Below are 115343 nucleotides of genomic sequence, written 5' to 3'. Positions count from 1 at the left end.
GACGTGGCCCTCGGTCGCCAGGGCGTCGGCGGCCAGTCGCGAGCCGTCGGCCTGGGTGACCATGACGACCGGCACCTCGATCGCCGGGTCACCGGCGACGCTGGGGTTGATGGTCCCCGGAACGTTGTTGTAGATCATGACACCGGCCGCCCCGGCCGCCTGGCCGTTGCGGGCCTTCTCGTGGAAGCTGCAGGTGCCGCGCTGGATCATCACCCAGTTGCCCTCGATGAGCGCCTTCTGCTCCGCGGTGAACGGGTCGGCGCCGCAGGCCTGGGCCTCGGTCGTCCCGGGCTCGTGGACGGCGACGAGGGTGTCCTCGCCCGAGGTCGGCGGCTCGGGGGCCGGGGTGCCGACCGAGAAGGGCACGTCGTTGCCCTCCTCGTCGACGAAGACGACGGCGTCGTAGAAGGTGTTGTCGACCGAGCCGACACCGATGGTGTCCTCACCGACGCCGGGGGCGCCGACCGAGTGCAGGCCGTTGGCGCCGGAGTTGCCGATGGAGGCGACGACGACGACGCCCTCGCGGGCGAGCGCGTCGGTGGCCTGCGCGGTCGGGTACTCCTTCCACGCGGAGAAGGCGGAGCCGATGGAGAGGTTGACGACGTCCATGTCGTCGGTGAGCGTCTGCTCCATCGCGTGCAGCATGATGTCGGCGTCGGTCGAGCCCTCGCAGCCGAAGACGCGGTAGGCGCCCAGCGTCACGCCGGGGGCGACACCGGTGACCTCGCCGTCGGCGCCGGTGATGCCGGCGACGTGGGTGCCGTGACCCTGGCAGTCGTCGGGGTCGGCGTCCGGGAACGGCTCGGGCTGGTAGCCCTCGCCCGCACCGGGGTCGGCGTTGTAGTCGTCACCGACGAAGTCGTAGCCGAAGGCCACCTTCTCGGTCGGGAAGGTGGTGCTCTCCGGGCTGCCGTTGCCCCCGAAGTCGGGGTGGTCGTAGTCGATGCCGGTGTCGATGATGCCGACCTTGACGCCGGTGCCGTCGAAGCCGAGCTCGCTCTGCACGATGTCGGCGCCGGTCATCGAGATCGCGGTGAACAGCTCGGGGTCGATCTGGGTGCCCTCGGGGCGCTCGGGGGCGTCGACGACCCCGACCGGAAAGATCGCCTCGACCGCGTCGGAGGACGCCAGCTCGAGCAGGGTGTCCTCGCTCGCCGTGACCGACAGACCGTTCCAGAGGGTCTCGAACTCCGAGCGCACCTCCATCTCGGCACCGGAGGCCTTCACGTCCGCGAGGAAGCGGTCACGCTGGGACTCGATCGAGTCCAGCGAACCGCCGGCGCTCGTGCTGGGTCCAGCGAGCTGGACGAAGTAGGAATGAGGCACCAGGTCTGCACCGGTGGCCTGGTTGTCCTGGATCTTGCTCTCCGGCGCCGGGGACCCCGGCGCGACGAACGCATCGTCCTCCGCTGCCGCCGACAGGGGTGCCAGCACGGCACCCGTCAGCGAGAGGGCGGCGATCGCGGAGAGCGCGCGGCGGGGACGTCCCCCGGGCCATGCACTGCTCACGAATGATCTCCTTTGATGATTCCGGCCGACGCAGGGATGGCGAGGGCCGCCTTCGACCCTAGGCGCTGACCGGCGGGTCACCAGGGGGCCGAGATCACGATCACATGACGATAGGGTCACGAGAATTCCTTACCTGACCTAGCGTCAAGGCATTCTCATCTGCGGGTATGCCCTTGACCTCACCTCATCGGGTGAGGGCGTGACCCTCACCCAGGATGAGGATGCAGAATCACAGGGTGCTCACCCGGCTCCTGCGCCGCCACCTGCGGCCCTACACCGGGCTGGTCGTGGCGGTGCTGGCGCTCCAGCTGGTGGCCACCCTCGCCAGCCTCGTCCTGCCCAGCCTCAACGCCGACATCATCGACCGGGGGATCGTCGGGACCGACCTGCCCTACATCTGGCGCACGGGCGCCCTCATGCTGGCCGTCAGCGCCGTGCAGGCCGTGGCCCAGATCGCGGCGACGTGGGCGGCGGCACGGACGGCGATGGGTGTGGGGCGGGACGTGCGGGGGGCCGTCGTCGAGAGGGTCCTGACCTTCTCCTCCCGCGAGCTCGGCGAGTTCGGCGCCCCCTCACTCATCACACGCAGCACCAACGACGTCCAGCAGGTCCAGCAGGTGACCTTCATGGCGCTCGTCATGCTCGTCGCGGCGCCGATCACCGCGATCGGCGGGGTCGTCATGGCGGTCCGCCAGGACGTCGGCCTCTCGCCGCTCATCGCCGTCGCCGTGGCCGTGCTCCTGGCCGGCATGGGCTTCATCATCGCCCGGATGGTGCCGCTCTTCCGCGCCAACCAGACCCAGCTGGACGCGGTCAACCGCGTCATGCGCGAGCAGATCACCGGCATCCGGGTGATCCGAGCCTTCACCCGGGAGTCCGAGGAGCGCGCCCGCTTCGCCCGCACCAACACCGAGCTCACCGGCATCGGCCTGCGCCTCGGCGACCTCATGGCCCTGATGTTCCCCTTCGTCATGCTCGTGATGAACCTCTCCAGCGTCGGGGTCATCTGGTTCGGCGCCCAGCGCGTGTCCTCCGGGGCGATGGAGGTCGGCGCGCTCACGGCATACATCAGCTATCTCATCCAGATCCTCATGTCGATCATGATGGCCACGATGGTCGCGACGATGATCCCGCGGGCCACCGTGTCCGCCGAGCGGATCGGCGCCGTCCTCGGGACGAGCAGCACGGTCGTCCCGCCGGACCATCCGCGCTCGCCCGGGCCGGGCGCCCGTGGCCTCCTGGAGCTGCGCGGGGCGACCTTCTCCTACCCCGGCGCCGAGACCCCCGTGCTCTGCGACATCGACCTCACCGCCCGGCCGGGCACGACCACCGCGATCGTCGGGGCGACCGGCGCCGGCAAGACCACCCTCGTCCGGCTGCTGCCCCGCCTCGCCGACGTCACCGGTGGCCAGGTGCTCCTCGACGGGGTGGACGTGCGCGAGCTCGCCCCGGACGAGCTGTGGTCACGGGTCGGGCTCGTGCCGCAGCGCCCCTACCTCTTCTCCGGCACCGTCGCCTCCAACCTGCGCTTCGGCGACCCGGACGCCACCGACGAGCAGCTGTGGGAGGCGCTGCGGGTGGCGCAGGCGGAGGACTTCGTCAGCGCCTTCCCCGAGGGCCTCGAGCACCCGATCGGCCAGGGCGGCAGCAATGTCTCCGGGGGTCAGCGCCAACGGCTGTGCATCGCGCGGGCCCTCGTGGCCCGGCCCTCGGTCTACCTCTTCGACGACTCCTTCTCAGCCCTCGACCTCGCCACCGACGCGCGCCTGCGCGCCGCGCTGCGCCCCCTCACCCGGGAGGCCACCGTCGTCGTCGTCGCCCAGCGCGTGTCCACCATCGCCGACGCCGACCAGATCGTCGTCCTCGACGAGGGCAGGGTGGTCGGCGCCGGGAGGCATACCGACCTGATCGAGAGCTGCCGGACGTATGCCGAGATCGTCCGCTCGCAGGAGCACGGGGAGGTGGCGGCATGAGTGAGGACAGGACCTCCGAGCCTGCCGCCGCGCCGCCGCGCCGCGGCCCGGGCGGGCCGATCGGGGCTGCGGTGCCGGTCGACAAGCCCAGCAACTTCGCCGCCTCGGCCCGGCGTCTGGCCGGTCGGCTGCGTCCCTACCGCGCGCTCGTCGCGCTGTCGGTGCTGCTCACCCTGGTCGCGGTCGTGCTCAGTGTCCTCGGCCCCCGCGTGCTGGGCCGGGCGACGGACTACGTCTTCGCCGGTTTCCTCGGGGCGCGGCTGCCGGCCGGCGCGAGCGTCGAGGAGGCCGTCGGGGATCTCCGGGCGGCCGGTCAAGAGACGCAGGCCGACCTCGTCGCCGGCACGCCCTACCTCGTGCCCGGTCAGGGCATCGATTTCGGTGCCGTGGGCCGGACGGTGGCGGTGGTCGTCGCGCTCTACGCCGCGTCCGCGGTCCTCATGTGGCTCTCGACGCGCCTAGTCAACCGGATCTCCATGCGGACCGTGCGCGACCTGCGCTCGGACGCCGAGGACCAGCTGCACGAGCTACCGCTGGCCTACTTCGACGGGCGGCCCCGCGGCGAGATCCTCTCCCGGGTCACCAACGACCTCGACAACCTGCAGACGACCCTCCAGCAGACCTTCGGCCAGCTGCTCAACGCCCTGGTCACGGTGGTCGCGATCCTGGCGATGATGCTGTGGATCTCCCCGACGCTGACGATCATCGCCGTGCTCACCATCCCGGTCTCGGTGCTGGTGACCGTGCTCATCGCGCGGCGCAGCCAGAAGCTCTTCAAGGCCCAGTGGGCGCACACCGGGACGCTCAACGGACAGATCGAGGAGGCCTTCACCGGGCACGAGCTGGTCACCGTCTTCGGTCGCCGCGAGCAGGTCGCCGACCGGGTGCGGGCGATCAACGACCAGCTCTACGACGTCACCTGGCGGGCGCAGTTCATGAGCGGCGTGATCATGCCGGCGATGTTCCTCATCGGCAACCTCGGGTATGTGCTCGTCGCCGTCGTCGGGGCGATCAGGGTGACCTCGGGGACGCTGTCGCTGGGCAGCGTCCAGGCCTTCATCCAGTACTCCCGCCAGTTCACCCAGCCGGTCACCCAGGTCGCCTCCATGGCCAACCTGCTGCAGTCGGGTGTCGCGTCGGCGGAGCGGACCTTCGAGCTGCTCGACGCCCAGCGGCAGGTGCCCGAGGCCGCCGACGCGCAGCCGGCACCGCGTGGCCGGGGCGGGCGGATCGCCTTCGAGGACGTGCGCTTCGCCTACGGCGAGGAGCCGCTCATCGAGGGGCTCTCGCTCGTGGCCGAGCCCGGGCAGACGGTCGCGATCGTCGGGCCCACCGGGGCGGGCAAGACGACGCTGGTCAACCTCATCCTGCGCTTCTACGAGCTGGACGGGGGCCGGATCACCCTCGACGGTCGTGACATCACCACGATGACCCGGCAGGACCTGCGCTCACGGGTCGGCATGGTGCTGCAGGACACGTGGCTCTTCGAGGGCACCATCGCCGACAACATCGCCTACGGGCGACCGGGGGCGAGTGAGGCCGAGGTGCGGGCGGCGGCCGAGGCGGCCTACGTCGACCGCTTCGTGCAGCACCTGCCGGAGGGCTACGACACCGTCCTCGACGACGACGCCGGTGCGGTGTCGGTCGGCGAGAAGCAGCTCATCACGATCGCCCGCGCCTTCGTCGCCCAGCCCTCGCTGCTCATCCTCGACGAGGCCACCAGTTCGGTCGACACGCGGACCGAGCTCCTCGTGCAGGGGGCGATGGCCCGGTTGCGGGCCGACCGCACGAGCTTCGTCATCGCCCACCGGCTCTCGACGATCCGGGACGCCGACCTCATCCTCGTGATGGAAGCCGGCCAGATCGTCGAGCAGGGCTCGCACGAGGACCTGCTCGCGAGGGGCGGGGCCTACGCCCGCCTGCACGCGGCGCAGTTCAGCGGCGCCGCGGTGCAGGTGGACGAAGGGGAGGTCAGCTCTCCGAGCCCATGAGCTCCTCGGCCGGGACGGCGTCGGCGGGAGCCTCGACCTCTTCTGCGGAGTTCCAGTCGGTGAGCACCATCTCCAAAGGCTCTTCCATCCCCTCGGAGATGAGGACGCGGAGCAGGTTGTCCTCCCCGTCGGCCGAGATCCAGATCTCGGCCTCCTCGTCCTCGATGGTGTAGTGGTAGGCCTCGACACCGTCGACCTCGCCGAGCTCCTCCGCGGAGGTCTGCAGGTCGCTGGCGTCGGTCGGGATCTCGGAGAAGAACTCCTCCCATAGGCTGGAGAGGGAGAAGGAGTCGCCGATGTTCATCTCCGGCGGGGTCTCGATCCACTGACCGGCCAGGGTCTCGGCCTCGGCCGATGCCCCGGCCATCGTCCAGAAGGCCTCGTCGCCGTTGAGGTAGTAGACCTCGTCGACGGCGATGATCTGCACCTGCGCACCGTCGATCGTGGCGTCCACGGAGAAGTTGGAGTTGTCGAGCTGCCCGCTGAGGGTGGCGTCGATCGTCATCTCGTCGTCGGAGCCCGTGATGGTCGCCGTCATCGACTCCGCGCTGTTGGCGTTGTCGATGACCGTCGGCCAGAGGTCCTCCAGCGGCGGCACCTCGGAGCTGCCCGCGGCCTCCTCGGTGGCCTCCTCCTCGGTCGTCTCCTCGGCCATGTCCTCCTCGGTCGCGGTGTCGTCGGCGGCGGCGTCCTCGGTGGCGGTGTCCTCCGGGCTCTCCGCGGCAGCGTCGGCCGGCGGCGAGGCGGCGGGCTCGTCCTCGCCGCCGCAGGCGGTCAGACCGCCGAGCAGCAGGCCGGCGAGGGCGATCGAGGTCAGGTGGCGGTTGCTGGACATGCTGTCTCCCTGTGGGTGGGGGGTGATGGTCGCCTGCACGACCGGTGGCTGTCCGGCGGACGAGCCCCCCGGGCTCTGGCGCACCTCCGACCCTACACGGATGCACTCGTCGTGCCTGGTCAGCAGGGCCGACGCCTGGCAGACGTCGTCGAAGTCCGGCGTCGGGTCACGACGCCCTGCTCACGACCTCTCCTCAACCACCCTTCCCACCACCCCTCCTCACACCCCTGACCCCGACCGAGCGCCGCAGATGGTCGCCCTGGGCCTGACCGAGCGCCGCAGATGGCTGCCCTGGGCCTGACCGAGCGCCGCAGATGGTCGCCCTGGGCCTGACCGAGCGCCGCAGATGGTCGCCCTAGGCCCCACCGAGCGCCGCAGATGGTCGTCTGCAGTGCCTGCGCAGGGTGATCATCGGCGCACGTGCACGGATACTCCCCAGGAAGGCGCCGCATACCGTCGACGATGCATGCAGGTGCACCGATCCTCACCGGTGAAAGGGTCACGCACCGACTCTCAGCCGCCAGGTCATGTGTCAGCCCCCTCGAGCAGGCTGAGGGTTGACCTCACGGCTGAGAGTGGCGTCCAGCGCTCATCCGGGCGCGACTCACATGGAGCGTTCGAGGCTGCGCCGCAGCAGCACCGATCCGAGCGCGAGCACGACGGCGGCCATGAGCGTGAGCACGCCGAGCTCGGTGAGGACGTCGCCAAGCCCGCCGTCGCGCCGCACCAGCTCGGCCATCGCGTCGTAGGCCCAGGCGTGCGGCGTGACGTGGGCGATGGCCCGTAGCCGCTCGGGGAAGATCTCCAGCGGCAGCATGCACCCACCGAGGGTGGCCAGGACCAGGCCGAGCCCCACCGCGAGGCCGCTCGCCGCGCCCTCGCCGTCGACGAGGACGCCGAGCACCATGGCCGCTCCAGCCGCGATGGCGGCGAAGACGAGGAGCACGAGCAGGCTCACCCGCAGATCGCCCCAGTCGACGCCGAAGAGCAGCGCCGAGGCGAGCATGATGTATGCCCCCTGCAGCAGCGCGATGAGCACCCGACCGACGGTCAGCCCGAGCATGGCCTGCAGCGGCGTCACCGGTGCGGCGACGACGCGCCGGATCACTCCGGCACGCCTGGCCTTGATGAGGGCCGCCGACGCGCTGAGCGTGCTGAGGAAGACGAAGAGCAGGAGCTGGCCCGAGGCGCCCACGTCGAACTGTCCGGCGCCGTCGAACTGCCTCGCGAGCTCGTCGGTGGGCTCCCGGACCAGCAGGGTCGGCCCGGGCACCCGCTGCTCGGCATCGGAGAGCGCCGACCGGGCCGACGCCTCGTCGACACCGACCGCCTCGACCAGGCTCATGACCTGCCCATTCTGACCCACCAACGACTGCGTCCGGCTGCGGACCAGCTGGGCGGTCGCCGGCGCCTGGGCGTCGCTGCCCTGGACGAGCTCGAGGTCCATCGGCGCCCCCGCCTCGAACTGCCCGGCCGCTCGCTCCGACACGAGCACCCCGACCTGGGCCCGCCCACGGGCGATGTCCTGGCGCACCGATTCGGCCGAGTCGTCGACGCTCACCTCGAGCTCGGCGGCCCGCCACTCCTCCACCAGGGCGGTGCGCGCCGACCCCTCGGGGGCCGCCACGGACACCGAGCCCGCGGAGGACCCACCGGTCCCGAACTGCCAGCCGATCACCGCGACCATCGCGAGCGGGAAGATGAAGACGAAGAAGATGTTGGAGCGGTCGGCGACGAAGCGTCGCAGCTCGACCCAGGAGATGGTCAGGACCGTTCTCACAGCACGTCCGTCCGTCCGGGGGTGAGGGCGGCGAGCGCCAGCATCACCACGGTGAAGAGGAGCATGGCCAGCAGCACCGGGGCCAGGTCCACGACCCCGCCGCCCCCGGAAACGACGCCCAGGCCCCGGCTCAGCGCCGACACCGGGTTGAGGAGCAGGACCTGCCCGAGCAGACCCTCGGCGTCCACCCGGAAGAAGGACCCGCCACTCATGCCCAGCGTGACGGCCACGATGGTCTGCGCGACCCCTGCCTGCTCGGCGGTGCGGGCGACCTTGGCGATGAGGAACATGATCGACGTGGCCGCGGCGACGACACCCATCACCAGCACCGCGACGACCGGGGGCGAGCCGAGGTCGACGTCGTCGAAGAACACCGTGCCGGCGGCCAGCAGCACCCCGGTCGCGAGCACCCCGAGCACCCAGCTCGACAGGCCCTTGGACAGCGGCACCCACCAGGTCGGGATCGGCATCGAGACCAGCCGTGACAGCGTGCCCCACTCCCGCTCGACGACCAGCCCCAGCACGCCGAACCCGACGGTGAAGAGGAGGAAGAAGCCGGCCTGGCCCGCGACGATCGCCTCCCGCGGGGTCAGCTCCTCGACGGTGGCCAGGCTCGTGCTCCAGCCGACCGCCGGCCCGGCAGAGGCCTCCGCGCGGACCAGCGACTCGATCTGCGGCCCGTCGGCCCCCAGCGCGCCGGCAGCCGCGGCGGTGCGCCCGGTGGCGGTGAGCTGGCGGAGCACCTCGTCCACCACGGAGGCGACCACCGTGCCCTCCGTCCCGGCGGACCCGCCCAGCTCGAGGGTCACCTCGGGAGCCTCACCCGCCGTCACCGCGGCGCCGAAACCCTGCGGCACCTCGAGGGCGGCACCGACCTCCCCGTCGGCGAGCAGCGCGGGCAGCTCCTGCGGGGCGGACTCGACCACCGCCACCTCGAACCCTTCCTCGCCGAGCGACCCCAGAGCCTGCGTGATGGCCTGCGCCGCCGGGTCGTCCGCCGGGGCGCTCACGGCGACGGTGATCGGCTCCAGCTCCTCGGTCAGCGGCGCGAAGACCAGCGAGAACACCCACATGAGGGCCAGCGGCACCACCAGACCGAAGATGAGGATCGAGCGGTCCAGCACCTGCTGGCGCAGGTCGCTGGCCACCATCACGAGGAGTCGTCCCATGGTCAGTCCCGGAGCGCTTTGCCGGTGAGGTGGAGGAAGACCGACTCCAGGTCGGGACGGGCGATCTCGACGTCGCGCAACGACATACCGGAGGCGCTGACGGTCGTGACGATGGCGCTGATCGCCTGCGCCGCGCCCTCCACCGACAGCACGAGGCGGCCCTCGCCCTCGACGCGATGCACCTGCCGCACGACGGGTATGCGCGCCAGGGCCGCCTCCGTCTCGGCGCTCGCCCCGTCACCGACGAGGGTGACGGTGTCCGCCCGACCGGTCAGCTCCACCAGCTCCTCGCGCGTGCCCTCGGCGATGATGCGCCCCGCGTCGATGATGCCGATCCGGTCGCAGAGGCGCTCGGCCTCCTCCATGTAGTGCGTGGTGTAGAGCACGGCCCGGCCCTGCGTCGAGAGGGCCTCCACGGCCTCGAGGATCGCGTTGCGCGACTGCGGGTCCACGCCGACCGTCGGCTCGTCGAGGATGAGCAGGGAGGGCTCGTGGAGCAGCCCGATCCCGATGTTGAGGCGACGCTTCATGCCGCCGGAGAAGGTCTTGGCGGGCCCGGTCGCCCGGTCGGTCAGCCCGACCGTCTCGAGCACCTCGGCGACCCGGTGGCGCAGCGCCGCCCCGCGCATCCCCTGCAGGCGGCCGAAGAAGAGCAGGTTGCTGCGCGCCGACAGCTCGGGATAGATCGCGAGGTCCTGCGGGACGAGACCGAGGTGGCGCTTGGTGGCGATGGGGTCGCTCACCATGTCGGAGCCGTTGATCCGGACCTGCCCGGCATCGGGCCGCAGGAGCCCGGCGATCATCGAGATGGCGGTCGTCTTGCCGGCGCCGTTGGGGCCGAGCAGCCCCACCGTCTCGCCCTGGTCGATGTGCAGGCTCACGCCGTCGACCGCGGCCAGGGTCCCGAAGGAGCGGCGCAGTCCCTCGACGACGAGCACGGGTGAAGTCATGCCCCGACGCTAGGGGGCCGCGCGACCCTCGGGGCATGTCATCTGTCATGCGTCCGACGTGCACCTGCGCACCCCGGCCGCCAGCCAACATCTAGGCTGGCACCGTGACTCTCACCCCGCGCAGCAGGCGCACCTCACCCGTCCGTCTCGACGAGGAGTTCGACCGGGCGGCGGGCCGCTACGACCTGCTGACCCGGCTCAACCCCGGCTACCACGCGGCGCTCCGGCGGGCGACCGCCGCACTGGTGGGGCGGTTGGGGTCAGGTCCGCTGACGTTGTGGGACCTGGGCTGCGGGTCGGGGTTGTCCACGCGCGCGCTCGTCGAGGCCACCGGTCCCTCGGTGCGGATCGTCGGACTCGACGCCTCCGCCGGCATGCTCGCCCAGGCGCGCGACAAGCAGTGGCCCGCCGGGGTGGGCTTCGTCCACGCCACCGCCCAGGAGCTGGCCCGGGTGGCCGGCGAGGAGCTCGACGGCCCCGCGGACGGCGCCTTCGCGGCATACCTCCTGCGCAACGTGCCCGCCGAGGAGCGCGACGCCGTGGTCCGCGCCATCGCCGAGCAGGTGCGGCCGGACGGCTGGGTCGCGCTGCAGGACTACCACGTCAAGGGCAGCCGCCGGGCGAGCGCGACCTGGTCGACGGTATGCCGTCTCATCGTCACCCCGCTCGCGGTGGTCACGCGTGGCAACCCCGCGATCTACACCTACCTCCACCGCAGCGTCCTGGACAACGACTCCACGGCCGAACTCGACGCCCGCCTGCGCCGCGCCGGGCTCGTGGACCTGGAGTGGAGCACCGCCGCCGGGTGGCAGCGCGGCATCCTGCACACCGTCCTGGCCCGCCGTCCGCTCGAGGACGGGACCGCATGAGCCCCCTCCCCGGTGCGCGCCCCGCCCGACCGCTGCCCCCGGGCAGGGACCCGCGGGCCGTCCGTCACCCCGGCCACGCGGGGGCGGCCCGGGTCGACCAGCCCCGCTCCGCCGTCGTGGTCGGGGGCGGCATCGCGGGGATCGCGGCAGCGACCGTGCTCGCCGAGCGAGGGGTGGACGTGACCCTGGTCGAGGCCCACGACCAGCTCGGGGGTCGGGTGCGTTCCTGGCCCGTCGACGGCGGACGGACGATGTCGCGCGGCTTCCACGCGTTCTTCCGGCAGTACTACACGCTGCGGGCACTGCTGCGCCGCGTCGACCCGACCCTGGCCCACCTGGTGCCGGTCCCCGACTACCCGCTGCGGCGCCACGACGGGCTCACCGACTCCTTCGCGGTGCTCCCGCCGACCCCGCCCGCCAACCTCGCGACCTTCGTCGTGCGCAGCCCGACCTTCCCGGTCCGGAGCCTCACCTCGGTGCACCTGCCGAGCGCCGTGGAGCTCATCACCGCGTCCTACCCCGCGAGCCACGAGCGCTACGACGGCGAGTCGGCGCAGGCCTTCCTCGACCGGTTGCGCTTCCCCGAGGGGGCCCGACACCTGGCGCTGGAGGTCTTCGCCCGCTCCTTCTTCGCCCACCCGGACGAGTTCGGGGCCGGGGAGCTCGTCGGGATGTTCCACGCCTACTTCACCGGGTCGGCCGAGGGACTGCTCTTCGACGTCCCGGGCGACGACTACGACACCGTGCTGTGGGAGCCGCTGCGCCGCTACCTCCTCGCGCGCGGCGCGACGGTCCGCACGGGGACGACGGTCAGCTCGCTCACCGGCCCCGGAGACGGGGCGGGCTGGCAGGTCCGCGTGGACGACGGCGAGCAGCAGGACACTCTGCGGGCCGACGCGGTAGTGCTCGCCACAGACCCGCGGGCCACCCGCGCCCTGGCCGGCTCCCTGCCCGCCTCCGACGCGGCGCGCGAGGACTGGCACCGGCGGCTGGCGGCCGGGCGCAACGCCCCGCCCTTCGTCGTGCTGCGCGTCTGGCTCGACGGCTTGGTCGACCCCGGGCGGGAGGCCTTTCTCGGGACCAGCGGCTTCGACCTACTCGACAATGTCACCGTGCTCGAGCGCTTCGAGGACGGCGCCGCCCGGTGGTCGGCCGAGCACGGTGGCTCCGTCGTGGAGCTGCACGGGTATGCCGTCGACCCGGTCCGCGACCCCTCGCTGGCGGCCGGCGAGGGTGACGACGGGGGTCGGCACGGTGTCGACCTGGCGGTCATCCGGGAGCGGCTGCTGGAGTCCCTGCACGAGGTCTACCCCGAGACCGCGACGATGCCGGTGGTGCACGAGGAGCTGCTCGTCGAGGACGACTGCGGTCTGGTCGGCACCGGACCCTGGCGCGACCGGCTGACCGTGTCCACGCCATACCCCGGGCTCGTGCTGGCCGGTGACGGGCTGCGGGTCGACTGGCCAGTCGCGCTCATGGAGCGGGCTGCCGTGACCGGGGTGCTCGCCGCCAACGACCTGCTCTCCGGCTGGGGCGCGCGGGGCGAGGACATCTGGACGGTCCCGCTCGAGGGCGTCCTGCGGCCCGGGCGCTACCGCTCCGGGCGATGAGCACCGCCCCGGCCGACAGGCCCCCCGGCTGCCCCGGGGCGCCTCAGGGTGTGCGCCGCGCGCGGCGACCGGAGGAGCCGCAGACCCCGGTCGTGGAGCGCGTCGACGCGGGCGGGCGTGCGGGGGTGAGCACCGTGTGGCGGCTACGGGGCCTGCAGCCTGCGCGCCAGCTGCTGCGCGCGCGCTACGCGACGACCCAGGCCGGCTTCACCGCAGAGGCGATCCCGCAGGGGCGGCTGAAGCACCACCCGATCCTCGTCTCGGACGGGCCGCAGCACGACGAGCAGCGACGCAAGGTGGCGAGGTTCCTCGCGCCTGCGGTCGTGACCGAGCGCTACGGCGACCTCATGGCGCAGGTCGCCGACCGCACCGTCGAGCGGGCGCTGCGGTCCGGCCGGTGCCGGCTCGACGAGGCCGCCCTGCACTACACCGTCGAGGTCACCGCGGAGCTGGTCGGGCTGACCGAGTCCGACGTGCCCGGGCTCTCGCGGCGGCTCGTGGCGTTCTTCGACCAGCCGCCCTTCGACATCGCTCGCGACGACCTCGGCCGCAGCCGCAGGCAGTGGGCGCGGGCCGCCCGCAACGGCCTCTCGCCGGTCGCCCGGCTCTGGTGGTATGACGTGCGCCCGGCCCTGCGCGCTCGTCGCAGGGAGCGCCGGACCGACATCATCAGCCACCTCCTCGACGAGGGCTACAGCCGGACGAGCATCCTCATCGAGTGCGTCACCTACGGCACGGCGGGCATGGTGACGACGCGGGAGTTCATCGTCATGGCGGCCTGGCACCTGCTGTCCGACGACGCGCTGCGGGAGCGCTACCTCGCCGCGGGGCAGCCGGAGCGGCTGGCGATCCTCGAGGAGGTCATCCGCCTGGAGCCGGTCGTCGGCCACCTCTACCGCCGGGTGCGCCGACCGGTCGAGATCACCGACGGCGACCAGACCTGGACCCTCCCGCCCGGCGACCTCGTCGACGTCTGCGTGCGCGCGGCCAACACCGACACCGCCGCGGTCGGCGCCTCCCCGCACGAGCTGTGCCCGGGGCGCCCGCTGCCCTCCGGTGTCGGCGGAGCAGGCCTGGCCTTCGGCGACGGCGAGCACAAGTGCCCAGGTCAGCCGCTCGCGCTGCTGGAGGCGGATGCCCTGCTCACCCGGCTCCTGCTGCACCGCCCCCGGCTGGTGGGCGAGCCCGAGCTGGGCTGGGACCACCTCATCGAGGGTTACTGGCTGCGCGGCTTCGAGCTCGAGCTCGACCCGTCCTCCGGGAGCGAGTGACGGTAGGTCCACGACGTCAGCGCGGTGGCGAGCATGGCGATGAGCACCCCGAGGAAGACGTGGACGTCGACGACGCGCGAGAAGCCCAGGGCGGCCTGCACCACGACGGCGACCCCCACCGCCACCGCGAGCGCGACGTTGACCGGCCCGGCCGAGCGGCGCAGCACGAGGTAGACCGCGACGGCCGCCAGGACGACGACCAGCGTGACCCACGCCCCCACCTCGTGTAAGGCGAGGTAGCGCGAGCGGCCCCCGATGAAGGCCGCCGCCCAGCCGGACTGGGCGACGACCGCGCTCAGCAGGAGCGTCGCGGCCGACCGGAGCACGATGAGGTGCGGGTGCGGCAGGGAGGCGGGGAGCGGCATACCTCTCACCCACCGTCCACGGGCCCGGGCAGCCGCCGCAGCGGACCCCGGGCCAGAACGTCGGAGACGATGGCGACCTTGACCCGGCGCGGCACACGGCGGCGCTCGCTGAACACGTCGTAGTCGGCGGCCTCGATCCGGTCGAGGATGAGGGCATACATCCGCAGCGCCGTCGCGACGCAGCGGGCGCTGCGCGGAGGCAGCATGGCGACGCCGCGGGAGGCGTCGCGGTAGAGCTCGCGGTTGCGCTTGATCTGCTCGGCCATCACGGCCCGCCAGGCCGGGGTGACGGTGCGGGTATGCGGGTCCGCACCGTGCCGGGCGAGGTCCGCCTGGGGCAGGTAGACCCGCCCGCGGTCGAGGTCCTCGCCGACATCGCGCAGGAAGTTGGTGAGCTGGAAGGCCAGGCCGAGCGAGCGTGCCGGGCCCTTCGCCGCGGGGTTGACCGGCTCCAGGACCGGCAGCATCATCTCGCCGATGACTGCCGCCGAGCCCTCCATGTAACCGTCCCGCAGCTCCTCCCAGGTGGCCCACGTCTCGCGGGTGAGGTCCAGCTCCATCGCGCGGAAGAAGCGGTCGAAGCACTCGGGGTCGGTGCCGCGGCGCCGCACGCTGTCGACGACCGCGGCCATGACCGGGTCGGTGGAGCCGCCGTCGGCGAGCGCGGTGGTGAAGAGCGCTTGGAACCCGCGCAGCCGCACCCCGGGGTCGGCGTCCGCCGGCACGGGGACCTGCACCGTCTCGGGCTCGTCGACGATGTCGTCGGCGAGGCGGCACAGGGCATAGACCGCGTAGACGTCGCGGCGCTGCTCGGGCGGGAGCAGACGCGCCCCCCAGTAGTAGGTCGTGCCGTGCCGTCTCGTCAGCTCCCGGCACCGGGAATACCCCTGGCTGAGCAGGGGGTCTGCCGCTCGGGACACCGCGTCGTGCATGCGGCCAGCCTAGTCCGGCTAGGGTCGGCCCGGAGGTGAGGCACGTGCACGATGTCGCCGTGGTCGGGCTAGGGCCGGCCGGTCGGGCGCTGGCCTCCCACGCCGTGCGCCAGGGGATGTCCGTCCTCGCCGTCGACCCGCGACCGGACGCGCCGTGGACGCCGACCTACGGCGCCTGGGTGGAGGAGCTCTCCGGGCTGCCGCCCGAGGTCGTGGCCCGCGCGATCACCGTCCCCGAGCTGTGGGCCCGCCGACGTCACCGGCTGGAGCGGCCGTATGCCGTGCTCGACAACCTCGCTCTGCAGCGGGCCCTCCCCCTGGCCGGGGTCGAGGTCCGAGAGGCGCGGCTGGACGACGACGAGGTCGCTGCGCTGAGGAGTGAGGCGCGGGTGGTCGTCGATGCCCGGGGCGCGCGCCCCGCGGGACGCCGGCCCCGGGATGCCTCGCCGGCGCAGACGGCCGTCGGCATCGTCGTGCCCGCCGCCGACGCCGCCGCCGCGCTGGGGGGAGCCCAGGGGCTGCTCATGGACTGGCGGGCCGACTGGTCGGCGACGCCGCGGACGCCCCAGGGCACCCCGTCCTTCCTCTACGCCCTGCCCCTGGACGACGACCGGGTGCTGCTCGAGGAGACGTGTCTTGCCGCAGCCCCCGGGATGGGCGTCGCGGAGCTCCGCGAGCGCCTGCTCCGACGGCTGCTCAGCCGTGGCGTGCCCGCGTCGGCGGTCGAGCGGCCGCTCGGTCGGGAGGCGGTGTGGATCCCCATGAGGGGTCGCGACGAGACGCCCCCGGCCGGGACGATCGCGGTCGGCACCGCCGGCCGTGGGGGGCACCTGATCACCGGCTACTCGGTCGCGCACTCGCTGCGCTCGGCCCAGGCTCTCGTCGACCGGGTCGCGGCCGACGGCGTGCCACGCGCTGCCGACCCGCTACGCCCGGCCGACCTCCTCCGGCAGGCCGGGCTGCGGGCCCTGCTGCGCCTGGACACCGAGGGCACCACAGAGCTCTTCGAGGCCTTCGGCACCCTTCCGGTGCACCGCCAGCGCGCGGTCATGGCGCGAGGGGCGGACGCGCAGCAGCTCGGGGCGGCCATGTGGGGAATGTTCGCCTCTATGCCGAAGTCGGGGAAGGCTGCGCTCGTGCGGGCCACCCTCGGACCCGGGCGACGTGCGCTCGGCGGCCAGCCGTGAGCAGTCCAACTCAGGCCGCGGTCTGAAAGTACGTCCTGTGACGGATTCCGGGCCACGTCCCTCTCGAGTCGGGGTATCGAGCCGGTCCCGCACCTGCGGTGATGGGCCAGACCACTGGGCGCGACCGCGACTCGAAAACGGTCGTGACCGCGCCACGCCGATCTTGCGTCTCGGAGGCTCCAAGCAGCGTGTTATGGCCTCGTCGCCGGCGCTGCCGCCCAAGTGCCGAGGTCATGACAGACCGGATCTGCCGATGAGCGGATCGTTCACTCCTCCTCGGTAGACCTCGCCATGCAGGATCCGGCCATTCCCAAGGGAACGCCCGCCAGCCGCGTCACGCGGGGCCCTTCGATAGGCGGAGGGGGTGAGTCGTCAATCTTGGCGGCCTGTCTCGACTGGCAGCACTCTCGGGTCAGTCCGACCCAACAGGCTGTACCCTCGCCTACATGTCAGCGGTCGGCAATCAGGGTCAGCACGTGGGGGGACTTTACGCAGGGTTCGAGGCGTATCGAACTCACAGTTCGGAAGAACTCCGCCACGCACTTCGGAGTTGTCTCGTCGTCTTTGATACGAACGTCCTTCTGAACCTCTATCGATACAACGAAGAGACCCGCGCCTCTATCGTTGATGTGATGAGCGCACTGGGGGATCGTCTTTGGGTACCGCATCAGGTGCTCGAAGAGTTTTGGCGCAACCGGGAACGGGCGCTTTCCGACCCACTCGGGCAGGTCCAGCAAACCTCCAATGAGTTAGAGAAGTTACGCGCTGCAGCTGTAGACCAACTTCGCATGTGGGTGAATAGGGCGGCACTCAGCAAAGCGGAGGAGGAAGCAGTCGAGTCCTCGCTCGACGCCGCCTTTGGTGAGGCGCAGGGTCTGCTGGATGGCCTGATCGATGAGGAGGAAGTGTCGCGCGCCAAGAATACAAGAAACGACCGGGTGTTGGATAGTCTGGAGAGCGTCCTGACTGGCAAGGTGGGGCCGCCGATGTCGGCGGAAGGCTACACGAACGCTGTTAAGGAAGGGCATCGAAGGGTAGAGGCAGGTGAGCCGCCCGGCTTCGGGGACGCCAAGAAGGCAAACCGTGGTGGTGAAGGCGCGGCTGGCGATTATCTTGTGTGGGAGCAGGTGCTTCGGGAAGCGTCAACCCGACAGATGCCGGTCCTGTTTGTAACGGGCGACGTTAAGAGGGACTGGTGGCGCTTCGAAGGCAGCAGCCCCAGAGGGCCGCGCGTGGAACTCGCTCGCGAACTGAACGCACGTTGTGGCCAAGATCTCATCATGCTTCGACCCGAGACACTGCTGGAGTTGGCAGATACTTTGTCTGTCAGCGTGCGCCCGGGCGCGGTAGAGGACGTTGAACGTACCACCCGCCTGGAAGAAGCTGAAGAAGACGATCGAGATGCAACGGGGTGGACGCCTGAGGCGGTCGAGACTCTCCTGCGAAAGCTCAAGATCGAGGCACCAGTGCAAGAGGCAACCATCCGTTACGCCGCTCAAAACGGAGGCTTCGTAGGGCGTGACGAGGTCTATAGCATCGGCGAGTATGAGCCATCAAGACAGCTCAAGGGATTCACGCGGCCCGTTAACCGGCACGTCCAGGCGCTCCGAGAGATTGGCACCATCCCGGAGGACGCAGCGGACGTGTTGGTGCCGGTGTACGACGAAGGGAAGCACGGCTTCGGATGGGTGGACGGTTTCAGAATTCCAGCCGAGATCGTTCAGCTTCTGCGATCTTGACTTGGGCGACTCGGCCGCTGCGGCGCTTTAGCCAATCGGGGTCGCGGAATCACGAACCATTGGACGGAACCCAACTCCGGCAGATCCGCATGACACTACTGGATGGTACTTGGTGAACACTGAGAATGTCAGAATGCTTTGGCACTATACGGACGCCAACGGGCTCCTAGGACTCCTCCGCAGCAGGGAGTTGTGGGCGTCATCTGTGGAGTACATGAACGACGCCGAAGAGTTGATGTTCGGGCGGAGGGTTATCGCAGATGTCGCAAAGGAGGTCTGCCGGACCTATGGGAGAAGTCATGAGAAGGACGCTTACAACCCGGCTTTGAGCGACCTGCGCACGTGGGCCGCGAGTGTGTCAGGACAACTCGAGGGGTTGGAGCCCGACCCTGGTGAGCCTATGGCCGCATTTGCAACGAGTTTCAGTTCAAATGGCGACCAACTCAGCCAATGGCGAGGGTACGCCAATGGGTCGGGCTTCGCTGTGGGATTCGACTTCGTAGCTCTGCGGGAACTAGTGGGCGACCGGTGCGGAGGTGTATGCCGGTTGCATCCGATCTGCTATGGTCAGGACGCGCGTGACTTCGTCGAGCGATTCATTACCCACAGCTGGGTGAACTATTGGGATCCGGCCAGCATTGATGACGCCAAGGAAAACCTGCTGATGCATACATCGCGTCTAAAGCATGGCGCCTTCAACGAAGAACAAGAGCATCGACTCATCGTGTTGAACCCAAATGTGGAGTCTGTGAAGGTGCGAGTGCGTGGTGCTGGCCTGGTCCCGTACCTTCCCATCCCGTTAAGTTCGAACGCCATAAAGGCCGTCCGAGTAGGACCTGGAAACGACCAGGCTCTGCAGATGAACGCCGCGGTGATTGCTCTGCAGTCCACCGGGTTCGTCGGCGATGTCGAGGTGTCAGTGTCCGAAGCTCCGTTCAGGAATTGAAGCACAGGCCTTCTGTGAGGTGGCCAACGATCAAGCCGTGGCAGCGCGCGCAGGCCTCGGCCCTCGAGGCCTGGCCTGGTGTGGCCTTCTTGTCCAGTGAACTAGGACGTACTGTGTTGGCCCTATATTCGAGCACTCGACTCTGCCGCCGCATTATGCCGCTGGCCGTCCAGCAGTCCCAGCCGTCGCAGTAAGCCTCACCGCGCGGTACTGGCACCCCTCTGTGTCAAGACGCCGCTGGCAGGGTCGTTCTAGGCTTTGTGGTGGCGGGTCCGGGAAGTGGCTTGTCCGAAGAGCCGGCAGCGGGTTGTGAGCCGGTCGCGCTGGAGTCAGAGTCGTCACCCCTTTGCCCTCCCGGGCCCGTCGTCGCGCGTCGGGCGAGGTCGTCGAGCATCGCCTTGTAGACCAGGTCGGACAGGCGCCGTTTGAGGCACCGCAGTGCTTCCATCGATGTCTTCCCCGCGGCTTTCTTCCGGTCGTAGTAGGCGCGGCCCTCGGTGGTTCTCGTGCGGAGCTGGACGATGGCCATGACGTGCAGCACCCGGTTGATCTGCCGGTTCCCGCCTCGGGAGAGGCGGTGGCGGACGTGCTCGCCGGAGGAGGCGTCGATGGGCGCGGTGCCGGTCCAGGACGCGAAGTGGTTGCGGTCGGGGAAGCGGGTGATGTCGCCGACCTCGACGAGGAGCCGCGCGGCGCCGGAGGGTCCGATGCCGTGCAGGTCCATCAGCGAGGACCCGGTCTCGGCGACGAGGGCTTTGAGCTCCTTGTCCGCGGCCTTGGTGCGGGCGTAGATCGTGGCCAGGTCAGCTGTCAGTTCCAGGGCGTGGGCCTTGCGGACCTTGCCCGCCGCGGTGGTGGGGCGGACCTTCTTCAGCAGCTCTTTGGCCTGGGTCGCGGACAGGAACGTCTTGGCGCCGCCGGGGATGAGCTCGAGCAGGAGTTTGTGCAGCTGACATATCTTGCGGGTGTGCTCCTCACCCAGGGAGCGGCGGCGGTCCACGCACATCCGCAGCACCTCGAGCTGCTCGTCGTTGATGACCGGGCGCAGCCCGCTCATGCGGACGCCGACCAGGGCGATGGAATGGGCGTCGGTGGCGTCGGTCTTGCGGCCCTGCCCGGTGGCGAAGATCCGCACCCGCGCCGACATCTTCGCCGGCACGTCCACGACGTCCTCGCCGTCGGCGACGAGCCGGTCGGCGACGTGCTTGCCGATCCCGGCGCAGCCCTCGACCGCCCACACCCGCTCAGGCCACTGACGGGCGTAGGCCGGCAGCCGGGTGTATCCCTCGGCGTCCGTGGGAAAGCGGCCGCCTCCGACGACGGACTCGTCGGCGGTCATGACCTCGATCGTGACGCTGCGCTTGTGCGGGTCCATCCCGATCACGACCCGCGGTGACTCCTGCTCGTCCATTGCTGTGCTCCTTTGCTCGGACAACGGTGATGTCGAGCTGGGAGGGCACCGCTACGTACGGCTGGGCATACCCCTCTTGAGCCTCTCGCAGCCCTGGCGGTGACCGGGACGACGCACGCCAATTGTGAGCCTCACGCCAAGAGCGTGGGCAGCCGCAAAGAGAACGACCATCCCGGTCACCTGAGACCGAGCCTGGCCGGGCCCGATCCTGCCGTCAATGAAACACGTAGCCGCTGGTCGAGCGGTCGCCACGCCGATGAGCGAGAGATTAGATCGGCAGAGTAAGGGTCACTCGCTGAGATCCCAGCAGCAGGTTGGCGGGGCTCCGCCCAAGCCTTCAAAGCAAAGTGCCCCATTTCACACGACGTGGGACAAGTACCGAGCCGGCCTCGCCGCTTGGGCCGCCCGACACGGCTCGCTGCATATCGTGGCCCGCTTCAGCCTCCCAACCGGCGTCGTCGACCCGCATCAGGGCATGACCGATCGCGCCAGGGCGATGCGAAACATCGCGAGAGGGCATAAGGCCGCGCGACCAGCAGGAGCAACCCGCCCTCGCCGGTGGCGCGCGTGCTGAGGTCAGCCGACTCACCTCAGTCCTGAGCCTCGTCCGACCGCAGTCGGATCACGTCGCGCCGCACAGGACCCCGCAGAGAAGCGAAGTCCTGAACGGACTGCCGCGCACGACGGTGCTCCAGATGGCGCTCGGACTGACGAATGCCAGCACGACCAACCGAGAACACCAGCAGCGCGATCACAGTCTTGACCGGGTCCGCCGAAGCGACCAGCACCTCGGTGAGATCGATGAGCTCCTTCATCGGAAGCTCCCTCCTGCCCGATTTCGGGCATGACAAAGGCCCGGACAAGAAGCCGTCCGGGCCTAGGGGGTCTAAGAAGTCAGTAGGGGAAGAGGGTCAAAGAAGGCATGGCTACGCCTAGGGAGGTCTCAAAGGACACCTCCCCTCGAAGGAGTGGAACTACGGCATCGGGTTCGTCCGACGCGGTCTATAACCCCTGGCGCGAGCGCGAATCAGGACATCGCCAAGCCGGACAAAGGACTCCCGGTCACGCCGATCATGGACACGGAGGTGGCCGCGCCTGATCCAAGACCTGACCGTTGATCGGGCCACGCCGGCGACCTGAGCGGCTACGCGCGCCGGCACCACAGCATCTACGTCAGGTGCTCCACGTAACAGGTTGCGGACGTCCAGAGGACCGCGGTTGGTGTGGAAGGAGCGGGTCTGAGCCAGGCGCTCCGCAGCCGCGGCGCGAACGTCCTCGACACGGAAGGAGTGAGTGTTGCCCAACCGCCCCATCGGTTGCAGGTGGCCCCGGCGGACCCACTGCCGGATCGTGGCGGGGCGGACACCGACGAGGTGTGCAGCCTCGCGCGTGAAGATGACCTGGCGGGGTGGGTAGAGCTCAGTGCGACCATCCCAGTGGTCGCGCTCGTACCAGTCTTCGAAGGACTCATGGTGTTCTCGCCATGCCTGCGACACGGCCTGCCGGCTGATCTGGCTCGGGTGCAGCGAGCGAGACAGCTCTAGCTGTTCGTCGGTGAGTGATTGGAGAGCACTCCACGCGTCGTGGTTGCCGGAGCGTAGGAAGGCGAGGAGCTCTCGGCTGGTGACGCCGAGTTCGCGGGCGAGTTCGTACGCGCGCATTGTTAGAGCGTGACACTGCATCAGATAGAGCCGGTGGAGGCTCGCCACTAGTTGGAGCGATTCGGGGTGTTTGCGCTGGTGAGAACGCTAAAGGCCCCGTCCGTAGGATCGGGGCCTTTCGGGTTGAGGGTGTAGTTCTCCCCAACTGGTGCTCAGACTAGCAAGAAATCTGCTGGCGCCTGTGGGCGACACGCGGGCATGTCGATCTCCGCAGGTCGGGGGCTCACTGCGGGTGGGCGCCCTGGGCATCCGCTTCTGCTTGTTATGCACGTGATCTTCCGGGAGATTTCGACCAGCCGGTGTGGCTGATGGTCGAGGGACCGGGAGGTCGTGACATGTCGGGTCTGGATCCGTGTCTGGTCAGGTCGCGAGGGCCCTCGGGTGAGGTGCTGCTGCGGGTCGGGGTCGCCTGCGCGGACGACTACCTGGACTTCCTGTCCGGGCGGTGCCGGCCGAACACGGTCCTGGCCGCGGCGTACGACCTGAGGATCTTCCTGGGCGTGCTCGGCAAGGACCCGACCGAGGCGGTCCCGGCCGACGTGCTCGCCTTCATCACCGCCCAGCGCACCGGCCGGCCCGCCGGCGTCGTCCAGGGCCTGCCCCGGCACGGTGGTGGCGGGGTCGGGCCGGCCACGATCGCCCGGCGGGTCTCCACGATCTCCGGGTTCTACGCCTTCTTGCAGGTCCGCGGGGACGTGGTCACCAACCCGGTTCCCCGGGGGCTGCCGACCCGCCGGGAGAGATCCCGGCCCTCCCAGGGCGTGCCGTTGACCAGGCGGGTCCGGTCCCTGCCGCAGATCCTGGCCCCAGCCGAGGTCGACGCCCTCACCGGCGCCCTGCGCACCCACCGGGACCGGGCCATGGTCGCGGCGATGGTGCTCGGCGGGCTGCGCCGCTGCGAGGTCCTGGGCCTGCGCCTGGAAGACCTGCGCCTCGCCGAACGGCGGGTGTTCATCGCCGAGGGCAAGGGCGGACGGCAACGCATCGTGCCCGTCTCGGCCAGGTTCTTCACCGCGGTCGCCGACTACCTGACCACCGAACGTCCCGCCGACGCCGCGACCGACCGGTTGTTCGTCGTGCTCAAGGGTCCCACCCGCGGGCAACCGCTGACCGTGCGCGGCATCGACCAGGTCCTGACCGGTGCCCGGGCCCGCGCGGGCCTGTCCCACGGCACCTGCCACGAGCTGCGGCACACCTGCCTGACCCGGCTGCGGGAGGCCGGGATGGCCCTGGAGGCCGTCCAGGCACAGGCCGGGCACGCCTCGATCGAGTCCACCCGGATCTACCTGCACCTGGCCGACGACTGCTGGTTGGCCTCCCAGTACCGCAGGGCCGCCGAGGTCATCGACGCCCAGGTCTTCGCCGGCACCCCCGGCGCCCTCCCGACCCTCACACCGCCGCCGCGTGAGCGACCGGCGCTGCCGGGGTTCCGGAGGCTGCGATGAGCACCACCGCTCTGCCGGTCCGGTTCGACCCCGGGCAGGACCAGCGCGGCGGCGCCGCACCGGTCGCGACCTGGGACCAGATCGCCGCCGAGCTGCCCATGGTCGCGGCCACCATGCAGGCCTACCTGACCCAGATCGCCTGCGTGCTGCGCCCGGGCAGCGTCAACGGCGCCGACCAGTCGCTGCGCTGCTTCGCCACCTACCTGCTCACCCACACCCCGGCCCTGGCCTGCGTGGCCGACATCGACCGGTCCACCATCGAGGCCTACAAGCCGTGGCTGGCCGCACGCCCCGGCCGCGGCGGCGCCCCGCTGGGCCTGGCCACCATCGCCGGCCGGCTCGGCACGCTGCGGATGTTCTTCATCCGGATCGCCGAGTGGGACTGGGACGACGCCCCGGCCCGGGTGCCGATGTTCTCCGGGGACCTGCCCCGCCAGGACCGGCCCCTGCCCAAAGCACTGGACGACCCGAGCGCCGCCCGGCTGCTGCGCGCCGCCCAGGCCCAGCCCCGGATGCTGCTGCGCGTGACCGTGGAGGTGCTGCTGCGCACCGGTCTGCGGGTCAGCGAGTACACCGCGCTGCCCGCCGACGCGCTCGTGCACATCGGCGCCGGACCCTGGCTGCACGTCCCGGTCGGCAAGCTGCACCAGGACCGCTACCTGCCCCTGCACCCGCACGTGGTGACTCTGATCCAGGACTACCGGGCCACCCACGTCGACCCCACCCACCCGCTGCTGCTGCCCAGGGAGAACGGCCGGGCGCTGGACCGGCACACCGTCACCCGGATGATCAACAAGGCCGGCGCCGCCGCCGGGCTGGGCCACATCCACCCCCACCAGCTGCGCCACACCCTGGCCACCCAGGCCATCAACCGCGGCATGTCCCTGGAAGCCATCGCCGCGATGCTAGGCCACTCCTCGATGGACATGACCCTGCGCTACGCCCGCATCGCCAACCGCACCGTCGCGGAGGAGTACTTCGCCGTCACCGACAAGGTCGACGCCCTCTACAACGACCCCGCCCAGCTGCCCGCCGACGCCCTCGGACCCAACATGGCCCGCCTCCGTCGCGAGCACTCCCGAATGCTCGGCAACGGCTACTGCACCAGGCCCCCCGAGCTCGACTGCGCCTTCGAGTCGATCTGCGAGACCTGCACCTTCTTCCAGACCACCATCGCCTTTCGCCCCACTCTCCAGGCCCAGCAGGACGACGCCCACGCCAAGGGCCAGACCCACCGAGCCCAGCTCTTCACCCAGCTCCTGAACAACCTCGAGAACGGCGAAGCATCATGAACCACCCCCACCCCCATCACGTGCATAATGCCGCATTACGCTCGAGCAGCTATCGTCCTGTCCTACCGTTCGCTCGGTGCTGGGGTGCCAGGATGGCGGGGTGAGCCTGAGCCCGTCTGTTGACCTGTCTGCTGCCGAGTGGTTGACGCAGCATGCTCAGCCCTGGCCGAGACTTCCACTCTTCGGGCCACCCGTGTTCAGTGCATACGCGCGCCTACGTTTCCTGCCCGACCCCGTCGAGCCTGGAGTGCCCGAAACTGAGGCGGTGAACCATGACGGTGAGCCTGTTCCTGAGATACGACTGTTGCGCCGACTGGCCGAGGTGCTTCAGCACCACACCACCACGCCCGATGACGGTTTTCACTGCCTGTGGGAAGGAGCGGGTGACCTGCGGGCAGACACAATCCGATTCCTCGTCGACCGCACCACAGGACAGGAGCGCGAGGCCCCCCGAGCTCGCCCAGCCTTCCCCGTAGAAGTGCTCGACGGCCCGATGGTCGAGCACGAGCATCGCAGCTACTACCTGTTCCGGGGACCGGTCTGGGACGTGGGCAACTGGGACGCCGCCGACATGGCACCCGGCATACCCCGGCAGGACCTGTGTCCCGCCTTCGTCTGGCCCGCCGACCACGCCTGGTGCATCGCCGCAGACGTAGACCCCCACTGGGCAGGCATCGGAGCGTCGCAAGATGTCGTGGACGCTCTGCTCAGCGTCGCGGATCTCGACGTGGTGGAAGCCGACCCAACCCAGCCGCAGCCCTTCTACACCTAAGTGGACTGACGCCCCCGGCTCCCATATGTATAACAACAGAGCGGTTGTCGGCAGCCCTACCTTGGCACGGCCGAGGCATCCGGATCTGCCGCGCGTCGGTCGGCTCGAATTCGCATCGATCATGTGCGGTCACGATGGTTCATGAACAACTTCCAGATCACCTCCGCCCTCGTTCCAATATCGACCGACGACCCCTCCGCTGCCGCGCTGCGCCAGGCGGTGGCCGCGCACCTTGCCCGCTACACCGGGCAGACGCGCACGCACACCGAGTCGGACCTGCGCGCCTTCCTTACCTGGTGCGCCGAACGTCACCTGGAACCGCTGGCCGCCCATCGGGTGCACGTCGAGCTGTACGTGCGGTGGATGCAGGAGACCCGCCGGTACAAGCCGTCCACGATCTCAAGGCGGCTGTCCGTCGTGATCGGGTTCTACCGCACGGCCGTCATCGACGGTGTCCTCACCGCCTCCCCGGCCGACCACGTCCGCCGACCGCACGTGCCACCCGAATCACCCACCCTGGGACTTTCCCACTTGCAGTTCGAGGCCATGCTGCAGACCGCACGGGCCAGTATCAACATCAACGACTTCGCCCTGGTCACCATGCTCGGACTGCTCGGACTGCGCATCTTCGAGGCGTGCGCGCGAACATCCAGGACTTGCGCGAGGAGCACGGCCACCGGGTGCTGAAGGTGCGAGGCAAGGGAGGCAAGGTGGTGCTGACCCCGCTGCCCCCAGCCGTGCAGCGCGCGATCGAACGCGCCGTCGACCACCGTGAGGATGGGCCGATCCTGCGCAACCGGCAGGGCGGACGGATGGACCGTCACGCCGCGACCCGGCGCCTGCACCACCTGGCCGACGACGCCGGCATCAACCTGCCCCGGATGCACCCCCACATGCTCCGGCACACGTTCGTCACCACCATGCTCGACGCCGATGTCGACCTGCGGGAAGTCCACGCCGCCCGCCACGCCGACCCCCGCACCACCATGCGTTACGACCGAGCCCGCAAGAACCTCGACCGTCACCCCAACTACATCCTCGCCGCCTACATGGCCTCCGGCACCTGACGAACAGCCGGTCCTTGTTCGACCAGCCCAGCCCTCGGGTGCGGATCCCCTTGCTCGATGGTACTACGAGCAGTACCATCGAGTTGTGCTGTCAGTTGCGAAGATCCTGGCCCAGATGAGGGCCAACCCGGCCAACATCCGGTATGAGGACCTCTCGAAGGTGTGCGAGCACTACTTCGGACCGCCCAGGACCAGCGGTGGCTCCCACGCCGTGTACAAGACCCCCTGGCCCGGCGACCCGCGAGTGAATATCCAGAACGACCACGGCAAGGCCAACCCGTACCAGGTCCGCCAGGTCCTGACAGCGATCGACAAGAAGGAGGCAGCCCAGTGAGCACCACAATCCCCGACGTCACCCACTACACCTACCGCGTCAGCTGGTCGCCCGAGGACCAAGAGTTCGTCGCCACCTGCCTCGAACTGCCCTCCCTGTCCTGGCTCGCCCCAACCCAGGACGAGTCCCTGCAAGGCCTTCGCGATCTGGTGGACGAGGTCGTTACAGACCTGCACCGCAACGGTGAGCCGATTCCAGACCCACTGTCCTCTCGCGCCTATTCGGGCAAGTTCAATCTCCGTGTCGGTGAACGACTCCACCGCCAGCTCGCCTTCAAGGCGGCCGAAGAGCACCTCAGCCTCAACCAGTACGTCATCCGCAAGCTTGGCGACGCGTCCTAAACAATCATCCGGACATGCCGCATGCGGCTAGGTGGGGGCCGGCCAGCGCATCCGACGCCTGAGGGATGGGCCGTGTCGAGTGGACGAGACCACGGCGACGCCGAACTCGAGGGCCTGAGCAGCCAACTGTGCATCCGGGACCAGGTTTCCGGTGACGTGGTGAGCCTCCGACAGCTGCGCATACGCAGCCACCATCCGTGCCGTGGCTGGCGGCACCCACACCGGCGGAGCAGCGAGCCAGCGGTCCACGTACCTCTGCGCCGCACCGGCCGAGAGTGGGCTCTGAGCGATCCGCGGGTGGGTGGAGATCCGGAGAAAAGAGCCGATGGTCTGCCAGGGGAGTCCGACACGCTCGTGCCCCGCGAGGGCGTGTGAGCCAGGTCGCGGCGCGGTTGACGTAGGGGCTCTCCTCGTCGAGCAGGTCGAGGACCTCGCCGATGTTGCGGACGTCCACCTTGAGGCCGAGCTTGGTCGAGTGGTGCTCGTAGCGCGGCGCTGGCGTGTCGGCGGCGGCCATGCCTCGGCGGGCGAGCGCGTTGACCACCTCGCTCGGGCCCACGCCACGCTCGCGACGAAGTCGCTCGACCTCCGCCGCGACATCATCACTCAAGGTGATCGTCGTCCTCATGGCCTCACGCTAGCCCCATGATGCGCACGCTCGGTCTCATACGACGGTACGGGCAGACCCACAGTCAGGCCGGATGACCCAGCATCTGGCTGACCCGCTGCGCTGCCAGCCGGCCCGACGGCAGCACCATGGGCACGCCCACGCCGGGCACCGTCCCGGACCCGGCGAAGACCAGGCCCTGCACGCGCCGGTCGACGTTGCCGGGCCGGAACGGCCCGGTCTGCGGGAAGGTATGGGCGAGCGCGAAGGGGGTGCCGGCCGCCATACCCTGCGCCTGCCAGTCGGCCGGCGTGACGAGCTCCTCGGTGACGATCTCGGTGGGATAGCCCGCGTCCTGCAGGAAGGTCAGCAGCCGCTCCCGCATCGACTCCCGCGCCGACGCCGACTCCCAGTCGAGGGAGCCCACGTCCAGGTTGGGCACCGGCTCGAGGACGTAGAGGGTGCTGTGGCCCTCGGGCGCGGCCTCCGGGTCGTCGAGGGAGTGCACGGTGACCAGGCGGGACGGGTCGCGCATCAGGGTGCCGCGCTTGAGGAGGTCATCGAAGGCCCCGGACCACTCGTGCCCGAAGTGGATGTTGTGGTGCGCCTTGCCCTCCGGCACGCCCTTGACGCCCAGGTGCCACACCACGCACGACGGGGAGTAGTCGCCGCCCAGGAGTCCGCCCACGGCCCGCGGCGGCCGCACATCGGGCAACCACCAGCGGTATGCCGTGGGCAGGTCGACCGTGCACACGACCGCGTCGGCAGCGAGTTGCTCGCCGTCGTCGGTCGCCACTCCCCGCACCCGGCCCGAGGAGTCGCGCACCAGCTCGCTGACCGACGTGCCGTAGCGGAACTCGGCCCCGGCGTCCGCGGCCGCCCCGGCGAGGGCGTCGGGGACGGCGCGCATCCCTCCGCGCGGGAAGTAGACGCCCTCGATGGAGTCCATGTAGGTGATGACCGCGTAGATGGACAACGCGTCGTCGGGTGCGAGACCGGCATACATCGCCTGGAACGAGAAGAGCCGGTGCAGCCGCTCGTCGCGGAACCGGCGCCGGATCATCGGCCCGAGACGCCCGAAGCCGCCCATGCGCAGCAGCGTGGCCGCGGCGCGCGGGTTGGCCAGCAGGTCGGTCGGGCGGTCGAAGTTGCGGTCGATGAACGACCCCATCTCCGCGAGGTAGAGCCGGCGCAGCCAGATGACGAACTCGTCGAAGGCCGCCGCGTCCAGGCTGCCGCACTCGCGGTGGATCTCCGCGCGCATCGCCTCGTGCCCGTGGCGCACCTGCAGGGTGCTCCCGTCGGCGAAGAAGCCGAGGTATGCCGGGTCGAGCAGCTGGAGGTCCAGCCGCTCCGCGAGGCTCGAGCCCGCCGCCCGCAGCGGCCGGTCGATGAGGTCCGGCATGGTCAGCACGGTCGGGCCGGTGTCGAAGGTGAAGCCGTCGCGGGTGAGTCGTCCGGCCCGCCCACCGGGCACGTCCTCGCGCTCCACCACCGTGACCCGGTGACCGTCGCCGACAAGGTGGCACGCTGCGGCCAGACCGCTCAGGCCGGCGCCGATGACGATGACGTGGCTCATGCGTCGCGCCAGGCAATCGCGCGGGCCTCGTCGCGCAGCCCGACCAAAGCTTCTTCGCTCAGGCAGTCGACGTCCAGCGCCTCCTGCGCGGCCGCGGCCTCCTCGGCGATCCGACGTTCCATCTCCTCACGCACGCCTGCCTCCTCCAGCATCCTGCGCAGCACGCGCACGTCGTCCGGCCGGGCCCGCTCGGTCGTGACCCGGTCCATCACCTCTGCGGCGGCGCCGGTCAGACGCTGCGCACCCAGCACCCAGATCATCGTGGCCTTGCCCTCCCGGAGGTCGTCGTCGGACGGCTTGCCCGTCACCGCATCCTCGCCCCACACCCCGAGGACGTCGTCACGCCAGGCGAAGGCCCGCCCCAGGTGCCGCCCGTAGGAGCCGAGCACCTCCTGCTGACGTGGGTCCGCCCCGGCCGCCATGGCGCCCAGCCGCAGCGGCCGCTCGATCGTGTAGGCACCGGACTTCAGCGCCGCCACGTCGCGGGCGTGACCGGCGTCGCGGCGCCCGGCTGCCGCGCCGGTGAGATCCGCCCGCTGCCCGGCGAGGAGCTCCAGGTTGAGCTCATACCAGCAGTCGCGCAGGACGGGCGGGAGCGGCACGACGAGCCGGTCCGCGACCGCGTGGGCCAGGTCGCCGAGCAGGATCGCCAGGTTGTCCCCGAAGCGCCCGGCGTCACCGCGGGCGCCGGCCTCCCGGTGGGCGGTGCCTGCGACGACGTGCGCGGCGGGCGTCCCCCGCCGCAGCACCGACTCGTCCATGACGTCGTCGTGGATGAGGGCGAAGGCGTGCAGCACCTCCAGCGCGGCGCCCGCGCGGACGACGTGGTCGTGCGCGGGTGTACCCCCGCGGCCCCCCGTCGCGACGAAGCCCCAGTGGCACATCCGCGGCCGCAGCCGCTTGCCGCCCGAGGCGAGGGTCCGGCGCAGCCAGGTGGGCAGGTCACCGGGATCCGGTGACAGGAGGTCGACCGGACCGGCCGCGGCGAGCCCAGCCCACATCTGCTCGGTCCAGGCGCACTCCCGGTCGATGAGCTCACCGATCCTGGTCAGGGTGTCCTCGACGCCCGGCGCGGGCTGCTCCTGGTCGCTCCGCGGGGGCCCGAGGGGCAACCTGCCGCGCTCGGCCTCGAGCAGGAGGACCTGCTGCGCCGCCCACGGGCTGAGCAGGTGCGGCGTGGCTCGCACGGTCGCCACCAGGCTCTCCCAGGCGACCCAGGCGTGCTCGGCGACCTCTGCGGGGTCGGGGTCGAGGTCGTCGGCGACGGTGCCGACGAAGACGGGGCAGATCTCGTGCTCGACGATGCCGCTCGCGTCGACGGCGCGGTAGCGGAACTCGGGGATCGCCACCGAGAGGCTCTCGACGCGCACTCTCAGCTCCTCCCCGAGCCGACGCCGGACGGCGTCGGCATCGGCCTCACCGGGCCGCGGGTGCCCGCAGCAGGCGTTGGTCCACACCCCGGGCCACGTCTTCTTGGTGAGGGCCCGCCGGGTGAGCAGGACACGCCCCTCGCGGTCGAAGAGGTAGAGGGAGAAGGCTAGGTGCAGCGGGGTGTCCTCGTCGTGGACCGTGAGACGCCGGGCCGTCCCGACCGGCCGTGCGTCGTCATCGACCAGCACGACCTCGTCGTCGGGGGGGGTATGCCGCACCCGACCACGCTCTTCTCCGGTCATCCACGCTCCTAGGGACACGGTCCCGCCTCGACCGGGACCGGTCCAGAACCTGCCCCGAGTCTATGTCGCCCAGCGGCGTGCCGCCCCCCGGGGGGAGCGGGCGGCCTCAGGGGCAGGCGGTCACCGCGTCGAAGACCCCCTCGGAGGTCTCGATCAACGTGCTCGTCGTGCCGTCACCCTGGCCGAGGTAGTCGCTGCTGCCCACGGCGTAGTAGGGGTTGTAGGGGTGCACGCCGTAGTTGATCGCGCGGCCCGCCGCCTGGTGCTCGGCATTGGTCGCCGTGCCGCACCACGGCCCCTCCGGGTCGGTCGGGTCAGGGTCGGTCGGGTCCGTCGGGTCGGGGTCGGTCGGGTCGGGGTCGGTGGGGTCGGGGTCGGTGGGGTCGGGGTCGGTGGGGTCGGGGTCGGTCGGGTCGCCACCGGCGTCGACGCGCCGGTTGTGGTCGAAGAAGAAGTCCGTGACGTAGGCGGGGTAGTCGATGCTGTTGGTCGAGATGTAGGCCCCGCCCGGCCCCTCGCCGGCCGGCCAGTTGTGCCCGAGGCCGGTGTTCTGCACGACCGAGACCCGCGGCCCCGCGGCATCGGCATAGATCGTCGCGCTCCCCGCGGTGTTGCTGCCCGGCACCCCGGCCAGGCTCTGGGTGCTCGTCGTCGAGGCGCCGTAGATCCCGGCCATGATCTGGCCGTTGAGCGTGTTGTAGCCCGGCGCGACGGTGCCGTCGTTGTTGCCGTAGACGACCGAGGTGAGCTGGGTGTCGAAGGCCCCGGCGGCCGCGCCGGCGAAGCCCGTGCACGTGCTCGTCCCCGCGGCCTTCGTCGTCGAGACCGAGGAGATCTGGGAGGAGGAGGTGCCCACGGTCGGCCCGGCGTTGATGCCGATCCCGGCGAAGACGTCCGGCGCGAGACACCCCATGACCATCGTCTGCCCGCCACCGGAGGACAGGCCTGACAGGTAGACCTGGTCGGCGTCGAGGCCGAGCCCGGGGCGCGCCGTGAGGTCGTCGACGAGGTCGAGCAGGTTGTCGTCGTGGCGGGCCGGGTTGGTGCGCGAGTGGTTGCTGTCGTAGTAGTCCCAGCAGCCGAAGATGACGCCGCCGTTCGGGGCGTCCGGCAGGGCGACCACCATGCCGTACTCGTCGGCGGTCGCCTGCCAGTTGGCGCCGGCCTGCAGCGTCGACGCGGTCTGCGCGCACCCGTGGAGACTGACCATGAGCGCCCGGCCCGACCCTGCCGTCGGGGCGGTCTGCGGCACGTAGAGGCGCACCGACATCCCCGCGATCGACTCGGTCACCCACCCCTCCGCAGCACTACCGCCGCCGTCGCAACCGGGCAGGGTGTCGAACGGTGGCTCGCAGGCGAGCGCCTCCGCCTCGGGTGAGGTGAGCGCGACGGGTGCTCCGAGCGCCAGGGCGGCGGCGAGGGCGCCTCCGAGCGCGAGCGTCGGCATACCGGTGCGTGACTTCCTCATGGGTGGGACCTCCAGGTCGTCGGTGCCGACGACGGTGTCGGCGTGGGTCGCTCCGTCCCGCCACCGACCCTAACGTGAAAGGTGATTCATGTCTCGGTATGTCGTTCACGCGCCTGAGGGGAGACACTGACTCCGTGGAGATCGCCATCGTGCTGGTGCTGCTCGCGATCGTGGTCATCGCGGGCGAGGCGCTGTCCGCGCGCCTGGGAGCGCCGGCCCCGTTGTTGCTCACCGTCGTCGGCATCGCGCTGTCCTTCGTGCCCGGCGTGCCCGAGATCCACCTGTCGCCGGAGATCGTGCTCATCGGGCTGCTGCCTCCCCTGCTCTACACCGCCTCCCTGTCGACCTCGCTCGTCGACCTCAAGGCCAACCTGCGCCCGATCATGCTGCTCTCGGTCGCGGCCGTGGTCGTGACGATGCTCGCGGTCGCCGCGGTGATGATGGCCCTGCTGCCCGACATCGGCTGGCCGGTCGCGCTCGCGATCGGAGCCATCGTCGCCCCGCCCGACGCCGTGGCGGCCACCGCCGTCGGCCGACGGATCGGGCTGCCACGACGGGTCGTCTCGGTGCTCGAGGGCGAGTCGCTGCTCAACGACGCGACCGCGCTGGTGGCCCTGCGCACCGCGATCGCCGCGATGGCGGGTGGGGTGACCGCCACCGGTGTGGCGGGCGACTTCCTCCTCGCCGCGGGCGGGGGGGTGCTCATCGGGCTCATCGTCTTCCGGGTCGTCGCCTGGGTCCGGCGGCGCCTGCACGACCCGCTGCTCGACACGGCGGTCTCCTTCGTCACGCCCTTCGCCGCCTACCTGATCGCCGAGGAGCTGGGCGCGTCCGGGGTCTTCAGCGTGGTCGTCGTCGGGCTGCTGCTCAGCCACCGGTCCCTCGCCCTGCAGACCGCCCGGGGCCGGATCGTGGAGAGCACGACGTGGAGCACCATCTCCTTCCTGCTGGAGAATGTCGTCTTCCTCCTCATCGGCCTCCAGGCCCGGTGGATTGTCGAGGACCTCTCCGGCTCCGACCTCCCGCTGAGCACGATCTTCACCGTTTGCCTCGCGACGCTGGCTACGGTGATCGCGGTCCGGATGGCCTGGGTCCACCTCACCCGCCCGCTGCTCGGCAGCCGGCTGGGGGAGCGCCGCGAGCCGGCCGGGCTCGCGGAGACCACGCTCATCGGCTGGGCCGGGATGCGCGGCGTCGTCACCCTCGCGGGCGCCTTCATCCTGCCCGAGGACGCCCCCTACCGTGACCTCCTCCTGCTCGTCGCGCTCACCGTGGTGGCGGGCACCCTGCTCCTGCAGGGCCTCACCCTCCCCGCGCTCACCCGGGTCCTGCGGGTGCGCCCCCCGGACCCGGCCGACGACGCCCTCGCGCGGGCGACGCTCCTCCAGCAGGCCGCGACCGTGGGGCTGGAGCGCCTCGACGAGCTGGAGACGCCGCAGACCGCCGAGGTCGCCCGCACCATCCGCCAGCGCCTGGACCAGCGCACCTTCGCCGCGTGGGAGCAGCTGTCGACGACCGAGGGCCAGCAGACGCCGTCCGACGCGTATGCCGAGCTCCGGCGCGCGATGATCGCCGCCGAGCGCGAGCGCATCCTGCACATCCGCGCCAAGGGCAAGGTCCCCTCGCCGGTCGTGCGGCAGGTGCTCGGCATGCTCGACCTCGAGGAATCGATGATCGACACCTCGACGACCGCCCGGCAGGACATCCGGGCGACCGGCAGCGACGGCCACCTCCAGTGCGCCGAGCTCACGGCATACCCCCGCGCACCCCGCGTCGAGAACCCCCGGTGCGAGCCGTGCGCCCGCGAGGGTCGCGAGGTCGTCGCCCTGCGCCGGTGCCTGGAGTGCGGCCAGGTCGGCTGCTGCGACTCCTCCGCAGGTCAGCACGCCACCGCCCACTTCCAGGAGACCGGGCACCCGGTGATGCAGTCGGCCGAGCCCGGGGAGGGCTGGCGGTGGTGCTACGTGCACCACCTCGCGACCTGAAGGCCCTCGCCGTCTCTGACCGAGTACGTCGCTGGTCGATGGCCCCTCAGGCGGTCTCGGCGGCCGCTTTCGTCACACCTGTCACGACCTGCCAGGAAGAAAGGATCTGCGCCTCGCATATCTCCGGCACAGGCTGATTTCCTGGCGGTCTGGTGCGCGTGTGACCTGCGAGACCTGACGTTCGGCGAGGCGAGCGCGAGCGTGGGGAGCAGCAGGCACCCGAGGCGCCCAGCCCACCGACAGCAGGCACCCGAGGCGCCCAGCCCACCGACAGCGGGCCCCCCGGCCCACCGGTCAGCAGGGCCCCCAGCCCACCGACAGCAGGCCCTCCAGCCCACCGGTCAGCCCTCGTAGTCCACGACGACCGGGGCGTGGTCGGAGAGCCGGACGCCCGCGTGCTCCCGGTCCACCTCCGCCCGCGCCGCGGTGCGGGCCAGGCCCGGCGTGGCGAGGTGGTAGTCGATCCGCCACCCGGCGTCCTTGGCATACGCCTGACCGAGCCAGGACCACCACGAGTAGGGGCCGGGCTCGGCAGGGTGCAGGTGCCGGACGACGTCCACGAGGGTCCGTGGTGAGAGCTGGGCGTCGAGCCAGGCCCGTTCCTCCGGCAGGAAACCCTCCGACTGCTGGTTGCGGCGCCATGCGGCGACGTCGAGCCGGGTGTGCGCGAGGTTGAGGTCGCCGGTGAGCAGGAAGTCCCGGCCTCGCGCCCGGGCCTCCCGCCGGGCCCGCCCGAGCTGCCGGGCGAAGGCGTCGAGGAAGTGCATCTTGCGCTCATACCTCGCGCCGCCGTCCGGGGCCTGGCGCTGTCGCCCCGGCTTCTGCAGGTGAGCGGGCAGCCCACCCTTGGGCAGGTAGAGCGCCGCCACCGTCAGGGGAGCGTCGGCCAGGTCCACCTCGAGGTAGCGCCCCTCACCGGCATACCTCGAGATGCCGCGGGCGAGGGTGGGCACCTGCGCCGCCACCACCGAGGTATGCCGTTCCCCCGGCCCCCGCAGCAGCACGTCGGCTCCCCAGGTGCGCACCGCCGCAGGTGCTCGGCGGGTGAGGACGGCGACGCCGTTGCGGCCGGCGACCGACCCGGGGTCGTAGGCCGCGTGGTAGCCGCCGAAGGCGTCCTCCGGCAGGTCGGCGAGGGTGCACCGGACCTCCTGGAAGGTAAGGACGTCGCAGTCGCGGGCGGCCATCCAGTCCCCCAGGCCGCGTCGGCGGCTGGCCCGGATGCCGTTGATGTTGACGGAGGCGACGCGAAGCATCCGGCGATGCTAGACGTCCGGTTGGAGTTGCCGACGCGGGTGTCAGCGCGCACCGTGGACCCATGAGCGAGAACCCCTATGAGGACGAGAGCGGCACCCGCGACTACTCCCCGGAGCAGGAGGCCGAGGCGGAGGTCAACCTCGACGAGCCGAGCTCGACCGCCGATGTCGCCTGGAGCCCGCCGGACCGCCGCCCGGTGAGCTCGGAGTTCGCCGACGACGACCCGGCCGAGGAGACCATCGACCAGCGGATCTCCCAGGAGCTGCCGGAGGAGGGCACGTCCTACGGCCGCCCGGAGACCGGCGGGGAGGACACCAGCCGCGAGCCCGAACTCCTCGGCGGCGACGACCCGGACGCCATCCCCGCCGACCAGGACGTGCTGGGCGGCGACGCCGACGCCGGCATCGAAGGCTTCGAGTCCGGCGCCGGCGACCCGGCCGAGGAGGCCGCGATGCACGTGAGCGAGGGTGAGTTCGACCAGGAGCGTCCCTGACAGGGCGCCCTCAGCAGGAGGCGAGCAGCATCGGCACGAGGATGTCGTTGAGGTCGTAGAGCGCGTCCTGACCGACGGTGAGGTCGCGCCCGGTCACCCCGAGCGCCAGCTGGCGTGATCCGTCGCGCGAGCTCAGGGCGATGCTCAGCGAGCCGAAGGTCGCGCCGTCGTGCCCGTGCAGGAACTCACCTGGACGGCACGGGTCCGGGATCGCGTAGGTGCCGAGCCCGTAGCCCAGGGGGTTGTCCGACGACAGCGTGATCATCTGCTCGACGGAGTCCTGCGAGACGAGCTCCCCCGACATGAGCGAGCGGGTGAAGTCGTTGAGGTCCTCGACGGTGCTGGTCGCCGCACCGCTGTGCGAGAAGACGTCGGGGTCGAAGCCGTCGAGCCCGATCCAGCCGCGCCCGTCGACGAACATCGCCTCGTGCAGGGCAGGTCCGGTCAGGCCGGGGTCGTCCGGGTACCTCGACTGCCCCATGCCCGCCGGCCGACGCACGCGCTCGGTCACCAACGTCTCGACCGACTCACCGGTGACCTGCTCCAGCAGCATGCCGAGCGCGACGTACCCGGCGTTGGAGTAGGTGTAGCCCTCACCCGGCTCGCCCGGCCACGGAGCCGCGTTGACGGCCTGGATGTGCTCTGCATCGGTGTAGTCGCGGCTGATAGCGGACACGAAGGCGTCCCAGTCCTCCGGGTCCTCGCCCGCGTAGGGGGTGATGAGCTCGTAGGTGCCCAGCGGCATACCCGAGGTGTGGCTGAGCAGGTGGCGGATCGTGATCTCGGGACGCCCCGAGAACAACCCGGGTATGACGTCCTCCACCCGGGTGTCCAGTGTCCAGGTGCCCGCCTCCACCTCCTGCATGACGAGGGTCGCGATCATCATCTTGGTGTTGCTCGCGACCCGCACAGGGCTGCGCTCCAGGGCAGGAGCCCGACCCTCCAGGTGGCGCCGCCCCGCGGCGTCCGCCCAGCTCAGGGTGGGCGTCTCGACGGTCGCGCTGATACCGATCGCGCCGTCCGCGACGATCGTGTCGAGGGCGGCGTCGAGGTCCGGGCGGATCGATCGCGGCACCGGGCCGCCCGGCGCCGAGGCGTCGGTGCGCTGGGCGGCGACCTGGGTGGCCGCCTCGGAGGCGGCGTCACGGAGGGCCTCCCGCACCGACTCCTCCTCGAGCGAGGGTGGGGCCGCAGGTGACCCGAGCGCCGCGGGTAACTCGGCCCCGCCCTCCTGGGGCGTGGCCAGGGCGACGGCCGGAGTGACGGTCAGGGCCAGGGCGACGGCGCTGCTCATGATGCGACGGTGCATGGTGGTGACTCCTCGGTCTCGACGAATCGGTCCCTTCCACCCTCGTCACCCGGGCCCCCGGGCACATCAGCCCGCAGCCGGATCTGCCTCCGCCCACAGGATGAGATCGTGCGGACACTCGCCGCTCAGGCGCTCACCCACTCCTTGAGGTGCTCGGCGGTGAGGCTGTCGCCCCGCTCGACCATGTCGACCGGGGTGCCCTCGAAGACCACCTGGCCGCCGTCGTGCCCGGCGCCCGGACCGATGTCGATGACCCAGTCGGCGTGGGCGACCACGGCGAGGTTGTGCTCGATGACGATGAGGCTGTGCCCCTGCTCCACCAAGGTATGCAGCATCTCGACGAGACGCTCGGTGTCGGCCAGGTGCAGCCCGGCGGTGGGCTCGTCCAGGACGATCGTCGTGCCCTTGCCTCCGAGCTGCGAGGCCAGCTTGAGCCGCTGGCGCTCGCCGCCGGAGAGCGTCGTGAGCGGCTGCCCGAGGCGGAGGTAGCCGAGTCCGACGTCGACCAGCCGGGCGAGAATCCCCTTGGCCTTGCCGGTGCCGAAGACCTCGGCGGCCTGGGCGATCGAGAGCTCGAAGACCTCGGCGATGGTGAGCCCGTGGAGGGTGTGCTCGAGGACGTCGTCGCGGAAGCGTCGGCCCCCGCAGGTCTCGCAGCGTGAGGGCCCCCCGGCGAGCATCCCCTGCTCGGGGTAGATGACGCCCTGGCCGTTGCAGACGGGGCAGGCACCCTCGGAGTTGGGGGAGAAGAGCGAGGCGGGCACGCCGTTCTCCTTGGCGAAGGCGGTGCGGATCGGGTCGAGCAGGCCCGAGTAGGTCGCCGGGTTGGAGCGGCGCGAACCCCGGATGGCGGACTGGTCGACGATGAGGACGTCCTCGCGCCCGCCGAGCGAGCCGTGGACCAGGGAGCTCTTGCCCGACCCCGCGACCCCGGTGACCGCCACCAGCACGCCGGTCGGCAGGTCGACGTCGACGTCCTTGAGGTTGTGGGTGGACGCACCGCGGATCTCGATGGCGCCGGTGCCCGGGCGGACCTGGTCGGCAGGACGCAGCGACATCCGGTGGTCGAGGTAGCGCCCGGTGACGGTGTCGGAGGCGCGCAGCCCGGCCACCTCCCCCTCGAAGGTGATGGTGCCGCCGTCGTTGCCCGCCCCCGGGCCGATGTCGATGACGTGGTCGGCGGCCTCGATGACCTCGGGCTTGTGCTCGACGACGAGGATCGTGTTGCCCTTGTCACGCAGCGAGGTGAGCAACGCGATCATCCGCCGGATGTCGTGCGGGTGCAGGCCGACGGTGGGCTCGTCGAAGACGTAGGTGACGTCGGTCAGCGCGCTGCCGAGCTGGCGGATCATCTTGACCCGCTGGGCCTCCCCGCCCGAGAGCGTGCCGGCCTCCCGGTCCAGGGAGAGGTAGCCCAGCCCGATCTCGGTGAAGGAGTCGAGCATCGCGGCGAGGTTGGCCACCAGCGGCCGCACCGAGGGGTCGGTGATGCCGCGGACCCATTCCGCCAGGTCGCTGACCTGCATCGCGGTGCACTCGCTGATCGTCGTGCCGGCGACCGTCGCGGTGCGGGCCGCCTCGTTGAGCCGGGTGCCACCGCAGGCGGTGCAGGGGCCGGTGGTCGCCACCCGCTCCTTGAACTCGATCATGTGCTTCTGCTTGGGGTCGCGGTCGCCGAAGAGGGTGCGCCGGATCCGCACGACCAGCCCCTCGTAGGTGAGGTTGATCCCGGCGAACTTCACCTTCGTCGGCTCCTGGTACATCAACCAGTGCCACTCGCGCTCGGAGTAGTCGCCCAGGACCTTGTCCATGTCGAGCTTGCCGTCGGCGGCGGCCCCCTCCTCGCCGTACATCTTCCAGCCCCAGGTGCCCACGCCATACCCCGGGACGAGGATCGCGCCCTCGTTGAGACTCTTGGTCCGGTCGACGACGACGTCCTCATCGATGGCGGCCTGGGTGCCGATGCCCTCGCACACCGGGCACATGCCGCCGATGAACTCGAAGGTCGCGGCCTCCCCCTTCGGCGGCTTGCCGCCCTTGTCCACGACGAGCCGGCCGCTGCCGCTGGCGCTGGCGAGGTTGAAGGAGAAGGCCGAGCTCGGGCCGACGTGCGGCTCGGAGAGGCGACTGAAGAGGATCCGGAGGAGGGCATACGCGTCGGTCGCGGTGCCGACGGTCGAGCGGGCGTTGGCGCCCAGCCGCTCCTGGTCGACGACGATCGCGGCCGACAGCCCGTCGAGCTCCTCGACCTCGGGACGGCTCGTCACCGGCATGAAGGACTGCAGGAAGGCCGAGTAGGTCTCGTTGATCAGGCGCTGGCTCTCGGCGGCGATCGTGCCGAAGACCAGGCTCGACTTGCCCGACCCGGACACCCCGCTGAAGACCGTGAGCCGGCGCTTGGGGATGTCGACGTCGACGTCCCGCAGGTTGTTGACCCGGGCGCCGCGGACCCGGATGACGTCGTGGCTGTCCGCAGGATGCATGCGCTGATCGTGCCACGGGCGGCGGACACACCCCGGTGCCGCACGCACGGGTATGCCGTGGCGACGCGCCGCGACCGGGCGCACGTGGGTGCGCCCGGTCGCGGTCGGAGGTCGACTACTCGCCGACGGGGATGCCCTGGCTCTCCAGGGCGCCGAGCGTGGACTCCTGCGTGGAGCCCAGGGCGTCGGCCAGGCTGCCGTCGCCGCTGGCGGCGGAGGAGAAGCCGTCGGCGACGTCGTTGTAGACCTGCGTCATCGTCGGGCCCCAGGTCCACTCGGTCGGCACCGTGGCGCCGGCCTCGGTGAAGACCTCGTAGATCGCCTGGTCGCCGTGGAACGGCACGCCCTCGGTCAGCGCCGGCAGCTGCTGGCCCTCGGTCGTCGCGGGGTAGAGGTTGGCGGCCTCGATGAGCGCCGTGTGCGCCTCCTCGGAGGTGTTGAGCCACAGCGCGAACTGCGCGGCCTCGTGCGGGTGCTCGGTGCCCTTGAAGACCGCGGTGGTCGAGCCGCCCCAGTTGCCGGCGGCCTGCTCATCGCCCCAGGTCGGCATGGGCGCGACCCGCCAGCTGCCCTCGGTGTCGGGCGCTCCGGACATGAGGGAGTTGGCGCCCCAGACGGCCGAGACCCACGTCCACGCCTCACCGGTGTTGTAGGGGTTGTCCCACTCGGTGGTCCACGGCGGCAGCGTCGAGACCAGGTCGTCCTGGATGAGGCCGTTCCAGTAGTCGGCGACCTGGACGGACTCCGGGCTGTCGAGCCCGACCTGCCAGGTGTCGCCCTCGGTCGCGAACCACGACCCGCCCGCCTGCCACACGAAGCCGGCGAACTGGTTGATGTCGCTCGTGGAGAAGTTGGTGATGTAGCCGTCGTTCTCGCGCACCTGCTCGGCGGCGGCGGCATACTCCTCCCAAGTCGTCGGCACCTCGATGCCCGCCTCGGTGAAGAGGTCCTCGCGGTAGAACATGGCCATCGGGCCGGTGTCCTGGGGGATCGCGTAGACCGCGTCCTCCTCGCCGAGCTGGACCTGGCTCCACGTCCAGTCCACGAACTTCTCCTGCGTCTCCATGACCCCCTCACAGCCGCCGATGTCGGTGAGGCCGTCCTGGGACGCGGAAGTTGGGCAGCGCGTCGAACTCGATCTGACCGAGGTCGGGCGGGTTGCCGGCCTCGAGCTGGTTGAAGAAGTTCTGGTAGGTGCCTAAGTTGCCGTTCGGGCCGGTCTGGACCTCGACCTGGATGTCGGGGTTCTGCTCGTTCCAGATGTCGACGACGCCGTCGATGCCGGGCACCCACGAGAAGAAGGTGAGGGAGACCTCGCCCTCACTGGGCTCGCAGGCGGTGGCCTCGCCGCCGCCAGCAGCAGCGCCGGAGCCGCTGCCCTCGTCGCTGGTGGAGCCGCCACCGCAGGCGGCCAGGGGCAGGAGCAGAGCGAGCGAGGTCACGCTGGCCACGCGGGTGCTGATCTTCATCGATGTCACTCTTTCGTGGGTGGTGGGTGGGACGGGTGGGCGGACTACTTGATCGAGCCGGTGCCGAGACCGGTGCGCCAGAAGCGCTGGAGGAGGAAGACGACGATGAGCGGCAGGATCGAGACCAGCGACCCGGTCAGGACGTAGAGGCGCAGCTCGGGGACCCCAACATCTGCGCCATCCTGCTCGGCGCCAACCGGGTGCTCTCCCAGGCCGACCAGCAGCTCGTCAGCCTGGTCATCGACTCCGAGCGCGACACCGAGCGGGTCGCGCGTTACCTGCACGGCGGCTTCGTCGACGGGGTGGTCATCGTCTCCGCGCGCGAGCACGACTCGCTGCTGGAGGCGCTGCAGGGGACGGCGCTGCCGAGCGCGCTCGTCGGTCGCCCGCCGGGCGAGGTGTGCATGCCCTGGGCCGGCATCGACAACCGCAGCGCCGCCCGTGCCGTGACCGAGCACCTCGTGGCGGCGGGTCGTCGGCGGGTCGGGATCATCGCCGTCGGGCTCGACCGTGATTCCGGCTCGGACCGGCTGGCCGGCTTCCGCGACGCCCTGGGCGAGTCCTTCGACCCCGAGCTCGTCGTCGAACGGCCGCTCTACGAGGACGCCGCGGGCCGCGACGCCATGCGCGAACTCCTCGAGCGGGCGCCGGATCTCGACGGCGTCTTCGCCACCTCCGACGCGGTCGCCGCCGGAGCCCTCGAGGCCCTGCACGCGGCGCGTCGGTCGGTGCCCGGCGACGTCGCCCTCGCGCCCGCATACCCCGCTCGTCCGCCCCGCCCCCTCGGAGTGCGGTCACCTTCTGCCGACCTCCATCGGCGACGTTCCCGATGGATGTCGAGACACGGTGACCGCGGTCGGTATCCACGGCTCGCGGGCGGGCTCTGAGAGGGTGAGCCCAGGCACACCGCGAGGACCCGAGCCGCAGGAGGCGCACCATGAACCGGTCGACCCTGTCCGTCGCGACGTTCAACCTCTACAACCTCAACCTGCCCGGCGGCCCGATGTACCGCGACGTCGACGGGTGGAGCAGCGAGGAGTATGCCGCCAAGGTCGCCTGGTCGGCGCGGATGCTGCGCGAGCTCGCCCCGGACGTCCTCGGGGTGCAGGAGCTCTGGCATGCCGACGCGCTGACCGACGTGCTCACCCAGTCGGGCCTGGCGGAGGAGTACGACGTGCTGGCCGCGCCCGCGACCGGCGAGCGCATCGTCTGCGCGGCGCTGGTGCGGCGCGGGCTGCTCGTGCCGGGCTCGGCCCGGTGGATCGAGGACTTCCCCGACGACCTGCGGCTGACGTCCTCCGGCGAGGACCCGCAGACCCCGCAGATCGCCGTCGGGATCCGCGGCTTCTCCCGCCCGGTGCTGCACTTCGAGATCGCACCCCGCGAGGACGAGCCGGCGACGGCGGTCTACGTCTGCCACTTCAAGTCCAAGGCACCGACCCAGATCTGGCGCGAGGGGTGGTATGCCGCCGACCGTGACCGTTACCAGGCGCACACCACCGCGCTCGGGGCGGCGCTGTCGACGATCCGTCGGACCGCCGAGGCCGCCGCCCTCCGGGTGCTGCTCACCGCGCAGCTCAAGGGCACGGTCACCCCGGTCATCGTGCTGGGCGACCTCAACGACGGGCAGCACTCCAACACCCTCAACATCCTCACCGAGCAGCCCCGCTACCTCGTCGGGGACTCCCGCGGCGGGGGTGACAACGCGCTCTACACCGCGCAGACCCTGCAGGAGTACCGCGACACCCGGGACGTCTACTACACCCACGTCTACCAGGACCTGCGCGAGTCGCTGGACCACGTGCTCGTCTCCGAGCAGTTCTACGACCACTCGCGCCGCAGGCGCTGGCTCTTCGACGGGCTCGTGATCTTCAACGACCACCTCAACACCAAGGACCACCGCTCGGACGGCACCGCCGACCACGGGATCGTGCTCGTGCGCTTCGCGCACCGGCCGGCCTGACGCGGAGGTATACGCGCAGGGGTGTCATCTCTATTCGGGTGAGGTTATCCTTACCTCATGACGAGCCCCTCGACACCGCTGCGCCACGACCTGCGCGGCGCCACGACCCGCTCGACCGCGTCCCGGCTGCTGGAGGGCGCCGGGCATGCCGCCCTGGTGGCCTACCGCCACGACCCCGATCGGTCGCACCCGGTCCTCGCCCACGGACTGACCGCCGACGGCCTGCTCGCCGTGGCCCTCCCGACCGACCGTCCCGAGCTGGGCGACGCCGGTGTGGACGTGCGGCTGCGCATCGACCAGCACGGCGCCGACCCGCGGCTACGGGTCTCGACCGCGAGCCTGCACGCCCTGGCCCACGTGCGAGCGGTGAGCGCCGCGGAGGCCGCCGACCTCTGCTCGCGCGGGTCGCTGCCGCGGGCGATCGCCTGGGCAGCGGACGCCGGTGCCCAGGTCGCGCTCGTGAGCCTGGACCGGGTCGTGCTGCACGACCAGGGCGGGGTGAGCGCCCTGCCCTTCGCCGAGGTCGTCGACGGGCGGCAGAGCACGTTCCCGGCGCCGCAGGAGGAGTGGGAGTGCCGGGAGATCGTCCAGCGTATGGGCGGCGATCGCACGGCGCGCGTGGCGGCCGAGGTGGTCGCCGGACATCGCCGGGGCGTAGTCGCGCACGGCCAGCCCACCCCAGCCTCGGTGCGCCCGTTCGCCGGTCAGACCCTGCTCGCCGATGTCGACAGCACGGGCTGCACATGGATCGAGGTGCAGGACCAGCGCACGCGCGCGGTCTTCGTGCCCTTCGACCTGCCGGTCACCACGCTCGAGGAGCTCGAGGTGGCGATCGGCGGCTGGGGGTCAGCTCGCGGCGTAGGTCTGGCAGCTGGCGGTGTCGCCGCCGACGGTGATCGCCTCGGCGGTGCACATGAGGTCGGAGTTGTGCACGCACTCCAGGCGCTGGCAGGCGCCGACGTGACCCTGGGCCACGGGCAGGCCGCCCCGCACGTCGAGCTCGATGAAGGTGCCGCACGAGGCGCCGGAGTCGGCGGTGATGGTGACGGCCTCGGCGCTGCACCCGTCGTTGTTGTAGGCGCAGGAGGTGGCGGCGCAGGCACTGACAGCGGTCATGGTGGCCATGAGGAATCGTCCTTTCACGTCGTTCCGGGATGAAGCGACTGAGAACGACGGTAGGGCCGTGCGATCCGCTCCCACAAGATCATCGTGCCTGATCAGAGATAGGAAAGGCCGACATTCCAGAATGCCTGTCAGCCGCATTCTCGTTATGCCGCGCGGATATCGGCACGCTCCGGTGACGGATATCGTGAGTGCCGCTGAGGTGCCCTTTTTGTCAGGCGGACCCCGGGCCGGGCAGGATGAGCCGCCATGAGCTACGACATCACGCTGTGCCGCCGGAGCCCCGGCCAGGACTGGGACGACGCGCTCGCGGAGGCCGACGCCGACGACACCGCGACCGAGGCCGACGCCCAGGCGCTGACGACCGGTGTCGAGACCTTCCGCCGCATCGAGCTGCGCCTGCGCGAGGTCCTGGACGGTGAGATCGAGACGTGGGTCGCCGAGGAGACCGGGGGTGACGTCTACGGCGAGCTCACCGCGACGCAGACCGGCCTGCAGGTGGAGCTCTTCGACCGGTCGGCGTCGGTGAGCCTGCCCGACGGCGAGCACGACGACCTCGACCGGGTGCACTCCCAGGCCCGCCGCGCCGTGGAGATCGTGGCCGACGAGACGGGCTACGAGGCCTACGACCACCAGACCCGCAGCGACTTCGACGGCACCCTCGCGCACCCGGTCGCGGAGCCGGAGCCGGCCGAGCAGGCGGGCCCCACCCGACTGTCGGCCGCCGAGCTCGCCCGGCGCAACCCCGCGAGCCTGCGCCGACGCGGCTGGTTCTACCTCGCCCTCGCCATCGTCATCCTCCTCTTCACCGCCCCGAGGCTCATGGCCGGCGACACCGGCGTCCTGACGATCATGCTGCTCGTCATCGGGGTGCTCGACCTGCTCGGCGGGCTCATGCTGCTGTCGGTGTCGCGGCGTGCCGCGGAGCCCGAGCCCGCGGCAGAGTCCGGGCCCGGGGCGGGGCCGACCACGCCGTGAACGGCTAGAGGCCCGAGAGGTCGTCCGGCACGTCCACGGCATACCGCTGCAGCAGGTCGAGGGGGACGACCTCGAGCACCCGCTCGTGGGTGCTGGCGAGCACCACCGGCGCGGCGTGACCGGCCTGGTGCGCCTGCAGCCAGCGCAGCGCGACCACGCACCAGCGGTCGCCGGGCGTCAGCCCGGGGAAGCCCCAGGCGGGGCGGGGCGTGAGCAGGTCGTTGCCGACGGAGAACTGGTGGGCCAGGAAGTCCTCGGTCACCACCGCGCAGATCCCGTGGATCCCGGCATCGTCCGGGGTGACCTCGCAGCCCCCGGACCGGGTGAATCCGGTCACCGGGTCCAGGCCGCACTCCTCCAGGGGCGAGCCGAGCACGTTCCGCATGCGCCCAGCATGGCAGGCGGTCTCCTCTCATGGTCCTCTCCTCTTGCCCCGATTGACTGGTTGGAACCGCCAGGAGAGGGGCGACCATGCCGGACCGGAACAACCTGGCACTCAAGGCTGTCCGCCGCGCCGAGCGCACCGAGGCCCTGCTTCCCGCAGCCACGCGCCCTCGTCGCCTGGTCGCCCACGGGCGCACCTTGATGACACCGAGGATCGACCCCCGGAGAGTGTCCCTGATCCCGCGCTCGGCGCAGGGTGACTGGCCAGCCGACGAGGTGCACGTCCACAGCGCGAAGGTGGCCGCGGATGTCATCGTCCTGGCCAAGTTCGACCTGCGTGCGGAGGTCAAGCTGCGGGCCGGCTACCAGCGGTCGCGCCTCACCTTGGCGATCCAGCCAGGGGACGCGAACGGTGGCATCTCTCGAGCTGTCCGAGCCCATGAGGTCGTCTCAGCGGTAGACCCTGACCTCGTCCCTCCGCTGCGAGCGCACGGCAGGCTCGACCGCAGGCTCGCCTATCTCGTGGAGGACTGGGTCGACGGCTCCCCGCTGGTCGGCACCGGTCGACTGGCCGTCGCCGCGCCTCACCTGCTGCACCGGCTCGGGGCTGTGCACAGGTCATACGGTCTGCGCGAGGTCTCCGTCCGCGATGAGTGGGGCGAGGTCTTCGCCCTCCGGTGGGCCCGGACTGCCGCCGCGGGACTCGTCCAGCGACGCGTCGAGGGCCGAGTGTCCGAACTGCTCGCGCAGCATCACAAGACCGTCGCCGTCTCCTGGAGCCATGGTGACCTCGTGGCTTCGAACGTCCTCGAGGGGCCGGGCGGGTACCGCCTGGTCGACTGGGAGCACTCCGGCGAGGCTCCGGTGATGATCGACGCCGCGAAGCTCCACCTCTTCTCCCGCGATCCCCGACGGACAGTCGACGACATCCTGCGGGTCTGGTCGAGACTGCCGGGCACGCTGGAACCCGCAGAGCAACTCTTGCTGGCTCACGGCTGGCTGATGAGCGGCTCGACCAGGCGCCTGACGGTTCTGCGGGGACATGCCCGGGAGGACGTGTACCGGCGCCAGCTCGCGCGCCAGGCCGACCGGATGGAGCAGTTGGTCGACGTTCTTTGATCTGAGGTCAGTCGCGCGCCGCGAGCTCGGCGTCGAGGGCCTGCAGGTCGGCGAGCCCGGTCCGGACGACCCGCTCGTTGCCGCTGCGCAGCTTGGCGACGGCGCGGGTGACCTCACCGGGGTTCACCCCGGCCGTCGCGGCCCGGCGCAGGTTGCGGTCGCTGGTGAGCTGCAGGTCGAGCACGGCGTCGGCCTGGGCCCGCAGGCTCGGGGTCGACGCGGGCTCGGCCTGAGGCGTCGCCATCCGCGAGGCGGTCGACGAGGTGACGCCGAGCGCGGGGGTGATCGCCGCGGCATACGCCCGGTTGCCGGCGCGGTTGGGGTGGAAGGACTCGTCGACCGGGAAGGTCAGGTTGTTGATCCACGCCTGGCTGTCGCACACCGCGTGGCCGGCGAAGTCGTCGCGGACCTCGACGTAGGTGAACCCGGCGGCGCCGGAGCGGGCGTCGATGAGGCGGTCCAGCTCGGCGGTACCGGCGTTGAGCCGGGACATCTCGCGCCCGGAGAAGAAGGTCGCGAAGGAGCAGTCCTGGCCGTTGAAGAGGTAGGGGTAGCCGGCGATCGCCACCTGAGCGTTGGGCGCCCGGTCCGCGATCTCGCCGTAGACCTGGTCGAGACGACCCGGCAGCTGGGTGCGCAGGGTGACCAGGCTGTCGTCGATCTCGCCGTCGCAGTCGCTGACCCAGCCGGGGAGCGCGCACTCGGTGAGCACGTCGGCGAAGCCGACGTCGTTGCCGCCGATCGTCATCGACACGTGCGCGGTCCCGGGACTCAGCGTGCCGAGCTGGTCGGCCAGCACGTCGGAAGTGTCGGCGCCGGAGCAGGCCTGGTAGTCCAGGGCGAGCCCCTGCTGGCCCGCGACGAGGACGGGATATCCGTAGGGCGAGCGGTAGCAGGAGTCGGTGCGGGCGAAGGTGCCGGTGCCGGCGGAGAAGCTGTCGCCGAGGGCGACGTAGTCGGTGCTGTCCACCGCCTGGGTGGGTGCGGCGGCGAGGGTGCCCGCGAGGGCGGTGGCGCAGAGGGCGGCCAGGCTGGTCCGTGTCGTCGTTGACATGCGCTCATGCAAGCACAACCGGCCGACCACGTCACCTGATCGCGCCGGGGTGCGGTGGACGACATCTGCTGCGATCTGAGGTGGCCGACTCCCGCGAGTTCCGCTGTTGCAGCAGTCCCGACCCAGGAGTAGGTTACCGCCCACCTGATCACACGAGGGGATCGCCCCATGGCCACAACTGGGCACGCCGCACACCTGTCGCTGGGAGAGCAGCTCCGGCGGCGCAAGCCGATCGTGTTTCGCAAGCACCACCATCCGGGCGAGGAGCTCGGACGCACCCTGACGACCTTCCAGCTGATGATGTTCGGGGTCGGCGCGACGGTGGGCACCGGGATCTTCTTCGTGCTCAGCGAGTCGGTGCCGGAGGCCGGCCCAGGCGTCATCGTCAGCTTCCTCCTCGCTGGCCTCGCCGCTGGCCTGTCAGCACTGTGCTACGCCGAGCTGGCCAGTTCGATCCCGGTCAGCGGCTCGACCTACTCCTACGCCTACCACGCGATGGGTGAGTTCGTCGCCGTCCTGATCGCTGGTTGCGTGCTGCTGGAGTATGGCGTGGCCACCTCCGCGGTCTCGGTGGGGTGGAGCGGCTACTTCAACGAGCTCCTCTCCTCCACGCTGGGCTTCCAGCTGCCCGCGGCGCTGTCCACATCCTTCGTGCCGGGCGAGGACGGCCTCGCGACCGGGGGGTTCGTCAACCTGCCCGCGGTAGTGCTGGTCCTGCTCTGCATGCTCCTGCTGATACGCGGTGCGACGGAGTCCGCGCGTGTCAACGCGATCATGGTGATCACCAAGCTCGGCGTGCTCGTGCTCTTCATCATCATCGCCATCACCGGGTTCAACGCCGACAACTTCAGCAACTTCTTCGGCTCGGGGGTCGGCGGGATCACGGCCGCCGCAGGCACGATCTTCTTCTCCTTCATCGGTCTGGACGCCGTGGCCACCGCCGGTGAAGAGGTCAAGAACCCGCAGAAGGCGCTGCCCCGGGCCATCATCGGCGCCCTGATCATCGTCACCACCGTCTACCTGCTGGTGGCCTTCGCCGGGATCGCGGCCAAGGAGCCCGCCTGGTTCGCGACCGAGGAGGCCCAGAGCGCGGGCCTGTCACAGATCCTCAACGACGTGACCGGCACCGCGGTATGGGGCACCGTCCTCGCCGCGGGCGCGGTGATCTCGATCTTCTCGGTCACCCTGGTCACGCTCTACGGCCAGACCCGCATCCTGTTCGCGATCGGTCGCGACGGACTGATCTCCAGACGGTTCACCAAGGTCAACCCGACCACGCTGACCCCCAACTTCAACACGGTGGTCGCGGCGGTCGTCATCGCGGTGATCGCCGGTTTCGTCCCCGCCGACTACCTGTGGGACACCGTGTCGATCGGGACCCTCGTGGCGTTCTCCGCCGTGGCCATCGGCGTGGTGGTGCTGCGCCGCACCCACCCCGACCTGGAGCGACCGTTCCGCATCCCCGGCTACCCGGTGACGCCCCTGCTCACCGTGCTGATCTGCGTGTGGATCGTCCTCGGACTCCCCGCGCTGACCTGGCTCATCTTCGCGAGCTGGCTGCTCGTCGTGGTGATCTTCTACTTCGCCTACGGCCGGCGCCATGCCGCGCTCAACACCATCACCGACCTCGAGCAGATCGCCGAGAGCCGCGGCGACGAGGAGACCGAGAGCGTATGAGCATCCTGGTCGGCTACAGCCCGCACCGTGAGGACCTGGGTGCCCTGGACCTGGCCTGCCAGCTGGCCAGGTCCGACCGGACCGAGGTGCACGCCCTCACCGTGGTCCCCCAGGGCTGGCCGACCGCCGTCGCGGGCGACACCGACCGCGAGTTCGAGCGCTGGGCCGCTGAGGAGGGTGAGGCCGCGGTCACCGCGGCGACCGCATACCTGAGCGAGCACGATGACGTGCCGAGCGACGCCCGGTGGGTCTCGGGCCGCTCCGTCCCACCTGTCCTGCTGGAGCACGCCGGGGCGCACGGTGCCGACCTGCTCGTCGTCGGCTCCGGCGAGGACGTGGCGCACGGTCGCATCGGCATCACCAGCAAGACCGACCGCCTCCTGCACTCCTCGACGGTGCCCGTCGCCGTCGCCCCTCGTGGCTACGAGGCCGGGGCAGGGAGCACGGTGCACCGCGTCACCCTCGCCTTCCGCGGTGACGACCCGACCTGGGCACTCATGCGACAGGTCGCCGCGATCGCCCTGCGCACCGAGGCGTCGCTGCGGGTCGTGACCTTCGCGGTCCGCACCCGCACCATGTACCCACCCCGGGTCAGCGGCGCCGAGGACATGGTGCTGGCCCACCGCGTGGAGACGGCCGGCGCGGAGCAGGCCAAGGCGCGCGAGCATCTGCTCGAGCTCGGCGTCGGCGACGGGCTGCAGCTGTCGGTCGCCGTCGGCCGCAGCTGGGGGGTGGCGATGGACAGCCTGGACTGGGACCGGGGCGACGTCCTCGTCGTGGGCTCCAGCTCGACCCACCGGATGAGCCAGGTCTTCCTCGGCTCGAGCGCCTCCAAGATCCTGCGCCACTCCCCGGTGCCGGTCGTCGTCGTCCCGTGACGCGGCACCGCCGCTAGCGTGACCCGTCGACAGGCTGACGGCTGGCACCGAGGAGGGGCACATGTCGGGCGAGGACGAGGTCGTCATGGTCGACAACACCTACAAGGATGCGGTCCGCAGCGCCCGGGCTGCGTGCGTCGGCCCGGCCTCGCGCCTGGAGGACGCCCTGCGCGCCGCGCGGCGCGCGATGGACTCCGGAGCCTGGCAGGGCCCGATGGGTGAGGACTTCTCCGGCGAGCTCGACACCTACCGGAGCAAGCTCACCGACGCCGGTCCCGAGGCGCTCGACGACTTCGACCGGGTCATCGCCGGACAGCCGGAGCGGGTGGAGTCGACCGCCTGGCAGGTGCGCTGGCAGCGCATGGGACCGCGGTAGGGGTCGCGGTGACACTCGTCAGCATCGACATCGGGGCGATGGAGGACCTCGTCAGTGACATGAGGTCGGCCCATGACGACCTCCCCTCCGACGTCAGCACCATCAGGGGACGGCTGGACCAGGTCCTCATCGGCACCGGGTCCGTCGCGCAGGTGGACTTCGGCTCCGCCATCTGGACGTGGATGAGCGACCGGATCCGCGACCTCGACCGTCGCCTCGCGCTGGCGCGCCTCATCGCAGGCAGCACCCCCGGCATACCCGGCGTCGGCGTCGTGGAGATCGACGAGAGCTATGTCAGCGACCTGTCGCAGGCCGAGGTGGACTCCTTGGCCGAGGAGGTCGAGGTGCTCATGACGCCGGCGGAGTTCACCGACCCGCAGGACATCGACCCTCGGCTGCTGGAGATCCTCGCCGAGCATGCCCACGACCCCTACTTCGCCGCGGCCGTGGCGGGCCGGGTCTCGCCCTCGACCCTGGACCAGTACCTCCAGAGCATCAACTCCTACCGCGAGTTCCACGCGCGTACCGAGGAGGAGGCCACCGATTTCGACGGTCGCTACGACGCCTTGCTCAACGGCCTGGGGATGACCTACGGACTGGCCTCCCAGGGCGAGGGCGACCTGGAGGTGCCCGGGATGAGCGAGGCCTGGGCCGACGCCATCGAGCAGGCGCCGCAGTTCAGCGGCCGCGCGCAGCGCCTGTCCCTGGTGATCTCGCGGGGCACCTTCTCCACCGAGCTGCTCACGACCGTCCACGACCGCATGGTCGACCTGGAGGGCGACGACGGGGCGGAGTACTGGACCTCCATGGGGTTCGTCTTCGATCCCGACCCGAGCAAGAGCCCCGCCACCAACCTGGTGACGGACCCGTTCGGGGGGCTCTACCAGGGCATGGGCAACAACCCCGAGGCGCTGCGGCAGGTCTTCGCCGAGGGCGAGACCGTGACGGTGGAGACCGACGACGGCACGGTGCAGGTCAACGCCCGGCTGTGGGAGACGCTGCGTCTGCGCGGGATGGACGAGTATGCCGTCTCCCAGCTGGTCGCCGGGCTCCAGACCGGGCTGATGGCACCGCCGGTGGAGGGCGCCGACGCCTGGCAGCCGGGGCTGGTCGAGGACCTCGAGGGGTCGATCGCGGCGATCGAGCGGGAGGCCCGGATCGCCGAGGAGAACCGGCCGCCGTGGTACGCCCAGGCCGGTCACATCCTCCTCGACGTCCTGGGGATGGTGCCGCTCGTCGGTGAGCCGGCCGACGTGCTCAACGGCCTCTGGTACACCGCCGAGGGCAACTACGTCGACGCCGGGCTGTCGTATGCCGGGGCGGTGCCGGTCGTCGGGTGGTTCGCCGTCGGCGGCAAGTGGGTCAAGCGCGCTCTCACGGTCGAGGAGCTCGCCTCCATCGAGCGGCTGGCCGCCAGCGGCACCGACGTCGGACGGTTGCTCCCGGGTGGTCGGCCGGCTGCCTCGGCCGACGAGCTGGCCGATGCCGCCAACTTCACCACCGACGCCTTTCTCACCCCGGCCGAGCTGCGCCGCTTCGGCGACCGGCCCTGGCTGCAGAACATGCTGGCGGGCAACAGGTTCGACACCTACATGACCCCGAACTACCCGCACAACCAGGTCTACCTTCAGGCGCCCGGCGGGTCAGGCTACGTCCGGCTGGACAGCTACGTGCCCGGCGATCAGATCATCTCCCGCAAGCTCACCCAGCTCGGCGACGTGCAGCCGACCACGGCGTTCGGCTACATCGACGAGCTGGTCACGAAGTACCCCGACGGCGCGACGGTCGCCGACGTGCCCTCGACGCAGATGTCCGGGCTGGCCGGTCAGCGGCTGCAGGGCGAGATGGTCCTTCAGGTGCCGCCGCAGGCCGGGGGGAGCATCCCCGACGAGGTGGCGGAGTACGCCTTCGAGAACGGCGTCCATATCATCGACATCAACGGTTTCGACTACACCGCACACCTCTACCCCTGAGAAGGCAGCGATGACCTACCGCTACGGACGGGACTGGCACCCGGTCCTGCGCAAGCCGATCAGCGAGATCAGCGAGCGGCAGGCGCGCTCCCGCTTCGTCGACGGACCGTCCTTCTCGGTGAGCAAGGTCGCCGAGGCCTCGGGTGGCGTGGTGCCGGACTACACGCTGAAGATCAACCCCGACGGGATGTATGTCGGCGCCGTGTTCTACGACTGGTTCGGCTCGGAGGTGAAGAAGTATCACTTCGACGAGGACGCCGACCGTCCCGGCGACCTGTTCCTCCGGGAGGTCGTGGTCACGGTCTACCCCGACGGCCAGGACACGTGGCTCTCGCTCCGCGACTCCAAGGCGCACACGTCCCTGCTCTTCCAGCCCGACGGGCGGGCCCGTTCCTACTTCGCCGTCAAGGGTGAGCCGGCGGCCAAGGTCGAGGAGTTCACCGGGGTCGACGTCTCCGCCCACTGGGTGCCGATGATCACCTTCGGCGACTGGGACCGCTTCGGCGAGCACCGCGAGCCACCGCTGCCCGGCTGAGGGGGCAGGGAGAGCACAGTTGCAACATACAACTGATTGGTTGTATGTTGTCTTCATGGATCGACCCACCGAGGACCGCGCGGACGCGATGTTCCACGCGCTCGCCGACCGCACGAGGCGCGACATCCTGCGCCGCGTGCTGGCCGGGGAGCACTCGGTGTCGGCCCTGGCGGCGAGCTATGACATGAGCTTCGCCGCCGTCCAGAAGCATGTCGCCGTGCTGGAGCGCGCCGGCCTGCTCACCAAGCGTCGTCGGGGCCGGGAACAGCTGGCCAGCGGCGACGTGGAGGCCGTCCGCTCGGTCTCCTCGATGCTCGCCGAGCTGGAGCACCTCTGGCGCGGCCGCATCGATCGCATGGACACCTTTCTCGAGGAGCACTGACATGCCCGTCACCGACGTGACCACCGACACCGACCACCGCAGCATCACGATCACCGCGGAGTTCGCGGCACCGGTCGAGCGTGTGTGGGAGCTGTATGCCGACCCGCGCCAGCTGGAGCAGGTCTTCGGCCCGCCCTCGCACCCGGCGACCTTCGTCGACCACGAGCTCGCCGAGGGGCGGACCTCGAAGTACTACATGACCGGCCCCGAGGGCGAGAAGTACGCCGGCCTGTGGGACATCACCGGCGTCGACGCCGGTCGCAGCTTCACCTTCGAGGACCGCTTCGCCGACGCGGAGACCTGGTCGCCGGCCGAGGGGATGCCGGTGTCCCGCAACACCTACGCGTTCGAGGAGGTCGACGGCGGCACCCGCGCGACCTTCACCTCGGTCTACGAGACCGCCGAGGGCCTCCAGCAGGTGCTCGACATGGGTGTCGAGGAGGGCGCGACCGAGTCGATCAACCAGATCGACGCCTTCCTGGCGGCCTGAGGGCAGGGCTGCCCAGCACGCCTCAGATGTGCTCGTCCTCCCGGACCGCCCGGGCGAAGGCCTCCATCGAGGGGTACTCCGCCAGGTAGGTCCACCGCCCCTCCGGCTCGGGCGTCGCACCCCAGCCGGGGCGGGCGTGGCGGCGGTTGATCCAGACCGAGTCCACCCCGTGCCGGGCCGCGGGCACGTGGTCGTGGAAGAGGCTCTGCGCGACGTGCAGGTGCTCCTCCCGGGCGATCCCGAGCTCGCGCAGGGTGGAGTCGAGCGCCGCGAAGTGCGGCTCGGCCGGCTTGTAGGCCCCGACGTCCTCGGCCGTGACCACGGCCGCGGGCGTCGTGGCGAGCCGACGGTTGCTGGCCTCGAAGCCCTCACGGTGCACGTTGGACAGGATGATGAGCTGGAAGTGCTCGGCCAGGGCGGCCAGTGACTCCCGGGAGTCCTCGAAGGCCGGCCAGTCAGGCACCGAGGCGCCGAGTCGGGCCGCCCACGTCTCGTCGACCTCGGCGCCCAGCGCCTGCCCCGTCCGGGTGAACGCCTGCGCGAGGACCTCCGGGTAGAGCGACTGCGGGTGCTCACGCTCCACGTCGGCCTCGTGCCGGGCATAGTCCCGGAGCAGGGTCTCCTCGTCGAGCTCCAGGCCGACCTCGGCCGCCCAGGGGGTGAGCACCGCGCCGATGCCGGCCTCCCAGTCGATGAGCGTGCCGTAGACGTCGAAGCTCAGCGCGCGGTAATCCTGCAGCCGCATCACCTCGCCTCACCCTCACCGACCGCGACCGGGTGGTCCTCGACCGACCGCCGCGCCCCCGGCGTGAGGAGGCTGACCACGGCCAGCGTCACCAGGGTGACCGGCAGCGAGACGAGGACCGAGTGGAGGTCACCGGGGCGGCCCAGCTGCTCCCAGGTGATGGTGAGGACGACGGCCACGGTCATCGACGCGATGGCGCCCCACTTCGTCGCCCGCTGCCAAAAGAAGATCGCCAGCACCGGCGGCGCCAGCGCCACGCCATACACCGTGTAGGAGTAGAGCTGCAGCTCGAGCACGGTGGGGAAGAAACGGCCCAGGACGTAGGCGATGAGGGCGATGCCCAGCACCGCGAGCCGGTGGACCTTGAGCCGGCCACGCTCGTCGAGGTCGACCCCCATCATCCGCTGCACGGCGTCGTAGACGACGTTGCCGGCGCCGGAGAGGAGGAAGGAGGAGCCGGACGTGATGATGAAGGCGAGCGCCCCGCCGAGCAGCAGGCCGCCGACGACCACGGGCAGAAAGCCCTCACCGGCGAGGGAGAGGATCGCGGTGTCCGGCGCGATGTCCGGCAGCAGCACCACGGCGGCAGAGCCGAGCAGCGCCACCGGCACGGTCACGAGGAAGCTGGAGAAGAAGAAGCCGGCGGTCGCCTGCTTGGCCTCGTCCTCGGTCTTGGCCGCGCCGAGCCGCTGGTACATGTTCTGGTCGGCCAGGATGAGCAGGAAGAGCGGCAGGAAGTAGCCCAGCAGGGCCAGCGCCGGCAGACCGCCGGAGAGGGTCGTATGCGTCTCGGGCATGCCCTGCCAGTAGTCGCCCCAGCCGCCGATCTCCCCGCCGAGGATGAGCGGCAGCGCGATGAAGAGGCTGGCGACGATGACCAGCGCCGAGACGAAGTCGCTCCAGGCGACCGAGCGCAGCCCACCGCCGACGGCGAGCAGCGTGATGATGACGGCGACGAGGATCGCGCCGCCCTGCGGGGAGAGCGGGGTGATGACGCTGATGATGTAGCCGCCGCCGGTGAACTGGTAGGCGGTGATGCCGGTGTAGGCCAGGATCGTGATGAGCGCCGCGATGATGCGCACGGTGACGCCGTACTTGCGCTCTAGGAGCTCCGGGACGGTATGCGCGCTGGAGCGGCGGACCCGCTTGGCGATGAAGTAGAGCACCACGATGCCGACCGGCGTGCCGGCCATGAAGAAGATCGAGGCGAGGGGGCCGTAGGTGTAGGCGAAGCTCGCCCCGCCGATGATCGTGCCCGACCCGACCCAGGTGGCGAGCAGCGTGCCGATCATCACCGGCCGAGGCAGGCTGCGCCCGGCGAAGAGGAAGTCGTCACCGGTCGAGGTGTACTTCCGTCGGCTGAACCAGAGCCCGATGCCCACCATCATCACGAGGTAGAGCACCAGGATCGTCACGTGCACGGGTTGCATGGGGGACCTCCACACTGCGGCCGGCACGGCCGGGGTCGGCCGTCGTTCGCGTCTATCAAACCGCCTGGGGGACCTGGATGCAATAGTTATTGCACTTCTGGGAGGAATCCGTCCTTGTCGGTGGGGAAGATCCGGAAGGTCCGCCAGAGGTCGTCGGATGCGTCAGCGGCCGTCGACGCGGCGGCCGGGCCGGCGGCGACGATCGCGGCGATGATCGCCTGCACCACGGTGACGGTCGGCACGAGCGAGGGGAACATGCTGGCCCCCTCGCTGGGGACAAGGACGAGCTCGTCGGCGAGGCTCGTCATCCCCGGGCGGGCGTGGTCGCCGATGACGATGAGGCGCAGCCCGCGCTCGCGGGCGAGCCCGGCGATCTGCAGCAGGTCGCCGGGGGTGCGCCAGAGGTGGAAGATGACGAGCGCGTCACCCTCGCGCAGCAGGGAGAAGGAGTTGAGCAGGGCCGTGCCGCCCGCGCGCTCGAGCCGCACGTCGTGCCCGATCGTCTGGGCCAGGTGGGCCAGCTGCAGGCCCGGCCCGGCGAAACTGCCGGATCCGAGGACGAGCGTGGTGCGCGCCCCGATGATGATGTCGGCCACCCTCGTGAGCTGGTCCTCGTCGATGAGCGCGGCCAGGTCGCGCAGGTTGTGCAGGTCCTGGTGCAGGGTCGCCTCGCCGACCCCCTCGGCCTCGCCGTGCTCCTCGAGGACCTGGGAGGCGGAGAGCAGGGAGAGGTAGCGGGAGCGGACCTCCGCACGCAGCGGCGGCCACCCGGTGAACCCGATCTGCTGGGCCGCGCGCACGACGGTGGCGGCGTTGACCCCGGCGATCTCCCCGGCCTGCTGGGCCGAGGCGTACGACATCTGCCGGGGGTGCGAGCCCAGGGCCCGCAGCACCTCCGTCACGCCCCGCCCGGGCGCCCGCCCCGAGAGCCGGCTGCGCACCCACGGAGGAAGATCGGACTCCGTCACACCACCCATTCTGCAACACTCCTTGCTGGTATGTGCGACAGTGAGCCATATCTGGACGCGAGAGGAGATCGATAATGGCTTCTGACACGGTGGTCCTGCAGGGTGGATCCGTCTGCGACGTGGCGGCGGGGGAGGCGCGGCCCGCCGACGTGCTCATCAGCGACGGCGTCATCCAGGAGGTCGGCGAGTCGCTGACGGTCCCGCAGTCGGCCACGACGATCGACGCCGGCGGCTGCTTCATCAGCCCCGGGCTCATCGACGCGCACGTCCACGTCACCGCGGGCACGGCCGATCTCGGCGCCCAGGCGGAGTACTCGCCCTACTACGTCGCAGCGCAGACCCAGGGGATCCTGCGCGGCATGCTGGGGCGCGGCTTCACCTCGGTGCGGGACGTCGGCGGGGCCGACTACGGCGTGGCTGCTGCCCTCGCCGACGGGCTGTGGGCCGGTCCTCAGGTCTTCTTCGGCGGCAAGGCGCTCTCGCCGAGCGGCGGGCACGCGGACCTGCGCAGCGCCGGCCGCCAGGTCATCGACCACCACGTCTGCTGCCCCAACATCGGCACCGTCTGCGACGGGGTCGACGCCGTGCGGCGGGCGGCCCGCGAGCAGCTGCGCACCGGGGCCGACCACGTCAAGATCATGCTCTCCGGGGGCGTGGCGTCCCCGACCGACCGGGTGGACTCGCTGCAGTTCTCCATCGAGGAGATCAAGGCCGTGGTGGAGGAGGCCTCCAACGCCAACCGCTACGTCACCGGGCACGCCTACACCGCCCGGGCGGTGAACCGCGGGCTGGAGCTCGGTCTGCGCTGCATCGAGCACGGCAACCTCATCGACGAGTCCAGCGTCACCCTCTTCCGGGAGCACGACGCCTTCCTCGTGCCGACGCTGGTGACCTATGAGTTCCTCCGCAAGGAGGGCGCCGAGGCGGGCCTGCCCGAGGCCAGCCAGGCCAAGGTCGGCGACGTGCTCGAGGCCGGGCTGCACGCCCTGGACCTCGCGACCAAGGGCGGGGTCAGGATCGCCCTCGGCACCGACCTGCTGGGCAGCATGCACCGCCACCAGAGCCAGGAGTTCGCCATCCGGGCGCAGATCCAGTCCGCGCAGGAGATCCTGCACTCGGCCACCCTCGTGGGCGCCGACCTCCTGGGGCGGACCGGGGAGCTCGGCGTCGTGGCACCGGGAGCCGCCGCCGACCTGCTCGTGCTCGGCGCCAACCCGCTGGAGGACGCCGGGGTGCTCGCCGACCCGCAGACGCACCTGCGCCTGGTGCTCCAGCGCGGCGCGGTGGCGCACGAGGGCTGAGCGCAGCGGCGTCACGGCGGCGGTCCGCACGCGCCGGGGCCTAGTTGCGGTAGTGCTCCACGGTGTCCGCCGAGCGCTCGCGCGCGTCGTCCGGGTCCTCCCCGAACTCGCGCTTGGCCGCGCGCTGCCGCAGCAGGTCCCAGAGCCGGTCCAGCTCGCCCTCGACCTGGGCGACGCTGGTGCTCCTCCTCGGCCGTGATCTCCCCCCCGCCCGAGCTGGTCGCGCAGCGAGCGCTCGGTCGCCACGAGGTCGGTGATGTGCTGGTGGATGCTGGTCTCGTCCATGGCCGCATCGTGACACACGGCGCTCAGTCGTCCTCGACGAAGATGACCTCCCGCCGACGGCGGATCGCCGGGAGCACCGCCAGGGGAGTGCGGTCACCTTGGGTCGACCTTCATCGGCGTTCTTCCCGATGAAGGTCGTGCTAGGCCGTGGTCACTTCGGGTCAGAGGCGGGGCCGGACAACGCAAAACCCCCGGACCGAAGTCCGGGGGTCTGGGCTGACCTCCGAGGAGGCCATCTGTGCGCGAGGGGGGATTTGAACCCCCACGCCCTTTCGGACACTGGCACCTGAAGCCAGCGCGTCTGCCGTTCCGCCACTCGCGCGAGTGCCGAGCAAGATTAGCACGACCCCCGCCGCGTCCCCACATCTCGCGCGACGGCTGCCCGCGACGGCCGGCACCTGACGGATCCCTCGGAGATCCGCCTCCCGTCTCCCACGCCCACCCCTGCGCCTCCAGGGTCCTCCCACCCTCGACAGATACCATCGAGACGGCCAGATCCGGCCCCCGATGCACAGAGGAGAGGTGGCGTGGGAGTCTTCGACAAGCTCGAGCGTGGTCTCGAGCGTGCCGTGAAGCAGCCGTTCGCGCGCGTCTTCAAGGCCGAGGTCCAGCCGGTCGAGATCGCCTCGGCGATGCGCGGCGCCATGGACGACCGCGCCGCCGTCCTGGGCCCGGGTCGCACCATGGTCCCCAACGTCTTCACCATCGAGCTCGCCGAGTCCGACTACGAGCGGCTCGCCTCCTACGAGCACGCCCTCACCGACGAGCTCGTCGCCGCCGCCGAGGACCACGCCGACGCGCAGCGGTATGTCGCTCCCGGCCCCTTCGAGGTCCGCCTCGTCAACGGCGAGGAGCTGGAGACCGGCATCTTTCGCGTGCGCCCCGCAGCCAAGGACGGCCGGCAGGGTGGCCAGCAGCGTGGTGACGCCCGCGAGTTCGCCCAGGCGCAGCAGGAGCGGGACGCCCGCAGGGCCGCGCGGGAGCGCGAGGAGGCGGAGGCCGCCCGAGCGGCCGCCGCAGAGCGCCGCGCTCGCGAACCCCGCCCCGACGAGGACGACGACGCGGCATACCGGCGTCCGACCCCGGAGCGTCAGCGCAGCCGCCGGTCCGGCCCGTCACTGACGATCGACGGGCGTCACGTGCCGCTGACGGCGGCCGTCACCACCCTGGGGCGCGGCGAGGAGTGCACCGTCGTCGTGGACGACCCCGGGGCCTCCCGTCGGCACGCCGAGATCCGCATCTCCCACGACGGGCCGCACCTGCAGGTCATCCTGCGCGACCTCAACTCCACCAACGGCACCTTCCTCAACGGTGAGCAGGTCGGCAGCGAGGAGCTGCGCACCGGTGACCGCATCACGCTGGGACGCACCCACATCACGGTCCAGCTGGAGGGTTGATGGGTGAGCTGACCCTCAACCTGCTCCGCCTGGGCGTGGTCGTGCTGCTGTGGGCCTTCGTCGTCGCCGTCGTCGGCGCGCTGCGTGGCGACCTCTACGGCACCCGGGTCCTCACCCGCAACGCCGGCCCGACCCGCAAGCCGGAGTCGCGCACGGACCGCAAGCAGCGCCGCAACACCCCCACCCACCTCGTCGTCACCGAAGGTCGGCTGCGCGGCACGTCGGTGCCGCTGCACGACGCCGGCGTCCTCGTCGGACGCAACCCCGAGTGCTCCCTCGTCCTCACCGACGACTACGCCTCGGGCCGGCACCTGCGCATCTACCCCGGCTCCGACGCGTGGTACGCCGACGATCTCGGCTCGACCAACGGCACCGAGGTCAACGGCCAGCGGATCGGCACCGGCGCCCGTCTCGACCCGGGCGCGCAGATCCGGATCGGTCAGACCGTCCTCGAGCTGCGTCGCTGACCATGGCCCTCGCCCTGCGCTACGCCGCGCGCACCAACATCGGCCTCGGCAGCAAGTCCCGCAACGAGGACTCGGCGTATGCCGGGCCCGAGCTGCTCGTGCTGTGCGACGGCATGGGCGGGCACGCCGCGGGGGATGTCGCCTCCTCCCTCGTCGTCGGCGAGCTGGTGCACCTGGACGGAGAGTCGCACGGGGCCGACGACGCCCTCGACATCCTGGAGCACGCGCTCGAGGAGGCCAACAACCGGCTCGCCGACGTCATGGAGGTCTACCCCGACTCCGACGGCATGGGCACCACCTGCATCGCGATGCTCCGGGTCGACACCAAGCTCGCCGTCGCCAACATCGGTGACTCCCGCGCCTACCTCCTGCGCGGTGGCCGACTGACCCAGATCACCACCGACCACTCCTTCGTGCAGAAGCTGCTGGACGAGGGCCGGATCAGCAAGGAGGAGGCCCAGCACCACCCGCAGCGCTCGCTCGTGACCCGGGTCTTCACCGGCCGTCCCGAGGACCACCCCGACCTCTCGCTGCGCGAGCTGCGTCAGGGCGACCGGGTCCTCATCTGCAGCGACGGCCTGACCGACTACGTCTCCACCGAGGTCGTCACCGAGATCCTCGCCGAGCCGGGCCGCACCCCGGGCCAGGCCGCGGACGCCCTCGTGCACACCGCCCTGCGCGCCTCCACCCGCGACAACGTCACCGTCGTCGTCGCCGACGCCGTCTCGCCGGGTGAGGGCACGAGCAAGCCGCAGGTCGTCGGTGCCGCCAGCGAGCGCCGCGGCACCCAGCCGCTCAGTCACCTCAGCCCCGCCGAGAAGGCCGCGGCCCTCTCCCGCGAGGCCGCGGGCACCGCGCCCGTCCCCGAGGTGCCCGTCCTGGCCGAGGAGCAGACCCGGCCGTGGGTGCGCTGGGCGCGCCGCACCGGGCTGGCCATCGCCATCGCCGCCGTGCTCGTCGCAGGCGTCTGGGCGACGTGGACGTGGAGCCAGCAGCAGTACTTCGTCGGCGAGCAGGACGGGATGGTGACGGTCTACCGCGGCATCTCCCAGGACCTCGGCCCGCTGACCCTGTCCACCGCCGAGGAGCAGACCGACGTGCCCGTGGAGGACCTGCCCGACTACTACCAGGCCCGCGTCCGGGGCACGCTGTCCGCCGACGGTCGCGCCGGTGCCGACCGCATCGTCGAGGACCTGCGGGCGCTCACGCCCGCGGCCTGCGTCCCCACCGTCGTCCTGCCCGACGGGAGCGCGACGACGCAGGTCCCGGACGACATGGCGACGACGACGGCCGACAGCCTGGCGGAGGCCACCGGCACCGCGGGCGCGGGCCCCACCTCCCCCGTGGGAGAGGTGCTCCAGGAGTCCCTCGACCTCGGCAGCGGCACCCTCGGCGGGGCCGACTCCGGGTCCGCCACCGCGCCGACCGGTGCCGAGGACGACCCGGTCGCGACGGTGGTCTGGCCGGAGGGATGCCCGTGACCGCGACCAGCCCGACCCCCTCGACCGTCACCAGTCTCAAGGTCCGCAGCGGCCGCACCATCGAGCTGCTGCTGCTCCTGCTGGCCCTCGGGATCGTCACCCTGTCCTACATCACCGTCAACGTCACGGCGGTCGGCGAGCTGCCGGCCGACGTGTGGTGGCACGTCGGTGGGTTCGCGGCGCTCGGGCTGGGGCTGCACGTCGTGCTCCGCCGTCGCGCGAGGTATGCCGATCCCCTCCTCCTCCCGCTCGCGACGCTGCTCAACGGGCTGGGGCTGGTGATGATCCACCGGATCGACCTCGTGCCGGGCCAGCTCGGCACCTCCGGCGTGGCCAGCCGGCAGCTCATGTGGACCGCACTGGCGATGGTCATGGCCGCCGTGGTGCTGCTCGTGCTGCGCGACCACCGCGTCCTGCGCCGCTTCACCTACATCGCCATGGCCCTCGGCTTCGTCCTGCTGCTGCTGCCGATGCTCCCGGTCATCGGGCAGACGGTGAACGGCTCGCGGCTGTGGATCCGGATCGGGCCGTTCAGCTTCCAGCCCGGCGAGCTGGCCAAGATCGCGGTGGCCGTCTTCTTCGCCGGCTACCTCGTGTCGACGCGCGACGCCCTGTCGCTGGTGGGCCGCCGGGTCCTCGGGCTGCAGCTGCCGCGGGCCCGCGACCTGGGGCCGATCCTCGTCGCCTGGGGGCTCTCGGTCCTCATCCTCGTGCTGCAGCGCGACCTCGGGTCCTCGCTGCTCTTCTTCGGCCTCTTCGTCGCGGTGCTCTACGTCGCGACCGAGCGGACCAGCTGGATCATCATCGGGCTGAGCCTCTTCGTCGGCGGCTGCCTGCTCGCGTGGCGCCTCTTCTCCCACGTCCAGAGCCGGGTCACGCTGTGGCTCGACCCCTTCGCGCCCGAGCAGTCCGACCAGGTGGCCAAGGGGTTGATGGGCCTGGCCCACGGTGGCATCTTCGGCGCCGGGCTCGGCAACGGCTATCCCTACATCACCTACTACGCCAACAGCGACTACATCGTCGCCAGCTTCGGCGAGGAGCTCGGCATGGTGGGCCTCTTCGCCCTCCTCATGCTCTACGCCCTGCTCGTCGAGCGCGGTCTGCGCACCGCGATCGGCTCCCGCGACGGCTTCGGCAAGCTCCTGGCCGTCGGCCTGTCCTTCACCGTGGCGCTGCAGGTCTTCGTCATCGTCGGCGGGATCACCCGGGTCATCCCGCTCACCGGTCTGACCACCCCCTTCCTCTCCGCGGGCGGCTCCTCGCTGCTCGCCAACTGGATCATCGTCGCGTTGCTGCTGCGCGTCAGCGACGCCGCGAGGCGGCCCATCTCCGAGCGCCGTCAGGACCCGAGCATCGACGCCGCCGAGCGCGAGGAGGCCCGCGCATGAACACCCCCATCCGCCGGCTCGCCCTCGTCGTCTTCGCGATGTTCACGGCGCTGCTGCTGTCGACCACGTGGATCCAGTTCGTCCAGGCCGAGGACCTGCGCGACCGCGCCGGCAACCGCCGCACCCTCATCGAGAACTACAGCCGCGACCGCGGCGCCATCCTCGTCGACGGCACCCCCATCGCCGCCTCCGAGCCGACCGACGACGAGCTGGAGTGGCTGCGCCGCTACCAGCAACCCTCGAGGTATGCCCACCTCACCGGCTACTACTCCTTCACCTACGGCGCCGGGCTGGGGCTCGAGCGCGCGGAGGACTCGCTGCTCGCCGGCACCGACGACAGCCTCTTCTACCAGCGCCTGTCCGACGTCGTCACCGGCAAGCCCGCCTCGGGGGCCAGCATCGAGCTGACCATCGACCCGCAGGTCCAGGCGGCCGCCGTGGAGGCCCTCGGCGACCGGCGCGGGGCCGCGGTGGCGCTGGACCCGCAGACCGGGCAGATCCTGGCCATGGTGAGCCGCCCGAGCTTCGACCCCAACGCCCTGTCCAGCCACCAGCTCAACGCCGTCGACGAGGCCTACGTCGCGCTCACCGAGGACCCCGCCCAGCCCCTGACCAACCGGGCCATCGCCGGCGACCTCTACCCACCCGGCTCGACCTTCAAGCTGGTCCTGGCGGCCGCCGCCCTGGAGTCGGGGCAGTACGAGCCGGACACCGAGCTCGAGGGCGGGCTGACCTATACCCTCCCCGGCACGGAGACCACGCTGCCCAACTTCGGCGGCGCCGCCTGCGACCCCGAGGACACCCCGACGCTGGCGGAGTCGGTCCAGGTCTCGTGCAACACCTCCTTCGCGTGGCTGGCCGGCGAGCTCGGCGCCGACGCGATCCGCGAGCAGGCGGAGGCCTTCGGCTTCGGTGAGCCGCTCGAGGTCCCGATGAGCGTCACCCCCTCGATCTACCCCGAGGAGATGGACGACGCCCAGCTCGCCCTCACCGGGATCGGTCAGTTCGAGGTGCGGGAGACCCCGATGCAGGTCGCGATGATCTCGGCCGCGATCGCCAACGACGGGGTGACGATGAGCCCCTACCTCGTCGAGGAGGTGCGCAACTCCGACCTCGAGGTCATCGAGTCCGCGGAGCCGCGCTCCCGCTCGCGGGCCATCTCCAGCGAGACTGCCACCGACCTCACCGCCATGATGGAGCTCGTCGTCGAGCAGGGTTCGGGCCAGGGCGCCGCCCTGCCGGAGGTTCAGGTGGCGGGCAAGACGGGCACCGCGGAGTATGGCAACAGCGGCGCGGCGCACGCCTGGTTCACCGGCTTCGCGCCCGCCGACGACCCGCAGATCGCCGTCGCCGTGATCGTGGAGTCGGCGACCGACAACTGGGCCGGCGAGACGGGCGGTCAGATCGCCGCGCCGATCGCCAGAGCCATGCTCGACGCAGGAGTGCAACGATGACCAGCGACCGCGACCCCACCGAGGCCACGCCGCGCCCCGAGCACCCCGCCCCACCGGAGCGGGTGCTGGGTGGTCGCTACGAGCTCGGCGAGCTCATCGGGCGCGGAGGGATGGCCGATGTCCACCTCGGCCACGACCTGCGCCTGGGTCGCCCGGTCGCCATCAAGGTGCTGCGCACCGACCTCGCCCGCGACTCCTCCTTCCTCGCCCGCTTCCGTCGCGAGGCGCAGTCCGCCGCCGGCCTGTCGCACCCCGCGATCGTCGGGGTCTTCGACTCCGGCGAGGAGCCCGTCACCGAGTCCGGCGGGGCCGACGTGCAGGTGCCCTACATCGTCATGGAGCTCGTCGAGGGCAAGACCCTGCGCGAGCTGCTCAACGAGGAGCGCACCCTCGACCCCGACGAGGCCGCGCGGATCACCGCGGCCGTGCTCGCGGCGCTGGAGTATGCCCACGACCGCGGCCTCGTGCACCGCGACATCAAGCCCGCCAACGTCATGGTCACCGAGACCGGGGCCGTCAAGGTCATGGACTTCGGCATCGCCCGGGCGATCGCCGACACCGCTGCCACGATGACCCAGACGCAGGCCGTCATGGGCACCGCGCGCTACCTCTCCCCGGAGCAGGCACAGGGTCTGGACGTCGACGGCCGCTCCGACCTCTACTCCGTCGGCTGCCTGCTCTACGAGCTGCTCACCGGTCGCACCCCCTTCCAGGGCGACCCGGTCTCGCTCGTCTACCAGCACCTCGGCGAGGCCCCCAAGGCGCCCTCCACCCACGCGGCGCGCCTGCCGCAGGCGCTGGACGCCATCACCCTGCACGCGCTGGAGAAGAAGCCCGAGGAGCGCTACCAGGACGCCGGCGCCTTCCGGGCCGACCTCAACGCCGCGCGCGCCGACGAGCCCGTCTCCGGCGCCGCGGAGTCGACCTACCAGCGGATCCTCGGCCTCGGGGCCGCCGGTGCCGGGGCGGCTGCAGCCGCTGCCGCCGCGGCGGACCGGTCGGGCGCCGCCACGCAGGCGGTGCCGGCCGCGGGCTCGGGGATGCGGGAGCCGCAGGACTACCCCGACGAGCCCACGGGCATCTTCCCGCGCACCGAGGAGGACGACCGCTACGAGCGGACCGACGAGCTGCCGGTCCGCGAGCGTCGCCACCCCGGCGCAGCACTGCTGCTCGGCGCCATGGCCGTGCTCGCGCTGGCCGGTGTCGCCTGGGTGCTCCTGCAGGTCATGGGCCCGAACGGCGAGGAGGGACCCGAGATGATCGTGGTCCCGAGCACCGTGGGGAGCACCGAGGCGGAGGCCCGGACCACCCTCACCGCGGCCGGCTTCACCGTCGCCGAGGACGTCGTGCAGCGCAACAGCGACGAGGAGACGGGCATCGTCATCGAGCAGGACCCACCCGGGGGCGAGGCGCCGCGCGGTGAGGAGATCGAGCTCATCGTCTCCGCCGGCCCGCAGGCGCAGGAGATCCCTCGCTTGCAGGGGATGGAGGAGCAGGCGGCGCGGGACCTGCTCGAGCGCGAGGGTTTCACCAACGTCCAGGGCGAGGCGAGACAGACCGACGACCCGGACTGGGAGGGCGGCCAGGTCGTCTCCAGCGACCCCGCTGAAGGCGATGAGGTCCCGCCGGACGAGCCGATCGTCCTCACCATCTCCAGCGGGGAGGTCGAGGTCCCCGATGTGGTGGGACAGGACCAGAACGCCGCCGTGCTCCTCCTCGACGAGCAGAACCTCACCTGGCAGATCACGACCCGCCGGACCGCCGAGGCGGACCCGGGGACCGTGCTCGAGCAGTCCGTGGAGGCGGGCGACGTCGTCGAGCAGGGCACCGAGATCGAGCTGGTCGTCGCCGCCGAGCCCGTGCAGACCGCCACCGAGGTCATCACCGAGTCGGTGACGGTCACCCCCAGCCCCACGCCGACGCAGGAGCCCGAGCCCACCGAGGAGCCCACGGAGACCCCGACCGAGGAGCCGACGGAGACTCCCACGGAGGAGCCGACGGAGGAGCCCACCGTGCCCCCGGCACCGACCTCGCCGGAGCCGACCGACCCCGGCCCGCCGGTGGAGCCGCCGCCCCCTTCGGAGGAGCCGACGGAGTAGCCCGCCCCGGCCGTCGTCGACGTCCGGGTGGTCCCGCGGTCAGCTGGAGTCGACCACCTGGGCGTGCTGGGGACGGACCTGACCGGAGTATGCCGGGAGCTCGGTCTCCCCGAGGTCGGCGACGGCATACCCGAGACCGACGGCGTCCGCCCAGTCGCGGTAGGTCGCGACGACCGGGTCCGCGGCGAGCGCGGCGTGCAGCGCCTCCGGGTCCCCGACGGCGGTGACGGTGTAGGGCGGGGAGTAGACGCGGCCCTGGAGGTAGAGGGTGTTGCCGACGCACTGGACCGCGCTCGTGGCGACGATGCGCTGGTCCTGCACCATGATCGCCTCGGCGCCCCCGGCCCAGAGGGCGTTGACGACGCCCTGGAGGTCCTGCTGGTGGACGACCACGTCGTCGACGGAGTAGCCCTCGGGCAGGGTGTCGAGGCTGTAGCCAGCGTCGTCGAGGGTGACGCTCACGGCCGGGCCGGTCACCGCCGCGGCGCCCACCCCCAGCGCGAGCTCCTCCGCGCGGCGCCCGTCGACCGCGGCCGCGCTCGTCTCCTGGTCGGCCCGCAGGCGGTCCACCTCGCGGGTGAGGTCGTCGGCCTGCTCGGTGAGGTCGCGCACCTGGCCGTCGCGCTGGGTGATGAGATCGACGAGGTCGGCGGGCTCGGCGCGGCCCTCGCGCGCCAGCGAGGCGCTCGTGCCGAAGAGCAACCCGGCCGCCAGGCAGATCACCGTCACCCCGGCGGTCCGCACCCTCGCGCGGGGCGCGGTCACGCCGCTCGGCTCATCACCCATACCCCCCACACTATCGGGCGTATATCCTGACCACTCCCACCACGAAGGAGACGACGTGCCCGAGTCTCGAGGCCGAGAGGGCGCGCGCAAGCGCGCCCAGAGCACCAGCCAGACGACGCCCCAGACCCAGAGCCTGCCGAGCAACCCCTCGTGGTTCGTCCCGGTGATGTGCGCCCTGATGATCGTCGGGGTCCTGTGGGTCGCCGTGTTCTACATCACCGGTGGTCAGTGGCCCATCGAGTCGATCCGCTACTGGAACCTCGGGATCGGGATGGGGCTCATCATGGCGGGCTTCGCCATGGCCACCCAGTGGCGCTAGTTGTCCACAGGTTGTCCCCACGATGGGGATAACGACACCCGTGTAACTCCGGTCGAGCGACGGGGGATCGGCCGGGTCAGCCCGACAGGCCGACGGCCGTCGGCCCCATGACCTGCCAGAGCCGCAGCCCGGCCAGCAGCAGGAGCACGACGAAGACCCCTGCGAGGGCGGGCCAGGCGAGCGCGCGGCGCCGCGTCGCCTCGGTGGAGCGCCCGGGCGCGGAGGTCAGCAGCATGAGCCCGCCGATGGCGGCGCCGGTGACGGCCCCACCGATGTGCGCCTGCCAGGCGATGCCGCCGACGAAGAAGGGCAGCGCCAGGTTGATGCCGATCATGACGAGCATCCCGGTCGGCACCCCGCCCCGCCGCCAGGCGAGCACGACGTAGATGAACAGCAACCCGAAGATCGCGCCGGAGGCGCCGACGACGGGGACGTACCACCCCGGATCGGGCGGGGCCAGCACGAGCACGCCGACCGAGCCCCCGATCGCGCTGAGCAGGTAGGCCGAGACGAAGCGTGCGCGCCCCAGCGACTGCTCGAGCACCGGCCCGATGAAGAAGAGGATGTAGAGGTTGAAGCCGATGTGCAGCAGGCTCGACGGCGAGTGCACGAAGGCCGCGCTGAGGAGCCGCCACGGCTCCACCCCGGCGAGGACGCCGACGAAGGCCAGCTCCCGGGTGACCAGAGGGTTGGCGAGCTGACCGGCATACACCAGTGCGCACAACCCCATGAGGGTCCAGGTGACGACGGGGCGGCCCTGGCGCACGGGGGCGCCGAAGCGGGTGCGCGCCACCGGCGCGGAGCGGGCGCCCTGCGCGACGCAGTCGACGCACTGGATGCCGACGGCCGCGGGACGCTGGCAGTCCGGGCAGGTGGGGCGCTCGCACCGCTGACAGCGGATGTAGCTCGTGCGGTCGGGGTGCCGTGGGCAGACGGGCGCACCGCCGGCCGGCCCGTCGCCGCCCGGTGGGGCGGACGGGGTGCCCGGCGTCGGTCCGCTCACCACGTCACCCGGCCTCGGGGGCTCAGCCCTCGACGCTGACGCGCTCGATGACGACCGGCTCGACCGGCTTGTCACCGGCACCGGTCGGCACGGCGGCGATCGCGTCGACGACGTCGCGGGAGGCCTGGTCGGCCACCTCGCCGAAGATCGTGTGCTTGCCCTGCAGCCACGTGGTCGGCTCCACGGTGATGAAGAACTGCGAGCCGTTGGTGCCCTTGCCCATGCGCTTGCCGGCGTTGGCCATGGCGAGCATGTAGGGCTGGGTGAAGTTGTGGTCGGGGCTGATCTCGTCGTCGAAGGTGAAGCCGGGGCCGCCGAAGCCCTCGCCCAGCGGGCAGCCACCCTGGATCATGAAGCCGGGGATGATGCGGTGGAAGGCCAGGCCGTCGTAGAACGGCTGCGGGTTGGTGCGACCCGCGTCGTCGGAGTACTCCTTCTCGCCCGTGGCCAGCCCGGTGAAGTTGGCGACCGTCTTGGGGGCCGCGTGCTCGAAGAGCACGACCGCGATGTCGCCGTGGTTGGTGTGCAGCGTGACGTTCATACCCCAAGTTTCGCACGGTCGCTCCGCCCTCGCGCGCGTGGCGGGTGAGGTGGAGTTCGGGGGCCGGACAGGGCAGGATGGGCCCAGACCGACAACAGGAGGGACAGCACGTGTTCTTCAAGACCGATGCCGAGCGGGCCGCCGCCCAGGCCACCCGTGCCCGGCAGGACGCCACCGAGGCCGGAGCCAGCGCCGCCTCGGGCGCCCGCAACCTGGGTGCCGCATTCCTGGCCACCCTCGCCGAGGTGACCGCGCCGCAGGACGACAGGTCCGGCCGCAAGCACGCACAGAAGGCCCGCGCCAAGGCGCTCAAGGCCGCCAGCAAGGACCGCTCGTCTGCCGCCAAGGCGGCGACCAAGGCCAAGGGGGCCGCCGGCAAGGCGAGGAAGCACAGCCGATCCGCCCTCGAGAAGCAGAGCGACAAGGCCGGGGGCCGGGCCGCCGCGCTGGGCGGCATGGCCAGCGCCCGGGCCGCCCGTCTCGCCGACGACGCCCGCGCCCAGAGCGCCCCGCCGCGGAGGCCCTGCGCCACCAGCGTGACGCCCTGCGCGACCACGGGGCCCACGCCGCCGACGCGGTGCGTGAGCGTGCCCACGACGCCGGCCCGCTCGCCGAGTCGGCCGCCGCCAAGGCCGGGGCAGGCGCCGCGGCGCTCGCCGGTCTGGCCGCGGCGACGCGCGACCGCGCGGTGTCCGGGGTCGACCACGGCATCGACGCGGCCGTCCCGCGCGCCCAGGAGGGCGTCGCCGGGGTGGGTCCTGCCGTCGACCACGTGCGCGACCTCATCAACGAGGAGCTGCTGCCCAAGATCCAGCAGATGCTCGGTGACGTCCAGACCGGCAAGGACCGACTCCTCGCCCAGGACGAGGGCGTCGTGGCTGCGGTCACGGGTGCGCCCAAGGCCAAGGGTCGCAAGGGCGGGGTGCTCATCACACTCGGCCTGCTCGCCGCCGCGGGTGCCGGGCTGGCCTGGTGGCTCGCCCAGCAGCAGAGCCAGCCGGCCGCCGACCCGTGGGCCAGCAAGGACAAGCGGGACCCGTGGGCCGCGAGTACCTCGACCACCTCCACCTCCTCGGTGAGCGCCGCTCCGGCGACGACCACCGCCGCGGTGGGTGGGGTCGGGTCCACCACCACCCCCACGGAGAAGACCATGAGCAACGACGCTCAGGACACGCACGGCGAGCACGGTGAGGAGCGCGTCACCCACGACACGTCCGCCCACCAGACCTCCCCGACCGGCGAGCACGGCACCGACGTCACCCGGGACGACCGCCGCACCGCCGATCGCGAGGAGGGCGGCGCCGTGGCCCCCTCGTCGGCCGGCGACGGCTCCCCGCGGATGCTCGACACCGAGCAGATCGACGACCTCGGCACCGACACCCCGTCTCCCGTCGCGGAGCAGGGCACGGGCGAGTCGCCGACCGAGGAGATCGAGGCGGCCCGCTCCCGCGAGCACCACGCCCTCCCGCACGCGGCGGACGAGGACGGCGAGGACGACACGCCCCGGCGGGTCTGACCCCGGCTCCACCGCACCGCTCACGAGGCGTCCACCCAATGCGGGTGGGCGCCTCGGGTGCGTCCGGGGCCGGGTCGGTGAGACTCCGGTGACGACACACCGCCGACCGTCCCCGACCTGCGAGGACGTCGCACCTAGATTGGGCGGCAGCGTCCCCGATCAGGTCGATGAAGGAGGTGGCACGGCGCATGTCGCTGCCCGCCTCCCACCCGGCCCCCCGGAGCAGTTCCCCGGCCCCCGCCCCTGCACCGGGTGGTGAGCGCGCCCTGGTCGACCCCGGGTCGCCGCGCTCGCGCACCGTGGCCGCGCCGCGGCATACCTCGGCACCGGGGGACGTCCTCGGGGCCCCCAGCACCCCCCGACGCCCGCGCCGCGGCGGACGCGGACCCCGCGACGTCGACCCGCGTCCGGGTCACATCCCCGGCCTCGACGGCCTGCGCGCCCTGGCGATCCTCGCCGTCCTGACCTTCCACTTCGTCCCGACCGCGCTGCCCGGGGGGTTCCTCGGCGTCGACGTCTTCTTCGTCGTCAGCGGGTTCCTCATCACCACGCTGCTGCTGCGTGAGGTGGACGCCACCGGTCGGGTCGACCTGCCGACCTTCTGGCGCCGGCGGGCGCGACGGTTGCTGCCGCCGCTGGCCGTGGTCGTCCTGGTGAGCGTCGCGGCGGCACGCCTGGTGGGCGGCGACCTCCTCGTCGGCATCGGTCGCCAGACCCTGGGCGCCCTGACCTTCACGAGCAACTGGCTGGAGATCGCCGCCGGCGCGAGCTACTTCCACAGCACCAGCCCCATCCTCTTCGTCAACTTCTGGAGCCTCGCGGTCGAGGAGCAGTTCTACCTCCTCTGGCCGCTGGCGCTCGTCGCCCTGCTCGCCCTGGCCCCGACGACCCGCCACCGGGTCGGCGCGGTCGTGCTGCTCGGGCTCGTCTCCACGGTGCTCATGGCGACGATGTTCGCCCCGGGCGTGGATGCCACCCGCGTCTACTACGGCACCGACACCCACCTCATGGGCCTCATGGGGGGCGCCGCGCTCGCGCTCGCCTGGGCCGACCCGGTGGGTCGCGCAGGGCTGCGCACGCGCCGCTGGCGCCGGGTCCGGGGCTGGGCGTCCTCGGGGCGCTGCTCACCCTGGCCGCGCTCATGCGGTGGTTGAGCGAGGACTCCGCGCTGACCTTCCGCGGGGGCATCGCGCTGGCCTGCGCCGCGACCGTCGTCCTCATCGCCGGGCTGCTCGAGGCGCCCTCGCCGTGGCGGCGGCTCATGTCGCTGCGCCCGCTGGCCTGGCTGGGTCAGCGCTCCTACGGCATCTACCTCTGGCACTGGCCGGTGCTCGTCCTCGCCGGGGCGATCGTGCCGTATGCCGTCGGCACCGCCCGCGGCACCGCCGTCCTGCTCACCGCGCTGCTCATCACCCTGGTCCTCGCCGAGCTCTCCTGGCGGCTCCTGGAGGTGCCGGTGCGGCGCCGCGGGATCCGCGCCAGCATCCGCGACACCGTCGGCTGGTTCACCGGTGGCTGGCACCGCAGCCGGGCCCCGCGCCTCGTCGCCGCCGGCCTGGCCCTCCTGCTCGTCGCCACCGTGGTGGCGCTGGTCACCGCGCCGGAGAAGTCGGCCACGCAGCGGCAGATCGAGGAGTCCCAGACCCGGATCGACGGCGCGGCCGACGACACCACCCCCGCCGACGACGTGACCTCGGCGGGGCAGCAGGCCAGCGGGCTCGGCGCCGCACTCGGCAGCGCCCCTGCCGAGCAGGTGGCCGACCAGGGTGCGGAGGAGTCCGCCAGCGCGGAGACCGCCGACGAGGAGTCGAGCGACGGCGAGGAGACCGCCGGCGAGGCGCAGGACGACGCCGAGGAGGCGCCGGCGCCCGGGGACGTCGAGGTCAACGGCAGCACCTACGCCGAGGACGCCGACGGGCTGCTCGTGCCCTCCGGCTCCGACCTCACCGCCATCGGCGACTCGCTCATCGTCACCAGCGCCGACGGGCTGAGCTACCGCTTCCCCGACACCGCCTACGTCGCCGAGTCCAACCGGCAGTGGGGCGATGCGACGCAGCGCGTCTCCGAGGCCATCGAGGCCGGCACCGTGCGCGACAACGTCGTGCTGCACCTCGGCACCAACGCCGGGGTCGACGAGGAGGCGCTGCGCGCCGTGCTCGACGAGCTGGGCCCCGAGCGCAACGTCGTGGTCATGGACCTCTACGTCCAGGCCTCCTTCACCGAGGACTCCAACGAGACCATCCGGCAGGTCGTCGCCGACTACCCGCACGCGGTCGTGGGCGACTGGAACGCCACGGTCAGCCAGCGCCCGGAGACCCTGCAGAGCGACAAGGTGCATCCCGACATCGACGGCATGCACCTCTATGCCGAGGTCGTGGCGCGCGCCTTCGACGAGCTCGCCCGCCGCGGCTGAGTCACACTCCCCGCGGGGCGCCCGGATGTGGCAGGCTCGGGCCTGTGAACATCGTCCTCGTCGAGCCGCATTTCCCGAAGAACCAGCGTGAGTTCGCCCGGGCCCTGGCGGAGGCCGGTGCCAACGTCATCGGCATCGGGGAGACCCCGCTGGACTACCTGGACGACCAGCTGAAGTCCTGGATGGTGCACTACGAGCAGGTGGGCTCGGTCACCGACCGCCAGCAGATGACCGAGGCCGTCCGCCGGGTCCAGGGCATGGTGTGGGTGGACCGGCTGGAGTCGACCATCGAGTCCCACCAGCTGGTCGCCGCCCACGTCCGCGAGGACCTCGGCATACCCGGCACGTCGGTGCGCACCACCTGGCTGTGCCGCGACAAGCCCTCGATGAAGGAGGCCCTGCGCGGTGTCGGGGTGCCGACCGCCGCCTCGACCGGGGCCGACCACCCCGACGAGGTCTGGGACTTCGCCGCCCGCGTCGGCTACCCCCTCATCCTCAAGCCGCGCGACGCTGCCGGCGCCGCGGACACCCTGCGGGTCGACAGCGACACCGAGCTGGCTGCCGCGCTGGAGCGCATGGGGCACTACTCCTCGATCGCCGTGGAGGAGTTCATCGAGGGCCACGAGGGGTTCTACGACACCGTCTCCGTCGACGGCCGGATCGAGCTCGACTTCGCCTCGCACTACTTCCCCGGCGTCCTGGAGGCGATGCGCACCCGGTGGATCTCCCCGCAGTTCGTCGCGACGAACCGGATCGACGACGGAGGGCTCTACGACGAGATCCGGGAGATGGGCCACCGGGTCAACGAGGCCCTCGGCATCGGCACGTCCGCGACCCACATGGAGTGGTTCCACGGGCCCAAGGGACTGAAGTTCTCCGAGATCGGGTGCCGCCCGCCCGGGGTCGGCTGCTGGGACCTCTACTGCGCGGCCAACGACATGGACGTGTATGCCGCCTGGGCCCAGTCCATCGTCCACGGCGAGGTGCGCGAGCGCGCGAGCCGCAGCCACAGCGCGGGGATCATCGCCCTGCGCCCCGACCAGGACGGCGTCATCAGCGGCTACAGCGGTCTGGAGGACATCGAGAACCGCTACGGCCGGTGGATCATCGACGCCCACGTCCCCGTCGCCGGCACCGGGACCCAGCCGGTGGAGGCCGGGTTCATGGCCAACGCGTGGATCCGCCTGCGGCACCCCGACTTCGACGCGCTGCGCGACATGCTCGACGACGTCGGGCGCACGGTGCACGTCCATGCCCGCTGAGGACACCGGCCATACCGGGGATGCCCCGGGGCACCGCATCACCCTGCTCGGCCCGCAGCGCGATCCCGTGCTGGATGAGGTCATGCAGTCCCTGGGCCTGGCCGGGGCCCGGGTCGCCACCATCACCGCCGGGTGGCGCGACCGCGAGCACGACGACACCCTGCTCGTCGAGCAGCTGTCCGGGCACTGCGTCAACCTCGGGCTCTGGCAACGGATGCAGCAGATCTGGGAGCACGACCCCGAGCTGGAGCGGGCCGACCGGCACCGTCGGCAGGTCCTCACCGAGATGCAGGAGCTCTACGTCATCGGGCTGCAGCACGCGGTCGAGGCCTGCACGCGGATCCGCGCCCACGAGCCCCGCGACGAGCGGGTGCACCGGATGGCGGTCGAGGACGTCCTGGGTGTCATGCGCGGGCTGGACGAGCGGCACGTGAGCCGGGTCGCCGAGCTGCACGAGGAGTTCTACGCCACCTACGAGCCGCACCACCGTGACGCCGTCGTCCAGGGCCGGTTCGAGGTGGGCCGCCTCGTCGGGGACTGCGACGCGGTCGTCATCGCCGGTGGGCACGTCGGCGTCCTCCTCGGCACGCTGCACATGTTCAACCTCGCGCCCGCGCTGGCCCACGCCGTGCCGGACCCGGCGGACCCGCGGGGGGTCCACGCGCGGGTGGACCGCCCGGTCGTCGCCTGGGGCGCCGGAGCGATGGCCCTCACCGAGCGGGTGCTGCTCTTCTACGACGACTCGGTCGTGGCACCGGGGGTGGCCGAGGTGCTCATGGACGGGCTCGGGCTGACCCGTGGCCTCATCGCCCTGCCGTCCGCCGCCGACCGCCTCGACCTCAAGGACCACGACCGCATGCAGACCCTCACCCACCGGTGCCGCCCCCGGGTGGCGCTGCCGCTGGACCACGGCGACCGGGTCACCCTCACCGCCGACGGGCGGGTGCCCGACGGCACCCGGGTCTTCGGCCCCGACGGCACGACGATGCGGTATGCCGCGCCCACGCCGCCCGCGTCCGCCACCTCGGCCGGGCACGCCACCGGCGCCAGCGCGCTCCCGGGGGAGGAGGGAGCGTGAGCCAGCAGACGGCATACCCGCTCTCACCGCGGCACAAGGGCAAGCTGGCCATCAACCAGCTGCGCGCCCGGAGGCTGGACGAACAGGTCGTGGCGCGCTTCCTCGCCGAGCACGAGGTGCCCGTCGTCGAGGGGGCCAAGTGCACCTTCCTCTACCGCGGTGAGGCCGACGGCGTCGCGGTCCGGCACCGCATCGTCAACCAGCCCCAGCACGTGCCGATGAGGCGGTTGGACGTCGAGGGCGACCTGCCGCTGTGGTACGTCACGATCGAGCTGCCGGCCGCGTCCCGGGTGGAGTACCAGATCGAGATCCGCCACGGCGAGGCCGTGGAGACCTTCAACGACCCGCTCAACCCGCACGTCGCGCACAGCCCGGTCGGGTCCTCCAGCGTGTGCCAGGCCGCGGGCTACGAGACCCCGGACTGGGTGGTGCCGCAGGGGGACGCGCGGCCGGGCGAGCTCATCGACCTCCAGCTCCCGAGCAAGGCGCTGCGGCGCACCACGCACAACCGGGTCTACCTGCCGGCCCGCTTCCGGCGCGGCAGCCACTACCCCCTGCTCGTCGTGCACGACGGCGACGACTACCTCACCTACGCCGCCATGCGCACGGTCCTCGACAACCTCATCCACGACCTCGACCTGGCCGAGACCATCGTCGTCTTCTCCAACCCCGGTGACCGGCTGCGGGAGTACCCCAACTACGCCCCGCACGCGCGTCACCTCACGACCGAGCTGCTGCCGGCGATCGAGGAGCAGCTGCCCGTCATCCGGCGGGCGGACGCCCGGTGCCTCATGGGCGCCAGCTTCGGGGCCGTGGCCTCGCTGTCCGCCGCCGCGCGGACGCCGGGGGTGTGGGACAACCTCTTCCTGCAGTCCGGCTCCTTCGTCTTCACGGACATCGGCTCCGACCACGGTGGTGGGCCGGCGTTCGACCCCGTCGTGAAGTTCATGAACCGCTACCGCGAGCGTCCTCGGCGCATCGCTGAGCGGATGTTCATCACCTGCGGCGTCTACGAGCCGCTCATCGTGCCCAACCGCTCGATGGTGCCGGTCTTCGAGTCGACCGGATCGCGGGTGCAGTACGTCGAGTCGCGGGACGGCCACTCCTGGGAGAACTGGCGTGACCGGTTGCGCGACGGCCTGTCCTGGATCTTCCCCGGCCCGCAGAAGCTTGTCTACGAATAATCCGATATATCAACAGAAAGACGAAGGTTCGTCATGGCCGAACGGCTCACCTATCTGCTCGTCGACGGCGAGAACATCGACGCGACCCTGGGCAACTCCATCCTGGGGCGGCGCCCGCACCCGGACGAGCGTCCGCGCTGGGACCGCCTTCTGAGCTTCACCCAGGAGACGTGGAACCAGACCGCGAAGGGGCTGTTCTTCCTCAACGCCAGCAGCGGCCTGCCGATGTCCTTCGTCCAGGCGCTGCGCGCGCTGGGCTTCACCCCGGTGCCGTTGTCCGGCACGGCCGAGGAGAAGGTCGTCGACATCGCCATCCAGCGCACGCTGGAGGCGCTGCAGGAGCGCAGCGACGACGTCATGCTCGTCAGCCACGACGGTGATTTCCTCGAGACGGTGACCCCGTTGCTCGATGGCACCCGCCGGGTCGGCCTCATCGCCTTCGAGGAGTTCCGCAACTCCGGCTTCCACCAGCTGGTCCAGCGGGGCATGGAGTTCTTCGACCTCGAGCACGACACCCTGGCGTTCAACACGCCGCTGCCCCGCCTGCGGATCATCCCGATCCAGGAGTTCGACCCGGCGCAGTTCTTGCAGTAATCGCATCGCCGCAGATCACAAGGTATAGATCTGGTAAAGAGTAGTGACACGGTGTGATTGCTGGGGTTAGTGTGACGCCGTCCCCCTGAAGCATCGCACCGCGGCCGGACGTCCCTTCCGGTCAAGGAGTTCCGTCATGCCCTCGTCCCGACGCTTCGTGCTGTCCGCTCTCACCGCGATGGCGCTGGCCGTCCCGGGGATCGGCGGGCCGGGCGCCCTCGCGGTGACCGAGCCCGCTGCCGACGCCGAGCACCGCTCGGTCGCCCTGGAGCCCGTCCCCTCGGCGACCTCCGCGGACGGTCAGGACGTCCTGCGGGGCACGCTGGACATCGACGAGCGCGAGGTCACGGTCGTCGGCGTGCGGTGGTCCGGCCCGCAGGACGCCGCCGCGCGGATGAGGGTGAAGCAGGACGACACGTCGTCCTGGGGCGAGTGGACCTCCCTCGAGGACGGCCTGGCCACCGGGGAGGTCGAGGGCGAGCAGGCCACCGCCGAGGCCGACCGGGCCGCCGGCGAGTGGGCCAGCGAGCCCACCGTGCTCCTCGACGCCGACGAGGTCGAGATCGAGCTGTCCGGGTCGGCGCAGGACGCCACCATCGAGAGCTGGACGACGCAGGTCACCCAGGCGGACGCCCGGACGGTGGCCGAGCTGCCCTCGACCGAGGACAACCCCGACGGCCTCGTCATCGGCCGCCGCAAGGACTGGGCGCAGGGGATGGACCTCATCCCGAGCGCCGGGCCCATCCGCCCCAGCGCCAAGCTCGGCATCACCATCCACCACACCGCCACCGACGCCTACTACGCCGAGGAGGACGTGCCGGCGATGCTGCGCGCGGTCTACCGCTACCACGCGCATACCCTCGACTGGCGCGACGTCGGCTACAACGCGATGGTCGACCGCTACGGCCGCGTCTGGGAGGGCCGCTCCGGCGGGCTGGAGAACAACGTCCAGGGGGCCCACTCCTACGGCATGAACTACGACTGGTTCGGGCTGAGCTCGCTCGGCAACCACGAGATCAGCCCCGTGCCGCAGGCCGAGCTCCAGGCGCTGGCCCGCACCTCCGGCTGGGTGCTCAACCTGCACGGCGTGGACGTCAACGCCAAGCGGACCTACAGCAACCCCTACCTCGGCTGGACCCGCACCCTGTCGACCCTGCACGGGCACCGCGACGTCTACGCGACCAGCTGCCCGGGCTGGCAGCTCTACCAGATGTTCGGCGCCCTGCGGATCATGGTCGCCGCGGAGCAGCAGCTGCAGCGCACCGCGGTGCAGCGCATCGGCGGCGAGACCCGCTACGACGTCGCCGCCGGCCTGGCGCACGAGGGTGCCCCCTACGGCGTCGACACCGCCTACGTCACCCAGGGTGGGGAGATTGCGGACGCCCTCGGCGTCGGCCCGGTCGCCAGCAAGGGCAACGCCGCCGTCCTGCTCACCCGGCCCGACGAGGTGCCCCCGTCGACCTTCGAGGTGCTCGAGGACATGGGCGGCCTCGAGGTGGTCCTCGTCGGCGGCACGCAGGCAGTCTCCCCGGAGATCGGTCGCGCCTTCGAGCAGCGGGGGTATGCCGTGCGCCGCGTCTCCGGCGTCAACCGCTACGACACCGCGGTGCAGCTGAGCTATGAGCAGGAGTGGGAGAGCGACACCGTCTACCTCGCCAGCGGCATGAACCTCACCGACGCCCTCGGGGGTGGCGCCGCCGCCGCCCACGTCGAGGCGCCGATGCTGCTCACCCGGGCCCGTGAGCTGCCTGCCGTCACCGCGGCCCGGCTGGCCGAGCTCTCCCCGAGCCGGGTCGTCGTCCTCGGTGGGTCGGGAGCCGTCTCCGACACGGTGCTGCAGCAGACTCAGCTGCTGCTGCCCGGCGCGAGCATCGAGCGGATCGGTGGCAGCAACCGCTACCAGACCAGCGCCCTCATCGCGCTGGACGCCTTCGAAGAGTCGACCACGGCCGTGCTCGCCGCCGGGACCGCCCCGGTCGACGCCATGGCCGGCACCCAGCTGGCCGCCGACCGGTCGGCCCCCCTGCTCCTCGTACGCAAGGGCTGCCGCACCGGGTCGGTCGACGACGTCTACGACGCCCTCGACATCCGCCTCTCGCGCCTGGCCGGCGGCTCGGGCGTCCTCTCCTGGGACGCCGGCTCCACCACCTGCTGACGGCCCACCCCTCCCACCGAGCGCCGCAGATGGTCGCCCCACGCCCAACCGAGCGCCGCACATGGTTGCTGGCGGAGCAGGCACCATAGGGGAGTGAACGTCAGGCACCTGCTCCGGACCAGCCCGGCGACCCGGGCAGGACTGTCGATCGCGGTGGCCACGGGCGCCTACGGCGTCTCCTTCGGTGCTCTCGGCGCGGCCAGCGGCCTCGGCCTCCTGGAGGTCTGCGCCCTGTCGCTGCTGACCTTCTCCGGCGGGTCGCAGTTCGCCTTCATCGGCGTGCTGGCCGGAGGCGGCACGCCCGCGGCCGCCGCCGGTGCCTCGACGCTGCTCGGGCTGCGCAACGGCGTCTACGGTATGCAGATCAACGCGTTGCTGCGCCCGCGCGGCTGGCGCCGGCTGGCCGCCGCGCAGGTCACGATCGATGAGTCCACGGCGACCGCGGTGGCCCAGCAGGACCGGGCCGAGCAGGCGCGCGGCTTCTGGACCGCCGGGGTCGGCGTCTTCGTCCTGTGGAATCTCATGACCCTCGTCGGCGCGCTGGCCGGCGACGCGCTGGGCGACCCGAGGCAGTGGGGTCTCGACGGGGCCGCGGTGGCCGCCTTCGTGGGGCTGCTCTGGCCCCGGTTGCGGGGACGCGAGCCCTGGGCGATCGCGACGATCTGTGCGGCGGTGACCGTGCTGTGCATACCTCTCCTGCCACCGGGGGTGCCGATCCTCGTCGCCGCCGCCGTCGCCGCGACGATCGGGTGGCGGGGGCGCAACTACGACCGTCGGCCCGAGCCCGTGGAGGTGGCCCGATGACGGTGTGGCTGTGGATCCTCGGGGCCGGTGCCTTGGCCTACCTCACCAAGCTCAGCGGCTTCCTCGTGCCGCAGCGGGTGCTGGAGTCGCCGGCGATCATCCGAGTCTCGGCCTGCATGACGATCGGGCTGCTGGCCTCCCTCGTGACGATGAATGCCGTCGCCGCAGGTCAGGCGCTCGCGCTCGACGCGAGACTACTGGCGCTCGGGGCGGCGGTGGTCGCACTCCTGCTGCGCGCACCCTTCCTGCTCGTCGTCGTCGTCGGCGCCGCCGCCGCGGCGCTGGGTCGGCTCGCCGGCCTGCCCTGACCAGGACGGTGCGGTTGCGGCACAGGCGGGAGCCCGCGCCGCAACCCCACCCGCGTGTCGGCCCGTCAGCTCGTGGGCTGCACGCTGCGCACGCTGAGCAGGTCACCGACCTGGCACTGCAGGACCTCGCAGATCGCCGTGAGCGTCGAGAAGCGGATCGCCCGCGCGCGGTCGTTCTTGAGGACCGAGATGTTCACCGGCGTGACGCCGACCGCCTCTGCCAAGGCGGCCACCGTCATACCCCGGTCGGCGAGCAGGTCGTCGAGGTGGCAGACCACCTCGTGCCCCTCCTCCGGTGGCATCAGATGAGCCCGTCGACATCGGCGCGGAGGCGGGCTCCGGAGGCGAAGGCCTGAGCGGTCGCCGCGACGAGGAGCCCGGCGACGACCCATCCCGGCTCGATGGTGAAGCCCAGACCGCCATCACCCGCACCCGCGAGGATCGCCGAGCGGGCCACCGCTTCCAGGACCGACACCAGGAGCGGCGTGACCAGCAGGAGCACCGCGATGGTGCGCAGCCGGGTGACGTTGGCGCGGGTGAACGGCTCACCCTGCCCGAGGTCACGCAGAAGCTTGGTGAGGAGCACCCCACCCCAGATCGTCGCCGCGACGCCGGCGAGGACGCCCGCCATGAGGAGGGCGAAGTCTCCGGCCGACACGGAGTCGACGAGCACCTGGGCCTCGGCCACGCCGATGACCCGCCCCACACCCGCAGCGCCGTCCTCCACGTCGACGGGCACGCCCAGGAGGGTCACTCGCCGTCGCAGGATCCAGTCGAGGCTGATGAACACCGCATACCCCGCCGACAGCCCGATCACCAGCCACAGCAGGACGGTCGTCGCGATGTGGTCGGCGCGGTCAAAGCGCGCCCAGTCCCTCCCCGGCGCCTTCCCCGCGCGTTGCCCACCCTCCCGCTGGCCCTTGTTGGTCGCCTTCATGCCTGTCCCCTTCCGCCGTGGTCACGCCCGGTATGCCCCCTGCTAGGGCCCCTTGTGACATATCGTTTCTCGATACTATCGTCAAACGATAGCTTCTGTCATCTCCACCCCGCGGCGCGACCGCGTCGAGGTGAGACAGGAGCTGCCAGGGCACGGAGATCCGGGCGACTGGCGGCCCGACCTCCTGAGTCAGGGTGCCCCGCCTGGTTAGGGTGATGGTGACCGCCCGACGTCGTGCAGGCTGACTGACGGTCGCCCCGGGGGGCTCACGTCCGCGATGGGTCCCAGCGCACCTACCTCGCCGCACCACCCACCGTCCTGAGGAGTCCCATGGATCTCGCCGGCCCCGTCCTGATCGTCGCCCTCGTCGTGGTCGTCCTGGCCATCCTGGCGGTGGTCGGGTTCGCCTACGCCAAGGTGCGCTTCAAGATCGCCACGCCTGACGAGGCCCTCATCATCACCGGCCGCAAGAGCGGCACCCCGGTCATCAACCCCGAGACGGGTGACGAGACGACGGACCTGTCGGGGCAACGGGTCGTCATCGGTGGCGGCACGTTCGTCAAGCCGATCTTCGAGCAGGTGGCCCGGCTGTCCCTCGCCGCCCAGAGCTTCCCGGTGACGGCCGAGGACGCCACCACCAAGAGCGGTGTCGGCGTGACGCTGCGCAGCATCGCGGTCGTCAAGGTCGGCGGCACGGAGCGGATGGTGCGCGCCGCGGCCCAGCGGTTCGCGGGGCGCAGCCAGGAGCAGGTCATCGAGCAGCAGACCAGCGAGGTCCTCGTCGGTGTGCTGCGCACGATCGCCGGCACGCTGACGGTCGAGTCGATCCTCTACGAACGCCAGGACTTCTCCAAGGAGGTCAAGGACATCGCGGTGCCGATGCTGGCCGAGCGTGGGTTGATCCTCGAGAACTTCGAGATCCAGACCGTCGAGGACTCCGGCGAGTACATCCGCAACCTGGGTCGTCCGCGCGCCGCCGCGGTCGCCCGCGACGCGCAGATCGCCGAGGCGCAGGCGCAGCAGGAGAGCACCGAGCGCTCCAACGAGGCAGCCGTCCAGATCGCGGAGTCCAACAAGGCGCTCGCGCTGCGCAACGCCCAGATCGCCCGGGAGACCGCCACCGCGCAGGCCGAGGCCGAGGCGGCGAAGGAGCGCGCCGAGGCCGAGGCGCAGCAGTCGGTGCTCGTCGAGCAGGAGCAGGTCGCCCAGCGTCGGGCGGCGCTGCGTGAGCAGGAGCTCCAGACCGAGGTGCGCAAGCCCGCCGAGGCGCGGAAGTATGAGGCGGCCCAGGAGGCGGACGCCCGCAAGTATGCGTCGGAGCAGGAGGCCGAGGCCGCCAAGACGACCGCGATCCGCAAGGCGGAGGCGGAGGCGCAGCGCACGACCGCCCAGGCCGACGCGGAGGCTGCCGCCCTGCGGGCGCGGGCCGAGGCCGCGCTGGTCGAGCAGCAGCGCAACGCCGAGGGTGCCCTCGCCAGGGCTCGAGCCGAGGCCGACGGCGTGCAGGCGCGCGGTGAGGCCGAGGCGGCCGCCGAGCGGGCCAAGGGTGAGGCGCGTGGTGCGGCCATCAAGGCGGAGGCGGACGCCTACCAGACCTTCCCCGAGTCGGCCCGCCTGCAGATGGTGCTCGACGCGCTGCCCAAGATGGCCCAGCCCTACGCCGACGCGCTCGCCAGCATCGACGACATCACCGTCATCGACCGCGACGGTGCATCCCGGCTCTCCGGCCAGGTCTCGACCGGGGTGCAGGAGCTCGCTCAGCAGCTCAAGGCTCAGACCGGGATCGACCTGCTTCAGTTGCTGGGGAGCGATCGTGCGGCAGACGACCGCCGAGCGGACACGGTCACGCCCGCAGAGGGCACCGTCGACGGCTAACCGAACCGGGCCGGCCTCGGGTCACTCCAGTACCAACCCCAGCGTGGTCACGACTCGGTCGCGGCCGTCACGGACGCACCTTCAGGCGACCTCTCCTACCCGAGCCCAGACCGGAGTCTCGCGTCCCCACCCCGGAGGGCTGAGCCGGCCCTCTGGCCTCGGTGACTCACGGGGCGTTCGCACCTGCGGCGATGCTCCGATCTGGCTAGGGTGAAAAGACGGTGCCGGTACTATCGTCGCCGCAGTCGGCGATCAGGTGCCGAGGCTGGTGCCTGATCCCGGTCATTCCATTCTGAGGAGGAAGCATGGCGGATCCACAGGACGAGCAGAGTCAGCAGGAGGGCCCCGCAGACGGTGGTGCTGCAGGCACCCCGGGCGTCAGCGACGGCGGAGCCGATGGCGGCGCCGACTCCGGAGCTGAAGGCCCCGCGGACGGCGGCGCAGTCGGCACCCCAGGCGTCAGCGACGGCGGAGCCGATGGCGGAGCTGAAGGCCCCGCGGACGGCGGCGCAGTCGGCACCCCAGGCGTCAGCGACGGCGGAGCCGATGGCGGAGCTGAAGGCCCCGCGGACGGCGGCGCAGTCGGCAACCCCGGCGTCAGCGACGGCGGCGCCGATGGCGGAGCTGAAGGCCCCGCGGACGGCGGCGCAGTCGGCAACCCCGGCGTCAGCGACGGCGGCGCCGACTCCGGAGCCGAGGAGCAGGGCGCCTGAGTGAGCCCCACCTCCATGCCCTCTCAGGACCCCGGCGAGCAGGACGGCGCCGGGGTCCTGGACGGGCGCCTCGTCGGCATCGGGCGTGAGGAGTTCGCCCGTGACGTCTGGGGACGCACCGCGCTGCTGACGCAGGGCGCCAGCGACTTCTCCGACCTGTTCTCCGCGGACGCCGTCGACGAGCTGATCTCGCGCCGCGGACTGCGCACGCCGTTCCTGCGCGTCGCCAAGGAAGGCACCACGGCCGCCGACTCGACCTTCACCTCGCCGGCCGGTGTGGGCGCCACCATCTCGGACCAGCTCGACGACACCGCCCTGTGGCGCGCGTTCGCCGACGGCGCCACCCTGGTCCTGCAGGCTCTGCACCGCACCTGGGAGCCGGTCGCGGAGTTCAGCAGCCGGTTGAGCGACGAGCTCGGCCACCCGGTGCAGGCCAACGCCTACATCACCCCGCCCCAGAACCGTGGGTTCGACGACCACTACGACGTCCACGACGTCTTCGTCCTGCAGATCGCCGGGACCAAACGCTGGATCATCCACGAGCCCGTCCACCAGGACCCCCTGCGTGATCAGCCGTGGACCGACCGCAGGTCCGCCGTCTCCGAGGCCGCGGCGCGCGACGCCTACCTCGACGTCGTGCTCGAACCCGGTGATGCCCTCTATCTGCCCCGCGGCTGGCTGCACGCCGCCCAGGCGCAGGGGGCGGTCTCCATCCATCTCACGCTCGGCGTCCACACCTGGACCCGCCACGGCCTGGCCGAGCAGCTCGCCGAGGCCGCGCTGCGGCTGTTGCGGGACGACCCGAGCATGCGCTCGACGCTGCCCTTGGGCGTCGACGGCCCGAGCGGCGAGATGGGCCTCATCCGTGAGCGTCTCACCGCCGCTATCGCCGAGGCCGATCCCACCCCCTTGTTCCACCGGACCCGGCGAGGGCAGGGACGTCCGTCGCCGCTCGGGCCGCTGGCCCAGCTCGCGGCCGTCGACGCACTGAGCCCAGAGACCTCCGTGCGCCTTCGCGGTGCTCTGGAGGCACGGCTCGACGGCTCGCGCCTCTTCACGCGTGTGGGCTGGCTCGACTTCGCGCCGGCCGACCTGCCCGCTGTCACGCGTCTGCTCGACGGCGCGGTGCATACCGCGGACGACCTCGGGGTCGAGCTGACCGAGCGACTGCTGCGCGCCGGTGTCATCCTGCCTGCCGAGCAGTGACGCGGCAGCAGTGAGCGGCCCGGACCGCTTCTTCTGCGCGGACAGCGCCCGGTTGCGCGGTGATCCGATGGCCGGGACGGCGCCGCGCGGCTTCGTGTGGGTCCTCATCGAGTACCACGGCGGGTGGCCGATCAACGGGTTCGAGGGCCTTGACCTCGAACCGAAGACCAAATCGTTGGTGTTCTCCGCGGCGCAGGCGGTTCGGGCGCGCATCCTCCTGGTCCGGCGCCACGGACGCCGCGCCCACGATGTCCCCACGCGGTGGGCTGTCCTACGCCACAGTGACGCCGGGGCCGGCCGGCAGACCTGGGGAACATGGAGCCATCACGAGGATCTGGCGCAGATCGCCACTGCATTGGACGTCCCCGGGGAGCTCGGCCATCCACCGGTCATCCTGGTCTGCGCGCACGGACAGCACGACACCTGCTGCGCGGTGCGCGGACGACCGGTTGCGGCCGCGCTCAGTCAGCGGTGGCCCGAGCTGGTCTGGGAGTGCACGCACGTCGGCGGTGACAGGTTCGCCGCGAACGTCTTTGTCGCCCCCGACGGGGTCTACTACGGAGGACTCGATGCCGAGTCCGCCGTGAGCACAGTGGAGGCGCACCTGGCCGACCGGGTCGAGGCCGAGCATCTGCGTGGGTACACTGACCTCTTCCCGCCACAGCAGGCCGCCCTCGCGGCCGTGCTCCATCGCTTCGGCCCGGCCGGCCGCAACGACTATGCCGTCGCTGACACCGCACGCGACGGGGACCGTTGGCGCATCTCGTTCACCGGCAGCCCACCTCACCCGGACCGTGTCCAGGTCGAGCTTCGGGCCCACCGGGCCCCTCCGTGCCAGCTGACGTGCCGCGGGCCGGCGACGAACTCGGCCGTCGTCTACGACGCCACGTCGGTCAGTAGCGTGCCCCGACAGGGTGGCGGGACGGCAAACTCGGGCTGTGGTGTCGGCGCTGTGCGGTAGATCTACCTGCGGTGAAGCCAAGGGGCCTCGATCTCTAGACCCGTGCTTGCAACGTCCACTGATTGGGTATGCGAGGATGCATCCTTGCAGGTCAAGAAGTTGCAGAGCAGACCGGATCGCGCCGACTGCGTCCCCCCCTGCAGCACTCTTCTGGGAAATTTCTCCGCGCGCCTAGGCCTGCTACTGTCGAACATTTGTATGATTTTAAGGTGCTGCGGACCTTTATCCACACGGATGCCTCGGAGGCACGTGGTATCCACAGGTACGAGCCTCGCCCTCGAGAAGCGATCAACTTCGCAGGACAGTCGGCGGACGCACCATTGACCACCCTGGGTGCGGCGAACTAGGAAGGTGTGCCGATGAACGATGCGCTCCCGCTGGACTTCGGCCGCCCGGCGCGTGGACTTGACTCAGCTGATCCGTCAGCTAAGCTGGGGGGCGTGGCCGTCTCGACAGCGTTCCGGTATGTGGACCTCTTCGCCGGGATCGGCGGGTTCCATGCCATGCTCGACCACGCCGGCGGCCACTGCGTCTACGTCTCGGAGATCGACCGCGAGGCGCGTGAGACCTACGTGCGCAACTGGGTGGACCCCTTACCCGCCAGCCAGCGTCCCGTGATCAACACTGACATCAACCTGGCGACACCCGAGGCCGGGGCGGTGGACGTGCCTGAGCACGACGTCCTCGCGGCCGGATTCCCCTGCCAGCCGTTCTCCAAGTCGGGCTACCAGCGGGGGATGGACGAGGCCCGCGGCACCCTCTTCTGGAACATCGCCCGCATCCTCGAGGAGCGCAAGCCACGAGTCGTCCTGCTCGAGAACGTGCGAAACATCGCCGGACCACGACACCGGCACGAGTGGGAAGTCATCATCCAGACGCTTCGCGAGATCGGCTACCGGGTCTCGGCCACACCCTCGGTCTTTTCGCCTCACTTGTTGCCACCCTCTCGCGGGGGCACACCACAGGTGCGCGACCGCGTCTTCATCCTGGGCACCTACGTCGGCCCTGAGCGAGCCCTGGCTGAGACAGACGTACCACCCACCGTGGTTCGGGGCCCTGTAGACGGTTGGAACGTCCATGAGTGGGACGTCGACTGGATCCTCGACGACGACTCCTCCATCCCCGACCGCGACAGGTACGCACTGACCGCAGACCAGACTGCTTGGATCGATGCCTGGGACGAGCTGGTACAGCGCATGTGGGCTGCCCGCGGCGTGCGTCTCCCAGGCTTTCCCCTCTGGGCCGACGCCTGGGTACCGGAACGCTCCTGGGATCCCATCGTCCTCGAGGCACTGCCCCGCTGGAAGTCCGACATCCTCATCAAGAACGCACGCTTCTACGACGAGCACCGCGACATCATCCACGATTGGAGGAAGGCGAACCTGCACTTCTCGTCGTTCCCGGAGTCGCGCCGCAAGTTGGAGTGGCAGGCCCAGGGCACCCGGTCCCTATGGCACACCGTCATGCACTTCCGGCCATCTGGCATCCGCGCCAAGGCGCCGACCTACCTGCCCGCTCTCGTCGCGATCACCCAGACGTCCGTGATTGGCAGCAGGCGCCGCCGCATCACCCCGCACGAAGCCGCGCGCCTGCAGGGCCTGCCCCGCTCCTTCTCCTTCAAGGGACAGCGCGACCAAGCCTCATACAAGCAGGTCGGCAATGGTGTAGCCGTAGGCGCCGCCTGGCACGTCTTCCGCGCCCACGTGGAACGGGACGCATCTGAATTGCCCCCTCGCCTAGTGAACTCAGTGCTCCATGCGGCCCTCAACCCGACCGTAGATGCCTTGAGCGAGTCTGCAATGGCACTAGCCAGCGCAAGCGCACCTTCGCCCTGGGCAGTTACAGCAGCCAGTTGATGTGGGCCCGCGGTCGGGGCCTCGATCTGCAGGCAAGCATCCCACCCCGCTGACGTCCTTCGCGGGGCAACTCACGCGCGCCTTGACTCCTCAAGTCTGTAGTTCGGTTGGTCGACGTCGGCCGTCCACGGGCGCCCTCAACGCGGCCCGTCAAGCACTGGTTAGCCTTTGGTCATGGTCACCAACAGCGGCTCACCCGAATTCGACGCTCTGCGCCAAGCGTTCGTCAACGATCCGATGCTTAGGACTGAACTTGAGTGGGCATACGGGCTGGCTGTGGAAAACTACAACCCGTCAGACCGTGGGCTTCGATTCATAACCGGCGGAATCGGCGAGTGGATCATTACCCTCGCCGCGTATCGGGCTAACCTGGTGACACTCCCCGACGGCCACAACGCTGACGGCCACGACACCGCGAGCGTTCTCAGCGATACGAAAGGCCTCTGGTCAGTCAAGACATCGTACTCAAGGATCGGCAAATTCACCATCACCAATGGTCAAGGTGGGCCAGGTGCCGGCCTAGTGACGCCGACAGTATTTCTCTCTCCCAACCTGCCCGGAATCACCTACATTCATCCTGAGCACCACCGCGAGGTCCGCGACCTAGTTGAGTGGCGTAAAGACTCGACAGCATTAGCAAAATCTGTGGTTGCGGCCTTCGCTTCCCAACATCCCGAGTGCCTCATTCCGTTCGCCATGCCGGATAACCCGGGAGCCGCAGTCAAGGACCCCAGCCTGGAGGCTGTGCGCATCATCGTGGATAACTCCAACTTCCCGAGGCTTCGCGCGATGTTTACCGACGTGGCAGCAGCAGCATCTGAGGACAAGTCGGTCGTCGCGGAGATCCAGAAGGCCAAGAAGCTCCGCGAGGACGGTGTGATCACCAAAGAACAGTTCGAGGCACTCGTCAACAAGTTAACGGGGCTCGGCTCCTAGGCAGGTGCATGGTTGACTGGGACACAGGCATGTCTACACTCGGGAACGTGCATCTCTGGTGCATTGTCACGATGTGGTGACACAGCACATCCAGGCCATAGCAAGCCAGAGCGTAGGACGGCCTACGCGTACATGCGGCCAGAAGGGGGCAACACCCTTGGAACGTCCTGGTTGCAAAGGTAGCTGGTTCGATTGCCACTGCGTCGGCAAGTGGAGTGACTCAAGGGCTTCGCTTGCAGCTGAACGTGCTGGGAAGCCCTGACGACGGCCACACCGGGTTGGCTGCCTCCCGGCATGAGACGAGCAGTTCGAACAGGCACGTAGCACCGGCCCGTGCTGAAGTAAGGAGGACCAATGGATGGTGCGTGGCATGAGTACCAGCGGTGGGCGGAAGCAATTGCGGAAGTCGTCTATCCGTTCAGAAGCGAGGCCGTACCCGCGTATCTTGACGTGGAGGAGGAGGACCTCCACGACATCGCATCAGCAGCGGGATGGGAAGGACCGGCAAAAGAGGGTCTGCGGGACGCTGTACTCGGGGTAACCGTGTTGGAAGGCAAGTTCTCACTGACTCGGCTAGCCGAGCAGGCATCGAGATGGCGCAGATCCCTCACTCAGGATCTGCCGCCACCCTGGCTGCCATTCCAAGCCATCACCGTGCTGGCCGCGGAGGCGATGGGAGCCGCCGACGACGGGTTCAACCAGAACAACTACTACGCGCGGCTCTGCACCCTGCTCCGGGCCCCTGCGGACTCCCAGGAGGTCCGCTGGGAGTACACGCACCGAGCGGAACAGATGTGGGGAGACCTGAACCGCTGGCTCGAGGGCCTTGAAGGACGCCGAGGTACGCCCACCGCCTACTCGCTGTCCTACCGCTACGTTGGACTGCCGCTCTCGCAGGCTCTCGTTCGTGCCGGCGACAGGCGAAAGTTCCCTGTGTTCTTCGTGCAGTACGGTCTGCCAGCAGGTACAGAACTGGCTCCCGAGGCGGTGGAGCGCTACCTGGACGCATGGTTCGGAAGCGAGACCTGTCCGATGTCGGCGGCGTTGCAAAAACTGTGGCAGAAGGGCTCTGCGCGTGAACGCATCTCGGCGGTCGCGGCTGTCGAGCTAGCAGGTTGGGACGGTACGGTCCTCTCTCATGAGGCTGGCAGCGCGCCGGCTCTGCAGCGGATCGGCTTGATGGCGCAGCTCCGTCGCGGATTCATGGGGGAGAGTTTGGACCTCGCACTCACCCTAAGAGCCGCTGCTGACGACACCTTCGGGGCCGGCGTGCTCGTCGAGGGTGAAGGCGGAGAATGGATGCCCGTCGGTCTCGTCCCCGCTGTCGCGAACGTGTGGCGCACCAGCTACTCCAGCGGCATCGATGTGAGTTCGGTGCTTGAAGGTGTGGTTCGTATGAAGCAAGCCGAACGCCCAGAGAGCCTGCTCACGCATCATCCACGCAGCATCGTGCCCCTCGTGTTCGACGAGCTTCAGGCAGCCTATGTAGAAACAGAACGCCTACAACTGAACGTCGAAAGTATGCTCCTCGTGCGGGCGAGCATCAAGGGAGGTGCGCTGGTGACGGGGGTCGAGAAGGCGCTCAGAAGTTGCGCGCGCCCCGGCTTCGCAGTTGTGACGTCAATGGACGGGCTCCCATCGGGCTGGACCTTGATCGCCGGTGTCCAACTCTTCGGTTCGCCGGGGCCCGGCACCTACAACGAGCTAGTGCCCCTGGCTCGCGACCAGCTCACAATCGCTGGCGGAATGCGGATCCCGTCGCGTATTCGAAAGTGGTCGGTTGCATCGCCTCCGGAGGTGAGGGCGTCGGTAGAATCCGATACGGAACTGAAGATCGTGCTCTCTGACGCCGAGAACCTCAAGGACGAACTGCACTCCTGGACGGCAGAGGGGGGCGCCCTGGTCGTGCCGCTGACGGACGCGAGACTCGCGATCGGGGACTACAGCCTCGCCCTCTACGCAGGCAGCGCCAAAGCCCCGCTCCAGCGAGCAACCGTACGTCTGCGCTCAGCGGACGAGGTGGACTCGGCATGGAGCCTCGCGCCCCGTCTTGTGTACGACCTATCCCAAGAAGGCGGTCCGATCGGCGCTCTTTCAGCACCAGAGATGGATCCGGACGGAGTGCCCGACGTCTTCATTGATGGTGCTCTCGCCGTCGGTACAACCCCCTGGCTGCCCGATGAGCCTACTACGGCGCCGAGACGTGTCGACTGGTCCTCGAATCATGCGGCCTCTGCGCCCCCTATCGTGAGGGTGGGGGCTGCGGAGCCTAATTCCTGCGTCATCACCGGGGCCCATTACTTGGAATACCCCACATTCATGGGGGGCTGGCAGCCGAAGTACATCGCAGGGGTCTGCAAGTTCTGTGGCCTTGCTAAGCGATCTCCCGGATGGATACCCAAGCACGGTCAGAAGAAGAATGCTGACGGTAATGGCATGCACGTCGACGTCGACGCCCTGCCACCGATCGAGACAGACAGCATCAGGCTCTGGGACGCGGCGCTCGATGCGCTGATGCATCTTGGTGGTGGTCCCGCCGAGGCTCTTTCTACGGTTGCCTCTCAGATTGATGGCAGCGCGCTCTTCACAAGCGCTTTCCCGATACGGATGGAACTCCTTGGGCATATCGCCGTCGAGCGGTCAGAACTTGGTGCTCCGCAACGGTGGGAGATCTCGCCATCTTGTCTGGTGGTTAGGGGCACTAGGTGCCTAGAGCTCGTGGGGTTTTGGCCGGAGGCCAGCGTGGCTGAACTGCTGGATCGTTTCGCTGCTCCAGGCTTGCGATTACGAGAGGAACGAACCGAGGACCAGCCGACACGTCGGCTGCTCGAGGGCATCGAAGTCGGGGCCGTCGAGGTGGACCCAGAGCCCGGATGCGTGGTTCATGATCCATGTACCAGTCTCCTCAACGCCTTGCCTGCTCTCTCTGCTGTCGCCGGGGCCTACCCGCGCGTGCCCATGCCGGGATTCACCCAGGCAGAAAGGTTTGACGTGGCATCTGCCTCGTGGGTCCAGACGAGTGACGTCTCGCACCCTGGCGCATACCGCCTAACCCGAGGGTTTGAGCGCATTCATGTGTTTCGTTCGGAGGCTGACGTGATGCGGCGCTCAACGATGCAAGGGCCCGTGCATCTGGTGAAGTACCTGGCTGCAAACGCGTTGGGCCGTTCGTTGGTCGCCTATCTGCCCAAACGCCAAGGCGTCATCGTGCCGCTGGGCTGCGATCTGCCTGGACTCTACGGCCGCGCCGTCGTCCTTGCCAGCGGGACGCTGCCTCGACAGATGCGCCTTACGGGGGAGAACAACCGCCGGTGCCTCTTGTACCCATCGATCACACCCCAGCAGGCGGACCTGCTCGTCTCCCTTCTCACCCGATAGGTGGCAGTCATGGAGCCCACAAACCCAAAGCGCCTCGCCGATGAGCTTCGGAACGCATACCTCCGGTACTTCGACACTGCCTTCTGGTTGGCGGACGAGTCCCTCATGTCGGAGCGGCGCGCACTGCTCGAGCAGCCGGGAGCCTTGGTGGGTCAGGTGCTGCTCGAGCCCGTGGTGCCGTATGCGAACATCGAGCCGATGCTCGACGTCTGCAGGGACGTTGGGATAGGGGCGGAGACGGCACGACGAGTAGCCGAAGCGGTGTTCCCGGGTGTCGACCCACCGGCCTTAAGGCTACGCCAGCACCAGGCGAACGCCATTCGGAAGACCCTCGATCCCCGGCACGGCCGGAATGTCGTCGTCACTTCCGGAACCGGCTCCGGCAAGACGGAGTCCTTCCTCCTGCCGGTGCTCCTCCGCATCGTCGAGGAGTCGAGGAAGTGGGGCAGTCAGTACAGCGGCAATTGGTGGTGGTCGGCCGCCGATCCGCAATGGACTCCCATCCGACACGCGGAGACCCGGCCAGCGGCGATGCGGACGATCATCTTGTACCCAACCAACGCCCTCGTTGAGGACCAGATGACGCGCCTCCGCCGCGCGGTGCGCGTGTTGCGCGAGCAGGAGCCACAAACGCCCATCTGGTTTGGTCGCTACACCGGCATAACCGAAGGACCCGGGCGAAAGCCTGGAAGCAAGGCAGCAGCTCAGGCGGTTGCGGCCAGCCTGCGACAACTTGAGGCGGAGCACGCCGCCCTGCTGCAGGCAAACGAGGAGGCCGAGAAGGCGGGCTCGCCCGAGGACTACATCGACCTCAGCCAGTTTCAGGATCCCCGATCCGGGGAGATGCTAACCCGGTGGGACATGATCGCTAGCCCGCCAGATGTCCTTATCACGAACTACTCGATGCTCAACACGATCATGATGCGTGAGTTCGAGGCACCCATGTTCGACCAGACCGCGGAATGGCTCCGCTCGGACGGTGAGAACGTTCTCACGCTGGTGGTTGACGAATTGCATCTCTACCGCGGAACGCAGGGCAGCGAGGTAGCGATGGTCGTCCGTTCTCTGCTTCGTCGGCTCGGCCTGGATCCCACGTCGCCACAACTTCGGGTCATCGGTACGTCCGCGTCCCTCGACGCCACACAAGACGGCCTGACCTACCTCGAGCAGTTCTTCGGTGTGCCAGCCGAGTCGTTCGATCTGGAGCCGGGTGAGCAGGTGAGGCTTGAGCCTGTTAGGCCGCTAACGCGACATGAGGTCGCGGACTGGTCTCGTCCGGTCGACGAGGTGTCTCGACTCGTAGCGACACAGTGTGCGGAACAGGGCACGGGCCGTCTGCGAGCGACTGATCTCGAAACGGTTGCCGAACGGATGTTCCCCGACGAAGAAGATCGTGACGATCTTTTGGCACAAGTGCTTGAGAGACTCGCAACATTTGAGCCGGATGAAGGCGCTGACGGAGGGACGTTCGTTCCCGTTCGCGCGCACCTGTTCGTCAGGACGCCTCGCGGGATCTGGGCATGTTCAAACCCAAGTTGTTCAGGCGTCGAGACTGCTCCAGGGCGGGTGATCGGGGCGCTGTACACCACGCCTGCCAATACCTGCACGCACTGCGGGAGCCGCGTCCTGGAACTGCTGTACTGCTATGAGTGTGGGGACGCTTCCTTGGGTGGCTTCGTGCTCAGTGAGCAGGGAGACCAGACCCTCCTCGGGCCGACCCCCACGACCGAAGGTCAGAGCGGGAAGCCCGTCTTCCTCAGGGCGCGAGACCAGTTCGCTTGGTACAGACCCGGTCTGTTGCCGCTGGGCAAGGAGTGGAGCGCGCACGGTCTCAAGTTCGCGTTCAAGGCCGTCAACTGGGAGCCCGCCCTTGGCGTTGTGGATGACGCACATGCGGGCAGTCCAAGCGGCGTGGGGGTATCCGTTGGCAATGCTGAACAGGCGGATCGCGTCCCGGCACTGCCTACCCGTTGCCCCTCATGCGGCTTCGATGCGAAACAGCAGGACGGCGAAGCTTTCAAGGCGGGACGAGTCCGTTCTCCTATCCGGGCTCACACCTCCGGACTCGCGGCAGCTACGGAACTGTATCTGTCCCAGTTGATCCGCTCTCTCGCCGAAGGACGTGAGGGACGGGACGCGATCACGGACGCGAAGACGATCGTCTTCACTGACAGTCGTAACGACGCAGCGCGCACTGCAGCCGGTGTCAGCCGCAATCACCACCGTGACCTCGTGCGTCAGGTCCTGCGGCAGGAGATCACACGTCAACCGGACCCTGAGGCGGTCCTTGATGCCATGAGTGACGACATCGCTATGGCCCAGGGGCTTGGTCAGGCTCGCCTGGGACGGCTTATGCAGAAGATGGGGCAACCCCTAGCCCCGGAACTGCAGTCCGCGTTGGATGAGGCGTACGGCGAGCTGGGCGGAAGGGCAGAGGTGCCCATCGGTGACATGTTCGCGCGAATGACCCGGGTGCTGGTTGCACTTGGGGCGAACCCTGGCGGAACGAGTCCGTGGAACCGCCACCTTGAGGAGGGTCACCACGCTAAGACACCTTGGTACCGAGCTTTCCCGCCGCCATCACCAGGCGCCTGGCCGAAGCCACCGGTCGTCCAAGGTCAGGAGAAGTTACTGCGTCACCTTCGGGCGTCGGTTGTTGAGGCCTTCTTCGACCGGGCTCGCCGAGACCTTGAGTCGGTAGGAATCGCACGGCTGGGTATCGCCGGGCTTCCGGCCACAGAGGGGCCCCTCGACGACGACAGGCAACCGGAAGTCCTTTCCTCAGTGATACGCATCCTCGGCACTCTGAAACGGTACGAGGAGAGCAACGCGGGAGGGGTTCAGCCAGAGGCAGTGCCTCCACCTGGCGTGCGCCGCTATCTGGAAGCCGTAGCGGCCCACCTTGGGGTGGAGGCCGTCGACGTCATCGCCCAGGTGGAGCGCCTCATGTCATCACCTGCCGGTCTAGAAGCAGTCGCAGGTTGGCTCCTGAAGACTGCCAGCGCGACAAGCACGCTGGTTGTTGTCCCGGGCGATCGAGCACAGTGGCGCTGCACGGCATGCAACTACGTACACCTGCAAGCCAGCGCTGGCGTATGCGCAAACCGGCAGTGCCACCGACCAGCCCTCGTGAGGGAGGACCGGGACGAGGAGCTCACCGACTACTACGCATGGCTCGCTCATCAGCCGCCTCGGCGGATGGCTGTGGCCGAACTCAGCGGACAGACAAAGCCCGTCTCCGAACAGCGGAGCAGACAGCGTAGATTCAAGGGGGCCTTCACCCTCAACGAGCACCGACTGCCAGATGAGCTCGACGTGCTGTCGGTCACCACGACGATGGAGGTCGGAGTGGACATCGGCTCCCTGCGCGCCACGATGATGGCCAACATGCCGCCGCAGCGCTTCAACTATCAGCAGCGAGTTGGCCGAGCCGGGCGCGGCGGCCAGGCATTCAGTTATGCCCTGACTCTCTGCCGCGACAGAAGCCATGACCAGTACTACTTTCAACGCGCTGACCGCATCACCGGGGACCTGCCGCCTCAGCCCTTCCTTGACTTGACTCGACGCCGGATTGTCCAGCGAGTGGTCGCTGCTGAAGTTCTCAGGGAGGCTTTCAGAATGGTGCCTGATAGCCCCAGATGGAAGTCAACGAGCAACCACGGAACGTTCGGGCAGATGGAGGAGTGGCACCGGTATCGTGGGTCAATCGCAGGATTCCTTTCCGACGAACGGTTGGTGCGTCCTATTGCTGCACGGCTTTCCGCACTCACGCCGCTCTCGACCCGAGATGTCGACGAGATCGTGGATTGGGTCCGCCACAAACTGGTCGCCGAAGTGGACAAGGTCGTGGTCAAGGAGAGCGGCACGGCGGACACGGAACTCAGTGCCGCCCTGGCGAGGTACGGCCTTCTGCCGATGTTCGGTTTTCCCACGCGGGTGCGAAACTTATGGGACACGACCATAAAGAGCACTTCGTGGCTGGAGACGCATACTGTTGCGGACAGGTCTCTTGACATGGCAATCTCCTCCTTCTCGCCCGGCGCCGAGGTAGTCAAGGACGGACTGGTGCACACAGTGGCGGGCTTCGCTAGCTACCGACCGGCAGGAAAGTGGGTCGAAGCGCTGGACCCGCTGGGATCGCCTAGAAGTCTCGCGCGATGCGAGCGATGCGGACGCAGCGACCTCGATCCAACAGGTGAACACTGCAGAGCCTGCAACGAGGTCTTCACACGGCTCGCCGTCTATGAGCCGCGCGGCTTTCGGACGACCTATCGTCCTCGTCCTTACAGCGATGACACTGATATGCCATCTGGCGCGGGATCGCCCGAACTGTCGCTCGATGGAACCTCACCCGAGCCGTACGAACTTCGTGCTGTCGACATCCAACTATTCGAGCAAACGCGCCTAGTGACTGTGAACGACAACTTCGGGCGCGGGTTCTCCTTCACCAAGGACAACGACGGCACCGTGCTCGCTGCACAGGGCCAGCCGGGCGCAGCGACCATCGACGCTATCGGCGAGATTCGCGTCACGGATGCGCTCGTGATCACTCCGAAGCGGTTGAATCTGCCCACCGGTGCTGTGGGCCTGCGGGAGCAACCGTCTGGGCGCGCGGCCTACACGTCGCTTGCCGAGCTCATTCGCCGCGGCGCGAAGGATGTCCTCGACGTTGACCCAAGTGAGCTGACGGTTGGTCTGATCCCGGTCCGGGTTCCACTGACAGCCGTCGACGAGCCGGACGCGAAGTCCCAAGTGGCAGCCGCCCTCTATGTTGCTGACACCGCGGAGAACGGTGCCGGCTACGCGGCCGAGCTCGGCAGGCCAGAGGTTTTCGAGCCGCTCCTGATCAAGACGCTGTCAGACGCCATCCAGCGGTGGCAGATCAGTCCCCATGGGAAGGCCTGCGACCAGTCCTGCCCCAACTGCCTCCGCTCGTACGACAACTCACGTCGCCATGCATTCCTGGACTGGCGACTTGCCCTAGACCTCCTGGAACTCGTCGCCGGAGAGCCCCTGACAACTGACCGGTCACTGCCCACAGACCTCGTAGCACTGGAACCGGCGGCGCGGGCGCTAGGCGGGGCAACGACCACAGTAATTGGCGGCATCCCAGCGGTAACGCGGAACGACTCGTGCGTACTGCTTGCGCACCCCCTCTGGCGGCTCGAACTCGACTGGTTCACGGATCAGCAGGCGGAGGCACACGTCCTCGCGACGAATTCATTCGAGCGGGTCGAGTGGCACGACTTCCGCATGTTCCGTCTGAACCCGTTGGCGATCTGGCCCGCTCTCGCGTAATGGCGAGCAATGATCAGAACCTGTGGATGGCTCTCGGCGGGGTGACGTGAAAGTGGCGTACCTCCCGAGCAAGATCTGAAGCCCATACAAGTTCTGATCAGGGTCGGCGTTGGAGCGCCGGCTCGGGAAGGTACGCCCATGCTCAAGGTAGTCCAGGAGAACACCGAGTCCAACGTCGACGCGACCGTGCACGGTGGGTCGTTGCTCGATGAGATCGTGCGTGACGGCGCCCGGCAGATGCTCGCGGCCGCGCTGCAGGCCGAGGTCGCGGCTTACGTCGAGCGGTTCGCCGGGGAGGTCGACGAGCACGGTCACCGGCTGGTGGTCCGCAACGGGTACCACGCACCCCGAGAGGTGACCACGGCCGCCGGCGCGGTCCCGGTGCGCCAACCGCGGGTCGACGACCGCCGGATCGATGAGGCCACCGGTGAGCGGAAGCGGTTCGGCTCGGCGATCCTGCCGGCGTGGGCCCGTAAGTCACCGCAGATGGCCGAGGTGCTGCCGCTGCTCTACCTGCACGGTCTGTCCTCCAGCGACTTCGGACCGGCGCTGACCCAGTTCCTCGGCACCTCGGCCGGACTGTCGGCCAAGACGATCACCCGGCTCACCGAGCAGTGGCAGGCCGAGGCCCTCGCCTTCAACCAGCGCTCCCTGGCCGGGACCGACTACGTCTACGTGTGGGTCGACGGGATCCACCTCAAGGTCCGCCTCACCCAGGACAAGGTCTGCCTGCTCGTCATGGTCGGGGTCCGCGCCGACGGCACCAAGGAACTGATCGCCCTGGACGACGGGCACCGGGAGTCCACCGAGTCCTGGGCCGACCTGCTGCGCTCGTGCAAGCGCCGGGGCATGGCCGCTCCGGTCCTGGCCGTCGGCGACGGCGCCCTAGGGTTCTGGGCCGCGCTGCGCGAAGTCTTCCCCACCACCCGCGAGCAACGGTGCTGGTTCCACCGGATCGCAAACGTGCTCAACGCCCTGCCCAAGTCCGCCCAGCCCGGCGCCAAGGCCGCGCTGGCCGAGATCTGGAACGCCGAGGACCGCGAGCACGCCGAGGCCGCCGCCAGGGCGTTCGCCGCCGACTACGGCACGAAGTGGCCCAAGGCGGCCGCGAAGATCACCGACGACCTGGACGTGCTGCTGGAGTTCTACGACTACCCGGCCGAGCACTGGGTGCATCTGCGTACGACCAACCCGATCGAGTCGACCTTCGCCACTGTCCGCCTCCGTCAGCGCGTCACCAAGGGTCCTGGCTCGCGCGCCGCGGGCATCGCGATGGCGTTCAAGCTCATCGAGTCCGCGCAACGACGCTGGCGCGCGGTCAACGCCCCGCACCTCGTGGCCCTCGTCCGCGCCGGCGCCACCTTCGAGCGCGGCAAGCTCGTCGAACGACCCGAGGAATCAGGACGCCAGCAAAACGTCGCATGACACGCCGATCCACAGGTCTTGACAATTACTCCGTAATGGCTAACTCAACGCACTGTCCTCACCCCGAGGACAGAGGCCAGGTATCCGCCTCTCTCGTGCGGGCCTTCGACCAATGTCCGCTGCGCGCAGGCTTCAGTTGGGACTTGCGATACAAGTCTCTGCGACGCACGGGTCTTCGCGCCGCGCTAGGAATCGCGGCGCACGCCGTCGCGGCGCGTTCGGGCACGGGCGTCGAGTTCGAGTCGGTATGGGCGGAGGAGACCGCGGCGGCGATGGAGGGCCTCAGTGCCGACTGGGGGCCCGCCCGGCCGCCGTCGGTGAAGAACTGGCCCGGGTCAGCGATAACAAAAGCCAGACTTCGCTCAGTATGGGATCCCACACTGAAAATGCGGGCCCCGGCGTTCGTCAAGGGTCAGAAGCACAGCAACAGTCATCCCGCACTTCCGTGGCGCGAGCGGTGGTTGGCGCCGACTGGGTCGGGGTTAGTAGGCAGACCCGATCTGGTGGAGCGAGTGGACGGGATCCTGCGAGTTGTCGACTTGAAGACTGGGGTGCTTCAAGGCGCCATCACTGGTTCGCAGCGGCGGCAGTTGCTCCTCTACTGCGCTCTAGTGGGCCACATGTTGGGTGAATTCCCCACACGGGCCGCTGTTCAGACGGCCGACGGTCAACTCGAGGAGTTTGCTGTCGATCCCTCGGAGATCGACGCTGCTGAGAACCACGCCCGTTACGTGCTCGAGTCTCTCACCGCTGCCGCGCAAGGAGCACATCTCGAGGCGCGGCCCGCGGAGAGCTCGTGCTCCACGTGCCCGTTCCGTGTGGTGTGCTCTGCCTTCTTCGACGCGTACGAGCAGGATTGGCGCTGCCCGCCGGCGCGCCTAGCACGTCTAAGATCAGTCGTTGCCGGCCAGAGCCACTCCGTCTGGGACGTTGAGGTCCTAGCGCCCGACTGGGCAAAGGGGCACAGCCGCTGGGTCGCCTTTCCGCTCCCGGCCAGCGCCTCAGTTGGTCAGAGGTGGGCTGCTAGCGACATTGAGGGGCGGGGCGGCGCCGCTATGGCCCGATGGAACACGCTGGTGGCGCCGTGGCCAGAGACCTGACCCGCCCCCCTTGGAGGGGACACGTGCTTGCCCGACCTCGTCTCCAGGTTCGCCTGCGGGGCCAAGGCAGCGTCTCCGATACATGCTTGGGTGTGGCCGTGGTCGGCCCGGAAGGCCGGCGCGAGCTCGAGAAATGTCTGTCCGCCGCGTCCAGGCCTGGGTCAACGAGCCTGCGAGTGCGCTGCCAGTGCGATCCACGCCACGCGGCGGACAAGCGCGAGCCTGCTGGTCTCGCTTGACGTTGGACCCGTGCGTGGCGATGGCGGTGCTGCGGCACAGCAGGATCGCGATGACGATGGAGGTCTACTCCCAGGTCTCGTGTCAGGCCACGCGCTAGGCACTGCATCAGCTCGGCGGACGGCTGGGGGATGAGACCGGCCGGGTAGGCACGCCGCCACCGGCCCGACGAGGTGTCAGCGCAGGTGGCTGGCCCCGTTGAGGTCGAGGACCGCCCCCGAGGCCCACTCCGCCCGCGGGTCGGCGAGCGCGAGCACGGCATCGGCGATCTCGTGGGGACGGGCGACCCTGCCGAACGGGCTCTGCGCCCGGGTGGTCGCCGCCTGGTCCCCTGCCAGCGCATACCCGGCCATCTCCGTCTCGATGAAACCCGGTGCTACCGACGTCACCGCGATTCCGTGCCGGCCCAGGCGCAGCGCCATCGACTGGCCGAAGGAGTGCAGGCCGGCCTTGCTGGCGCCGTAGGCCGGGATGTCCGGCTCGCCCCGATAGGCGCCGCGGCTGCCGACGTTGACGATCCGCCCGACGGGGACGCCGTCGGCAGGCGGCACGTCGATCATGTGGCGGGCCACCTGCCAGGTCAGGTGTGCCGGGCCGAGCAGGTTGGTCTCCAGGGTGCGCCGCCAGATCTCCACCCACTCGGGGTATGACGTCTCCTCCAGCGGGTGGTCGCCGCGCCGGCCCCTGCCCTCCCATGGGGCGGTGAGCATCGCCGCGTTGTTGACGAGGACGTCGACCCGGCCCAGGGCCCCGATCGCCTCGTTCGCCAGCCGCTCGACGGCGTCCGGGTCGGCCAGGTCCGCCTGGACGACGGCATGCCCGTCGCCCGGGAGGGATCGGCATACCTCGTGCGCGGCCGTCTCGCTGCCCAGGTAGTGGACGACGACCCGGTCGCCCCGTGCCGCGAAGGCGCGAGCCACGGCGGCCCCCACGCCACGGGAGGAGCCGGTGACCAGGACGCCGCGGGAGGGATGGGAGCTCATGCTTGCATCCTGTCACCCCTCCTCAGAGAGGCTGCCGCATCTGCCTGGCTAGCGGGGCAAGACGAAGGCCCTTCCCGCATACCGGGAAAGGCCTCTGACCTGTGGTGGAGCCAAGGGGACTCGAACCCCTAACCCCCTGCTTGCAAAGCAGGTGCGCTACCAATTGCGCCATGGCCCCTAAGGTATGCAGTTTGTGCCGCGCCACGTTGGCTCCCGTCATCCGGGAGTCGAGCTCGGCGGCCGGTGGGTCCTACTGACCCGGCTGGCCGGGGACGTCGTCCGTGGCCTCGGCCCACAGGTCGCGCTCGGCCTGCTGGTCCTGCATCCGCTTGAGGGCGACCAGGCCAGCCGCCGCAGCGGCCATCATGAGAAGACGCTTCATCTGGTCGATCAACTCCTGATCTCGGCGACGACGCCTGTGGGTGGTGGGCCTAACTGGACTTGAACCAGTGACCTCTGTCTTATCAGGACAGCGCTCTAACCGACTGAGCTATAGGCCCGGGTGCGTGCGACGCACGCGAGGATCGAGATTACCCCACACCCTGGAGCCTCACCAAAACGGCCGGTCCGGGGCGCGAGGCCGGTCTCTCACTCGTCGGAGAGCGTCACCTGGGCGCCACCGACGAGGGCGGCGCAGATGTTGTAGAGGAAGGCCGACAGGGTGGCCAGCGCCGTGAGCAGGAAGACGTTGAGCACGCCCAGCACGGCCGACAGGGAGATCACCCGGCTGAAGCCGAGGTAGTCGGTGAGGTCGATCGTCGGGCCGCTCGCCTCACCGCTGGTGATCTGGGTGAGGAAGTCGTTGATCGTGGAGAAGACGTTCATCCCCGACAGCACGGTCCACAGCACGGCGACCATGACCACACCGGAGATTCCCAGCGCCACGGACACGAGGAAGCTGATCTTGAGGACCGACCACGGGTCGATCCGCTGGGCGGTGAGGCGCACCCGGCGCGGGCCGCCGCGCCGCGGAGCCGGCCGGCTCGGCGGTCGGTTGCCCGAGGTGCGCGCCGTGCTCCGGCGGCACCGTCGCGGGAGGCACCCCGCGCGGTCGGCGCGGGGCCGCGTCCGGCGCTGGCGCCGGCGGCCGAGCCGGAGGCCAGACCGGCGGTCGCGCCGCGCAGGGCCCGCGCCTTGCGGGCCGCGAGATCGCGGCCCTGGGCGGTGCGGGCCAACGCACCGTCCTTCATCTTCGCCGCCGCCGAGCGGTCGTCGCCGCCGTCGTCACCGCCGGCGGCGCCACGAGCGTCGCCGCTGTCGCCATCGGTCCGTCCGGAGGGCCGCGAGGAGGACGTCTCCTCACCCCTCGCCTTCGGGTGCACCTGCGTCTCGTCGGCGGAGGACGAGGTCGACCCCGACGGTCCCGGAGTGCTGGTCATGCGCCGTCTCCCTCAGTGCTCTCGGTCTCGCCGGTCTCAGCGCTCGACGACGGGCTGTCGTCGATCTGCTCCGACGGTACGCCATCGGTCGCGGGAGCCGAGGCATCCGCGCCGTCGGCCTCGGTCGGGGCGGCCTCCTGGAGCTCCTCCTCGGCGGCGGCCTCGGCGTTGCGGGCGACGGCCACGATGGAGTCGCCCTTGCCCGGCCGGGCGAAGATGACACCACTGGTGTCGCGCCCGGTGACCCGCACGCCATTCTCCCCGCCGACGCGCGAGCGCACGACGTTGCCGCGCTCGGTGAGCACGAGCACCTCGTCGGTCTCGTCGACGAGCAGCGCCCCGACGACCTGACCGGCCTTGTCGCTCGCCTTGGCCACCTTGATCCCGAGCCCGCCACGACCCTGCTGGCGGTACTGCGACACGGGGGTCCGCTTGGCCATCCCCGACTCGAAGACGACGAAGACGAAGGGATCGGGTGCCCTGCGCCACGACCTGCATCGCGAGCAGCTCGTCGTCGCCACGGAACTTCATCCCCGTCACGCCGGAGGTCGCCCGTCCCATCGGGGCGCAGCGTCTCGTCGGCCGCCGGGAAGCGCACCGACTGGCCGCCCCGGGAGACGAGCAGCACCTCGTCCTCGCCGGAGGCCAGCCCGGCACCGACGAGCTCGTCGCCCTCGCGCAGGTTGACCGCGATGAGGCCACCGGAGCGCGGGGAGTCGTAGTCGGTGAGCCGAGACTTCTTGACGAGGCCGTTCTTGGTCGCCAGGAGGAGGTAGGGCGACTGCTCGTAGTCGCGCAGCGGCAGCACCGAGCGGATCTTCTCGTCCGGCTGGAAGGCCATGAGGTTGGCGACGTGCTGCCCCTTGCCGGTCGGGCCGGCCTCGGGGAACTCATACGCCTTGGACCGGTAGACCCGCCCCTGGTCGGTGAAGAAGAGCATCCAGTGGTGGGTGCTCGTGACGAAGAAGTGCTGCACGACGTCGTCGGCGCGCAGCGCCGCGCCGCGCTTGCCGCGCCCGCCGCGGTGCTGGGCGCGGTACTCCCGCACCGGGGTGCGCTTGACGTAGCCACCACGGGTGATGGTGACGACGACGTCCTCCTCGGGGATGAGGTCCTCCATCGACATGTCACCGTCGAAGGGCACGATCGTCGTGCGCCGGTCATCGCCGAACTTATCGACGATCTCCGCGAGCTCGGTCGAGATGATCTCCCGCTGCCGCTCCGGCTTGGCCAGGATGTCCTCGAACTCCAGGATCTGCGCCTCGAGCTCGTCGTGGTCGGCCTGGATCCGGGCCCGCTCCAGCGCGGCGAGACGACGCAGCTGCAGGTCGAGGATGGCGCGGGCCTGCACCTCGTCGATGCCGAGCATGTCCATCAGCCCGGTCCGCGCCTCGTCGGCGGACGGGCTGCGGCGGATGAGCGCGATGACCTCGTCGAGCTGGTCCAGCGCCTTGAGGTAGCCACGGAAGACGTGGATCTTCTCCTCCGCCTCCCGCAGGCGGAACTGCGTGCGCCTCACGATGACCTCGACCTGGTGGTCGACCCAGTGCCGGATGAAGGCCGACACCGGCAGCGTGCGCGGCACGCCGTCGACGAGCGCGAGCATGTTGGCGCCGAAGGACTGCTGCAGCTGGGTGTGCTTGTAGAGGTTGTTGAGCACGACCTTGGCGACCGCGTCGCGCTTGAGCACGACGACCAGCCGCTGCCCGGTCCGCCCCGAGGTCTCGTCACGCAGATCGGCGACCCCGCTGAGCTTGCCGTCCTTGACCAGCTCGGCGATCTTCTTGGCCAGGCTGTCCGGGTTGACCTGGTAGGGCAGCTCGGTCGCGACCAGGCAGGTGCGGCCCTGGATCTCCTCGACCTCGACGACCGCCCGCATGATGATCGAGCCGCGCCCGGTGCGGTAGGCGTCCTCGATGCCCTTCTTGCCCATGATGAGCGCGCCGGTCGGGAAGTCCGGGCCCTTGATGATGCCCAGGAGCGCCTCGAGCAGCTCCTCGCGCGTGGCCTCCGGGTGGTCGAGCAGCCACTGGGCGCCCTCGGCGACCTCCCGCAGGTTGTGCGGCGGGATCTGGGTCGCCATGCCCACCGCGATCCCGGCCGAGCCGTTGACCAGCAGGTTCGGGAAGCGCGCCGGCAGGACGGAGGGTTCACGCGTCTTGCCGTCGTAGTTGTCGACCATGTCGACGGTGTCCTCGCGGATGTCGCGCACCATCTCCATGGCCAGCGGGTGCAGCCGGCACTCGGTGTACCTCGGCGCCGCAGCGGGGTCGTCGCCCGGCGTGCCGAAGTTGCCCTGGCCCTGCACCAGCGGGTGCCGCATCGACCAGTCCTGCACGAGGCGCACCAGGGCGTCGTAGATCGCGCCGTCGCCGTGCGGGTGGTACTGACCCATGACGTCACCGACAACGCGCGAGCACTTGTTGAACCCGCGGTCGGGGCGGTAGCCGCCGTCATACATCGCGTAGAGCACCCGGCGGTGCACCGGCTTGAGGCCGTCGCGCACGTCCGGCAGCGCCCGCGAGACGATGACGCTCATCGCATACTCGATGTAGCTGCGCTGCATCTCGGCGTTGAGGTCGATCGGCTCGATGCGGTCGCCGGTCACCGCGGCCTCCAGCGCCGCGTCGGCGCTCTCCATCGCGCCGGTGGCGTCCGGGACCTCGGGGAGGTCGGGGGTCTGGTTGTCGTCAGCCATGAGTCACCTAGGTCGATTCCGGTATGCAGTCAGAAGTGGTGGGTGGGATGCCGCACGTCCCTCGCGTCAGATGTCGCACTCTCGGGGACATCTTCGTCATCGCTCGTTCCTCGCTTGATCCTTAGATGTCCAGGAACCGCACGTCGCGGGCGTTGCGCTGGATGAACGCCCGGCGGGACTCGACGTCCTCGCCCATGAGGATGGCGAAGATCTCGTCAGACTTGGCGGCGTCCTCGACCGAGACCTGCAGCAGCACCCGGGTGTCGGGGTTCATCGTCGTGTCCCACAGCTCGCTGTAGTCCATCTCACCCAGACCCTTATAGCGCTGCACGCCGGTCTCCTTGGGCAGCCGCCAGCCCTTGCTCGCGCCCTCCTCGAGCAGGGCGTCGCGCTCCCGGTCGGTGAAGGCGAACTGGTGCTCGGCGTTGGTCCACTTGATGCGGTAGAGCGGCGGCTGCGCGAGGTAGACGTAGCCCGCCTCGATGAGCGGCTTCATGAAGCGGAAGAGCAGCGTCAGCAGCAGGGTGCGGATGTGCAGCCCGTCGACGTCGGCATCGGCCATGAGCACGATCTTGTGGTATCGCGCCTTGGAGATGTCGAACTCCTCGCCGATGCCGGTGCCGAAGCCGCTGATGAGCGCCTGCACCTCCTGGTTGGCGAGGATCTTGTCGAGCCGGGCCTTCTCGACGTTGAGGATCTTGCCGCGGATCGGCAGGATCGCCTGGTTGTGCGGGTTGCGCCCGCGCACCGCCGAGCCGCCGGCCGAGTCACCCTCGACGATGAAGACCTCGGAGATCGTCGGGTCGTTGGACTGGCAGTCGCGCAGCTTGCCGGGCAGCCCGCCGGACTCCAGCAGGCCCTTGCGGCGGGTCGCGTCGCGGGCCTTGCGGGCCGCGATCCGTGCCGTCGCGGCCTGGACCGCCTTGCCGACGATGTCCTTGCCCTCGCGCGGGTGCGCCTGCAGCCAGTGGCCGAACTCCTCATACATCGCCGTCTGGACGAAGCCGCGCACCTCGGAGTTGCCGAGCTTGGTCTTGGTCTGCCCCTCGAACTGCGGCTCGCCGAGCTTGACCGAGATGACCGCGGTCAGCCCCTCGCGGATGTCGTCGCCGGTGAGGTTGGGGTCCTTCTCCTTGAGCAGCTTCTGCTCGCGGGCGAAGTCGTTGACCATACGGGTCAGCGCCGACCGGAAGCCCTCCTCGTGGGTGCCGCCCTCGTGGGTGTTGATGGCGTTGGCGTAGGTGTGCACGGCCTCGGTGTAGGCGCCGGTCCACTGCATCGCGATCTCGAGGCTGAGCATGCGCTCCTCGTCGGTGTTCTCGAAGGCGATGACCTCCTCGTGCACCGGCTCGCTGCGCTTGGACTTGTTGAGGTAGGTGACGTAGTCGAGCAGACCGTTGTCGTAGCGATAGGTATGCGTGCGGCCCGGCGTCGCGGCGGCCGCGCCGGAGCCCCGCTCGGTGCCGGGGGTGACGCCGTCGTCGTCCGGGCCCTCGCCGTCGATGGGGTCGTCGTCGAGCGCGTCGACGTCGGTCTTGACCTCGTGGGGACGCTCGTCGACCAGCGCGATCGTCAGGCCCTTGTTGAGGAAGGCCATCTGCTGGAAGCGCGCGCGGATCGTCTCGTAGTCGAAGTCGACCGTGTCGAAGATGTCGGCGCTGGGCCAGAAGGTGACGGTCGTGCCGGTCTGCCGGTCGGCCTCGGTGGCAGGGTCGCGCTCGGCGAGCGGAGCCTGCGGCACGCCCAGGTGGTAGGTCTGGGTGAAGACCTTGCCCCGCTGGCGCACCTCGACGTCCAGCCGCTCGGAGAGCGCGTTGACGACCGAGGAGCCCACGCCGTGCAGCCCGCCGGAGACCTTGTAGCCCGCGCCGCCGAACTTGCCGCCGGCGTGGAGCTGGGTGAGGACCAGCTCGACGGCCGGCTTCTTCTCGATCGGGTGGATGTCGGTGGGGATCCCGCGACCGTTGTCGCGCACCCGCACGGCGCCCTCGGCGGTCAGGGTGACGTCGATGCGGTCGGCCTCGCCGGCCAGCGCCTCGTCGACCGCGTTGTCCACGATCTCCCAGACCAGGTGGTGCAGGCCCCGGGCGCCGGTGGACCCGATGTACATCCCCGGGCGCTTGCGGACCGCCTCCAGACCCTCCAGGACGGTGATGGCCGACGCGTCGTAGGCCGAGGCCGTGGCCAGCGACTCCGGCTCACCGGACTCCGCGGGAGCCTCGGGGAGCTCCGGCATGGCCGGCTCCCCGGCGGCGTCGGGACTCGCTCCGTGCTCTGGTCCGGCACTGGACAAGGGGGCTCCTCGGGTGGATGTGTCAAAGACGTCTCAGTCTACCCTTTTCGCACCTCAGATCCGAGTTTCCCCAGGCCTTCGTGCGCCGTGTGCGGCCGTTCAACGCAGATGAGAGCGGAGCGAACCCGGATCAGGCATCCCCCCACGCGGCCGCGCATCTCGAGGCTCAGAGCGCGTCGGCGACCGACCGCGGCTCGCGGCGACCCGCTGGGCCGCCCCGCGTCGATCAGCCGTAGGTGTCGCGGGGGCCCGGACCCTTCGAGGACAGGGGCCCCTTGCGCCAGTGCGGACCGGCCGGGCCCTGCACGACGATCTCGCTCACGAGCCCCTCACCGACGAGCTCCTCGATGCGGGCCAGCACCGTGGACGTGAGCAGCCGCATCTGGGTGGCCCACGCGGTGGAGCGCGCCCGGACGGTGAGCACGCTGCCGTCGAAGGCGATGATCTCGACGTTGTCCGCCACCTGGTCGCCGACGATGCTGCGCCACCGACCGACGACCCCGCCGACCTGCACCTCCCCGGCCCACCCGCGTCCGGCGACCAGCCGCTCGAGCTCGTCACCGAGCAGCTGGGGGTCGCTGCGGGCGCTGCGGTCCGGCTCCTCGCCCGTCACGCCTCCCCGGCGACGACGGGTCCTCCCCGCAGCCCCCGGCCGTAGACCTTTGTCCCGGGCGGTGCGCCGGGCCCGGGCGAGCGCCTCGCGGGCGGCCTCCATCGTCTCCGGCTCGAGGTCGGGGTCGGGCTGACCGGTGCCCTCGGCTCCTGGTCCGTCGCTCACGGCTCCCCGGTCCCCGGCTCGGCGCCCTCCCGGGCGGTGATGGAGCCGAGCACGACGTCGAAGACCTGCCCGTCGGCGCCGAGCAGCCGCTCAGGCACGTCCTCGGCGACGGCTGCGGTGACGAGCACCTGCTCGCAGTCCGCGACGAGGTCGGCCAGGCGCTCCCGCCGCCCTGAGTCCAGCTCGGCGAAGACGTCGTCGAGCACGAGGACCGGGTCGGTGCCGAGGTCGTGGCGCAGGAGATGGAAGCCGGCCAGCCGCAGCGACAGCGCGAGGCTCCAGGACTCCCCGTGGCTGGCGTAGCCCTTCGCCGGCAGCTCACCGAGGCTCAGCAGCACGTCGTCGCGGTGCGGTCCGACGAGGCATACCCCGCGCTCCTGCTCCTGACCCCGGACCGCCTCGATCGACGCGAGGATCGCGGCCGTGAGCTCCTCCCGTGGCGGCACCTCACCGGCCGCGACGGCCCCGGCCGCGGGCAGTCCGTCGGCCAGGCTGCTGCGATAGGTCGCCTCTGCCGAGGTGTCGCTGTCGCTCAGCGTCCGGTATGCCTGGTCGAGGTAGGGCCGCAGGTCGCGCAGCAGCCGCAGCCGGGCATAGAGCAGCGCACCCCCGATCTGGGCCAGCTGGTCGTCGAACACCGCCAGCGTCGACAGTGCGCCCGCGCGGGCCTCCTCCAGGCTCTCACCCGGGGCGAGCCGGGAGGAGCTGCCCCCGCCGCGGCGCCGTGAGGGGTCTCGCCACAGGTGGGAGGCCTGCTTGAGCAGCGCTCCCCGCTGCCGCAGCGCCTTGTCGTAGTCGGCGCGCACCGCCGCCCAGCGCGGTTGCCGGGCGACCAGCAGATCGTCGAGGAAGCGTCGGCGCTCGGAGGGGTCGCCCTTGACGAGAGCGAGATCCTCGGGCGCGAAGAGCACGGTCCGCAGCGTGCCGAGCACGTCGCGCTGCCGCGGCACGGGCGAGCGGTTGAGCCGGGCCTTGTTGGCGCGGCCCGGGACGATCTCCAGCTCGACGAGGGACTCACGCCCCTCGCGCACCACGGTCGCCCGGACGATCGCCGAGCCGGAGGACCCGGCACGGACCAGCGGCGCGTCCTGGGCCACCCGGTGGCTGCTCAGCGTGGCGACGTAGCCGGCCGCCTCGACGAGATTGGTCTTGCCCTGCCCGTTGCGCCCGAGCAGGACGCTGACACCGGGCCCCAGATCCACCTCGGCGGTGGGATAGCTACGGAAGTCGGCGATGCCGAGGTGGCTCAGGTGCACCGTGCGCGGACGCGGGGCTCGGGCTCAAGAGCCGTCGCCGGGACGGGCCTGGCCCTCGTCGTGCTTGGGCTCGGCACCCTCGTGCACCTCGACCTGGTCGGCGTCGCGGGTGTCCTCGTCGTCGAGCATCTTGACGGCGTGACCACCGAACTGCCCGCGCAGCGCGGCCACGGCCTGCATCGCGGGGGAGTTCTCCTGGCGGGAGGCGAAGCGGGCGAAGAGCGCGGCGCTGATGACCGGCATGGGGACGGCGTTGTCGATGGCCTCCTGGACCGTCCACCGGCCCTCCCCGGAGTCGGTGGTGTAGCCACTCACGCCCTCGAGCTCCGGCGTCTCCTCCAGCGACTTGACCAGCAGGTCCAGCAGCCAGGACCGGACGACCGTGCCTCGGCTCCAGGCCTGGAAGCAGCCCTTGACGTCGGTGACGATGTCCTTGGCCTGGAGCAGCTCATAGCCCTCGGCGTAGGCCGCCATGAGGCCGTACTCGATGCCGTTGTGGACCATCTTGGCGTAGTGCCCGGCGCCGACCTCGCCGGCGTGGACGAAGCCCTCCTCGCGGGGGCCCTCCGGGCGCAGCGCGTCGAAGACCGGCATGGCGATCTCCACGTGCTCGGGGCGGCCGCCGCACATGAGCCCGTAGCCGTTCTCCAGCCCCCAGACACCACCGGAGACGCCGCAGTCGACGTAGCCGATGCCCAGCGGCTCCAGGATCGCGTCGAGCTCGATGTCCTCGGTGTACTTGCTGTTGCCGCCCTCGATGACGAGGTCACCCTCGGAGAGCAGCTCCCCGAGCTGCTCGACCGTGGACCGGGTCGGCGCGCCGTGCGGGACCATGACCCAGACGACCCGCGAAGCCTCGAGCTCGCCGACCATGGCCTCGAGGCTGTCGACGTCGCGCAGGTTCTCGTCGAGGTCGAAGCCCACCACCTCGATGTCCGCCCGCCGCAACCGCTCGCGCATGTTGCCGCCCATCTTGCCCAGGCCGATCATGCCGATCTTCATCTGCTGCTCCTTCTGTGGGTGGACGATCAGGTGTGCCGCGGTCAGCCCGCGAAGCGTACCGGCATGAGGACATACCGGTAGGAGTCGTCGGCCTCACCCTCGATCTCGGGCTGACCGGAGATGACGGCTGGTCGGGACGGCTGGGTGAAGGACAGCCGGGTATAGGGCTGGCCGAGGACGTTGAGCCCGTCGAGCAGGAACTGCGGGTTGAAGGCGATCTCGATCTCCGGACCCTCGAGGGTCGACTCGACCGCCTCGCTGCCCTGCGCGTCGTCGCCGGTGCCGGCCTCGATGGCCAGCTGCCCGTCGGTGAAGCGCAATCGCACGGGCGTGTTGCGCTCGGCCACCAGCGCCACGCGCCGGACCGCCTCGATGAAGGACTGGGTGTCGACCACGGCGACCGTGTCCACGGACGAGGGGAAGATCGAGGTGACCTTGGGGTACTCGCCGTCGAGCAGGCGGGTCGTCGTGCGTCGACGACCGGCCTCGAAGCCCACGAGACCGTCGCCGCGACCGGCCTCGCCCAGGGCGAGGTCGACGGCCGCGCTGGCCCCGAGGGACTTCGCGGTCTCGGAGAGGGTCCGTGCCGGGATGAGGCAGACGTGGTCGGCGTCGGTGCTGCCCGGCGACCAGGTCAGCTCGCGCTGCGCGAGGCGGTAGCGGTCGGTGGCGAGCATGGTGATCTTCTCGCCGTTGATCTCGACCCGCACGCCGGTGAGGATCGGGAGGGTGTCACCGCGGTCCGCGGCGATCGAGACCTGGTTGACGGCCTGGGTGAAGACGTCCCCGGGCACCGACCCGCTGGCCTGGGCCTGCGTCGGCAGCTGGGGGTAGTCGGCGACGGGCATCTGGATGAGCGCGAAGCGGCTGGAGCCGCAGGTCAGCGAGACCTTCGCCCCGTCGGTCGACACCTCGACCGGCTTGGCCGGCAGGTTGCGGGCGATGTCGGCGAGCAGTCGACCCAGGACGAGGACCTGACCGCCCTCGGACACCTCGGCCTCGACTGTGACCGTCGCGGAGACCTCGTAGTCGTAGGCGGAGAAGGTCAGGGTGCCCTCGGGGTCAGCCGTCAGCAGGACACCGGCCAGCACCGGCACGGGGGGGCGGTTGGACAGGCCGCGCACGACCCACGCCACCGCCTCGGAGAGCACATCGCGCTCGACACGAAACTTCACGACACCTCGAACCTTCCGGACTTGTGGACTTCGGGGCAACTCTGCCACGAACCCCGCGGTCCCGCTGCAGCACGTCCCCAGGGACGCAGGAGGATGGATGAGGAGAACAAGGTATTCGTCATCGTCATCGGTCCTGTGGATGCTGTGGACAACCTTGTGCCCGGACCCCTGTCGGTGCAGGTGAGGGGTGCCGCGGAGCTCCGTCGTGGGCTGTGCGTCGAGGGTGGACGTCGCGGTGGAGCCAGCAGCGGGGGGTGGGGACGGCTGCCGCCGATCCCCAGGGCCGTCGTCGTCCTGCACCGGCCGTCCCCAGCCTGACGTGCGCGAACGCCCACCTTCTCCACACCTCGTGCACAGGGCCAGGCGGCCTGCCGGAGCACCGTCGAGGGCGCGACGGGAGCAACGGATGTGACGATGGTGAACGCTGAGCAACTACACACAGGGTTATCCACAGGTGTGGACAACGGGGCCGACGCTGTGCGAGGGGCTCGGGGGAGTCAGCGCTGCGAGGCGCGCCGGATGGTGCCGGTCAGCTCGGCGATCTGGTCGTAGAGCGCCCGGCGCTCGCCGATCTGGGCGCGGATCTTGCGCTCGGCGTGCATGACCGTGGTGTGGTCGCGTCCACCGAACTCCTGACCGATCTTGGGCAGGGAGAGGTCGGTGAGCTCACGGCAGAGGTACATCGCGATCTGGCGGGCGTTGACCAGCGTCCGGGACCGGGAGGTCCCGCAGAGCTCGTCGATGCTGATCTGGAAGTACTCCGAGACCTCACGGATGATCGTCGACACGGTGATCTGCGCGGTGTCGCTGCCCGGCACGATGTCCTTGAGGACGTGCGCGGCCAGATCGGCGTCGGCGGGCTGGGAGGACAGCGAGGCGAAGGCCGTGACCCGGATGAGGGCACCCTCCAGCTCGCGGATGTTGGTGGTGATGCGGCTGGCGATGTGCTCGAGCACCTCGTCGGGCAGCTGCATACCCTCCTGCGCCGCCTTCTTGCGCAGGATGGCGATCCGCGTCTCCAGGTCGGGCGGCTGCACGTCGGTGAGCAGCCCCCACTCGAAGCGGCTGCGCATGCGCTCGGCGAAACCCGACAGCCGCTTGGGCGGCTGGTCGGAGGTGATGACCACCTGCTTCTCGCTGTTGTGCAGCGTGTTGAAGGTGTGGAAGAACTCCTCGACCGTCTGCTCCTTGCCCTGCAGGAACTGGATGTCGTCCACGAGCAGGAAGTCGACGTTGCGGTAGCGCCGCTGGAACGCGCCGGCCTTGTCGTCGCGGATGGAGTTGATGAAGTCGTTGGTGAACTCCTCGGAGTTCACGTAACGCACCCGCACGCCGGGGTAGAGCTTGCGGGCGTAGTGACCGATGGCGTGCAGCAGGTGCGTCTTGCCTAGGCCCGACTCGCCGTAGATGAACAGCGGGTTGTAGGCGCGCGCCGGTGACTCGGCGACCGCCAGCGAGGCGGCGTGGGCGAACCGGTTGGAGGGGCCGGAGACGAAGGTGTCGAAGGAGTACTTCGGGTTGAGGCGGGCCTCGTCAGCGGCGCCGGTCACGGCGGGGCCGGCGGGCGTGGCCGGGCGGGGTATGCCGTTGCCGGAGGGCCCAGGAACGCCCGCGCCGGCGGAGGAGCTGGGCTGGGAGGCCGGGCGCGTCAGGGACTCGCGGGTCTGCGCGTCCTCGTCGGCCTCGTCGTCGGCCTCGTCCTCGACCCGCTGGCGGACGTCGTCGTCGACCGTGATGGCCAGCCGGACCTCGCGGTCCAGCTCCCGGGAGAGCAGGTCGACGATCGGCTGACGCAGGGTGGTCTCCAGCATCTCCTTGGTGTGCGGGTACGGCACGGCCAGGAGCACGGTGCTGTCGAGGACACCGACCATCGTGGTGAGGCGCAGGAAGGCCTTCTCCCGTGCCCCCAGCCCTTTGTCCTCGAGCTCTGAGACGACTCTGCGCCACGTGTCGCCCGAGTCGGTCGAGGGCTGGGACATGGGTGGGCTCAGCCCCTCTCGACGGATGACAGCGGTGGTGCCGACAGTCATCCACAAGGTTATCCACAGCATGTGGACAAGGTGGTGGAGGTGTGCCGGAAGCGCCGACGCTAACAAGCGCGGACCGTGGGCCGCAAGTGGTGCTCACGACAATCTCGGCTCTGGCGGCGTGTCGCTGCCGGACACGCTGGCGTCCT

Annotated in this window: 93 protein-coding genes, 3 tRNA genes and 2 pseudogenes (1 of these 98 running past the window's edge); 56 read left to right on the top strand and 42 right to left on the bottom strand. The window is 70.4% G+C overall.

Annotation, left to right across the window (positions count from 1 at the left end; translation table 11 throughout):
- Positions 1 to 1509 carry the 5' end (the start) of a cell wall-binding repeat-containing protein gene (locus tag FA582_RS17345; protein ID WP_010148413.1) on the bottom strand. The gene continues 2178 nt to the left of window position 1, outside the view, so 1509 of the gene's 3687 nt are visible here — the first part of the coding sequence; its start codon is at positions 1507 to 1509; its stop codon lies beyond the left edge, outside the window.
- 236 nt (positions 1510 to 1745) lie between these two features.
- On the opposite strand from FA582_RS17345, the gene FA582_RS00485 reads away from it, so the two are divergent.
- Positions 1746 to 3482, top strand: a complete 1737-nt coding sequence (locus tag FA582_RS00485) for an ABC transporter ATP-binding protein (RefSeq protein WP_010148412.1) — start codon at positions 1746 to 1748, stop codon at positions 3480 to 3482.
- On the top strand, positions 3479 to 5473 hold the full coding sequence (locus FA582_RS00480; protein WP_010148411.1) for an ABC transporter ATP-binding protein: 1995 nt from the start codon (positions 3479 to 3481) through the stop codon (positions 5471 to 5473). The genes FA582_RS00485 and FA582_RS00480 overlap by 4 nt, the downstream gene beginning before the upstream one ends.
- Here FA582_RS00480 and FA582_RS00475 read toward each other — a convergent pair.
- From FA582_RS00475 to FA582_RS00460, 4 genes are all read right to left on the bottom strand, one after another.
- Positions 5454 to 6308 carry a hypothetical protein gene (locus FA582_RS00475; protein WP_033229192.1) on the bottom strand — a complete coding sequence of 285 codons (855 nt, stop codon included), beginning with the start codon at positions 6306 to 6308 and terminating at the stop codon, positions 5454 to 5456. The genes FA582_RS00480 and FA582_RS00475 overlap by 20 nt on opposite strands.
- Positions 6309 to 6912: 604 nt before the next feature.
- The gene (locus tag FA582_RS00470; protein WP_010148409.1) at positions 6913 to 8088 is read right to left on the bottom strand and encodes an ABC transporter permease; all 1176 of its coding nucleotides are present in this window, start codon (positions 8086 to 8088) and stop codon (positions 6913 to 6915) included.
- The gene (locus FA582_RS00465; protein WP_051125202.1) at positions 8085 to 9257 is read right to left on the bottom strand and encodes an ABC transporter permease; all 1173 of its coding nucleotides are present in this window, start codon (positions 9255 to 9257) and stop codon (positions 8085 to 8087) included. The genes FA582_RS00470 and FA582_RS00465 overlap by 4 nt, the downstream gene beginning before the upstream one ends.
- 2 nt (positions 9258 to 9259) lie before the next feature.
- Complete coding sequence (locus FA582_RS00460) at positions 9260 to 10207, bottom strand: ABC transporter ATP-binding protein (RefSeq protein WP_029541429.1); 948 nt, start codon at positions 10205 to 10207, stop codon at positions 9260 to 9262.
- Positions 10208 to 10311: 104 nt separating this feature from the next.
- Here FA582_RS00460 and FA582_RS00455 point away from each other — a divergent pair, with 104 nt between their 5' ends.
- The 3 genes from FA582_RS00455 to FA582_RS00445 are packed head-to-tail and all read left to right on the top strand — an operon-like array spanning position 10312 to position 13957.
- Positions 10312 to 11076: a methyltransferase domain-containing protein gene (locus FA582_RS00455; protein ID WP_010148406.1), complete on the top strand. Its 765-nt coding sequence runs from the start codon at positions 10312 to 10314 to the stop codon at positions 11074 to 11076.
- A complete protein-coding gene (locus tag FA582_RS00450; protein ID WP_010148405.1) occupies positions 11073 to 12686 on the top strand; it encodes an FAD-dependent oxidoreductase in 1614 nt (537 codons plus the stop codon). Before FA582_RS00455 ends, FA582_RS00450 begins: the two co-directional genes overlap by 4 nt.
- On the top strand, positions 12683 to 13957 hold the full coding sequence (locus FA582_RS00445; protein ID WP_081480601.1) for a cytochrome P450: 1275 nt from the start codon (positions 12683 to 12685) through the stop codon (positions 13955 to 13957). Before FA582_RS00450 ends, FA582_RS00445 begins: the two co-directional genes overlap by 4 nt.
- Here the strand turns inward: FA582_RS00445 and FA582_RS00440 are convergent.
- Both FA582_RS00440 and FA582_RS00435 read right to left on the bottom strand, forming a co-directional pair.
- Entirely contained in the window at positions 13903 to 14322 is a 420-nt protein-coding gene (locus FA582_RS00440; protein WP_010148403.1) for a hypothetical protein, read from the bottom strand. The two genes, FA582_RS00445 and FA582_RS00440, sit on opposite strands and share 55 nt — an antisense overlap.
- Positions 14323 to 14327: 5 nt before the next feature.
- Positions 14328 to 15254, bottom strand: a complete 927-nt coding sequence (locus FA582_RS00435; protein WP_010148402.1) for a phytoene/squalene synthase family protein — start codon at positions 15252 to 15254, stop codon at positions 14328 to 14330.
- Positions 15255 to 15289: 35 nt separating this feature from the next.
- Here FA582_RS00435 and FA582_RS00430 point away from each other — a divergent pair, with 35 nt between their 5' ends.
- From FA582_RS00430 to FA582_RS00420, 3 genes are all read left to right on the top strand, one after another.
- Positions 15290 to 16441, top strand: coding sequence for a lycopene cyclase family protein (locus FA582_RS00430; RefSeq protein WP_033229191.1), 1152 nt, complete (start codon positions 15290 to 15292; stop codon positions 16439 to 16441).
- 446 nt (positions 16442 to 16887) lie between these two features.
- A complete protein-coding gene (locus tag FA582_RS00425; protein WP_141567682.1) occupies positions 16888 to 18180 on the top strand; it encodes a PIN domain-containing protein in 1293 nt (430 codons plus the stop codon).
- Between the two features lie 112 nt (positions 18181 to 18292).
- Complete coding sequence (locus FA582_RS00420) at positions 18293 to 19126, top strand: DUF2971 domain-containing protein (protein ID WP_010148399.1); 834 nt, start codon at positions 18293 to 18295, stop codon at positions 19124 to 19126.
- 226 nt (positions 19127 to 19352) lie between these two features.
- Here the strand turns inward: FA582_RS00420 and FA582_RS00415 are convergent, their stop codons facing one another.
- The 3 genes from FA582_RS00415 to FA582_RS17620 form a co-directional block, all read right to left on the bottom strand.
- Positions 19353 to 20537 carry an IS110 family RNA-guided transposase gene (locus FA582_RS00415; protein WP_010148398.1) on the bottom strand — a complete coding sequence of 395 codons (1185 nt, stop codon included), beginning with the start codon at positions 20535 to 20537 and terminating at the stop codon, positions 19353 to 19355.
- Between the two features lie 590 nt (positions 20538 to 21127).
- Complete coding sequence (locus tag FA582_RS00410; protein WP_010148397.1) at positions 21128 to 21352, bottom strand: hypothetical protein; 225 nt, start codon at positions 21350 to 21352, stop codon at positions 21128 to 21130.
- 159 nt (positions 21353 to 21511) lie between these two features.
- On the bottom strand, positions 21512 to 22198 hold the full coding sequence (locus FA582_RS17620) for a helix-turn-helix domain-containing protein (RefSeq protein WP_158640843.1): 687 nt from the start codon (positions 22196 to 22198) through the stop codon (positions 21512 to 21514).
- Between the two features lie 335 nt (positions 22199 to 22533).
- Between FA582_RS17620 and FA582_RS00400 the strand changes: the two genes are divergently transcribed.
- From FA582_RS00400 to FA582_RS00375, 7 genes are all read left to right on the top strand, one after another.
- Positions 22534 to 23643: a tyrosine-type recombinase/integrase gene (locus FA582_RS00400; RefSeq protein WP_147899703.1), complete on the top strand. Its 1110-nt coding sequence runs from the start codon at positions 22534 to 22536 to the stop codon at positions 23641 to 23643.
- Positions 23640 to 24935: a tyrosine-type recombinase/integrase gene (locus FA582_RS00395; protein ID WP_147899702.1), complete on the top strand. Its 1296-nt coding sequence runs from the start codon at positions 23640 to 23642 to the stop codon at positions 24933 to 24935. The genes FA582_RS00400 and FA582_RS00395 overlap by 4 nt, the downstream gene beginning before the upstream one ends.
- Positions 24936 to 25200: 265 nt before the next feature.
- Complete coding sequence (locus tag FA582_RS00390; RefSeq protein ID WP_202798084.1) at positions 25201 to 25707, top strand: hypothetical protein; 507 nt, start codon at positions 25201 to 25203, stop codon at positions 25705 to 25707.
- Between the two features lie 141 nt (positions 25708 to 25848).
- Positions 25849 to 26394, top strand: coding sequence for a tyrosine-type recombinase/integrase (locus FA582_RS16680; RefSeq protein ID WP_051125137.1), 546 nt, complete (start codon positions 25849 to 25851; stop codon positions 26392 to 26394).
- On the top strand, positions 26343 to 26774 hold the full coding sequence (locus FA582_RS16675; RefSeq protein WP_051125138.1) for a tyrosine-type recombinase/integrase: 432 nt from the start codon (positions 26343 to 26345) through the stop codon (positions 26772 to 26774). The genes FA582_RS16680 and FA582_RS16675 overlap by 52 nt, the downstream gene beginning before the upstream one ends.
- Positions 26775 to 26859: 85 nt before the next feature.
- Complete coding sequence (locus FA582_RS00380; RefSeq protein WP_029540722.1) at positions 26860 to 27108, top strand: toxin HicA; 249 nt, start codon at positions 26860 to 26862, stop codon at positions 27106 to 27108.
- Entirely contained in the window at positions 27105 to 27449 is a 345-nt protein-coding gene (locus FA582_RS00375; protein WP_010147309.1) for a type II toxin-antitoxin system HicB family antitoxin, read from the top strand. The genes FA582_RS00380 and FA582_RS00375 overlap by 4 nt, the downstream gene beginning before the upstream one ends.
- 692 nt (positions 27450 to 28141) lie before the next feature.
- On the opposite strand, the gene crtI is transcribed toward FA582_RS00375, so the two are convergent.
- The 3 genes from crtI to FA582_RS00355 all read right to left on the bottom strand — a co-directional run bounded on the left by crtI (position 28142) and on the right by FA582_RS00355 (position 32776).
- The gene (gene crtI / locus FA582_RS00365) at positions 28142 to 29635 is read right to left on the bottom strand and encodes a phytoene desaturase family protein (protein ID WP_010147312.1); all 1494 of its coding nucleotides are present in this window, start codon (positions 29633 to 29635) and stop codon (positions 28142 to 28144) included.
- Positions 29632 to 31308, bottom strand: coding sequence for an isopentenyl-diphosphate Delta-isomerase (gene idi, locus FA582_RS00360; RefSeq protein ID WP_010147313.1), 1677 nt, complete (start codon positions 31306 to 31308; stop codon positions 29632 to 29634). Before idi ends, crtI begins: the two co-directional genes overlap by 4 nt.
- A 106-nt stretch (positions 31309 to 31414) precedes the next feature.
- Positions 31415 to 32776: an extracellular catalytic domain type 1 short-chain-length polyhydroxyalkanoate depolymerase gene (locus tag FA582_RS00355; protein WP_238705455.1), complete on the bottom strand. Its 1362-nt coding sequence runs from the start codon at positions 32774 to 32776 to the stop codon at positions 31415 to 31417.
- Positions 32777 to 32910: 134 nt separating this feature from the next.
- On the opposite strand from FA582_RS00355, the gene FA582_RS00350 reads away from it, so the two are divergent.
- Entirely contained in the window at positions 32911 to 34761 is a 1851-nt protein-coding gene (locus FA582_RS00350; RefSeq protein ID WP_010147317.1) for a Na+/H+ antiporter, read from the top strand.
- 341 nt (positions 34762 to 35102) lie between these two features.
- On the opposite strand, the gene FA582_RS00345 is transcribed toward FA582_RS00350, so the two are convergent.
- Entirely contained in the window at positions 35103 to 36017 is a 915-nt protein-coding gene (locus tag FA582_RS00345; RefSeq protein WP_010147319.1) for an exodeoxyribonuclease III, read from the bottom strand.
- A 62-nt stretch (positions 36018 to 36079) separates the two neighbouring features.
- On the opposite strand from FA582_RS00345, the gene FA582_RS00340 reads away from it, so the two are divergent.
- A complete protein-coding gene (locus tag FA582_RS00340) occupies positions 36080 to 36511 on the top strand; it encodes a hypothetical protein (RefSeq protein ID WP_010147320.1) in 432 nt (143 codons plus the stop codon).
- A gap of 10 nt (positions 36512 to 36521) precedes the next feature.
- Here the strand turns inward: FA582_RS00340 and FA582_RS00335 are convergent, their stop codons facing one another.
- The 3 genes and pseudogenes from FA582_RS00335 to FA582_RS00325 form a co-directional block, all read right to left on the bottom strand.
- The gene (locus FA582_RS00335) at positions 36522 to 37805 is read right to left on the bottom strand and encodes a serine hydrolase domain-containing protein (RefSeq protein ID WP_158640842.1); all 1284 of its coding nucleotides are present in this window, start codon (positions 37803 to 37805) and stop codon (positions 36522 to 36524) included.
- A 140-nt stretch (positions 37806 to 37945) separates the two neighbouring features.
- Entirely contained in the window at positions 37946 to 40303 is a 2358-nt protein-coding gene (locus FA582_RS00330; protein ID WP_147899701.1) for an excinuclease ABC subunit UvrA, read from the bottom strand.
- 115 nt (positions 40304 to 40418) lie between these two features.
- Positions 40419 to 41772, bottom strand: a pseudogene (locus FA582_RS00325) (ABC transporter substrate-binding protein).
- A gap of 2 nt (positions 41773 to 41774) precedes the next feature.
- On the opposite strand from FA582_RS00325, the gene FA582_RS00320 reads away from it, so the two are divergent.
- Positions 41775 to 42659 (top strand): substrate-binding domain-containing protein, encoded by an 885-nt coding sequence (locus FA582_RS00320; RefSeq protein ID WP_081480543.1) that lies wholly within the window; start codon positions 41775 to 41777, stop codon positions 42657 to 42659.
- A gap of 50 nt (positions 42660 to 42709) precedes the next feature.
- The gene (locus FA582_RS00315) at positions 42710 to 43735 is read left to right on the top strand and encodes an endonuclease/exonuclease/phosphatase family protein (RefSeq protein WP_010147326.1); all 1026 of its coding nucleotides are present in this window, start codon (positions 42710 to 42712) and stop codon (positions 43733 to 43735) included.
- A gap of 846 nt (positions 43736 to 44581) precedes the next feature.
- Here FA582_RS00315 and FA582_RS16830 read toward each other — a convergent pair.
- Positions 44582 to 44860, bottom strand: a complete 279-nt coding sequence (locus tag FA582_RS16830) for a DUF1540 domain-containing protein (RefSeq protein WP_010147328.1) — start codon at positions 44858 to 44860, stop codon at positions 44582 to 44584.
- 246 nt (positions 44861 to 45106) lie between these two features.
- On the opposite strand from FA582_RS16830, the gene FA582_RS00305 reads away from it, so the two are divergent.
- Positions 45107 to 45835, top strand: coding sequence for a hypothetical protein (locus FA582_RS00305; RefSeq protein ID WP_010147329.1), 729 nt, complete (start codon positions 45107 to 45109; stop codon positions 45833 to 45835).
- 4 nt (positions 45836 to 45839) lie between these two features.
- On the opposite strand, the gene FA582_RS00300 is transcribed toward FA582_RS00305, so the two are convergent.
- Entirely contained in the window at positions 45840 to 46220 is a 381-nt protein-coding gene (locus FA582_RS00300; protein ID WP_010147330.1) for a DUF2237 family protein, read from the bottom strand.
- A gap of 521 nt (positions 46221 to 46741) precedes the next feature.
- Between FA582_RS00300 and FA582_RS00295 the strand changes: the two genes are divergently transcribed.
- Positions 46742 to 47338 (top strand): protein kinase family protein, encoded by a 597-nt coding sequence (locus FA582_RS00295; protein WP_147899700.1) that lies wholly within the window; start codon positions 46742 to 46744, stop codon positions 47336 to 47338.
- Positions 47339 to 47345: 7 nt separating this feature from the next.
- Here the strand turns inward: FA582_RS00295 and FA582_RS00290 are convergent, their stop codons facing one another.
- A complete protein-coding gene (locus tag FA582_RS00290) occupies positions 47346 to 48392 on the bottom strand; it encodes an SGNH/GDSL hydrolase family protein (protein ID WP_158640840.1) in 1047 nt (348 codons plus the stop codon).
- Between the two features lie 168 nt (positions 48393 to 48560).
- On the opposite strand from FA582_RS00290, the gene FA582_RS00285 reads away from it, so the two are divergent.
- The 7 genes from FA582_RS00285 (at position 48561) to FA582_RS00255 (ending at position 54703) form a co-directional block, all read left to right on the top strand.
- Complete coding sequence (locus FA582_RS00285) at positions 48561 to 50069, top strand: amino acid permease (RefSeq protein ID WP_010147335.1); 1509 nt, start codon at positions 48561 to 48563, stop codon at positions 50067 to 50069.
- Positions 50066 to 50947: a universal stress protein gene (locus tag FA582_RS00280; RefSeq protein WP_010147336.1), complete on the top strand. Its 882-nt coding sequence runs from the start codon at positions 50066 to 50068 to the stop codon at positions 50945 to 50947. Before FA582_RS00285 ends, FA582_RS00280 begins: the two co-directional genes overlap by 4 nt.
- Before the next feature lie 61 nt (positions 50948 to 51008).
- Positions 51009 to 51323 (top strand): hypothetical protein, encoded by a 315-nt coding sequence (locus FA582_RS00275; protein ID WP_010147337.1) that lies wholly within the window; start codon positions 51009 to 51011, stop codon positions 51321 to 51323.
- Between the two features lie 8 nt (positions 51324 to 51331).
- Positions 51332 to 53296, top strand: coding sequence for a hypothetical protein (locus tag FA582_RS00270; protein WP_010147338.1), 1965 nt, complete (start codon positions 51332 to 51334; stop codon positions 53294 to 53296).
- A gap of 10 nt (positions 53297 to 53306) precedes the next feature.
- Positions 53307 to 53831 carry a hypothetical protein gene (locus tag FA582_RS00265; protein WP_010147340.1) on the top strand — a complete coding sequence of 175 codons (525 nt, stop codon included), beginning with the start codon at positions 53307 to 53309 and terminating at the stop codon, positions 53829 to 53831.
- Positions 53832 to 53886: 55 nt separating this feature from the next.
- On the top strand, positions 53887 to 54213 hold the full coding sequence (locus FA582_RS00260; RefSeq protein ID WP_010147341.1) for an ArsR/SmtB family transcription factor: 327 nt from the start codon (positions 53887 to 53889) through the stop codon (positions 54211 to 54213).
- Between the two features lies 1 nt (position 54214).
- Positions 54215 to 54703 (top strand): SRPBCC family protein, encoded by a 489-nt coding sequence (locus FA582_RS00255; RefSeq protein WP_010147342.1) that lies wholly within the window; start codon positions 54215 to 54217, stop codon positions 54701 to 54703.
- A 22-nt stretch (positions 54704 to 54725) separates the two neighbouring features.
- Here the strand turns inward: FA582_RS00255 and FA582_RS00250 are convergent, their stop codons facing one another.
- From FA582_RS00250 to FA582_RS00240, 3 genes are all read right to left on the bottom strand, one after another.
- The gene (locus FA582_RS00250; protein WP_029540733.1) at positions 54726 to 55448 is read right to left on the bottom strand and encodes an HAD family hydrolase; all 723 of its coding nucleotides are present in this window, start codon (positions 55446 to 55448) and stop codon (positions 54726 to 54728) included.
- Complete coding sequence (locus FA582_RS00245) at positions 55448 to 56878, bottom strand: sodium:solute symporter family protein (RefSeq protein WP_010147344.1); 1431 nt, start codon at positions 56876 to 56878, stop codon at positions 55448 to 55450. The genes FA582_RS00250 and FA582_RS00245 overlap by 1 nt, the downstream gene beginning before the upstream one ends.
- Positions 56879 to 56964: 86 nt before the next feature.
- Complete coding sequence (locus tag FA582_RS00240) at positions 56965 to 57846, bottom strand: MurR/RpiR family transcriptional regulator (RefSeq protein WP_158640839.1); 882 nt, start codon at positions 57844 to 57846, stop codon at positions 56965 to 56967.
- Between the two features lie 74 nt (positions 57847 to 57920).
- Here FA582_RS00240 and FA582_RS00235 point away from each other — a divergent pair, with 74 nt between their 5' ends.
- Positions 57921 to 59147, top strand: a complete 1227-nt coding sequence (locus FA582_RS00235) for a metal-dependent hydrolase family protein (RefSeq protein WP_010147346.1) — start codon at positions 57921 to 57923, stop codon at positions 59145 to 59147.
- 40 nt (positions 59148 to 59187) lie between these two features.
- On the opposite strand, the gene FA582_RS00230 is transcribed toward FA582_RS00235, so the two are convergent.
- Both FA582_RS00230 and FA582_RS00225 read right to left on the bottom strand, forming a co-directional pair.
- Positions 59188 to 59448 (bottom strand): DUF2630 family protein, encoded by a 261-nt coding sequence (locus FA582_RS00230; RefSeq protein WP_147899698.1) that lies wholly within the window; start codon positions 59446 to 59448, stop codon positions 59188 to 59190.
- A 223-nt stretch (positions 59449 to 59671) separates the two neighbouring features.
- A tRNA-Leu gene (locus FA582_RS00225) sits at positions 59672 to 59754 on the bottom strand.
- 205 nt (positions 59755 to 59959) lie between these two features.
- On the opposite strand from FA582_RS00225, the gene FA582_RS00220 reads away from it, so the two are divergent.
- From FA582_RS00220 to pknB, 6 genes are read left to right on the top strand one after another with little or no spacing between them, the layout of a single operon-like run.
- Complete coding sequence (locus FA582_RS00220) at positions 59960 to 60829, top strand: FhaA domain-containing protein (RefSeq protein WP_010147349.1); 870 nt, start codon at positions 59960 to 59962, stop codon at positions 60827 to 60829.
- Positions 60829 to 61296: an FHA domain-containing protein FhaB/FipA gene (locus tag FA582_RS00215; RefSeq protein ID WP_010147350.1), complete on the top strand. Its 468-nt coding sequence runs from the start codon at positions 60829 to 60831 to the stop codon at positions 61294 to 61296. The genes FA582_RS00220 and FA582_RS00215 overlap by 1 nt, the downstream gene beginning before the upstream one ends.
- A gap of 2 nt (positions 61297 to 61298) precedes the next feature.
- Positions 61299 to 62777: a PP2C family protein-serine/threonine phosphatase gene (locus tag FA582_RS00210; protein WP_010147351.1), complete on the top strand. Its 1479-nt coding sequence runs from the start codon at positions 61299 to 61301 to the stop codon at positions 62775 to 62777.
- A complete protein-coding gene (locus tag FA582_RS00205; RefSeq protein ID WP_010147352.1) occupies positions 62768 to 64165 on the top strand; it encodes an FtsW/RodA/SpoVE family cell cycle protein in 1398 nt (465 codons plus the stop codon). The genes FA582_RS00210 and FA582_RS00205 overlap by 10 nt, the downstream gene beginning before the upstream one ends.
- Positions 64162 to 65619: a peptidoglycan D,D-transpeptidase FtsI family protein gene (locus tag FA582_RS00200; RefSeq protein WP_010147353.1), complete on the top strand. Its 1458-nt coding sequence runs from the start codon at positions 64162 to 64164 to the stop codon at positions 65617 to 65619. Before FA582_RS00205 ends, FA582_RS00200 begins: the two co-directional genes overlap by 4 nt.
- Entirely contained in the window at positions 65616 to 67718 is a 2103-nt protein-coding gene (pknB, locus tag FA582_RS00195; protein WP_010147354.1) for a Stk1 family PASTA domain-containing Ser/Thr kinase, read from the top strand. The genes FA582_RS00200 and pknB overlap by 4 nt, the downstream gene beginning before the upstream one ends.
- A gap of 39 nt (positions 67719 to 67757) precedes the next feature.
- Here pknB and FA582_RS00190 read toward each other — a convergent pair whose 3' ends face one another.
- Positions 67758 to 68504 carry a DUF881 domain-containing protein gene (locus FA582_RS00190; RefSeq protein ID WP_010147355.1) on the bottom strand — a complete coding sequence of 249 codons (747 nt, stop codon included), beginning with the start codon at positions 68502 to 68504 and terminating at the stop codon, positions 67758 to 67760.
- Between the two features lie 55 nt (positions 68505 to 68559).
- On the opposite strand from FA582_RS00190, the gene FA582_RS16490 reads away from it, so the two are divergent.
- Positions 68560 to 68823: a cell division protein CrgA gene (locus FA582_RS16490; RefSeq protein ID WP_010147356.1), complete on the top strand. Its 264-nt coding sequence runs from the start codon at positions 68560 to 68562 to the stop codon at positions 68821 to 68823.
- Between the two features lie 76 nt (positions 68824 to 68899).
- Here FA582_RS16490 and FA582_RS00180 read toward each other — a convergent pair whose 3' ends face one another.
- Positions 68900 to 69826, bottom strand: coding sequence for a rhomboid family intramembrane serine protease (locus FA582_RS00180; protein WP_141567585.1), 927 nt, complete (start codon positions 69824 to 69826; stop codon positions 68900 to 68902).
- A 22-nt stretch (positions 69827 to 69848) separates the two neighbouring features.
- The gene (locus tag FA582_RS00175; protein ID WP_010147358.1) at positions 69849 to 70367 is read right to left on the bottom strand and encodes a peptidylprolyl isomerase; all 519 of its coding nucleotides are present in this window, start codon (positions 70365 to 70367) and stop codon (positions 69849 to 69851) included.
- Positions 70368 to 70944: 577 nt separating this feature from the next.
- On the opposite strand from FA582_RS00175, the gene FA582_RS00170 reads away from it, so the two are divergent.
- The 10 genes from FA582_RS00170 to FA582_RS00125 all read left to right on the top strand — a co-directional run bounded on the left by FA582_RS00170 (position 70945) and on the right by FA582_RS00125 (position 81681).
- A complete protein-coding gene (locus FA582_RS00170) occupies positions 70945 to 71883 on the top strand; it encodes a hypothetical protein (protein ID WP_147899697.1) in 939 nt (312 codons plus the stop codon).
- Positions 71884 to 72050: 167 nt separating this feature from the next.
- Positions 72051 to 73037, top strand: coding sequence for an acyltransferase family protein (locus tag FA582_RS17340; RefSeq protein ID WP_275100831.1), 987 nt, complete (start codon positions 72051 to 72053; stop codon positions 73035 to 73037).
- Positions 73025 to 74296: an acyltransferase family protein gene (locus tag FA582_RS17335; RefSeq protein ID WP_147899696.1), complete on the top strand. Its 1272-nt coding sequence runs from the start codon at positions 73025 to 73027 to the stop codon at positions 74294 to 74296. The genes FA582_RS17340 and FA582_RS17335 overlap by 13 nt, the downstream gene beginning before the upstream one ends.
- A gap of 44 nt (positions 74297 to 74340) precedes the next feature.
- Complete coding sequence (locus FA582_RS00155) at positions 74341 to 75558, top strand: ATP-grasp domain-containing protein (protein ID WP_010147363.1); 1218 nt, start codon at positions 74341 to 74343, stop codon at positions 75556 to 75558.
- Positions 75548 to 76636, top strand: a complete 1089-nt coding sequence (locus FA582_RS00150; RefSeq protein ID WP_010147364.1) for a type 1 glutamine amidotransferase family protein — start codon at positions 75548 to 75550, stop codon at positions 76634 to 76636. Before FA582_RS00155 ends, FA582_RS00150 begins: the two co-directional genes overlap by 11 nt.
- Positions 76633 to 77820, top strand: coding sequence for an alpha/beta hydrolase-fold protein (locus FA582_RS00145; protein WP_010147365.1), 1188 nt, complete (start codon positions 76633 to 76635; stop codon positions 77818 to 77820). Before FA582_RS00150 ends, FA582_RS00145 begins: the two co-directional genes overlap by 4 nt.
- A 33-nt stretch (positions 77821 to 77853) precedes the next feature.
- Positions 77854 to 78414 (top strand): NYN domain-containing protein, encoded by a 561-nt coding sequence (locus tag FA582_RS00140; protein WP_010147366.1) that lies wholly within the window; start codon positions 77854 to 77856, stop codon positions 78412 to 78414.
- A 136-nt stretch (positions 78415 to 78550) separates the two neighbouring features.
- Complete coding sequence (locus FA582_RS00135; RefSeq protein ID WP_010147367.1) at positions 78551 to 80569, top strand: cell wall-binding repeat-containing protein; 2019 nt, start codon at positions 78551 to 78553, stop codon at positions 80567 to 80569.
- 93 nt (positions 80570 to 80662) lie between these two features.
- Positions 80663 to 81373 (top strand): AzlC family ABC transporter permease, encoded by a 711-nt coding sequence (locus FA582_RS00130; protein WP_010147368.1) that lies wholly within the window; start codon positions 80663 to 80665, stop codon positions 81371 to 81373.
- The gene (locus FA582_RS00125) at positions 81370 to 81681 is read left to right on the top strand and encodes an AzlD domain-containing protein (protein ID WP_010147370.1); all 312 of its coding nucleotides are present in this window, start codon (positions 81370 to 81372) and stop codon (positions 81679 to 81681) included. Before FA582_RS00130 ends, FA582_RS00125 begins: the two co-directional genes overlap by 4 nt.
- A gap of 65 nt (positions 81682 to 81746) precedes the next feature.
- Here FA582_RS00125 and FA582_RS00120 read toward each other — a convergent pair whose 3' ends face one another.
- Both FA582_RS00120 and FA582_RS00115 read right to left on the bottom strand, forming a co-directional pair.
- On the bottom strand, positions 81747 to 81983 hold the full coding sequence (locus tag FA582_RS00120) for a helix-turn-helix domain-containing protein (RefSeq protein WP_010147371.1): 237 nt from the start codon (positions 81981 to 81983) through the stop codon (positions 81747 to 81749).
- Entirely contained in the window at positions 81983 to 82618 is a 636-nt protein-coding gene (locus FA582_RS00115; protein WP_010147372.1) for a DUF2975 domain-containing protein, read from the bottom strand. Before FA582_RS00115 ends, FA582_RS00120 begins: the two co-directional genes overlap by 1 nt.
- 330 nt (positions 82619 to 82948) lie before the next feature.
- Here FA582_RS00115 and FA582_RS00110 point away from each other — a divergent pair, with 330 nt between their 5' ends.
- The 10 genes from FA582_RS00110 to FA582_RS17615 all read left to right on the top strand — a co-directional run bounded on the left by FA582_RS00110 (position 82949) and on the right by FA582_RS17615 (position 101366).
- Complete coding sequence (locus tag FA582_RS00110) at positions 82949 to 84493, top strand: SPFH domain-containing protein (protein ID WP_010147373.1); 1545 nt, start codon at positions 82949 to 82951, stop codon at positions 84491 to 84493.
- A 305-nt stretch (positions 84494 to 84798) separates the two neighbouring features.
- Entirely contained in the window at positions 84799 to 85206 is a 408-nt protein-coding gene (locus tag FA582_RS00105; RefSeq protein ID WP_147899695.1) for a BatC protein, read from the top strand.
- A 15-nt stretch (positions 85207 to 85221) separates the two neighbouring features.
- Positions 85222 to 86412, top strand: coding sequence for a cupin domain-containing protein (locus FA582_RS00100; protein WP_033229542.1), 1191 nt, complete (start codon positions 85222 to 85224; stop codon positions 86410 to 86412).
- 67 nt (positions 86413 to 86479) lie between these two features.
- Entirely contained in the window at positions 86480 to 87373 is an 894-nt protein-coding gene (locus FA582_RS00095) for a sucrase ferredoxin (protein WP_202798119.1), read from the top strand.
- Positions 87374 to 87732: 359 nt separating this feature from the next.
- Positions 87733 to 89229 (top strand): DNA cytosine methyltransferase, encoded by a 1497-nt coding sequence (locus FA582_RS00090; protein ID WP_081480653.1) that lies wholly within the window; start codon positions 87733 to 87735, stop codon positions 89227 to 89229.
- 174 nt (positions 89230 to 89403) lie between these two features.
- Complete coding sequence (locus FA582_RS00085; RefSeq protein WP_141567780.1) at positions 89404 to 90165, top strand: SHOCT domain-containing protein; 762 nt, start codon at positions 89404 to 89406, stop codon at positions 90163 to 90165.
- Between the two features lie 354 nt (positions 90166 to 90519).
- Positions 90520 to 93543 (top strand): hypothetical protein, encoded by a 3024-nt coding sequence (locus tag FA582_RS00080; protein WP_010149359.1) that lies wholly within the window; start codon positions 90520 to 90522, stop codon positions 93541 to 93543.
- 9 nt (positions 93544 to 93552) lie between these two features.
- Positions 93553 to 98841, top strand: a complete 5289-nt coding sequence (locus FA582_RS00075; RefSeq protein ID WP_010149358.1) for a DEAD/DEAH box helicase — start codon at positions 93553 to 93555, stop codon at positions 98839 to 98841.
- A gap of 138 nt (positions 98842 to 98979) precedes the next feature.
- Positions 98980 to 100266: an IS256 family transposase gene (locus FA582_RS00070; protein WP_147899694.1), complete on the top strand. Its 1287-nt coding sequence runs from the start codon at positions 98980 to 98982 to the stop codon at positions 100264 to 100266.
- Positions 100263 to 101366, top strand: a complete 1104-nt coding sequence (locus tag FA582_RS17615) for a PD-(D/E)XK nuclease family protein (RefSeq protein ID WP_147899693.1) — start codon at positions 100263 to 100265, stop codon at positions 101364 to 101366. The genes FA582_RS00070 and FA582_RS17615 overlap by 4 nt, the downstream gene beginning before the upstream one ends.
- A gap of 413 nt (positions 101367 to 101779) precedes the next feature.
- Here the strand turns inward: FA582_RS17615 and FA582_RS00055 are convergent, their stop codons facing one another.
- From FA582_RS00055 to dnaA, 12 genes and pseudogenes are all read right to left on the bottom strand, one after another.
- Positions 101780 to 102586, bottom strand: coding sequence for an SDR family NAD(P)-dependent oxidoreductase (locus FA582_RS00055; RefSeq protein ID WP_010147286.1), 807 nt, complete (start codon positions 102584 to 102586; stop codon positions 101780 to 101782).
- Positions 102587 to 102688: 102 nt separating this feature from the next.
- Positions 102689 to 102764 (bottom strand) — tRNA-Ala (locus FA582_RS00050).
- 72 nt (positions 102765 to 102836) lie between these two features.
- Entirely contained in the window at positions 102837 to 102968 is a 132-nt protein-coding gene (locus FA582_RS16820) for a DLW-39 family protein (protein WP_237707498.1), read from the bottom strand.
- Between the two features lie 41 nt (positions 102969 to 103009).
- A tRNA-Ile gene (locus FA582_RS00045) sits at positions 103010 to 103086 on the bottom strand.
- Between the two features lie 88 nt (positions 103087 to 103174).
- The gene (locus tag FA582_RS00040) at positions 103175 to 103534 is read right to left on the bottom strand and encodes a DUF3566 domain-containing protein (protein ID WP_051125135.1); all 360 of its coding nucleotides are present in this window, start codon (positions 103532 to 103534) and stop codon (positions 103175 to 103177) included.
- A gap of 427 nt (positions 103535 to 103961) precedes the next feature.
- Positions 103962 to 106663, bottom strand: a pseudogene (gene gyrA, locus FA582_RS00035) (DNA gyrase subunit A).
- A 121-nt stretch (positions 106664 to 106784) separates the two neighbouring features.
- Positions 106785 to 108899, bottom strand: a complete 2115-nt coding sequence (gene gyrB / locus FA582_RS00030) for a DNA topoisomerase (ATP-hydrolyzing) subunit B (RefSeq protein WP_010147283.1) — start codon at positions 108897 to 108899, stop codon at positions 106785 to 106787.
- A gap of 283 nt (positions 108900 to 109182) precedes the next feature.
- On the bottom strand, positions 109183 to 109734 hold the full coding sequence (locus FA582_RS00025) for a DciA family protein (RefSeq protein ID WP_010147282.1): 552 nt from the start codon (positions 109732 to 109734) through the stop codon (positions 109183 to 109185).
- The gene (locus FA582_RS00020) at positions 109731 to 110990 is read right to left on the bottom strand and encodes a DNA replication/repair protein RecF (protein WP_010147281.1); all 1260 of its coding nucleotides are present in this window, start codon (positions 110988 to 110990) and stop codon (positions 109731 to 109733) included. The genes FA582_RS00025 and FA582_RS00020 overlap by 4 nt, the downstream gene beginning before the upstream one ends.
- A 24-nt stretch (positions 110991 to 111014) precedes the next feature.
- A complete protein-coding gene (gene gnd / locus FA582_RS00015; RefSeq protein ID WP_010147280.1) occupies positions 111015 to 111992 on the bottom strand; it encodes a phosphogluconate dehydrogenase (NAD(+)-dependent, decarboxylating) in 978 nt (325 codons plus the stop codon).
- A gap of 41 nt (positions 111993 to 112033) precedes the next feature.
- Positions 112034 to 113167 carry a DNA polymerase III subunit beta gene (dnaN, locus tag FA582_RS00010; protein WP_010147279.1) on the bottom strand — a complete coding sequence of 378 codons (1134 nt, stop codon included), beginning with the start codon at positions 113165 to 113167 and terminating at the stop codon, positions 112034 to 112036.
- Between the two features lie 497 nt (positions 113168 to 113664).
- Positions 113665 to 115146, bottom strand: a complete 1482-nt coding sequence (dnaA, locus tag FA582_RS00005; RefSeq protein WP_010147278.1) for a chromosomal replication initiator protein DnaA — start codon at positions 115144 to 115146, stop codon at positions 113665 to 113667.
- Between the last annotated feature and the right edge of the window lie 197 nt (positions 115147 to 115343).

This window comes from Serinicoccus profundi (assembly GCF_008001015.1).
Classification (GTDB): Bacteria; Actinomycetota; Actinomycetes; order Actinomycetales; family Dermatophilaceae; genus Ornithinicoccus; species Ornithinicoccus profundi.
The sequence above is the reverse complement of the archived record's forward strand: the minus strand, read 5'-3'. Positions and strand labels throughout refer to the sequence as shown.

Coding starts and splice junctions, on each gene's coding strand:
- FA582_RS00480 (WP_010148411.1), top strand. CDS start 3,479: ATGAGTGAGGACAGGACCTCCGAGCCTGCCGCCGCGCCGCCGCGCCGC.
- FA582_RS00475 (WP_033229192.1), bottom strand. CDS start 6,308: ATGTCCAGCAACCGCCACCTGACCTCGATCGCCCTCGCCGGCCTGCTG.
- FA582_RS00465 (WP_051125202.1), bottom strand. CDS start 9,257: ATGGGACGACTCCTCGTGATGGTGGCCAGCGACCTGCGCCAGCAGGTG.
- FA582_RS00460 (WP_029541429.1), bottom strand. CDS start 10,207: ATGACTTCACCCGTGCTCGTCGTCGAGGGACTGCGCCGCTCCTTCGGG.
- FA582_RS00450 (WP_010148405.1), top strand. CDS start 11,073: ATGAGCCCCCTCCCCGGTGCGCGCCCCGCCCGACCGCTGCCCCCGGGC.
- FA582_RS00445 (WP_081480601.1), top strand. CDS start 12,683: ATGAGCACCGCCCCGGCCGACAGGCCCCCCGGCTGCCCCGGGGCGCCT.
- FA582_RS00440 (WP_010148403.1), bottom strand. CDS start 14,322: ATGCCGCTCCCCGCCTCCCTGCCGCACCCGCACCTCATCGTGCTCCGG.
- FA582_RS00435 (WP_010148402.1), bottom strand. CDS start 15,254: ATGCACGACGCGGTGTCCCGAGCGGCAGACCCCCTGCTCAGCCAGGGG.
- FA582_RS00425 (WP_141567682.1), top strand. CDS start 16,888: ATGTCAGCGGTCGGCAATCAGGGTCAGCACGTGGGGGGACTTTACGCA.
- FA582_RS00415 (WP_010148398.1), bottom strand. CDS start 20,537: ATGGACGAGCAGGAGTCACCGCGGGTCGTGATCGGGATGGACCCGCAC.
- FA582_RS00410 (WP_010148397.1), bottom strand. CDS start 21,352: ATGAAGGAGCTCATCGATCTCACCGAGGTGCTGGTCGCTTCGGCGGAC.
- FA582_RS17620 (WP_158640843.1), bottom strand. CDS start 22,198: ATGCGCGCGTACGAACTCGCCCGCGAACTCGGCGTCACCAGCCGAGAG.
- FA582_RS00400 (WP_147899703.1), top strand. CDS start 22,534: ATGTCGGGTCTGGATCCGTGTCTGGTCAGGTCGCGAGGGCCCTCGGGT.
- FA582_RS00395 (WP_147899702.1), top strand. CDS start 23,640: ATGAGCACCACCGCTCTGCCGGTCCGGTTCGACCCCGGGCAGGACCAG.
- FA582_RS16680 (WP_051125137.1), top strand. CDS start 25,849: ATGAACAACTTCCAGATCACCTCCGCCCTCGTTCCAATATCGACCGAC.
- crtI (WP_010147312.1), bottom strand. CDS start 29,635: ATGAGCCACGTCATCGTCATCGGCGCCGGCCTGAGCGGTCTGGCCGCA.
- idi (WP_010147313.1), bottom strand. CDS start 31,308: ATGACCGGAGAAGAGCGTGGTCGGGTGCGGCATACCCCCCCCGACGAC.
- FA582_RS00355 (WP_238705455.1), bottom strand. CDS start 32,776: ATGAGGAAGTCACGCACCGGTATGCCGACGCTCGCGCTCGGAGGCGCC.
- FA582_RS00345 (WP_010147319.1), bottom strand. CDS start 36,017: ATGCTTCGCGTCGCCTCCGTCAACATCAACGGCATCCGGGCCAGCCGC.
- FA582_RS00340 (WP_010147320.1), top strand. CDS start 36,080: ATGAGCGAGAACCCCTATGAGGACGAGAGCGGCACCCGCGACTACTCC.
- FA582_RS00335 (WP_158640842.1), bottom strand. CDS start 37,805: ATGAGCAGCGCCGTCGCCCTGGCCCTGACCGTCACTCCGGCCGTCGCC.
- FA582_RS00330 (WP_147899701.1), bottom strand. CDS start 40,303: ATGCATCCTGCGGACAGCCACGACGTCATCCGGGTCCGCGGCGCCCGG.
- FA582_RS00320 (WP_081480543.1), top strand. CDS start 41,775: ATGTCACTCTTTCGTGGGTGGTGGGTGGGACGGGTGGGCGGACTACTT.
- FA582_RS00315 (WP_010147326.1), top strand. CDS start 42,710: ATGAACCGGTCGACCCTGTCCGTCGCGACGTTCAACCTCTACAACCTC.
- FA582_RS16830 (WP_010147328.1), bottom strand. CDS start 44,860: ATGGCCACCATGACCGCTGTCAGTGCCTGCGCCGCCACCTCCTGCGCC.
- FA582_RS00305 (WP_010147329.1), top strand. CDS start 45,107: ATGAGCTACGACATCACGCTGTGCCGCCGGAGCCCCGGCCAGGACTGG.
- FA582_RS00300 (WP_010147330.1), bottom strand. CDS start 46,220: ATGCGGAACGTGCTCGGCTCGCCCCTGGAGGAGTGCGGCCTGGACCCG.
- FA582_RS00290 (WP_158640840.1), bottom strand. CDS start 48,392: ATGTCAACGACGACACGGACCAGCCTGGCCGCCCTCTGCGCCACCGCC.
- FA582_RS00285 (WP_010147335.1), top strand. CDS start 48,561: ATGGCCACAACTGGGCACGCCGCACACCTGTCGCTGGGAGAGCAGCTC.
- FA582_RS00280 (WP_010147336.1), top strand. CDS start 50,066: ATGAGCATCCTGGTCGGCTACAGCCCGCACCGTGAGGACCTGGGTGCC.
- FA582_RS00275 (WP_010147337.1), top strand. CDS start 51,009: ATGTCGGGCGAGGACGAGGTCGTCATGGTCGACAACACCTACAAGGAT.
- FA582_RS00265 (WP_010147340.1), top strand. CDS start 53,307: ATGACCTACCGCTACGGACGGGACTGGCACCCGGTCCTGCGCAAGCCG.
- FA582_RS00260 (WP_010147341.1), top strand. CDS start 53,887: ATGGATCGACCCACCGAGGACCGCGCGGACGCGATGTTCCACGCGCTC.
- FA582_RS00255 (WP_010147342.1), top strand. CDS start 54,215: ATGCCCGTCACCGACGTGACCACCGACACCGACCACCGCAGCATCACG.
- FA582_RS00250 (WP_029540733.1), bottom strand. CDS start 55,448: ATGCGGCTGCAGGATTACCGCGCGCTGAGCTTCGACGTCTACGGCACG.
- FA582_RS00245 (WP_010147344.1), bottom strand. CDS start 56,878: ATGCAACCCGTGCACGTGACGATCCTGGTGCTCTACCTCGTGATGATG.
- FA582_RS00235 (WP_010147346.1), top strand. CDS start 57,921: ATGGCTTCTGACACGGTGGTCCTGCAGGGTGGATCCGTCTGCGACGTG.
- FA582_RS00215 (WP_010147350.1), top strand. CDS start 60,829: ATGGGTGAGCTGACCCTCAACCTGCTCCGCCTGGGCGTGGTCGTGCTG.
- FA582_RS00210 (WP_010147351.1), top strand. CDS start 61,299: ATGGCCCTCGCCCTGCGCTACGCCGCGCGCACCAACATCGGCCTCGGC.
- FA582_RS00205 (WP_010147352.1), top strand. CDS start 62,768: ATGCCCGTGACCGCGACCAGCCCGACCCCCTCGACCGTCACCAGTCTC.
- FA582_RS00200 (WP_010147353.1), top strand. CDS start 64,162: ATGAACACCCCCATCCGCCGGCTCGCCCTCGTCGTCTTCGCGATGTTC.
- pknB (WP_010147354.1), top strand. CDS start 65,616: ATGACCAGCGACCGCGACCCCACCGAGGCCACGCCGCGCCCCGAGCAC.
- FA582_RS00190 (WP_010147355.1), bottom strand. CDS start 68,504: ATGGGTGATGAGCCGAGCGGCGTGACCGCGCCCCGCGCGAGGGTGCGG.
- FA582_RS00175 (WP_010147358.1), bottom strand. CDS start 70,367: ATGAACGTCACGCTGCACACCAACCACGGCGACATCGCGGTCGTGCTC.
- FA582_RS17340 (WP_275100831.1), top strand. CDS start 72,051: ATGAAGGAGGTGGCACGGCGCATGTCGCTGCCCGCCTCCCACCCGGCC.
- FA582_RS17335 (WP_147899696.1), top strand. CDS start 73,025: ATGCGGTGGTTGAGCGAGGACTCCGCGCTGACCTTCCGCGGGGGCATC.
- FA582_RS00150 (WP_010147364.1), top strand. CDS start 75,548: ATGCCCGCTGAGGACACCGGCCATACCGGGGATGCCCCGGGGCACCGC.
- FA582_RS00140 (WP_010147366.1), top strand. CDS start 77,854: ATGGCCGAACGGCTCACCTATCTGCTCGTCGACGGCGAGAACATCGAC.
- FA582_RS00135 (WP_010147367.1), top strand. CDS start 78,551: ATGCCCTCGTCCCGACGCTTCGTGCTGTCCGCTCTCACCGCGATGGCG.
- FA582_RS00125 (WP_010147370.1), top strand. CDS start 81,370: ATGACGGTGTGGCTGTGGATCCTCGGGGCCGGTGCCTTGGCCTACCTC.
- FA582_RS00120 (WP_010147371.1), bottom strand. CDS start 81,983: ATGCCACCGGAGGAGGGGCACGAGGTGGTCTGCCACCTCGACGACCTG.
- FA582_RS00115 (WP_010147372.1), bottom strand. CDS start 82,618: ATGAAGGCGACCAACAAGGGCCAGCGGGAGGGTGGGCAACGCGCGGGG.
- FA582_RS00110 (WP_010147373.1), top strand. CDS start 82,949: ATGGATCTCGCCGGCCCCGTCCTGATCGTCGCCCTCGTCGTGGTCGTC.
- FA582_RS00105 (WP_147899695.1), top strand. CDS start 84,799: ATGGCGGATCCACAGGACGAGCAGAGTCAGCAGGAGGGCCCCGCAGAC.
- FA582_RS00100 (WP_033229542.1), top strand. CDS start 85,222: ATGCCCTCTCAGGACCCCGGCGAGCAGGACGGCGCCGGGGTCCTGGAC.
- FA582_RS00095 (WP_202798119.1), top strand. CDS start 86,480: ATGGCCGGGACGGCGCCGCGCGGCTTCGTGTGGGTCCTCATCGAGTAC.
- FA582_RS00090 (WP_081480653.1), top strand. CDS start 87,733: ATGAACGATGCGCTCCCGCTGGACTTCGGCCGCCCGGCGCGTGGACTT.
- FA582_RS00085 (WP_141567780.1), top strand. CDS start 89,404: ATGGTCACCAACAGCGGCTCACCCGAATTCGACGCTCTGCGCCAAGCG.
- FA582_RS00080 (WP_010149359.1), top strand. CDS start 90,520: ATGGATGGTGCGTGGCATGAGTACCAGCGGTGGGCGGAAGCAATTGCG.
- FA582_RS00075 (WP_010149358.1), top strand. CDS start 93,553: ATGGAGCCCACAAACCCAAAGCGCCTCGCCGATGAGCTTCGGAACGCA.
- FA582_RS00070 (WP_147899694.1), top strand. CDS start 98,980: ATGCTCAAGGTAGTCCAGGAGAACACCGAGTCCAACGTCGACGCGACC.
- FA582_RS17615 (WP_147899693.1), top strand. CDS start 100,263: ATGACACGCCGATCCACAGGTCTTGACAATTACTCCGTAATGGCTAAC.
- FA582_RS00055 (WP_010147286.1), bottom strand. CDS start 102,586: ATGAGCTCCCATCCCTCCCGCGGCGTCCTGGTCACCGGCTCCTCCCGT.
- FA582_RS16820 (WP_237707498.1), bottom strand. CDS start 102,968: ATGAAGCGTCTTCTCATGATGGCCGCTGCGGCGGCTGGCCTGGTCGCC.
- gyrB (WP_010147283.1), bottom strand. CDS start 108,899: ATGCCGGAGCTCCCCGAGGCTCCCGCGGAGTCCGGTGAGCCGGAGTCG.
- gnd (WP_010147280.1), bottom strand. CDS start 111,992: ATGAAGATCGGCATGATCGGCCTGGGCAAGATGGGCGGCAACATGCGC.
- dnaA (WP_010147278.1), bottom strand. CDS start 115,146: ATGTCCCAGCCCTCGACCGACTCGGGCGACACGTGGCGCAGAGTCGTC.